Origin of the sequence: Rothia sp. HMSC071C12, from assembly GCF_001813895.1 — a bacterium.
Lineage (GTDB): Bacteria > Actinomycetota > Actinomycetes > Actinomycetales > Micrococcaceae > Rothia > Rothia mucilaginosa.
This window is the reverse complement of sequence record NZ_KV814378.1, coordinates 151,532-266,874: the sequence shown is the minus strand read 5'-3', so window position 1 is coordinate 266,874 and position 115,343 is coordinate 151,532. Positions and strand designations below refer to the sequence as shown.

At 59.7% G+C, this 115,343-nt stretch carries 85 protein-coding genes, 2 pseudogenes and 1 CRISPR repeat array (1 of these 88 cut by a window edge); of the genes and pseudogenes, 65 read left to right on the top strand and 22 right to left on the bottom strand.

Features of this window, described 5'->3' with window-relative positions; genetic code table 11:
* From lysA to HMPREF2942_RS08760, 8 genes are all read left to right on the top strand, one after another.
* On the top strand, positions 1–1,076 hold the 3' portion of the coding sequence (lysA, locus tag HMPREF2942_RS08795; protein WP_070688888.1) for a diaminopimelate decarboxylase. The gene continues 445 nt to the left of window position 1, outside the view; 1,076 of the gene's 1,521 nt are visible here — the last part of the coding sequence; its start codon lies beyond the left edge, outside the window; it ends in the stop codon at positions 1,074–1,076.
* A 316-nt stretch (positions 1,077–1,392) separates the two neighbouring features.
* Positions 1,393–2,682, top strand: a complete 1,290-nt coding sequence (locus tag HMPREF2942_RS08790) for a homoserine dehydrogenase (RefSeq protein ID WP_070688887.1) — start codon at positions 1,393–1,395, stop codon at positions 2,680–2,682.
* Between the two features lie 173 nt (positions 2,683–2,855).
* On the top strand, positions 2,856–3,956 hold the full coding sequence (thrC, locus tag HMPREF2942_RS08785; protein WP_049337338.1) for a threonine synthase: 1,101 nt from the start codon (positions 2,856–2,858) through the stop codon (positions 3,954–3,956).
* Positions 3,957–4,078: 122 nt separating this feature from the next.
* Positions 4,079–5,047 carry a homoserine kinase gene (gene thrB, locus HMPREF2942_RS08780; protein ID WP_049357697.1) on the top strand — a complete coding sequence of 323 codons (969 nt, stop codon included), beginning with the start codon at positions 4,079–4,081 and terminating at the stop codon, positions 5,045–5,047.
* Positions 5,048–5,557: 510 nt separating this feature from the next.
* Complete coding sequence (gene rho, locus HMPREF2942_RS08775) at positions 5,558–7,732, top strand: transcription termination factor Rho (protein WP_049357695.1); 2,175 nt, start codon at positions 5,558–5,560, stop codon at positions 7,730–7,732.
* A 143-nt stretch (positions 7,733–7,875) separates the two neighbouring features.
* Positions 7,876–8,958 carry a peptide chain release factor 1 gene (prfA, locus tag HMPREF2942_RS08770; RefSeq protein WP_005507792.1) on the top strand — a complete coding sequence of 361 codons (1,083 nt, stop codon included), beginning with the start codon at positions 7,876–7,878 and terminating at the stop codon, positions 8,956–8,958.
* Positions 8,959–9,110: 152 nt separating this feature from the next.
* Positions 9,111–10,019: a peptide chain release factor N(5)-glutamine methyltransferase gene (gene prmC, locus HMPREF2942_RS08765; protein ID WP_049340673.1), complete on the top strand. Its 909-nt coding sequence runs from the start codon at positions 9,111–9,113 to the stop codon at positions 10,017–10,019.
* A 181-nt stretch (positions 10,020–10,200) separates the two neighbouring features.
* Positions 10,201–11,418 (top strand): L-threonylcarbamoyladenylate synthase, encoded by a 1,218-nt coding sequence (locus HMPREF2942_RS08760; protein WP_049340671.1) that lies wholly within the window; start codon positions 10,201–10,203, stop codon positions 11,416–11,418.
* 175 nt (positions 11,419–11,593) lie between these two features.
* Here the strand turns inward: HMPREF2942_RS08760 and HMPREF2942_RS08755 are convergent, their stop codons facing one another.
* Entirely contained in the window at positions 11,594–12,595 is a 1,002-nt protein-coding gene (locus tag HMPREF2942_RS08755; RefSeq protein ID WP_049358652.1) for an NAD-dependent epimerase/dehydratase family protein, read from the bottom strand.
* A 429-nt stretch (positions 12,596–13,024) separates the two neighbouring features.
* Here HMPREF2942_RS08755 and HMPREF2942_RS08750 point away from each other — a divergent pair, with 429 nt between their 5' ends.
* The 13 genes from HMPREF2942_RS08750 to HMPREF2942_RS08690 all read left to right on the top strand — a co-directional run bounded on the left by HMPREF2942_RS08750 (position 13,025) and on the right by HMPREF2942_RS08690 (position 26,629).
* The gene (locus tag HMPREF2942_RS08750; RefSeq protein WP_070678130.1) at positions 13,025–14,992 is read left to right on the top strand and encodes a glycosyltransferase family 2 protein; all 1,968 of its coding nucleotides are present in this window, start codon (positions 13,025–13,027) and stop codon (positions 14,990–14,992) included.
* Positions 14,992–16,950 (top strand): polysaccharide biosynthesis protein, encoded by a 1,959-nt coding sequence (locus HMPREF2942_RS08745; RefSeq protein ID WP_070688886.1) that lies wholly within the window; start codon positions 14,992–14,994, stop codon positions 16,948–16,950. The genes HMPREF2942_RS08750 and HMPREF2942_RS08745 overlap by 1 nt, the downstream gene beginning before the upstream one ends.
* 252 nt (positions 16,951–17,202) lie before the next feature.
* Positions 17,203–18,492 carry an MraY family glycosyltransferase gene (locus tag HMPREF2942_RS08740; RefSeq protein ID WP_070688885.1) on the top strand — a complete coding sequence of 430 codons (1,290 nt, stop codon included), beginning with the start codon at positions 17,203–17,205 and terminating at the stop codon, positions 18,490–18,492.
* Positions 18,492–19,058: a hypothetical protein gene (locus tag HMPREF2942_RS08735; RefSeq protein WP_052265079.1), complete on the top strand. Its 567-nt coding sequence runs from the start codon at positions 18,492–18,494 to the stop codon at positions 19,056–19,058. Before HMPREF2942_RS08740 ends, HMPREF2942_RS08735 begins: the two co-directional genes overlap by 1 nt.
* 28 nt (positions 19,059–19,086) lie before the next feature.
* Positions 19,087–19,347: a hypothetical protein gene (locus HMPREF2942_RS08730; RefSeq protein ID WP_049347487.1), complete on the top strand. Its 261-nt coding sequence runs from the start codon at positions 19,087–19,089 to the stop codon at positions 19,345–19,347.
* A gap of 112 nt (positions 19,348–19,459) precedes the next feature.
* Complete coding sequence (gene atpB, locus HMPREF2942_RS08725) at positions 19,460–20,251, top strand: F0F1 ATP synthase subunit A (protein WP_049347485.1); 792 nt, start codon at positions 19,460–19,462, stop codon at positions 20,249–20,251.
* Between the two features lie 143 nt (positions 20,252–20,394).
* On the top strand, positions 20,395–20,598 hold the full coding sequence (gene atpE / locus HMPREF2942_RS08720; RefSeq protein ID WP_005506461.1) for an ATP synthase F0 subunit C: 204 nt from the start codon (positions 20,395–20,397) through the stop codon (positions 20,596–20,598).
* A 51-nt stretch (positions 20,599–20,649) separates the two neighbouring features.
* On the top strand, positions 20,650–21,207 hold the full coding sequence (locus HMPREF2942_RS08715; protein WP_049326923.1) for a F0F1 ATP synthase subunit B: 558 nt from the start codon (positions 20,650–20,652) through the stop codon (positions 21,205–21,207).
* Entirely contained in the window at positions 21,207–22,019 is an 813-nt protein-coding gene (locus HMPREF2942_RS08710; protein ID WP_049354850.1) for a F0F1 ATP synthase subunit delta, read from the top strand. Before HMPREF2942_RS08715 ends, HMPREF2942_RS08710 begins: the two co-directional genes overlap by 1 nt.
* A gap of 187 nt (positions 22,020–22,206) precedes the next feature.
* Positions 22,207–23,832, top strand: coding sequence for a F0F1 ATP synthase subunit alpha (gene atpA, locus HMPREF2942_RS08705; protein ID WP_049354849.1), 1,626 nt, complete (start codon positions 22,207–22,209; stop codon positions 23,830–23,832).
* Positions 23,833–23,907: 75 nt separating this feature from the next.
* Positions 23,908–24,849: a F0F1 ATP synthase subunit gamma gene (locus tag HMPREF2942_RS08700; RefSeq protein ID WP_049340654.1), complete on the top strand. Its 942-nt coding sequence runs from the start codon at positions 23,908–23,910 to the stop codon at positions 24,847–24,849.
* A gap of 56 nt (positions 24,850–24,905) precedes the next feature.
* Positions 24,906–26,369 (top strand): F0F1 ATP synthase subunit beta, encoded by a 1,464-nt coding sequence (gene atpD / locus HMPREF2942_RS08695; RefSeq protein WP_005507810.1) that lies wholly within the window; start codon positions 24,906–24,908, stop codon positions 26,367–26,369.
* Between the two features lie 2 nt (positions 26,370–26,371).
* Entirely contained in the window at positions 26,372–26,629 is a 258-nt protein-coding gene (locus HMPREF2942_RS08690; protein ID WP_049340652.1) for a F0F1 ATP synthase subunit delta/epsilon, read from the top strand.
* A gap of 261 nt (positions 26,630–26,890) precedes the next feature.
* Here HMPREF2942_RS08690 and nucS read toward each other — a convergent pair whose 3' ends face one another.
* The gene (gene nucS, locus HMPREF2942_RS08685; RefSeq protein WP_005506450.1) at positions 26,891–27,604 is read right to left on the bottom strand and encodes an endonuclease NucS; all 714 of its coding nucleotides are present in this window, start codon (positions 27,602–27,604) and stop codon (positions 26,891–26,893) included.
* 247 nt (positions 27,605–27,851) lie between these two features.
* On the opposite strand from nucS, the gene HMPREF2942_RS09295 reads away from it, so the two are divergent.
* Entirely contained in the window at positions 27,852–28,178 is a 327-nt protein-coding gene (locus HMPREF2942_RS09295; protein ID WP_080975040.1) for an ATP/GTP-binding protein, read from the top strand.
* A gap of 84 nt (positions 28,179–28,262) precedes the next feature.
* Entirely contained in the window at positions 28,263–29,081 is an 819-nt protein-coding gene (locus tag HMPREF2942_RS08680) for an alpha/beta hydrolase (protein ID WP_049357681.1), read from the top strand.
* 181 nt (positions 29,082–29,262) lie between these two features.
* Here HMPREF2942_RS08680 and HMPREF2942_RS08675 read toward each other — a convergent pair whose 3' ends face one another.
* Positions 29,263–30,549, bottom strand: a complete 1,287-nt coding sequence (locus HMPREF2942_RS08675; protein ID WP_012903752.1) for an AI-2E family transporter — start codon at positions 30,547–30,549, stop codon at positions 29,263–29,265.
* A gap of 294 nt (positions 30,550–30,843) precedes the next feature.
* Between HMPREF2942_RS08675 and HMPREF2942_RS08670 the strand changes: the two genes are divergently transcribed.
* The 7 genes from HMPREF2942_RS08670 (at position 30,844) to HMPREF2942_RS08640 (ending at position 41,541) form a co-directional block, all read left to right on the top strand.
* Positions 30,844–31,842: a co-chaperone YbbN gene (locus tag HMPREF2942_RS08670; RefSeq protein ID WP_070688884.1), complete on the top strand. Its 999-nt coding sequence runs from the start codon at positions 30,844–30,846 to the stop codon at positions 31,840–31,842.
* Between the two features lie 317 nt (positions 31,843–32,159).
* Complete coding sequence (locus HMPREF2942_RS08665) at positions 32,160–33,176, top strand: ABC transporter ATP-binding protein (RefSeq protein ID WP_070688883.1); 1,017 nt, start codon at positions 32,160–32,162, stop codon at positions 33,174–33,176.
* Entirely contained in the window at positions 33,152–34,828 is a 1,677-nt protein-coding gene (locus HMPREF2942_RS08660; RefSeq protein WP_070688882.1) for a transporter, read from the top strand. Before HMPREF2942_RS08665 ends, HMPREF2942_RS08660 begins: the two co-directional genes overlap by 25 nt.
* Before the next feature lie 295 nt (positions 34,829–35,123).
* Positions 35,124–35,423: a DUF3039 domain-containing protein gene (locus tag HMPREF2942_RS08655; RefSeq protein WP_005506434.1), complete on the top strand. Its 300-nt coding sequence runs from the start codon at positions 35,124–35,126 to the stop codon at positions 35,421–35,423.
* Between the two features lie 334 nt (positions 35,424–35,757).
* Complete coding sequence (locus HMPREF2942_RS08650) at positions 35,758–37,545, top strand: DEAD/DEAH box helicase (RefSeq protein WP_070688881.1); 1,788 nt, start codon at positions 35,758–35,760, stop codon at positions 37,543–37,545.
* 593 nt (positions 37,546–38,138) lie between these two features.
* On the top strand, positions 38,139–39,674 hold the full coding sequence (locus tag HMPREF2942_RS08645) for a transcriptional initiation protein Tat (RefSeq protein ID WP_070688880.1): 1,536 nt from the start codon (positions 38,139–38,141) through the stop codon (positions 39,672–39,674).
* Positions 39,675–40,170: 496 nt separating this feature from the next.
* Entirely contained in the window at positions 40,171–41,541 is a 1,371-nt protein-coding gene (locus tag HMPREF2942_RS08640; RefSeq protein ID WP_070688879.1) for a hypothetical protein, read from the top strand.
* Between the two features lie 202 nt (positions 41,542–41,743).
* Here HMPREF2942_RS08640 and HMPREF2942_RS08635 read toward each other — a convergent pair whose 3' ends face one another.
* Positions 41,744–42,370 carry an isochorismatase family protein gene (locus HMPREF2942_RS08635; protein WP_070688878.1) on the bottom strand — a complete coding sequence of 209 codons (627 nt, stop codon included), beginning with the start codon at positions 42,368–42,370 and terminating at the stop codon, positions 41,744–41,746.
* 74 nt (positions 42,371–42,444) lie between these two features.
* Positions 42,445–43,743, bottom strand: a complete 1,299-nt coding sequence (locus HMPREF2942_RS08630; protein ID WP_070688877.1) for a nicotinate phosphoribosyltransferase — start codon at positions 43,741–43,743, stop codon at positions 42,445–42,447.
* 239 nt (positions 43,744–43,982) lie between these two features.
* Here HMPREF2942_RS08630 and clpS point away from each other — a divergent pair, with 239 nt between their 5' ends.
* The 14 genes from clpS (at position 43,983) to HMPREF2942_RS08560 (ending at position 64,501) form a co-directional block, all read left to right on the top strand.
* Positions 43,983–44,303 (top strand): ATP-dependent Clp protease adapter ClpS, encoded by a 321-nt coding sequence (gene clpS, locus HMPREF2942_RS08625; protein ID WP_005507825.1) that lies wholly within the window; start codon positions 43,983–43,985, stop codon positions 44,301–44,303.
* Positions 44,303–44,935, top strand: coding sequence for a DUF2017 domain-containing protein (locus HMPREF2942_RS08620; protein WP_070688876.1), 633 nt, complete (start codon positions 44,303–44,305; stop codon positions 44,933–44,935). The genes clpS and HMPREF2942_RS08620 overlap by 1 nt, the downstream gene beginning before the upstream one ends.
* Positions 44,936–45,089: 154 nt before the next feature.
* Positions 45,090–46,142: a glutamate racemase gene (gene murI, locus HMPREF2942_RS08615; protein ID WP_070688875.1), complete on the top strand. Its 1,053-nt coding sequence runs from the start codon at positions 45,090–45,092 to the stop codon at positions 46,140–46,142.
* Positions 46,133–47,026 (top strand): MBL fold metallo-hydrolase, encoded by an 894-nt coding sequence (locus HMPREF2942_RS08610; RefSeq protein ID WP_005507828.1) that lies wholly within the window; start codon positions 46,133–46,135, stop codon positions 47,024–47,026. Before murI ends, HMPREF2942_RS08610 begins: the two co-directional genes overlap by 10 nt.
* 142 nt (positions 47,027–47,168) lie before the next feature.
* The gene (rph, locus tag HMPREF2942_RS08605) at positions 47,169–47,900 is read left to right on the top strand and encodes a ribonuclease PH (protein ID WP_070688874.1); all 732 of its coding nucleotides are present in this window, start codon (positions 47,169–47,171) and stop codon (positions 47,898–47,900) included.
* Positions 47,901–47,938: 38 nt separating this feature from the next.
* Complete coding sequence (locus tag HMPREF2942_RS08600) at positions 47,939–48,595, top strand: non-canonical purine NTP pyrophosphatase (RefSeq protein ID WP_070688873.1); 657 nt, start codon at positions 47,939–47,941, stop codon at positions 48,593–48,595.
* A gap of 362 nt (positions 48,596–48,957) precedes the next feature.
* Positions 48,958–50,187, top strand: coding sequence for an RDD family protein (locus HMPREF2942_RS08595; protein ID WP_070688872.1), 1,230 nt, complete (start codon positions 48,958–48,960; stop codon positions 50,185–50,187).
* 223 nt (positions 50,188–50,410) lie between these two features.
* The gene (locus HMPREF2942_RS08590; RefSeq protein WP_070688871.1) at positions 50,411–52,513 is read left to right on the top strand and encodes a DNA gyrase/topoisomerase IV subunit B; all 2,103 of its coding nucleotides are present in this window, start codon (positions 50,411–50,413) and stop codon (positions 52,511–52,513) included.
* 525 nt (positions 52,514–53,038) lie between these two features.
* Positions 53,039–54,610, top strand: coding sequence for a cytochrome ubiquinol oxidase subunit I (locus tag HMPREF2942_RS08585; protein ID WP_070678120.1), 1,572 nt, complete (start codon positions 53,039–53,041; stop codon positions 54,608–54,610).
* Between the two features lie 21 nt (positions 54,611–54,631).
* Positions 54,632–55,702 carry a cytochrome d ubiquinol oxidase subunit II gene (gene cydB, locus HMPREF2942_RS08580; RefSeq protein WP_070688870.1) on the top strand — a complete coding sequence of 357 codons (1,071 nt, stop codon included), beginning with the start codon at positions 54,632–54,634 and terminating at the stop codon, positions 55,700–55,702.
* Positions 55,703–55,951: 249 nt separating this feature from the next.
* The gene (locus HMPREF2942_RS08575; protein WP_083313479.1) at positions 55,952–56,905 is read left to right on the top strand and encodes a multidrug transporter; all 954 of its coding nucleotides are present in this window, start codon (positions 55,952–55,954) and stop codon (positions 56,903–56,905) included.
* A 63-nt stretch (positions 56,906–56,968) separates the two neighbouring features.
* On the top strand, positions 56,969–58,096 hold the full coding sequence (locus HMPREF2942_RS08570; protein ID WP_070688869.1) for an efflux RND transporter periplasmic adaptor subunit: 1,128 nt from the start codon (positions 56,969–56,971) through the stop codon (positions 58,094–58,096).
* On the top strand, positions 58,093–60,342 hold the full coding sequence (locus HMPREF2942_RS08565) for an ABC transporter ATP-binding protein/permease (protein ID WP_070688868.1): 2,250 nt from the start codon (positions 58,093–58,095) through the stop codon (positions 60,340–60,342). Before HMPREF2942_RS08570 ends, HMPREF2942_RS08565 begins: the two co-directional genes overlap by 4 nt.
* A 184-nt stretch (positions 60,343–60,526) precedes the next feature.
* Positions 60,527–64,501 (top strand): thiol reductant ABC exporter subunit CydD/CydC, encoded by a 3,975-nt coding sequence (locus tag HMPREF2942_RS08560; protein ID WP_246824414.1) that lies wholly within the window; start codon positions 60,527–60,529, stop codon positions 64,499–64,501.
* Positions 64,502–64,694: 193 nt separating this feature from the next.
* Here the strand turns inward: HMPREF2942_RS08560 and HMPREF2942_RS08555 are convergent, their stop codons facing one another.
* Positions 64,695–67,220 carry a DNA gyrase/topoisomerase IV subunit A gene (locus HMPREF2942_RS08555; protein WP_070688866.1) on the bottom strand — a complete coding sequence of 842 codons (2,526 nt, stop codon included), beginning with the start codon at positions 67,218–67,220 and terminating at the stop codon, positions 64,695–64,697.
* Positions 67,221–67,506: 286 nt separating this feature from the next.
* Between HMPREF2942_RS08555 and HMPREF2942_RS08550 the strand changes: the two genes are divergently transcribed.
* On the top strand, positions 67,507–68,100 hold the full coding sequence (locus HMPREF2942_RS08550; RefSeq protein ID WP_070688865.1) for a DUF5998 family protein: 594 nt from the start codon (positions 67,507–67,509) through the stop codon (positions 68,098–68,100).
* A gap of 141 nt (positions 68,101–68,241) precedes the next feature.
* Positions 68,242–69,507 carry an alkaline phosphatase family protein gene (locus HMPREF2942_RS08545; RefSeq protein ID WP_070688864.1) on the top strand — a complete coding sequence of 422 codons (1,266 nt, stop codon included), beginning with the start codon at positions 68,242–68,244 and terminating at the stop codon, positions 69,505–69,507.
* 119 nt (positions 69,508–69,626) lie between these two features.
* Here the strand turns inward: HMPREF2942_RS08545 and sepH are convergent, their stop codons facing one another.
* Positions 69,627–70,787, bottom strand: coding sequence for a septation protein SepH (gene sepH, locus HMPREF2942_RS08540; protein ID WP_210399427.1), 1,161 nt, complete (start codon positions 70,785–70,787; stop codon positions 69,627–69,629).
* A 326-nt stretch (positions 70,788–71,113) separates the two neighbouring features.
* Between sepH and HMPREF2942_RS08535 the strand changes: the two genes are divergently transcribed.
* From HMPREF2942_RS08535 to HMPREF2942_RS08515, 5 genes are all read left to right on the top strand, one after another.
* Entirely contained in the window at positions 71,114–71,413 is a 300-nt protein-coding gene (locus HMPREF2942_RS08535) for a DUF4193 domain-containing protein (RefSeq protein ID WP_005506382.1), read from the top strand.
* Positions 71,414–71,647: 234 nt separating this feature from the next.
* Positions 71,648–72,100, top strand: a complete 453-nt coding sequence (gene dut / locus HMPREF2942_RS08530; protein WP_070688862.1) for a dUTP diphosphatase — start codon at positions 71,648–71,650, stop codon at positions 72,098–72,100.
* Positions 72,101–72,177: 77 nt separating this feature from the next.
* Entirely contained in the window at positions 72,178–72,972 is a 795-nt protein-coding gene (locus HMPREF2942_RS08525) for a DUF3710 domain-containing protein (protein ID WP_060823608.1), read from the top strand.
* Positions 72,972–73,511 carry an asparaginase gene (locus tag HMPREF2942_RS08520; RefSeq protein ID WP_070688861.1) on the top strand — a complete coding sequence of 180 codons (540 nt, stop codon included), beginning with the start codon at positions 72,972–72,974 and terminating at the stop codon, positions 73,509–73,511. The genes HMPREF2942_RS08525 and HMPREF2942_RS08520 overlap by 1 nt, the downstream gene beginning before the upstream one ends.
* Positions 73,501–74,307, top strand: coding sequence for a DUF3159 domain-containing protein (locus tag HMPREF2942_RS08515; protein WP_070688860.1), 807 nt, complete (start codon positions 73,501–73,503; stop codon positions 74,305–74,307). Before HMPREF2942_RS08520 ends, HMPREF2942_RS08515 begins: the two co-directional genes overlap by 11 nt.
* A gap of 95 nt (positions 74,308–74,402) precedes the next feature.
* On the opposite strand, the gene HMPREF2942_RS08510 is transcribed toward HMPREF2942_RS08515, so the two are convergent.
* A complete protein-coding gene (locus HMPREF2942_RS08510) occupies positions 74,403–75,056 on the bottom strand; it encodes a potassium channel family protein (protein WP_070593496.1) in 654 nt (217 codons plus the stop codon).
* Positions 75,057–75,281: 225 nt separating this feature from the next.
* A pseudogene (locus tag HMPREF2942_RS08505) lies at positions 75,282–75,947 on the bottom strand (TrkA family potassium uptake protein); the annotation flags it as partial.
* 193 nt (positions 75,948–76,140) lie between these two features.
* Between HMPREF2942_RS08505 and HMPREF2942_RS08500 the strand changes: the two are divergent.
* The 3 genes from HMPREF2942_RS08500 to dxs all read left to right on the top strand — a co-directional run bounded on the left by HMPREF2942_RS08500 (position 76,141) and on the right by dxs (position 82,436).
* The gene (locus HMPREF2942_RS08500; RefSeq protein WP_070593498.1) at positions 76,141–78,276 is read left to right on the top strand and encodes an APC family permease; all 2,136 of its coding nucleotides are present in this window, start codon (positions 76,141–76,143) and stop codon (positions 78,274–78,276) included.
* A gap of 212 nt (positions 78,277–78,488) precedes the next feature.
* Positions 78,489–80,138, top strand: coding sequence for a class I SAM-dependent RNA methyltransferase (locus HMPREF2942_RS08495; RefSeq protein ID WP_070688859.1), 1,650 nt, complete (start codon positions 78,489–78,491; stop codon positions 80,136–80,138).
* Between the two features lie 225 nt (positions 80,139–80,363).
* Positions 80,364–82,436 (top strand): 1-deoxy-D-xylulose-5-phosphate synthase, encoded by a 2,073-nt coding sequence (gene dxs / locus HMPREF2942_RS08490; RefSeq protein ID WP_083301085.1) that lies wholly within the window; start codon positions 80,364–80,366, stop codon positions 82,434–82,436.
* 173 nt (positions 82,437–82,609) lie between these two features.
* On the opposite strand, the gene HMPREF2942_RS08485 is transcribed toward dxs, so the two are convergent.
* The 11 genes and pseudogenes from HMPREF2942_RS08485 to HMPREF2942_RS08440 all read right to left on the bottom strand — a co-directional run bounded on the left by HMPREF2942_RS08485 (position 82,610) and on the right by HMPREF2942_RS08440 (position 91,816).
* Entirely contained in the window at positions 82,610–83,137 is a 528-nt protein-coding gene (locus tag HMPREF2942_RS08485) for a Rieske (2Fe-2S) protein (RefSeq protein WP_049345140.1), read from the bottom strand.
* 224 nt (positions 83,138–83,361) lie between these two features.
* Entirely contained in the window at positions 83,362–84,627 is a 1,266-nt protein-coding gene (locus tag HMPREF2942_RS08480; protein ID WP_049345141.1) for an HRDC domain-containing protein, read from the bottom strand.
* Between the two features lie 217 nt (positions 84,628–84,844).
* Positions 84,845–85,321 carry a peptide-methionine (R)-S-oxide reductase MsrB gene (msrB, locus tag HMPREF2942_RS08475; RefSeq protein ID WP_070616480.1) on the bottom strand — a complete coding sequence of 159 codons (477 nt, stop codon included), beginning with the start codon at positions 85,319–85,321 and terminating at the stop codon, positions 84,845–84,847.
* An 87-nt stretch (positions 85,322–85,408) separates the two neighbouring features.
* The gene (ybaK, locus tag HMPREF2942_RS08470; protein ID WP_070616652.1) at positions 85,409–85,909 is read right to left on the bottom strand and encodes a Cys-tRNA(Pro) deacylase; all 501 of its coding nucleotides are present in this window, start codon (positions 85,907–85,909) and stop codon (positions 85,409–85,411) included.
* A gap of 251 nt (positions 85,910–86,160) precedes the next feature.
* Positions 86,161–87,171 (bottom strand): YeiH family protein, encoded by a 1,011-nt coding sequence (locus HMPREF2942_RS08465; protein ID WP_070688858.1) that lies wholly within the window; start codon positions 87,169–87,171, stop codon positions 86,161–86,163.
* A gap of 267 nt (positions 87,172–87,438) precedes the next feature.
* Positions 87,439–88,176, bottom strand: coding sequence for a DUF6318 family protein (locus HMPREF2942_RS08460; RefSeq protein WP_070688857.1), 738 nt, complete (start codon positions 88,174–88,176; stop codon positions 87,439–87,441).
* A gap of 48 nt (positions 88,177–88,224) precedes the next feature.
* Positions 88,225–88,626, bottom strand: a pseudogene (locus HMPREF2942_RS09565) (DUF6318 family protein); the annotation flags it as partial.
* A 21-nt stretch (positions 88,627–88,647) separates the two neighbouring features.
* The gene (locus HMPREF2942_RS09560; RefSeq protein ID WP_239662341.1) at positions 88,648–88,953 is read right to left on the bottom strand and encodes a hypothetical protein; all 306 of its coding nucleotides are present in this window, start codon (positions 88,951–88,953) and stop codon (positions 88,648–88,650) included.
* Between the two features lie 47 nt (positions 88,954–89,000).
* The gene (locus HMPREF2942_RS08450) at positions 89,001–89,717 is read right to left on the bottom strand and encodes a DUF6318 family protein (protein WP_070506560.1); all 717 of its coding nucleotides are present in this window, start codon (positions 89,715–89,717) and stop codon (positions 89,001–89,003) included.
* 183 nt (positions 89,718–89,900) lie between these two features.
* Complete coding sequence (locus HMPREF2942_RS09555; RefSeq protein WP_053088877.1) at positions 89,901–90,563, bottom strand: hypothetical protein; 663 nt, start codon at positions 90,561–90,563, stop codon at positions 89,901–89,903.
* A gap of 536 nt (positions 90,564–91,099) precedes the next feature.
* A complete protein-coding gene (locus HMPREF2942_RS08440) occupies positions 91,100–91,816 on the bottom strand; it encodes a DUF6318 family protein (protein WP_049352945.1) in 717 nt (238 codons plus the stop codon).
* Positions 91,817–92,540: 724 nt separating this feature from the next.
* On the opposite strand from HMPREF2942_RS08440, the gene zapE reads away from it, so the two are divergent.
* Positions 92,541–93,590 (top strand): cell division protein ZapE, encoded by a 1,050-nt coding sequence (gene zapE / locus HMPREF2942_RS08435; RefSeq protein ID WP_049327058.1) that lies wholly within the window; start codon positions 92,541–92,543, stop codon positions 93,588–93,590.
* A 116-nt stretch (positions 93,591–93,706) separates the two neighbouring features.
* Here the strand turns inward: zapE and HMPREF2942_RS08430 are convergent, their stop codons facing one another.
* Entirely contained in the window at positions 93,707–96,853 is a 3,147-nt protein-coding gene (locus HMPREF2942_RS08430; protein ID WP_070688856.1) for a CRISPR-associated helicase/endonuclease Cas3, read from the bottom strand.
* A gap of 374 nt (positions 96,854–97,227) precedes the next feature.
* On the opposite strand from HMPREF2942_RS08430, the gene casA reads away from it, so the two are divergent.
* The 8 genes from casA to HMPREF2942_RS08390 all read left to right on the top strand — a co-directional run bounded on the left by casA (position 97,228) and on the right by HMPREF2942_RS08390 (position 109,269).
* A complete protein-coding gene (gene casA / locus HMPREF2942_RS08425; protein WP_070688855.1) occupies positions 97,228–98,913 on the top strand; it encodes a type I-E CRISPR-associated protein Cse1/CasA in 1,686 nt (561 codons plus the stop codon).
* Positions 98,906–99,520, top strand: coding sequence for a type I-E CRISPR-associated protein Cse2/CasB (gene casB, locus HMPREF2942_RS08420; protein WP_049352942.1), 615 nt, complete (start codon positions 98,906–98,908; stop codon positions 99,518–99,520). The genes casA and casB overlap by 8 nt, the downstream gene beginning before the upstream one ends.
* A gap of 28 nt (positions 99,521–99,548) precedes the next feature.
* Entirely contained in the window at positions 99,549–100,670 is a 1,122-nt protein-coding gene (gene cas7e, locus HMPREF2942_RS08415; protein WP_070688854.1) for a type I-E CRISPR-associated protein Cas7/Cse4/CasC, read from the top strand.
* Complete coding sequence (gene cas5e / locus HMPREF2942_RS08410; RefSeq protein WP_070688853.1) at positions 100,670–101,419, top strand: type I-E CRISPR-associated protein Cas5/CasD; 750 nt, start codon at positions 100,670–100,672, stop codon at positions 101,417–101,419. The genes cas7e and cas5e overlap by 1 nt, the downstream gene beginning before the upstream one ends.
* The gene (cas6e, locus tag HMPREF2942_RS08405; RefSeq protein WP_070688852.1) at positions 101,416–102,096 is read left to right on the top strand and encodes a type I-E CRISPR-associated protein Cas6/Cse3/CasE; all 681 of its coding nucleotides are present in this window, start codon (positions 101,416–101,418) and stop codon (positions 102,094–102,096) included. Before cas5e ends, cas6e begins: the two co-directional genes overlap by 4 nt.
* Positions 102,097–102,208: 112 nt before the next feature.
* Positions 102,209–103,153, top strand: a complete 945-nt coding sequence (cas1e, locus tag HMPREF2942_RS08400; RefSeq protein WP_070688851.1) for a type I-E CRISPR-associated endonuclease Cas1e — start codon at positions 102,209–102,211, stop codon at positions 103,151–103,153.
* A complete protein-coding gene (cas2e, locus tag HMPREF2942_RS08395; protein WP_049352937.1) occupies positions 103,153–103,491 on the top strand; it encodes a type I-E CRISPR-associated endoribonuclease Cas2e in 339 nt (112 codons plus the stop codon). Before cas1e ends, cas2e begins: the two co-directional genes overlap by 1 nt.
* A gap of 94 nt (positions 103,492–103,585) precedes the next feature.
* Positions 103,586–108,679: direct repeats of the CRISPR family, unit length 24 nt; unit sequence TCCCCGCGCGAGCGGGGATGAGCC.
* A 308-nt stretch (positions 108,680–108,987) separates the two neighbouring features.
* Complete coding sequence (locus HMPREF2942_RS08390) at positions 108,988–109,269, top strand: helix-turn-helix domain-containing protein (protein ID WP_070688850.1); 282 nt, start codon at positions 108,988–108,990, stop codon at positions 109,267–109,269.
* Between the two features lie 698 nt (positions 109,270–109,967).
* Here HMPREF2942_RS08390 and HMPREF2942_RS08385 read toward each other — a convergent pair.
* Positions 109,968–110,720, bottom strand: coding sequence for a nicotinamide mononucleotide transporter (locus HMPREF2942_RS08385; RefSeq protein WP_070688849.1), 753 nt, complete (start codon positions 110,718–110,720; stop codon positions 109,968–109,970).
* 493 nt (positions 110,721–111,213) lie between these two features.
* Between HMPREF2942_RS08385 and HMPREF2942_RS08380 the strand changes: the two genes are divergently transcribed.
* Positions 111,214–112,290 carry an S-layer homology domain-containing protein gene (locus HMPREF2942_RS08380; protein ID WP_070688848.1) on the top strand — a complete coding sequence of 359 codons (1,077 nt, stop codon included), beginning with the start codon at positions 111,214–111,216 and terminating at the stop codon, positions 112,288–112,290.
* A gap of 366 nt (positions 112,291–112,656) precedes the next feature.
* Positions 112,657–115,343 (top strand): NHL repeat-containing protein (locus HMPREF2942_RS08375; RefSeq protein WP_070688847.1); only part of this gene is annotated, 2,687 nt, incomplete at its 3' end.

Genomic DNA, 115,343 nt, shown 5'->3' with positions numbered 1-115,343 from the left:
TCCGCAACGGCCTGGGTCGTGTGGTGGTTGACTCGGTGGACGAGCTCAAGCTCATTGAGCGCGTGTACGCCGAGCTTGCCGCCGAGCGTGTGGCAGAGGGCGAGGAGCCGTACGCCCCGGTTCCGGTGCTGATTCGCATCACCCCCGGTGTGCATGCCTCGACCCACGAGTCCATTGCGACCGCGCACGAGGACCAGAAGTTCGGCATGTCCCTGCAGCCCGGCACCGCCGCGCTCGCCGGTCTGGAAGAGGAGGAGCTGGAGCACTGGGGTGTTGAGTCTACCGATTCTTACGCGGCTCTGGCTGCCGCGATTCTGAATGCGACCGATTCCCTGGATTTCCGCGGTATTCACTGCCATATTGGTTCGCAGATTTTTGAGGCGGAAGGCTTCGAGCAGGCGGCTACTACCGCCCTGGAGTTCATGAACCGCCTCAACCGTGACCTGGGCGTGACCCTGCCGGAGCTGGATTTGGGTGGCGGCTACGGCATCGGCTACACCGAGGCGGATCACCCCCGCTCGATTACCGAGGTGACCGAGTCGATTGCCGCTTCCGTCGCGGCAACCTGCGAGCGCCTGGGCATGGCGATTCCGCACATGTCGTTCGAGCCGGGCCGTTCTATTTCTGGTCCTTCGGGTGCGACCCTGTACACGGTGGGCACCAATAAGAACGTGAGCATTGAGGATGAGAACGGCGAGATTCGCGTGCGCCGCTACGTTTCGGTGGACGGCGGTATGAGCGATAACGCCCGCCCGGTGCTGTACGAATCGGATTATTCGGTGACTCTGGCTAATCGTGCCCCGGTGGGGGAGCAGGTGCTCTCTCGCGTGGTGGGTAAGCACTGCGAGTCTGGCGATGTGGTGGTTCGTTACTGCTACCTGCCTGCTGACCTGCAGGCTGGAGATATTCTGGCGGTTCCGGCGACCGGCGCGTACTGCTATGTGCTGGGTTCGAACTATAACTTCTTGACTCGCCCGCCGGTGATTGCGACCGCGCAGGGTCAGCCTTCTCGTGTGATGATTCGCCGTCAGTGCGAGGAGGATATGCTGGCGCTGGATATGGGTTCGGATATCTAAGAACGGATATCTAAGAACCCATTCTGACATCATGAAAAACCGTGAAGTTCCCGTCTCTGCAATGGACGCCGTGAGGTGGCGGTCGCGGGCGGGGTCTTCACGATTTTGCGCGTTTACAACATGACAGAAGATAAGGTTCACCTCATAACTGTGAGGGATACCTCATCTCAGAGAGTAAAAGTCGCAGCTTGAGGCTGCTGAGCCGTCCCCGCCTCTTGATAAAGTGGTTGTTGAGTGCGTGCTCTGCGCCGCATCCACGCCGTAGCCCGAAGAGATACCGGGGCAAACCCGGAACAGACCGTAGAAAGAGACTATCGTGGCTGAAAAGATCAAAGTAGCACTGCTTGGTGCCGGTAATGTCGGTTCCCAGGCTGCTCGCATCCTGGTAGAGGATAACGCCGTCCTTGAAAAGCGCATTGGCGCGCCCGTGGAATTGATCGGTATTGCTGTGCGCGATACTAATGCATCCCGCCACTGGAATGCGGACCCCTCGCTGTACACCACCGATGCTGACGCTCTCATCGATGCAGCGGATGTGGTCATCGAGCTGACCGGCGGTATTGAGCCGGCTCGCACTCGCATTCTGCGTGCTCTGACGGCGGGTAAGTCCGTGGTCTCCGGCAACAAGGCGCTGCTGGCTAAGCACGGCGTGGAGCTACAGGCTGCCGCTGATGAGTCCGGTGCTCAGCTCTCCTACGAGGCTGCTGTTGCGGGTGCTATCCCGATTCTGCGCCCCTTGCGTGACTCCCTGGCTGGTGACCGTGTGACCCGCGTTCTGGGCATCATGAACGGCACCACCAACTACATTCTTGACCAGATGGACACCACCGGCGCATCCTTCTCGGACGCGCTGGCTGAGGCTCAGAAGCTCGGCTACGCGGAGGCTGACCCGACCGCTGACGTTGAGGGCCACGACGCCGCGTCGAAGGCTGCGATTGTTGCTTCTTTGGCGTTCCACTCGACGTTCACTATTGATGACGTGCACACCGAGGGCATTACTTCCATCACCGCTGATGATGTTGCTGCCGCGGATGCTGATGGTTACGTCATCAAGCTGCTGGCTATTTGTGAGCGTGAGGGTGAGAGCGGCGCGAACATTCGCGTGAACCCGACCCTGATTCCTCGTCAGCACCCGCTGGCGGGCGTGCACGGTGCGTTCAATGCTGTGTTCGTTGAGGCGGAGAACGCTGGCGAGCTGATGTTCTACGGTCCCGGTGCGGGTGGCGCACCGACTGCTTCGGCTGTTCTGGGTGACTTCGTGTCTCTGGCTCGTCGTCTGGTGCTGGGTGGTCCCGGTGTTCCGGAGACTTCTCACGCGCAGCTGCACGCAACCGGTCTGGATAACGTGGTGTCTCGCTACTCGGTGGGTGTTTTGGTGGAGGATCGCCTGGGCGTTCTGGCGAACATTACCCGCATCCTGACTGAGCACGGTATTTCTGTTGATTCTCTGCGCCAGTCCGCCCCGAAGGAGGGTGTGGCTCAGATTCGTATGGTCACCCACTCTGCGAAGGACGCTGATTTGCGCCGTGCGATTGCTGTGATTGACGCTCTGGACACTGTGCGTGAGGTGAACTCGGTCATCCGCGTGGAGTCCGAGAAGCACTAGGCACTGAGAAGCACTAGGCGCTTAGCGCTAACTGATGTGCGGCACGCGCCGCTCACTAAACGTGCGATGTTCGCTTGCGGGTGCATCGCTCACTAACTAACCCGCGTACCCGCTACCGCGCCGGACCTATGGGAGGTCCGGCGGGCGGGGCGCCAAGATTGAAGGAGAAGCCAATGGCACACGTGTGGCAGGGCGTTATCAATGAGTACCGTGACCGTCTGCCTTTCGCAGACGATGTGAAGGCTGTGACCCTGGGCGAGGGTGGTACCCCGCTGATTCACGCGCCGGCACTGTCTGCTGAGACCGGTAACACCGTTTACCTGAAGTTTGAGGGTATGAACCCGACCGGTTCGTTCAAGGACCGCGGTATGACCAGCGCGATGACCGCCGCTAAGCGTGACGGCGCGAAGGCTGTTGTGTGTGCTTCGACCGGTAACACTTCCGCGTCGGCTGCTGCGTACGCTCTGCAGGCTGGTATGCGCTGTGCGGTGCTGGTTCCGGACGGCAAGATTTCTATGGGTAAGCTGTCTCAGGCTATCGCTCACGGTGCTGACATCATTCAGATTGACGGCAACTTCGATAACTGCCTGGAGATTGCTCGCAAGCTCAGCGAGAACTACCCGGTGTTCCTGGTGAACTCGGTCAACCCCTACCGTATTGAGGGCCAGAAGACCGGTTCGTTTGAGGTTGTTGACACCCTGGGTGACGCTCCCGATTACCACCTGCTGCCGGTTGGCAACGCGGGTAACATTACCGCGTACTGGAAGGGCTACAAGGAGTACTCGGAGCCTTACACCAACCGTGACGGTGAGGTTCTGGAGCCGGTTGCGACCAAGCGCCCGATTATGTGGGGCTTCCAGGCTGCCGGTGCTGCACCGATCGTTGCTGGTCACCCGATTGAGGCTCCTGAGACCATTGCGACCGCGATCCGTATCGGTAACCCCGCGTCGTGGGAGAAGGCTGAAGCTGCTCGTGACGAGTCTGGCGGCGTGATTGAGGCTGTCACCGATGAGGAGATTCTGGAGGCGCACCGATGGTTGTCTGCCCGCGAGGGTGTCTTCGTGGAGCCGGCTTCAGCTGCTGGTGTTGCGGGTCTGCTGAAGAAGCACCGCGCCGGTGAAGCTCCCGAGGGTAAGACCATCGTGATTACTGTGACCGGTCACGGCCTGAAGGACCCGCAGTGGGCTCTTGAGGCTGTTAACGGTGTGAAGGTTGAGCCGACTAAGGCTCCCTTCGACGTGGTTGCTGTGGCAGATATTCTTGATTTGAACTAGTCTGTTCATACTACGATGTGCACTCCGTCCCGTGTTTGCGGGGCGGGGTGCACCTGCATGACAGCCCTTTTTGTATCTTTCACCTATTCACTCATTACGTCACCGATCGCGAGGTTCTTCTCATGTCTTCCCTGCATATTTCTGATATTCCGGTGGGCGCGTCCGTTAAGGTTCGTGTTCCCGCTACGAGCGCTAACCTGGGCCCCGGCTATGACAGCATGGGTTTGGGTCTTGGCTTCTATGATGAGCTGGTTGTTGAGCGTATTGAATCCGGTCTGGAGTTTGAGCTCAGCGGTGAGGGTAGCGCGGATGTTCCTCGCGATGAGAGCCACCTGGTTTTGCAGGCGATGAAGGCTGGTTTTGCGGCGGCTGGTTTGGATGAGCTGCCGCCGGTGAAGCTGATTGCCGATAATAAGATTCCGCATTCTCGCGGTATGGGTTCTTCGGCGTCGGCTATTGTGGCGGGTGTGGCTGCGGCGAGCGGTCTGCTGCCGGAAGAGCACCGTCTGAGCCGTGAGCAGATGCTGCAGGTCGCCTCCGATATGGAGGGCCACCCGGATAACGTGGCTCCGGCGATTTACGGCAACCTGTCGGTGTCTTGGGGTGAGATGGGTAACTGGAAGACCCTGATTATTCCGGTGCATCCTGAGGTTCACCCCGTGGTGGCTGTGCCCGATTATGAGGTGTCGACGAAGCTTGCTCGTTCGCTGATTCCTGCGCAGATGCCCCACGTTGAGGCGGTGGCGAACTCGGCTCGTGCGGCGCTGCTGGTGCGCACTCTCTCTGATGCTCCCGAGTACCTGATGGATGCGACCGTGGATTACCTGCATCAGGGGTACCGCGTGACCGCGATGGAGCCGTCGGCTGCGCTGGTTGCGTACCTGCGCAGTCAGGGTTTTGCGGCGGTGATTTCTGGTGCTGGCCCGACCGTTTTGACCTTTGCGCGCGGCGACGAGCAGGTGCGACAGGTTCAAGAGGCGATTGCCGAGTTTGAGGCGACTCACCCTGGTAGCGCTATTGCGGATCGCCGCTTGAACTGGCGGGTTCTTCCCCTTGAAATTGACACTGAAGGTGTTATAGTTACTCAGTAGGACGTTATTAGTTCGTCCTATGTTGAGGTTCGCCCGTCGTTCAATGTAGACCGTCGATACTATCCTTCGTAACGTACTTCCGTTTCCCTGATGCCTCAGATGCTTTTGTATCTGGGCGGGAGCCGGCAAGGTTCGGGGGAGTGCCTTTGGGATTCACGTCTTTCTTTATTTCTGACGCATAGGGGAAGACTTTTCTGAGGGTTCGGTTTCGCGGCGGGTGCCCTTTCAAAGTGACCAATCCGTCCTCTTCATCTCGTGCAGATGGTTCTATAGATGATGGTTTGGGCTTGCCCACATTTGTGATAGAGCGCCTTATCTTCCGTGTGTGCTCGCTGTGTCTGAATCAGCGGGTACGGTAAGAGACGCGAACCGCCTCCAGTGCGGTTCGAGGGAGTCGAAGGTGCAGACTGCTGTTTTCTTTCGGCAGTGTCTAAACCTTTGACCGCGCTATAGCGCCCGCCCGATCTTTATTCTGAAGATTTTCAGGGCTTATAACCAAAGGAATTGTAGTTGGCAAAGAATATTGTTGTCACCGATGAGTACGGTACGGCAGCTGCCGCACCGGAACTTGCGAACTTGAAGGTCGCGCAGCTGCGTGTCCTCGCCCAGCAGCTTGGTATCCGCGGCTATCTGAAGTTGAAGAAGGCCGAGCTGGTTCAGGCTCTTGAGGAGCATCAGCGTGGTGGCGCCGTAGCCGCTCCTGCTGCGCCCAAGTCTGAGGCTGCTGCTGAATCTGCTGATACCCCCGCTGCTGAGACGACTGAAGAGTCTAAGCCTCGCCGTACCCGCCGTACCCGCGCCCAGAAGGACGCCGAGGCGAAGGCTGAGAAGACTGCTGCGAAGGCTGAGAAGACCGAAAACGCTGAGGCTGCTGAAGCCCCCGCTGAGGGCGTTGAGAAGGCTGAAAAGGCTGAGAAGCGTACCCGCTCTTCTCGTTACGAGACTCCCGCTCAGAAGCGTGCGCGCGCTCGCCGTGCCGCTGAGGGTGAGGACGCATCGGCTGAGAAGTCCGAGAAGACTGAGAACAACGAGAAGCCGGAGAAGCGTACCCGCCGCACCCGCACCCGTAAGGACGAGAAGCCTGCTGAGCTTCCTCCGCTGGATGTGCGCGCTGAGCTGGCTGCTGAGCGTATCGGCGAGCGTGCGGAGCAGGTTGACCTGCCCGGTAACTCTGCTGAGCTGAAGGCTACTACCGCTGACGGCACCGCGAGCCTGGACAGCCTGAACGCTGCCCTGGACATGACTTTTGGCACCCCCGACGGTGAGAAGAGCTCGAAGCGTACCCGCACCCGTGAGCGTCGCCGCGACCAGGACGGTGAGCGTACCGAGCGTCGCACTAAGCGTGACCGTCAGGCTGAGCGTGCAGAGCGCAACACTGAGCGTAGTGAACGTGCCGAGCGTAAGGCTGCTGAGCGTGCAGAACGCGCAGAGCGTGCCGAGCGCACCGAGCGTACTGAGCGCCGTTCCAAGCGCGACCGTCAGGCTGAGCGTGCTGAGAAGCAGGCTCGCCGCCGCGAGGAGAATGAGCCTCGCCTGAGCGAAGACGATGTGCTGGCACCGATTTCGGGTGTTCTGGACATTCTCGACAACTACGCTTTCGTGCGTACCACCGGCTACCTGCCCGGCACCAACGACGTGTACGTCTCCCTGGCTCAGGTGAAGAAGTACAACCTGCGTAAGGGTGACCACGTGCTCGGCGCGATTCGCGTGCCGCGTGAGGGTGAGTCGAACAGCCGCCAGCGTTTCAACGCGCTGGTTCAGGTTGAGGCGATTAACGGTCAGAGCGTTGAGGAAGCAGCGAACCGCCGCGTCTTCTCGAAGCTGACTCCGCTGTATCCCAAGGAGCGTCTGCGCCTGGAGACCACCCCGAAGAAGCTGGGCACCCGCGTGGTGGACCTGGTGTCCCCGATCGGTAAGGGTCAGCGTGGTCTGATTGTGTCCCCGCCGAAGGCGGGTAAGACCCTCATGCTGCAGTCCATTGCGAACGCGATTACTGTGAACAACCCGGACGTGTACCTGATGATGGTCCTGGTGGATGAGCGTCCTGAAGAAGTGACCGATATGCAGCGCACCGTCAAGGGTGAGGTTATTGCCTCGACCTTCGACCGTCCCGCTGAGGATCACACCACTGTGGCTGAGTTGGCTATTGAGCGTGCGAAGCGTATGGTGGAGCTCGGCTACGATGTGGTCGTGCTGCTGGACTCCATGACCCGCCTGGGCCGCGCATACAACCTGGCGGCTCCCGCATCCGGTCGTATCCTGTCCGGTGGTGTGGATTCTGCTGCACTGTACCCGCCGAAGAAGTTCTTCGGTGCTGCCCGCAACATTGAAGAGGGCGGCTCGCTGACCATTCTGGCTACCGCGCTGGTTGAGACCGGTTCGAAGATGGATGAAGTGATCTTCGAAGAGTTCAAGGGCACCGGTAACATGGAGCTGCGCCTGTCCCGTCAGCTGGCGGATAAGCGTATCTTCCCGGCGGTTGATATTAATGCTTCTGGTACTCGCCGCGAGGAGAACCTGCTCTCCCCGGATGAGATCAAGATTATGTGGGGTCTGCGCCGTGCCCTGGCGGGTATGGAACCCGAGCAGGCTCTGGGTGTTCTGACCAACCAGCTGCGTAAGACTGAAAGCAACGTGGAGTTCCTTCTGACGGTTCAGAAGAACGGTCTGCGTCTGGTCGACTAAGGCTCGTATCTCACGCGCCCCACCTCCTCATTGTGGGTGGGGCGCGTGAGCCGTTCGTTTTGTGCATCCCCGTTGTGAGGGGTGTGAGATGTCTAGTGCCTGCCCGTGCGGCGTAAAGTGCGGGAGATGGAAGAGAGAACAGAATGTTTGAATCTATTCAGGTTCTGCTGGATGAGCACGCTGACCTGCAGAATCAGCTGGCTGACCCCGCCGTGCAGGCGAATCAGGGTAAGGCACGCCGTGTGGGCCGCCGCTACGCGGAGCTGACCGGTATTGTGACTGCATACAATAAGTACACTTCGCTGAAGGATGACCTTGAGGCTGCTCGCGAGATGGCTGATGAGGATCCGGATTTCGCGGCGGAGATTCCCGGTCTGGAGGAGGAGCTGGAGGTTGCTCAGGAGAAGCTGCGCCGCCTGCTGATTCCGCGTGACCCGGATGATGGCCGTAACGTCATTCTTGAGGTGAAGGCTGGTGCCGGTGGTGACGAGGCGGCTCTGTTTGCTGGTGACCTGCTGCGCATGTACATGCGTTACGCCGAGCACAAGGGCTGGAAGACTGAGATTATTTCTTCGACCAGCACTGACGTGGGCGGTTATAAGGATGCCCAGATTGCTATTAAGGGCTCCTCGAATGAGCCGGCTGAGGGCGTGTGGGCGCACCTGAAGTATGAGGGTGGTGTGCACCGTGTGCAGCGTGTTCCGGCGACTGAGTCTCAGGGCCGTATTCACACTTCCGCCGCCGGTGTGTTGGTGTTCCCCGAAGTGGATGAGCCCGAGGAAATCGAGATTAACCAGAACGACCTGAAGATTGACGTGTACCGTTCTTCGGGCCCCGGTGGCCAGTCTGTGAACACCACTGACTCGGCGGTGCGTATTACCCACCTGCCGACCGGTATTGTGGTGGCGATGCAGAATGAGAAGTCTCAGCTGCAGAACCGTGAAGCTGCGATGCGCGTTCTGCGTGCGCGACTGCTGGCTCACCAGCAGGAGCAGATTGACGCTGAGAACGCGGCGCACCGTGCTTCGCAGGTGCGTACCATGGACCGTTCGGAGCGTATCCGTACCTACAATTTCCCAGAGAACCGCATTGCGGATCACCGTACCGGCTACAAGGCGTACAACCTGGATGCTGTACTGAATGGTGACCTGGAGCCTGTGGTTCAGTCCGCTATTGAAATGGATGAGGCGCACCGCCTCGCTCAGGTGGGCCAGGAACAGAAGTAGTTCTGTGCAGACGTAGGTTCTGTATATAGACTCTTGTCGATTCACTGAATCGACGTGAGATGTTGGTGAGGGGCTCGCCGCTACGGCGGTGGAGCCCCTTAGCCATATGCTGTGACAGGTTTTGAGCTGTTGAGAGAGCGTAAGGAGAGCTCATGAAGGTGAATGTGCACGACCCGCGCGGGGAAGAACTCGCGCAGGTACTCACGCGCGCCACCGCGGCACTGGCGCAGGTGCCCAGCCCCCGCGTGGACGCCGAGCTCCTCGCCGCGCACCTGCTCTACGACGGTTCGCGCTCGCGCCTACAGCACGCCGCGCTCATGGGGGAGCGGCTCACCCCCGCACAGGTCGCAGAGTACGAGGCGCTGGTCGCCCGCCGCGCCTACCGCGAACCGCTGCAGCACATCACCGGCTCCGCTCCCTTCTACCGCCTAGAACTGGCAGTCGGACCGGGCGTGTTCGTACCCCGCCCCGAGACCGAGCTACTCGTCGAAGAAGCCCTCAAGGTGCTGACCGCACGCACCGATTCGACAACCGGTCAGCTGCGCATCGTCGACCTGTGCACCGGCTCCGGGGCTATCGCGGCGGCAATTAAGAGCGAACTGCCGAACGCCCAGGTGTTCGCGGTGGAACTCTCCGAAGACGCCATCCCCTACACCCGTAAGAACCTGGAGCCGCTCGGCGTACACCTGGTTCAGGGGGACGCCCTCACCGCCCTGCCCGAACTTTCCGGAACCTTCGACGCGGTGCTCTCGAACCCTCCGTACATTCCGCCGGCGAACGTACCCGCCGACCCGGAAGCCGCCCTGCACGACCCGGACATGGCTCTGTACGGCGGGGGAGAGGACGGCATGCAGATGCCCTCCGCGATTGCCGCCCGCGCCTTCGAACTTCTTACCCCCGGCGGTCTGTTCATCATGGAGCACGACGACACCCAGGAAGAAGCCGTCGCCGAGCTGTTGGCACGTGTCGGCTTCGAGGACTGCTACCCGGTGCGTGACCTGAATAATCGTCCGCGTCATAGCGTCGGTTATAAACCGCGCCCACTAGAGCCTTTAGACTAGTAAATGCACCACCTAGCCCGTGCCGGGCTGCATGAAGGCAACGCGTCCGCCCCAGTAGTCAGCTCAGTAGCCAGCTCAGAGCCGGCGAAATACGGTGAACCCCCGGAAGAGTGCTTCCACATGGCGCGTTGTGGGTGCCGGTGTCTCGCCGCATCCAGAAAAACATGAGAGAATAAGACCCGTGACTGCAAAGCTGTACCCCGTAACGACTGAAACTGAGACCCGCGAGGCCATTGAAGCTGCCCGCGAGGCGCTGAAGGCGCACGACACGATTGTGATGCCCACCGATACCGTCTACGGTATTGCCGCCGATGCTTTCTCGCATCAGGGCGTTGCCAAGCTGCTGGCAGATAAGGGCCGCGACCGCACCATGCCGCCGCCCGTGCTGATCTTTGATCTTGCTGCGCTCGCTGGCGTGGTCGACGACGTTCCGAACGATATTTACGATCTGGGTGGTCGCTTCTGGCCCGGCGCGCTGACTATGATTCTTCACGCGTACCCGTCACTGAGCTGGGATTTGGGTGAGACCCGCGGTACTGTTGCCGTGCGTGTTCCCGATGATGAGTTCGCCCTGAAGCTGCTGACTGAGCACGGTCCGCTGGCGGTTTCGAGCGCGAACAAGACCGGTCAGGAAGCCGCACTGGATGCGCAGACCGCCATGGATTCGCTGGGTGAGGATGTCGCCGTGGTGATTGATGGTGGCGCTCGTCCTAAGCCGCTTGAGTCTGAGCCGAATGAGGACGGCGTGGTTGTGGTGACTGAGCGTGACCCGGCACCGTCGACGATTCTGGATTGCACCTCCTTCCCCTACGTGGTGGTTCGTGAGGGCGCAATTTCAGTGGAGGAGCTGCGTGAGGTCGTTCCGACCATTCTGACTCGTGCGGAGGCTGACGAGCAGGCAGCTCGTAAGGTTGAGGAAGCTGAGACTGCTTCTTCTGCGCCGTCTGAGTCGACTCCTTCTGAGCGTGCTCTGGATGAGCAGGCTGACCTGGATGAGGCGTACGAGCAGTGGGACAGCACCCACACTGTGAGCGGTGAGCCTGCTCGTCGCGCTTCGGCACCGGTTGCCGGTTCTGTCGCTGCGTCTCTGCTGGGCGCTACTTCGGCTCTGTCTTCTGCTTTCAGCACTGGCGTGGATCAGGAGCGTTCGCGCGGCTACCGTGACAACACTCCGAAGCCGGTTCGTGCGGATGAGCCGCAGACCCACCCGGTTCCTGCTGATACTGCTCGCGCGCTGGTCTTTGGCGAGTCGAAGATTGAGACTGCCGCTCAGAGTGCACCCGCTCAGAGCGAGGCTAAGCCGGCAGAAGCTAAGGCTGAAGACGCTAAGACTGAGGCTACCAAGACTGAAGCTGAGGCAAAGACCGAGCAGAAGGATGCCCCGGAGGACCACCTCTAAACCTCTGCGGGTTATAGCGCTCGGGTATAAATCTCGGAGCATAAAAACGTATAGGGAACCCCCGATATATCGTTCAGATATATCGGGGGTTCCCTTTCGTTATGAGTCCTACAGGTTATGCGCTCCTGGGCTGCGTGCCTCAGGTTGTGCGCTGCTAGGGGCGCACGTACGCTACCTAGTTCTTGTCGAAGCGGCGGTCCTTCTTCTTACCCAGCGCGGTGTGGGCGTTGCGCAGTACTTCACGCACGCGAGGGGTGGGCAGAAGGTTGTTTTCGCGTGCCCAGGAGTCGTCGATGCCCTGGCCGAACCACATGACCTCGACCTTACGCACGGAGCCTGCGAACTTGTCATTCATCAGCTCGGAGACGGTGTAGCCCGCCTTGACGGCTGCGCGGCAGAGCCACTCGGGCAGGCGGCGCGGGTGGCGGCGACCAGCATCCACGGACGCGGAGGCAACGGTTGCGCCTTCCCAGGGCTGCAGCACGATGGTGGGTAGCTCGCCGGGGAAGGTGCCGAGCATGACCACGAATTCTGCGAGGGCGTGCACGCTGGAAACCGGGGACTTGCCGGTGCCAGCACCGGCAACGGAGGCAAAGGGGGAGGAGGCCATCTTGGCGAAGAGCTCGGTGGTGCGTCGGCCGCGGCCCTGCACGCTGGTTGCGCGCAGGATGCACAGTTCGGGTGCGCAGTCGGGGTGCCCTTCGAGGAAGTAGTCCTGCAGGTCGAGCAGCGCTTCTTCGCCGAGTGCCTTGGAGAAGGAGTAGGCGCTGAACGGGTTGGTCTCTTCGGAAGCATCTAGCACGAGGCGCGGGCCCTGCACAGCTGCGGAGGAGAGGTGGATGACGCGGCGCACGCCGGTGCGCTGCGCGGCGATGGCAATCACGGCGGGAAGCAGGGCGTTTGCGCCGACGAGCGGAGGTAGATCCTGCATATTGGGCGCTGCGAGGCCCGCAGCGTTGACGACGACCTGCGCGCCTGCGAAGGCTTCTGCGAGGGAGTCGATGATGCCTTCAAGCTGGTCTGCTTCGTCGATGATGCTGTCTACGTCGAGGGCTCGGGTTGCGAGTCGAGGTGCCTCAATGGGGTCGACGCTGATACCTTCTGCGTTTAGACGCGCGACGATGGAGGAACCAACGAAGCCGCTGGCGCCAATGACTTTCCACTTGGATTCGGACATCTCTTTTACCTCTCACGAGCCCGCGTACGTTGCGGGGAAAAATGGGGTCATTTCAACTTTCCCATATTTGAACAGTTTATGGGGAATTTGTGGGTTTTTATTCGGTCTCTGGTCGTTTTTTCGCACGGGGTGCACAGCGCAAACACAGGCTGTGAAGCTGGTAGCTTGATGGATACCCAAAACTGGGTGTGCGGGTGCGTCCGCTATGCGGATAAATCAACTGAATTCGGTTGTTTATTTGTCATAAAGTGCGTCTTTTGAGGTGATGGTTCACTCTCTAGTGGAGACCGCAGGTAGAATATTTTCTTTGAGTGATATATCCACACGGTTGAATACCGCGGGCGCGAGAAACACCATAAGCGCCCAGCTCGGTATGGGTATATCGCGTACCGGCTGATTCAGGCGCATCGCGCCACGGAGGGAGAACTTATGGCAGAAAAGTACAGCGACGTGACCGCTTTTGCCCAGCCTTCTTCCGATCAGTCTTCTTCTCACAATTCTTTGAATGAGTATCCCCGCACGGTTGCCGTGGTGGTGACTTATAACCGTGAGGACCTGCTGCCGAAGACCCTTGCTGGTATCGCTTCTGGTGAGCGTGTGCCTGCGGCGGTGGTGATTGTTGATAACGCCTCCACGGACGGTACTGCTGAGTATCTGCGTGCCCTGGACTACGAGCTACCGGTGGATTGCATCCGCCTGGAGAGCAATATGGGCGGTGCTGGCGGTTTCGCGGTGGGTATTGATCGCGCCCTGGAACGCCATAACCCGGATCTGGTGTGGGTTATGGATGATGACACCGAGCCGACCGAGAACACTCTGTCGGAGGCGGTTGCCGCCTGGCTGAACTATTCGCCGGTGCCTTCGCAGCGCCCCGCGGTGGTGGCGTCTCGTGTGGTGTGGACGAACGGCGAGGACCACCCGATGAACACTCCGCGCACGATGTTTGCGGCGGGTCAGCAGCGTTATGCTCGTGCGCAGGCGGTGAGTGCCCGTCCGATTCGTAGCGCCTCGTTCGTGTCGATTCTGATGGACGCGCAGGCTATTCGCCGTAATGGTGGTTTGCCGATTGCTGAGTTCTTCATTTGGAATGATGACTTCGAGTTTTCGACTCGTCTGATTCATCACCGTGACGGCATTGCGGTGCCTTCTTCTGTGGCTAAGCACCACACGAAGACTTTTGGTACGACGAACGCTGACCCGGGCCCGCGTTTCTATAACGATGTGCGCAATAAGCTGTGGGTCTTTACCCGTTCGCGTACCCTGAACCCGCTGGAGAAGCTGTTGTACGGTGGCTCGTCGGCGCGCCTGTGGATTTCTACTGTTCTGCGTACTGATGACCGCCGCACCTACCTGGGGTATTTCCTCAATGGTGTGCGTGATGGTTTGCGTGCGCCTCGCCCGAATGCTCAGGTGCTTGAGGGCATTTACCCGCTGACTTTCCCCGGCCGCTACGGCGTGCCGGCATCCGCTGAAAGCCCCGCTGATTCTGAGAAGGCGCGTGGTTGCGTGAGCTCTGTACCCGATTTCTCGGTGCTGATGAGCGTGTACGCGAAGGAGAACCCCGCCTATCTGGACCAGGCGTTGGAGTCAAATCTTCTGAACCAGACGGTGCGTCCTTCCGAGCTGGTTTTGGTGAAGGACGGTCCGCTGACCCCCGAGCTGGATGCCGTGGTGGACCGCTGGGTTCAGCGCGCCGAGAATCTGGATTGCCCGCCGATTCAGGTGGTGGAGCTGGCTCAGAATGTTGGTTTGGCGGAGGCGCTGAACGCCGGTCTGCAGGCGTGTTCGTATGAGCTGGTGGCTCGTGCTGATTCTGATGATCTGTCTGAGCCGACTCGTTTTGCGCGTCTGATTCCTGCCCTGGTGCAGGGCGGCTACACGGTGCTGGGCTCTGCCATGCTTGAGGTGAATGAGAGCAATACTGCGGTGGAGTCGACCCGCGAGGCGATTGTTGAGTCCGAGCGTCTGCTGCGCGCGATGGATTCGCGTAACCCGATTTATCACCCGTCGGTGGCGTTCGTGAAGAGTGCCGTGCAGCAGCTGGGCGGTTACGAGTTCGTGCCCGGCGCTGAGGATTGGTGGCTGTGGATGCGTCTGCGCGATGCCGGCTACCGTCTGGGCAATATCCCCGAGGCTCTGGTGCGTTACCGCGTGGGTGCGGGCGCGTACACGAAGCGTGGGGGAGTGGACGCCTGGTTGCAGGATGTGGCGATTCAGCGTCGACTGTACACCGGTCACGGTATTTCTAAGCTTCAGTGGGCTCAGAATATGGCGGTGCGTAGTGTGTACCGTTTTGTTCCTGAGCAGGCGCGCCGTTCGGCGTTTCGTGCGTTGTCGTCGTTGACGGCTCGTGCTTCTTCTCGTTCTTCTGGTACCGCATCTGAAGGAGGCATGTAGTGGCTCAGTTGAAACCTCACGCTCATGTGGTGATGCGGAAGGCGGCTCAGCGCGGCACGATGGTGACGGAGGGTGACTCTGGCACGATGCTGGTGAACCGCCTGTATGAGCGTAAGCCGTGGTGGCTGATTGCGCAGGCTCTGATCGATTCGAGCGCGTGGCTGCTGGCGGTTTTGTTCGCGTACATGCTCCGCTATAGTGTGCTGCTCAGTAACGGTTCGGTGTTCGATATTATTCACCCGGCGTCGTTGACGATGACCGCTACGTTGGCTGTGGTGTTGCACCTGGTCATTGGTCTGGCGGGTGTGAAGATTTATAACGGCGTGTATTCGTACGGTTCGTTTGACGAGTCCTGGCGTGCCGGCGCGGCTGCTTTGAGCGCGGGTGCGGCGTTGACTGCTTTCTCCTTTGTGGATGAGCTGTTGGGTCTGCCCCATATGCCGCATAGTGTGCCTGCGATTGCGGCGGCATTTAGCCTGATTATGATGGCGGGCGCCCGCATGGCGAAGCGCGTCTACACTGAGCGTGGTGCGGTGCGTGAGCTGACCGGTGAGCCGGTGATTGTGTACGGTGCCGGTTTTATTGGCGGCATGGTCATGGATTCGATGCTGCACGATGAGGATGCGAAGCTTCGCCCGGTTGCGGTCTTCGATGATGACCAGCTGAAGGCTGGTACGAAGTTCCACGGCATTTCGGTGATTACGACTTACCGCGAGCTGGAGCAGGTGATTCGTGAGTCGGGTACCCGTAAGATTCTGGTGACGATTTCGGATATGTCGGAGGATTACTTCGAGTCCTTCTGCAACCGCATGCGTAAGCTTAAGGTTGAGGTTCAGCGTATTAGTAGCGCGAATGCTCGACTGATGGGTGAGCGTCTGATTACCGCGAGCGATAACGACCTGATGCGCGTGATTCGTGGCGAGATTAACTACGATATTGACCGCGATATTCTGCGTTCGTACCTGCACGGTAAGCGCGTGCTGGTTACGGGCGCGGGCGGTTCGATTGGTTCGGAGCTGTGCCGTCAGATTAGCGAGTTTGGCCCTGAGACTCTCATGATGCTTGATCATGATGAGACTCTGCTGATGGAAACGAAGGTTTCGATTACTCACGAGTCGAGCCTGGACGATGACCGCATCATCCTGGCTGATATTCGTGAGGGTGATAACCTGCTGGAGATTTTCCGTGACCGTCGCCCCGAGGTAGTGTTCCACGCTGCAGCTTTGAAGCATGTGTCGGCGCTGGAGGCGTACCCGCAGGAGGCGTGGAAGACGAACTCTCTGGGTACTCTGAACGTGCTGCGTGCCGCGGAGGCGGTGGGCGTGAAGACCTTCGTGAACGTTTCGACCGATAAGGCTGCGGACCCGAAGACTGCGCTGGGTCAGTCCAAGCGCGTGGCGGAGCGTCTGACCGCGTACTTTGGCGAGAAGACCGGCAACACCTACGTGTCGGTTCGTTTCGGTAATGTGTTTGGTTCGCGCGGTTCGATTAAGCCGCTCTTTACGAAGCAGATTCTCTCGGGTGGTCCGATTACCCTGACCGATAAGCGCGCGACCCGTTACTTCATGCTGATTACCGATGCCTGCCTGCTGGTGATGCTTGCCGGTGCGATTGGTCGCCCGGGTGAGGTCATGGTGCTGGATATGGGTCAGCCGGTCAAGATCCTGGACGTTGCGAAGGCGATGCGCCAGGCGTATGAGCGGTATGACGTGGAGATCAAGGAGATTGGTCTTCGTAAGGGTGAGAAGCTGGATGAGACTCTCTTCGGCGGTACCGAGAAGCTGGTGCCGAGCGAGGAGAACCGGTATATTTCCCGGTCGAGTGCCCCGGCACTTGACCCTGATGAGCTCGATTATGAGCGGTGGATTCAGAACTATCGGGAGCACAGCGGCTATGAACGTCATGGCCTGGAGCGTGCCCCTGATCCGCGTACTCTGGCGGATGCGCAGACGTTCTAATCTTTACGGAAATGACACCGGATGCTGCACTTGCGTGGCAGGTGCGGTATCCGGTGTTTTCTCTTTCTCGGGTGTAGAACATATCAGGACGCAGAATATGCAGAGCGTATGGAGAGATTCTGTACCGTTTAGTCCCGGGCTACTGAAGAGTTCTATAGAATACGAAGTAAACACACACTACGCACACATCGTCCCTAGCCGTGATTCTGGAGCTTGCGTCCAGGGGAGCGGCGCCAATGCTTTGGAGCTGGTATGACCTCCTTTTCTGAGCTGTTGAGTATTTTTGCTCTTGCTTTTGTTTTGGGTGCCCTTTTGCCGTTTGCGGTGCGCCCGATTTTGCACCGCTACAACATGGTGGATGTTCCTAATGAGCGTTCTTCGCATACTGCTCCGACGTACCGCGGTATGGGTTTGGCGACTGCGGCTGCGACCTTTGTTGCGTTTGTGGTGGCTACCCTGTTCGGCTGGACGTACCGTTCTGCTGAGTCTTTGCAGCTGGCGGTGACGATTGCTGCGGCGATTCTGTGCGCTCTCGCCTTGGGGTGGCTGGAGGATATTCGCGGCGTGAGCATTGTGCGTCGTGCGGGCCTGCAGCTGGTCATTGGTCTTCTGGTAAGCGTGAGCTTCGCGACGGTACAGGGCACGAATATTCTGCTGCTGATCCTTGGCGCGATTTTTATTGCCGGCTACATTAACGTGGCGAATTTTATGGACGGCATTAACGGTATTTCTGGTGCTCACGGCCTGGTGGCTGGTTTGGCGTATGCGCTGACCGGTTGGATGGTGAACCTGCCGTGGCTGGCGTTGGCTGGTGTGGCGGTTGCCGGTGCTTTTGCGGCCTTCTTGCCGTGGAATGTGCGCCCGGGTAAGAACGTGTTTTTGGGCGATGCGGGTTCTTATGTTTTGGGCGCGGCGCTGGGCACGTTGGCTGTGGGCGCGTGGTTTGCGGATGTTCCGTTCCTGTTGGCTTTTGCCCCGCTGATGACGTACCTTGCGGACGCGGGTACGACTCTGTTCCGTCGTTTTATGGCGGGGGAGCAGTGGTACAAGCCGCACCGTACTCACACGTATCAGCGTCTGACGGATGTTGGTTTCAGCCACCTTGGTTCGACCGCCGTGGTGACCGGTACGACCATTCTGGTGTGGGTGCTGTTGGCGTTTGCGTCTGATTTGTATGCTGCGGGATCTGTGGTGGCGACCGTGGGCGTGGTTCTTGTGGCTCTTGCCGTGCTGGTGGTGTATCTGCGTATGCCGCAGCTCTTTGGTGGAGATGCTCCTACTTCTACGATTGATCTGTCGAAGCGTTTTGCAGCGGATTTGAAGGGTTCGGCGTCGAAGGCGAAGTCGGCAACTGCGGAGCCTGCTACCGGCTCTTTGACCTCGGCGACTGGCGTTCCGGCGACTCCTGAGAACGTAGAGCCGACCTCGCTGCATCCGGAGCCGATCATGCCGGATTCCGTGAAAGACCGTGCAGATAGCTCTTCTGCTGCTCGCTCCTCTGTTCAGCCTTCTTCTCATCGCAACCGTGGGGAGAAACACTAATGGCTTCTGAGCAGCCTAAATCTCAGGCTCCTGCAGAGCCTCTCTGGAGGCGCGTGGTGGACGTTCTGTGGTATCCGCCGGCGGAGCGCAAGAAGCAGCAGAAACACCGCCGAGAGCGTGCTCAAGCAGGTTTGAAGGCCTCTTCTTTCGAGAGTCAAGAGCTTTCCTGGAAATTTTTGTTCTACAGGGTATCGGCTTACTCTCTGCTGGCTTGGTTGGGCGGTATGATGAGTGCGTACCTGTTTGCGGGCCCCGTGGGCGCGCTAGGAATAACATTGGGCTTTCTGATAATCTATATATGCTTCACTCTGGGCGTATTGGTTATGTTGGTTGCTCCCATTTTCGACTGGGGTGTACCCAAATCGCTGGTGGTGAGCTACCTCGTGAAGATTGCTCTGCTCGGTCTGGTATTGATGTTTGTGCCGTTCCCCGAGAATCTGAGGCACGGTTGGACTCTCGCAGGCGCATGTACCGGCGTGATTCTGTGGATTGTTATTGAAACAGTTAGCATCGCACGACTGAGAATTTTGTACTTCGACACCGACTCGGAAGACCATGGTCGGTAACACGATCGGTGTTTGAAAGGAAAAACGTTTGGCCGAAGAGAAGAAGTGGTGGGACGGAGATAAAAAGCTCCGCACCACCGGAGAATTGGTATCTGACGGAGGTCTCTCCGGTGCAGTCATGTCGATTCTCTATCTGATCATCGGTGTAGCAGTGTGGGGAGGCATCGGTTACCTCGGTGACCTGGTCTTCTCCACCACCTGGCTGGTGTGGGTTGGCGTCTTGATTGGCGCTATTGGAGGTTTGACCCTCGTCTTTACCCACATGACCAGGCAGAATAAAGACCGTTAGGTCATTGAACGCGGACCGCCAGGTCACACATTCATCCATGTAGTTAGCATGTCAGTCGTTTATAGGCAGACATGGGCTCTTGATAGCCACTAGTAGCAAGAAAGGACTTGCTTTGATCGAGAACGGGTTGATCCTCGCGGAAGCCTATGTGCCGCCGACCCCCGAAGACATGCATCTGCCACCCTTCTTCACCATTGGTGATTTCGCTTTCGGTAAGCAGAACGTACTGATTCTGCTGTCCGTGGTGATTATCGCGGTCTTCTTCCTCACCGCAGCACGTAAGCGCGCCATGGTTCCCGGCAAGACTCAGTTCATCGCTGAGTCCGGCTACATGTTTGCTCGTAACTCCCTCGGTAAGGAAACCCTGGGCGTACAGCACTACAAGCCGTTCGTGCCGATTCTGTTCGCCTCCTTCTTCTTCGTTCTGGTGAACAACCTCTACGGTTCGATTCCGTTTGTTCAGTTGCCCACCTTCTCGCACCCCGGTAGCGCCTACGCGCTGGCTGGCGTAGCGTACCTGACCTGGGTTGGCGTTGGTATCAAGCGCAAGGGCCTGGGCGGCTTCTTCAAGGACATCACCATGCCCTCGGGTCTGCCGGTGTGGATTTACCCCATCCTGATCCCGATCGAGTTCTTCTCGAACCTGCTGATTCGTCCCGCAACTCACGCGCTACGTCTCTTCGCGACCATGTTCGGTGGTCACCTGGCGCTGATGGTTGCATCCAGCATGGTGACCTACATGGTTGAGACCCTGGGTGGTATCGGCTACCTGGCTGCTATTGCTCCCGGTGCTCTGGGCCTGTTCCTGTACTTCCTGGAATTCATGATTCAGTGCATCCAGGCTTATGTGTTCGCTCTGCTGCTGGCTGTGTACCTGCAGGGCTCGGTTTCCGAGGGACACTAAACTCTCTAGTTTTTTAGGTTTTCGCGTTCGTCATTGGGCGTGAATAAAGCAACCCACACGTTCACTGTGCGGGCTATTAACTCAAATCAAACTCTGTTCGGTCCGGGTATGTTCCCGGTCGAACACTGTTGAAAGGAAAAATAATGGTTGGTTCCATCACTGCGGTTGGCTACGGTCTGGCAGCTATTGGCGGCGGCATCGGCGTGGGTCTGATCTTCGCGGCATACATGACCAGCGTTGCTCGTCAGCCCGAGTCCCAGAAGACCCTGCAGCCCATGCTGTTCCTGGGCTTCGCACTGGTCGAGGCGCTGGCAATTCTGGGCCTGGTTCTCGTCTTCATCAAGTAACCGGCTCTGCCACATCCTAAACGACCCATCCCATAGAACAGGATTCCCTCCATGATTTATCTGGCAAGCGAAGGGGGAGCGGAGGCAACTTCGAACCCCCTGATTCCCGACGTCGGGGAAATTGTCATTACCCTCATCGGATTCCTGATCCTCTACTACATCGTTGCTAAGTACGTTGTCCCGGCGTTCGAGAAGATCTACCAGGACCGTAAGGAAGCAATCGAAGGTGGCCTTGCCAAGGCCGAGAAGGCACAGGCAGAGGCTGCAGCGGCTCGCGATGAGTACACCCAGCAGCTCGAAAGCGCTCGACTGGAGGCTCAGAAGATTCGTGAAGAGGCACGCGCAGAGGGCGAGGCAATCATTGCCGATGCTCGCGAGCGTGCAACCGCTGAGGCTCAGCGCATTAGCGATAATGCAGCAAAGGCTATCGAGGCAGAGCGTGCGGCAGCAGCAGTGTCCCTCCGTTCCGAGGTTGGCACTCTTGCTACGACCCTTGCCGGCAAGATTGTGGGCGAAGCCCTCAACGATGATGAGCGATCGGCCCGTGTGGTAGATCGTTTTCTTGCTGACCTTGAAACCGAGAAGCAGAACGCAGGTGCGGCTCGGTAATGGCAGGAGTATCTACTGAATCACTGAGCAAGGTGGAAGAGGTGCTGGAAGCTCACGCTTCCCTGCAGCCCCTGAACCTGGCGAGCGAGCTTTTCGCTGTGGTTGATGTTCTCGACCACAACGGCACCCTGCGCCGTGCTGTCACCGATTCTTCGCGTGATGCAGCAGCACGTCAGGGTATCGCTAACACCGTCTTCGGCGGCAAGATCTCTTCGCAGGCTATGGCTGTGCTCACCAATGCGGTGGCTCAGCGCTGGTCTGATGATGCTGATCTGGCGAACGCCCTGGAACGTGCAGCAGTGCTCGCCGTGACCGCATCGGCTCAGTCTCGCGGTGGCGTGGATGCCCTGGACGAGGTGCTCAACGAACTACTCACCTTTGTGCGTACCGTTGATTCCAACGCTCAGGCGCAGGAAGCGCTGTCCGACCATCAGGCAAGCAAAGAAGCAAAGAAGAAGCTCGCCGTGGCGCTCGGTGGCCCCGCCACCACCGCCGAAGGTGTGCTTCTGCTCGAACGAGTTGGCTCCAACCCCCGCGGCCGTCACGCTGCACGGGTAGCCGATGAGTTCGCAGAAATCATCGTCACGCGACAGAACCGTTACATTGCGCGAGTAACTAGCGCGATTGCGCTGTCGCAGGCACAGCTTGAACGTCTCGGTCGCGCGCTCAACGCCGTGTACGGCCGTGAGCTGAAGCTCGACGTTTCGGTGGACCCCGCCGTTCTTGGCGGTCTGCGTGTTCAGGTGGGCGACGAGGTGATCGACGGTACCGTCGAGACCCGCATGTCCGACCTGACTCGTTCCATCGGCTAGCGGCTCAAGCTAGCGACGCTGAACCGTTCGTCGCAACGGTGATTTAGAAGATACCTCGGGTAGCGGGTGCGTGGCTGATGCCTCCTTCGCAGAAGCGGCGGCATTGCCCGCCCGTTCAACCCGAATTGCAAGTTTCGGTTGGTTCCGTTGACGGAACGCAACCACAATGAGAGAGCAGGGACACAAGATGGCCGAACTGACCATCAATGCCGAAGATGTCCGTAATGCGCTGAACGAGTTTGCAGCGTCTTACGAACCCGGCAATGCAGAACGTGTTGAGGTGGGTCGAGTTGTATCGGCCTCCGACGGTATCGCTCGTGTCGAGGGCCTTCCCTCGGTTATGGCGAATGAGCTGCTTCGTTTCGAAGACGGCACCCTCGGCCTCGCACAGAACCTGGATACCCGCAATATTGGTGTGATTGTCCTGGGTGACTTCACCGGTATTGAAGAGGGCCAGGTCGTACACCGCACCGGTGAGGTCCTCTCGGTGCCCGTTGGCGACGCGTACCTCGGTCGCGTTGTTGACCCCCTCGGTAACCCGATCGATGACCTGGGCCCCATTGAGGCTGAAGGTCGCCGTGCACTGGAGCTGCAGGCTCCCGGCGTGACCCAGCGTAAGTCGGTTCACGAACCGCTGCAGACCGGTCTGAAGGCAATTGACTCGATGATTCCGATCGGTCGCGGTCAGCGTCAGCTGATCATTGGTGACCGCCAGACCGGTAAGACCGCTATCGCGATCGACACCATTCTGAACCAGAAGGACAACTGGGCTTCCGGTGACCCCGAGAAGCAGGTTCGATGCATCTACGTGGCTGTTGGCCAGAAGGCATCCACCATTGCAGCTGTCCGCCACACCCTTGAGACTCGCGGCGCGCTGGAGTACACCACCATCGTGGCATCTCCCGCATCCGACGCAGCAGGCTTCAAGTACCTGGCACCCTACACCGGTTCGGCTATCGGCCAGCACTGGATGTACGGTGGCAAGCACGTCCTCATTATCTTCGACGACCTGTCGAAGCAGGCAGAAGCATACCGCGCTGTGTCCCTGCTGCTGCGCCGCCCGCCGGGACGTGAAGCATACCCCGGTGACGTCTTCTACCTGCACTCCCGCCTGCTGGAGCGTTGCGCTAAGCTCTCCGACGACCTGGGCGCAGGTTCGATGACCGGCTTCCCGATCATTGAGACCAAGGCAAACGACGTTTCCGCCTTCATTCCGACCAACGTCATCTCCATTACTGACGGCCAGATCTTCCTGCAGTCCGACCTGTTCAACGCTAACCAGCGTCCGGCAGTCGACGTCGGTATCTCCGTCTCCCGTGTTGGTGGTGCCGCACAGACCAAGGCTATGAAGAAGGTCTCCGGTACCCTGAAGCTGGAGCTGGCACAGTACCGTGCAATGGAAGCGTTCGCAATGTTCGCATCCGACCTGGACGACGCTACCAAGGCACAGCTGACCCGCGGTTCTCGCCTGACCGAGCTGCTGCGTCAGCCGCAGTACACCCCGTACGCAGTTGAAGAGCAGGTTGTCTCCATTTGGGCTGGTACCTCCGGTCACCTCGACGACATCGAGATTTCCGACGTGCTGCGCTTCGAGGAAGGCTTCATCGAGTACCTGCGTCACAAGACCTCGGTACTGACCGATATCGCTTCCTCCGGCAAGCTTGAGGATGACACCGTTGCAGCTCTGAAGTCCGCAGTTGCTGACTTCAAGCAGGGTTTCAAGTCTGAGGGCAGCAGCCACCTCGTCGACGCAGGTCACGAGGAGCACAAGGCAGCTCGCGATAGCGACATCACTCAGGAAACCATCGGTTAGCGATTAGTCCTCGCCTTCTCCCCGCCTCAGCTATGAGGCTGGGGCGGGGCAGAAAGCAAGGAGAAAGGAAGCTCTATGGGAGCCCAGATTAGGGTTTACCGACAGAAGATTGCTTCGACGTCGTCTATGAAGAAGATCTTCAAGGCGATGGAGATGATCGCGACCTCCCGCATTAACAAGGCTCGTAACGCTGCTCAGGCAGCCGGCCCTTACGCGAACGCTCTGACCCGCGTGGTGACTGCGGTTGCGACTCAGCACGGTATTAAGCACCCGCTGATTCACAAGCCGCACGAGTTCGGAACCTACGAACACCGCCGCTCCGCAATCCTGGTTGTTACCAGCGACCGCGGTCTGGCAGGTTCGTACTCCTCCGCTATCCTGCGTCGTACCGAATCTCTGATTGAGAGGCTGCGCTCTAACGGCCAGGAGGTACAGCTGTACCTGGTTGGCCGTAAGGCAAAGGCTTACTTCGAGTTCCGTGAGCGCCCCTACGCCCGTGCGTGGGAGGGGCACACCGATGCACCTCGTGTTGAAACTGCCGTCGAAATTCGTGACGCGCTGCTCGAAGCCTACGACCTGCCCTTCGAAGAGGGCGGCGTGGACGAACTGCACATCGTATACACCGAGTTCAAGTCGATGGTTGTTCAGGAACCCAAGATCCTGCGCCTGCTGCCCATCCACGTGGGTGACGCAAAGGCTATGGGCGAGGAAATCGTTCCCGACCAGGAACTGACCAAGGCTGAGTACGAGCAGGCGGCATCCTTCGAGTTCGAGCCCTCCGCCGAGGAAGTGCTCAACGCGCTGTTGCCGCGCTACATTGCATCGCGTATCTTCTCCTGCCTCCTGCAGGCAGCAGCAAGTGAGCTGGCATCCCGCCAGCGCGCGATGAAGACCGCAGGTGACAACGCTGAGACGCTGATTACCAAGTACACCCGTTTGATGAACAACGCACGTCAGGCGGAAATTACTCAGGAGCTCTCCGAAATCGTGGGCGGCGCAGACGCCCTCGGCTCCTAGTACTTGTACGCCAACGAAGCCATCAACTGTCCAAACTTTCTAAGTAAGTGAGAAATATGACTGCCACCTACAACGAATCGGTCTCCGCACCGACTCAGGGCGCAACGGGTCGTATTGCCCGCGTCATCGGCCCCGTGGTCGACGTCGAGTTCCCCGCCGGTCAGGTCCCCGAGATTTACAACGCTCTGACCACCGAGCTGACCCTCGACGGTCGCACCCGCACCATCACCTTCGAGACCGCACAGCACCTGGGCGACTCGATCGTTCGCGCTATCTCCCTGCAGCAGACTGACGGCCTGGTCCGCGGTCAGGCTGTAGTCGACACCGGCGCACCGATCTCCGTCCCCGTTGGTGACGGCGTGAAGGGCCACATCTTCAACGTTCTCGGTGACGCACTCGACGTGCCGAACTCCGAGATCAAGGCTGACACCTACTGGCCGATCCACCGTGCCGCTCCCGGCTTCGCAGAGCTGGAAGGCTCCACCGAAATGCTGGAGACTGGTATTAAGTCCATCGACCTTCTGACCCCCTACATCAAGGGCGGTAAGATTGGTCTGTTCGGTGGTGCAGGCGTGGGTAAGACCGTGCTGATCCAGGAAATGATTACCCGTGTGGCTCGTAACTTCGGTGGTACCTCCGTGTTCACCGGTGTTGGCGAGCGTACCCGTGAGGGTAACGACCTGTGGGTCGAAATGGAAGAAGCAGGCGTTCTGAAGGACACCGCTCTTGTGTTCGGCCAGATGGATGAGCCCCCGGGAACCCGTCTGCGCGTGGCACTGACCGGTCTGACCATGGCGGAGTACTTCCGCGATGTTCAGAACCAGGACGTGCTGCTGTTCATCGACAACATCTTCCGTTTCACTCAGGCAGGTTCTGAGGTTTCCACCCTGCTGGGCCGCATGCCCTCCGCAGTGGGTTACCAGCCGAACCTGGCGGACGAAATGGGTCTGCTGCAGGAGCGTATTACCTCCACCCGCGGTCACTCCATCACCTCCATGCAGGCAATTTACGTGCCTGCGGATGACTACACCGACCCGGCGCCGGCAACCACCTTCGCGCACCTGGATGCGACCACCGAGCTCTCTCGTGAAATCGCATCGCGCGGTCTGTACCCGGCAATTGACCCGCTGTCCTCCACCTCCCGAATTCTGGACGCACAGTACATCGGTCAGGAGCACTACGACACCGCAATTCGTGTGAAGGCTATTCTGCAGGAAAACAAGGAACTGCAGGACATCATCGCGATTCTGGGTGTGGACGAGCTCTCCGAGGAGCAGAAGATCGTCGTGGCACGTGCACGTCGTATCGAGCAGTTCCTCTCCCAGAACACCTACACTGCAAAGCAGTTCACCGGTGTCGAGGGTTCGACCGTTCCGCTGAAGGACACCATCGAGTCCTTCCAGATGATCTGCAACGGCGATGTCGACCACATCCCCGAGCAGGCGTTCTACAACATTGGTGGTATGGACGACGTTATGCGCCGCTACGAGGAAATCAAGGCACAGACTGGAGCTAAGTAATCATGGCTCTGAAAGTTGAAGTTGTTTCCCGCGAACGCGTCGTGTGGACTGGCGAAGCGAAGTACGTTCGTGCACGCTCCGTCAGCGGTGACCTCGGCATCCTGCCGGGCATGATCCCCACCTGCACGCTGCTGGCACAGGACGGCGAGCTGCTCATTGAACCCGTTGATGGTGAGCCCATTAAGACCATCCTCAACGCAGGTTTCTTGACCGTCTCGAACGATCACGTGACCATCGTTGCAAAGCACGCACAGATCTAAAGCTGGTTCCCCTCAGCGGGAATTAGCCACTGTGTACACCTCGCCGGTGTTCCACCCTGAAAGGGGAGGGGCACCGGCGATTGGTGTATCCGGGGGTAGATTGTTTACGCAGAACGAGAGTGTGCACAGAAAGAACGCGTGCGCCGAAAGAGCGCGGGCAGAAAGATGATGGGCTGAAAAGGGGCGCCTCCCATGGTCGGGAGGCGCCCCTCAAGCTATGTGCAGCTGCTTAGCCTAGAGCCGTTTAGAACAGACGGTCAGCTAGAACAGACGGTCAGCGGAGTCGTCCACGCCGCGCATCGCATCGTAGTCCAGGCTCACGCAGCGGATACCGCGGTCCTCAGCCAGGGTACGTGCCTGCGGCTTAATCGTCTGTGCCGCAAATACGCCGCGCACCGGTGCCAGCAGCGGGTCACGGTTGAGCAACTCCAGGTAACGGGTCAGCTGCTCCACACCGTCAATATCGCCCACACGCTTGAGCTCAACCGCCACGGAGACGCCGTGCGCATCCTTCGCCATGATGTCTACCGGACCGATAGCGGTCGGGTACTCGCGGCGCACCAGCGAATAGCCCTCACCGAGAGTGTGGATCTGCTCTGCGAGCAGACGCTGCAGATCAGCCTCCACACCGTCCTTGATGAGGCCGGGATCAACACCCAGGTCGGTGGCGTGCTCGTGCTCAATCTTGTAGATGCGAATCATGAGGCGGTCATCGCTCTTAGCTGCCTGAACGGTCCACAGCTGCTGAACATCGGACTCTAGGTCCTCACGGATGCTCTGCGGAACGTCCTCACGCTCAGCTACCAGCAGGGAGCAGGGAGGGCTCATCCAGTTCAGGGGCTTGTAGGAACCGCCGTCGGAGTGAATGAGGACGGAGCCGTCATTCTTGACCATCAGCAGGCGGGTAGCGCGGGGCAGGTGGGCGCGGAGGCGGCCCTCATAATCTACGGAGCATTCAGCAATGACAATACGCATCCGTCCACTCTAGCAGGTACGAGTGTTTGGCTCTAGCAGGTGAGGGTATGAGCTAGGGAACCTGAGCTTGGTACAGGTCGCGGTACGGGGGCACAGTAGGGAAGTACGGCACAGTAGGGAGGTGCGGCACAGAGCGGGGGAGTACCGCCTCAGCATGAGTACCACGCCAGTATGAGGAAGAGCGCAGAGCGAACAGCGGCAGGGTAGGTAGATAGAGATAGCTGAGCAGCGCGGTAGAATAGGGCTCATGGCACGTAAGAATCATCCCGGCAGGCGAGTATCCGGCACCACCAGCGATAAGTGGCACCGTCAAGCACCCGCAGGGCGTGATATCAGCAGGATCCTCGACCCTGCACCTCGACTGGAACGTGACCGATACGGTGACTGGCTGGTGCAATACATTCCCGCCGTCAACGCCCAAAAAACCTACACCTGCCCCGAATGCTACCGCTCGATTCCGCCCAGAACAGCGCACCTGGTGGTGTGGCAGGAAAGCCACACGATGGGCCGTAGCCGCGCCATTGATGAGCGCAGGCACTGGCATCAGCATTGCTGGCGCACCCGCCGCAAATAGGCTGAACACTGCACTTAAGGTGCAGCCTAAGACTACATTCTTGACCAAAACCACATTCTCGAATCCATTTCTTGAAGGAACGCAATGAGCAACACCGCCGATATCACCCGCGCGCAGGAATTTGATCCCGCCCGCTACGTCTTCAGCACCGCCGCTGAGCCCACCCCCATTAAGGCACGTACTGTGCTTCCGGCACGCCGTGAGAACTTTACCGTCACCACTGCGGACGGCAAGCGCCTCGTCGGTGAACTCGCCCTGCCCGAAGGCGAAGTCAAGGCAACCCTGGTGACCTTCCACCCGCTACCCACCCACGGCGGCTACATGGACTCGCACGTGTACAAGAAGGCGTCCTTCCGCCTGCCGGCGCTGTCGAACATTGCGGTGCTGCGTTTCAACACTCGCGGCACCTCCTCGATTCGCGGCACCAGCGAAGGCGTCTTTGACGGCGGCTTTGCCGAGAAGAAGGACTTCGACGCAATCCTGAAGTTCGTACGCGAGCGCGCCCTGCCGAACCCCTGGCTGGTCGGCTGGTCCTTCGGCACCGAGCTGGTGCTCAAGTACGCGCCCGAATACGCGAACGAGTTCACCGGCGCTATTCTGCTCTCCCCGCCGCTGCACCGCGTGCACCCGGCTGAGCTGGACGAATGGAACAAGATCTCGAACCCGCTGTACGCGCTGGTGCCCGAGCACGACGACTACCTGCAGCCTCCGGCAGCGCGTGAGCGTTTTGCGGCTGTACCGCGTACTCGGGTGATTCCCTTTGAGGGGTGCAAGCACTTGTGGGTGGGCGAGAAGTCCGTGCAGCAGGTCCTCAACACCGTGGTCAGCATCGTGACCGGTGTACCCACTGAGCTGCCCACCGAATACAATGGCCCGGTGACAGAAGAAATCACTGAGCTCTAAAGGTTTGGCATAAAAACACAGCGTAAAAACACTGCATAAAAATATCAAGGCGGCGGCTTTGGATAGAACATCCAAAGCCGCCGCCTTATGTCTTAAACGCCTGCTCGGTGGAAGAGCCGTGAGCGCGTAGAGAACCTAGAGGGGACTCTACAGCTGGGAGGCGACTACAACTGGGCGGTGACTACAGTTGGTCCTGGCGAGGAATGAACACCTCACGCACCAGAATCAGCATGGAAGCCGCCACCGGAATAGCAATCAGCGCACCCAGCACGCCCCAGAGCGCGCCACCGGCAGCCACAGAAATAATCGCAACACCGGCAGGAACCGAAACAGCGCGAGCCATAATACGCGGAGAAATCAGGTACGCCTCCACCTGCAAGTACAGGAAGTACGCCACCGCAAACCACAGCGCCAGACTCCAACCCTGAGTCAGCAGAATCAGCGAGGTCAAAATCAGCGCAATCACGCCACCAACCAGCGGAATGAACGCCAGAATCATGACGACCAAAGCCATCAACTGCGGGAAGCTAAAGCCCAAAAAAGCCATAATCAAGAACGCCACAAACGCGTTCAGCACAGCAACCAGAGCCTGACCCATCACGTAGTTACCCACCGACTCGGTAATCTTGTCGGTAATGTACTTGACGCGCACACGCTTGGACGCCGGCGCCAGGCGCACACCCCACGCCTTGATAGTGTCCATCGAGGTGAGGAAGTACAGGGACAGGAACAGCACAATAATCACGCCGGTCACGCTCTGCGCCAGGGTAGAACCCGCAGAAACCAGGCTCGACATGAAGCTATTGACCTGTGAAGAGGAGAACGTTGACTCCAAGAACTTAGGGACGTTCTCATTCACCCAGGTGCTGATGTTAAAACGCTGATCAAGCTCGTGGTACCAATCAGAATCAATTGTGTTCTGATAGATACCCGGCGCGTACTGCACAAACTTAGATGCCTGCTCGCTAATAATTGGGCCAATGGTCATGACCAGACCGGTCACGGCGCCAGCAAAACCAGCAAGCACAGCAATCACGCCGATACCGCGCTTAATGCCCCAAGACTCCAGGCGGCGCACAATCGGGTCTAGACCCAGAGCAATGAAAATAGCACCGGTCACCCAACCCACCAGGGCACCCACATTGTTGAAAATGTAGTAGGCGAAGAGCGCCAGACCCACGCCCACGGTCATGAGGAAACCAAAAGCGACCGGGTTGTGCATCATGGATGCCTTGCCGTTGCCGACCACCTTCGGTGCGGGAGGCGCATCCTCAGAAGCGGCGGGAACCACCGGAATGGTATCCGTAGGAGGCATAGAAGCGCGGCGGCGGTTGGAACGCACCTGGCTAATGCTTTCGGTCAGCTCGCTGAAGGTCTCCGTTAGCTGATCGGTGAGGGATTCCTTCTTGCGCGTCTCGGGGGACGATGTCGTCTCTGCGGGAGCTTCTGAGGCTTTCTTCTCGCTCATGCTCTTCCTTTCCGAATCATTCCGGGTATTTTTTCTCTACTGTGCCATTCTACCGGCTGGTTTACTTTGTTACGGCGTCCACGGTGAATCCCAAGGACAGGGGAGTGCATGTGGGAGAGATATTTGCGGGACGGATCGGGCAATAGCCCAAACGCTATCCCCGGCATGAGCTCAGAGCGTAGGCGACAGAGAACGGGCGCTCGCAACGGTGCGTTGTGGGGATAATAGAGGAAGGAACGCGTGAAGGATTTAGCCCGCACGCAACAATAGGTACAGAACGTAAAGGAGCCCAGGATGAGCATTATTTTTGATCCGGCAGACCGCGGCGCATCCCAGAACGCGGCACAGGGTAACGTCGCGCAGGGTGGTGCAGCGCAGAACGGGGTAGCGCCGGAGATTCCCGCCTCCGTACGCAACGCCATGGAACTGAACCCCAACGCGGCACAGTCTGCTGGCGAACAGGGCGGCGAGCAGACCCCCTCCGCCCCCACCTGGCGTTACGAGGTCAACACCCCCGAAGAGTTCCAGAAGTTCGTGCAGCTCTCCAGCCAGGGTGCCGTGATTTTTGCGCTCTACGCGCCGCACTCGCCCTCCTCCCTGCAGATGCTCGAAGGCGTGCAGAAGCTCGTTGACTCCGCCGCAGGTAGCATGATTTGTGCCGCCGTGGACGTCACCAAGCTCCCCGAAGCTGCCCAGGCATTCGGCGTGAGCGGCGTGCCCGCGGGTGTTGCTGTTCTGGCGGGCCGCCCGGCACCGATTTACACCGGACCGGTCAGCGCAGAAGACCTCGGCGATGTGCTCTCCCAGGTTCTGCAACTCGCGGCACAGTACCAGCTACCCGGTGGCTTCGACCCGGTCGTTCCCGAAGACGAAAAGCCCCTGCCGCCCCTGCACGCAGAAGCCGTCGCCGCCCTAGACCGCGGCGACCTGGAGGGTGCCCGCGCCGCATACTGCAAGGCAATCGCCGAGAACCCCGGCGATAAGGAAGCGAAGCTCGGCCTGGAACAGGTTGAACTGCTCTCGCGCGTGAAGGACCTGGACATGGCAACCGAGCGTGTGGCGGCCGCGGCAGACCCCATGAACATTGACGCCGCGTTCAACGTAGCCGACCTGGACCTGGTCGGTGGTCACGTGGAGGACGCATACAACCGTCTGCTGCGCCTGTTCAGCGCGGTAGGTCCCGACGATAAGGCGCGTGTGCGCGAGCGCCTCGTGCAGCTCTTCGACGTGGTGGGTGCATCTGACCCGCGCACCGTCAAGGCGCGTGCGGCGCTGACCATGGCGCTGTTCTAAAAATAGCTGTCACCCGGGAAACGTCATGAGCCGGTCTAGCTAGCTCTGGCTAATCTAGGCGGCTGAAACGTTGAATACGGACGGGCTATCGTCTACCCCTGCACTCGGGCTGCGGGGTAGGCGGTAGCCCGTTCTGTTTTTGCAGTTTTTGGCGGTTTTGAGGGTGGGGAGAACGGCCAGCCCAATCTGACAGATAGCGCGCTAGGACGCTATATGTAGAGCCCCGGAATGTCCATATACTGCATGACGGATGCGTAATATGCGGGTTTTATAGCCAAAGCCTGTAGACCTTTCTACAAGGGTGATAGGGTGAAAATATGAACACTAGTCACTTTCCCCAGGACCCGAACCCGCAAGAACCAGGTTCACCGCAGAACCCGGTACAAGAGACCAGCCCGGTACAAGAGACCGCAGTAGAGGCAACCCCCGCCGCGGCAGTACCTCAAGCTATAGTCCCCGAATTTGCAGCGCCGGAAGCTACAAACCTCGAGCCTGTAGCGCCGGAAGCTGTAGTTCCCGCATCGGTAGCACCGCAGCTACCCGTCACCCCGCAGGCCGCACCGACTGCTGGCGCCCGCCCCGCTATCGAAATCCGCGGCCTCACCAAGGCATTCGGTCAGAAGGTCGCCGTCGACCGCATTAACCTGGATATCCCCTCCGGATCCTTCTACGGACTGGTCGGCCGCAACGGCGCCGGTAAAACCACCACCATCTCCATGGTCACCGGCATGCTCATGCCCAGCGAAGGCACCGCATACGTGCGAGGCATCGACATGTGGGCCGACCCGCTCAAGGCCAAAGCACACCTGGGTGTGCTACCCGACGGCGTGCACCTCTTCGACAAGCTCACCGGCGAGCAGCTCATCACCTACTCCGGCTACCTGCACGGAATCGATAAGGAAACTGTCGCATCCCGCGTCAAGGACCTGCTCGCGGCCATGGACCTGACCGACGCTGCGGGTCGTGCCGTTGCCGACTACTCCGCCGGTATGACCAAGAAGATTGCGCTCGCCGCCGCGCTCGTCCACGCACCCTCCGTGCTGATTCTTGATGAGCCCTTTGAAGCGGTCGACCCGGTTTCTGCCGCTAATATTCAGGACATTCTGCGCGGCTTCGTTGCTTCCGGCGGAACTGTCATCATCTCCTCGCACGTGATGGACCTTGTCCAGCGCCTGTGCGACCACGTAGCTGTCATGGACTCCGGACGTATTCTCGCCGCCGGAACCGTCGATGAAGTACGCGCCGGCATGAGCCTTGAAGAACGATTCGTGCAGCTGGTCGGTGGCCGCACCTCCTCGGAAGGATTGTCATGGTTGGGCACCTCGTCTCACTAAAGTGGCAGTATGTGCTCGCCTCCTTCCGCCGCAGCATCTGGGCGCTCATCGGCCTGATTTTTGCGGCGCTCTACGCGGGCGGTATGCTCTTCGGCCTCGGCTCCACATACGTGATTGCTAATTCGAAGGTCCCCGAATACGGTCAGCTCGGAACCCTCCTTGTGGGCACCGTTGTGGCGCTCGCCTGGGCAGTCGTCCCTATCTTCTTTAGCGGACTGGACGGCACCCTGGACGAGAGCCGATTCGTGCTCTTCCCCATCAAGCCCTCCACCCTGCAGAAGGGTCAGTTCCTCGGCGGGTTCGTGGGTATCCCCGGCATCGCCAGCATCATTGCCGTGCTGCTGGGCGCTATCACGTTTATATCGCAACCGTTCGCGCTCATCGTGTACCTCATCTGCTGTGTGCTCGGTCTTGCGAACCTCATGGTGTGGGCACGTCTCGCAAACCGTCTGGGCATGGTTCTGAACGATAACCCGCGCATCGCCAACACCCTGATGATTGTTGCCGCGCTCCTGATGATGAGTGCCGGCTTTATCTTCGGCGGCACAATGATTTACCTGACCGAGCATTGGGATGAGGTGCTGCCCTACCTGCCGTGGCTGGGCGTGACGCCCTTCGGTTCCGCGTTTGCGGTGCCCTACTTTATGGCGACCGGCAATATGGGCGCCGCCCTTGGCTGCCTGGTTCTGACCCTTGTTTACCTGGCTGGCGGTTGGTGGCTGTGGGGTAAGAACCTTGCACGCTCCATGGCGAATGTGGGCGGTAGCGCCCACCACGCGAGCGCTGCCGAAGTCGCCGCAGGTGATTTGGGTCTGTTCGCTCGCTTCCCCGCAACCCCGCGAGGCGCCGTAGCGGCACGAACCCTGCACTCATTCCTGAAAGACAACCGCCTGCAGATGCTGACCGTCAGCACCGCCATGCTTTACCTGATACTGACGGTGGGTATGCCGCTGTTCATGAGCTCGGTAGGCTCCTTCGAAAGCCGGGTCAATTTCAACGGCGTTAACGCGGCTGAAGCCAACCAGATTATCAATAGCGGCGTCATGCAGCTCTTCGGATTCTGGATGTACTTCTGCACCATCTTCACCGGCTACTACATGTGCTACCTCGTCTCATACGACAACACTGCATTCAGCCTGCACGTACTCTCTCCGCTGCGCGGTATTGATGACCGCATCGGCCGTCTCTGGGGATACAGCATCCTGACGGTTCCGGTCGTGGTGGTGATGGTGTTCGTCGCCTGCGTAGCAAACGGACACCTGGAGCTCTTCCCCATTGTGCTGATGCACCAGCTGGGCGTGTTCGCCGCGGCTGCAGGTATTGGATGCGTACTGGATACCTTCATTAGTCCGCCCGTGGCACCTCCCGGGGCTAACCCGTTCAAGAACCCGAAGAACACTGACGGCTTCGCTAAGCAGCTGCTGCTGATGCTCTCTATAGTTTTGGTGATGCTCAGCGCGCTGCCTGGCGGTATCTCTGTTGTCGTGTACATTTTCCGCACGCAGGATGTGCTGACCCTCGTCTACGGTGGCTTGATTCAGCTGCTGATTGGTGCTGCACTGCTCGTGGGCGGCGTGGCCTGGGGCGGCCACCGCTATGACAAGGTCAGCTCCAAGATGCTGGAGCGTGTGGCACGCTTCCAAGCGAACTAACAAGAGTCGAAGCTCCAGCACATCAGGAATAAAAGAGAAGGGTTCCGTGTTAGGTACTAAGCCTGGAACGGAACCCCTTTTCTGTGCCGCCCGAACTTCTAGCCCCGAACTTCTAGCGGAAAGAAGCTCACCGCAATACCTAAGAGTCTATGGTTGAGCTGTGGTCTGCCTCCATATTGACCGCCCGGGGGCTCAGCACCTCCCAACTGCTACTAAAATAGAGAAGGCGCCAATCACCCAACCGTGCAGCGGCACCCCTCACCCTATGTATCCCACCTCATCATCAAGGAGAAACATGAGCTCGATCGAAGGCATCGAAGACCCCTTTGGCCCAGGAACCGCAGGCGGCACCGCACTGCTCGAACGCGAAGAAACCCAGCTTTCTGAGCCCGGCGACCACGAGCGCTTCTCCCACTACGTACGCAAGGAAAAGATCCTCGAATCGGCGCTGACCGGTGAACCCGTGCGCGCCCTCTGCGGCAAAATGTGGGTACCCGGCCGCGACCCGCAGAAGTTCCCCGTCTGCCCCCAGTGCAAGGAAATCTACGAAGGCCTCGCACCCGGCAACGACGGCGACAACGGCTCCGGCGAATAATACGCGCCAGGCGACACGCCTGAGACAAATACGCCTGAATAAATACGAATAAATAACACGCCGCAGCAGCAAGACTCAACGGCCCAACACCGCTCATGAGACTTTGCTGACGAGCACCAAATTCTTGCACCACAGCCCGGCAACAACCTGCGGATGTGGTGCTAGAATTTAACCTCGCTGTGCCCGGACCGCCAGAGCACCAGAAACACCAGAGCGCTAAGAACACCAGAGCACTAGGAACACCAGAGTGCCCACCACCTCCACACGGGGGAGGAACGCCCTGCGCTGAGTCGGCGGGAGGAATCAGTAGAGGTAGACGAGGAAGAAGGAGAGAATGAGCGCACCCGCAGAGGAACCCACACTATTCGACAGTATGGTGAAGCCGAAGCTCTCCCCGGCATACCCCGACCGCGCCCCCTGGGGTACTTCCGTCAGCCTGCGCGCCTGGCAGGCAGAAGCCATGCAGAAGTACTTCGAAACCAACCCCCGCGACTTCATGGCTGTCGCAACCCCCGGCGCGGGTAAAACCACGTTTGCGCTGACCCTCGCCAAGGAACTGTTCAACCGCGGCACGGTCCGCCAGCTCATCGTTGTGGCGCCGACCGACCACCTGAAGAAGCAGTGGGCTGACGCCGCCGCAAAGGTCGGCATTCCTATTGACCCGAACTTCAAGAACGCGGATGTGACCATCAGCCGCCACTACAAGGGTGTGGCGCTGACCTACGCGCAGGTGGCGAATAAGCCGCAGCTGCACGCCCGCAACACCGAGGCGACGAAGACCCTCGTGATTTTTGACGAGATTCACCACGCCGGCGACTCCCTCTCCTGGGGTGACGGCCTGCGCGAGGCATTCGACGATGCGACCCGCCGCGTGGCGCTGACCGGTACCCCGTTCCGTTCGGACACCTCCCCGATTCCGTTCGTCACCTACGAGGTCGACAATGACGGTATCCGCCGCTCCAAAGCGGACTACTCCTACGGTTACGGCCCCGCACTGAAGGACCACGTGGTGCGCCCGGTCATCTTCATGGCGTACTCGGGCCAGATGCGTTGGCGTACCTCCGCCGGTGAGGAAATGGCGGCAAACCTCGGTGAGGGTTTCACTAAGGACATTACCTCCCAGGCGTGGCGTACTGCACTGGACCCCAACGGCGAATGGATCCCGACCGTGCTCGCGGCGGCCGATAAGCGCCTGACCGAGGTGCGCCGCACCGTGCCCGACGCCGGTGCGCTCGTCATCGCCACCGACCACGCGGACGCCAAAGCCTACGCCGAACAGATTCAGAAAATCACCGGCGAATACCCCGCCGTGATCCTCTCTGACGATCGTGAAGCCTCCGCGAAAATCGACGAATTCCGTGAAGGCATGCAGCGCTGGATGGTCGCCGTGCGCATGGTGTCCGAAGGCGTGGACGTGCCCCGCCTCGCCGTGGGCGTGTACGCCACCAGCACCAGCACCCCGCTGTTCTTCGCCCAGGCTATCGGCCGTTTCGTGCGTGCCCGCAAGCGCGGCGAAACCGCCTCCGTGTTCCTGCCGTCGGTGCCGCAGCTGATGATGCTCGCCAACGACATGGAAGTAGAACGCGACCATGCCCTCGACCGCGGCGCACCCCAGGAAATCGACCCCATGGTTGAAGGCCTGGACGACCACCTGCTCGAAGAAGCAAACCGCGAGGAACGCGCCTCCGAGCAGCTGGCACGCGGCAAGTTCGAGGCGCTCGGCTCCGAGGCGTCCTTCCACGGTGTGCTGTTCGACGGCGCCGAGTTCGCCTCCGGCAACCTTGCCGTGGGTAGTGAGGAGGAGCAGGACTTCCTGGGTATTCCGGGCCTGCTGGATGCCGAACAGGTCGGTACGCTGTTGCGAGCGCATCAGCGTGAGCATGCGGCGCGTCGTCCGGCGACTGCGGCACCTTCGGTGGTGGATCACCGCCAGTTGAAGGAGCTACGCAATAAGTTGGCGAAGAATGTGGCGGCGTGGTCGATTCGTTCGGGTCAGCCGCACGGCGTGATTCACAATGAGCTGCGTAAGATTTGTGGCGGCCCGGCGGTCGCGCAGGCTTCTGCGGAGCAGATTCAGGCGCGTATCGATAAGCTGTCGGACTGGTTCGTTGGCCGACGATAGAACGTGGATAGAACGTAGAGAAAAGCCCCGCGGGTGTGCGCTCGCGGGGCTTTTGTGTGTGGAGGAAAGCTGTACCTCTTTGAGTGATTTTTACCTGAAGGTTTTCTCAGGTGCTTAAAAGCACATACGCGGAGAAATAAGTCGGTTAGATAGTGGGAATAGGTGGTTCTTAAAAAACTTAATGTTGGTTTTTGCCCCTTAATTTGAGAAAAACATCGTCTGAAGGTTGTTTATGGAAGATGTATTAGAGGGATTTAGGGGAGAAATGTGTGCGAATAAAAGTTCAAGTACTGGTTGAACACTGCATGTCAAAGTGGGTTTATGGAAGATTGTGTGCGTTTTTCGCTTGAAATTTTAATACGGGGGGGGGTATGCTTTCTCCAAGTGTTGGGTTTCCCTGTGCTTTTGAAGCTGACCTTTGTGTTTTTGATCTTCTGGGCGTGCAGGGGCTGACGCTTGTATAGAAACATCATGCATTCACTCTCTTCTGCACGCTATCTTCACTTTTGTGTGTGCGTTCTGCCCTGCGTGGATTTATCGGCCGCGTTCTTGGTGGGAGTGAATGCCCAAGATATCACTCTCGAAGGACATACATGTCTACTAACATTTCTCGCCGCAAGGTTGTTGCTGGCGCAGCATGGGCTGCTCCGGTTGTTGCAGCATCTGCTGCGGTTCCCGCTTTCGCATCTTCTACTGAGTGCGCGTACGCATCTGCTCCCAAGTTCAATATCTCTGGCCAGCCTTCCGGTGCTAAGAACACCCAGAAGTTCACTGTTCCCGCTAAGGTTGACAAGATTCGCTTCGAGGTTGCCGGTGGTGCAGGTGGCGGTTCCTCGTCTATTGCTGGTGGTTCCGGCGCTCTCGTTGTGGGTGAAATCCCCGTCAAGGAAGGCCAGGTTATCGAGCTGGTTGCAGCTGCCGGTGGTGTAGCTTACCTGGAGCGCGTGGATGGTGCGGAGAACGCTCCTGATACTCCGGAAGAGAAGCGTTACAAGATTTGGGGCACCCGTCCGGCAACCGGCGGCCAGGGCTATGGTAATGGTGGTGACGTGAATGTTTACACCGTCCCCTCGGATGCACAGTCTCGCGTCGATGCTAAGTGGCCTGGTGGCTCCGACATGAAGCGTTACATTCACGGCGGTTCCGGTGGTGGCTCCTCCGCTCTGGTGATTGACGGTACCGTTGTGGCTCTTGCAGGTGGCGGTGGCGGTGCGGGTATCCGTACCCAGCCGGCTACTAACAATGTTCTGAATGAAACCCGTGAGAAGAAGGATTCTACGGGTAAGGTTATTGGTACTGAGCCCAACCCCTACTTCAACTCTAAGGCGAAGGACACCAGCACCACCGCTCTGAGCGACACCTCGAACACCACTGTTCTGCCTGTAGGTGCAAGCGCATCCGCAGCAACCGGTGACGATGCAGAGACCTCTGTCTCCTGGTATACCCACCTGAAGGATGCATCCGGTAAGCGTACCCCCACCTCCGCAATGGAAGTTGCTGGCGGTAAGGGTGGTGGCAACGGCACCGGTGGTACCGGTGGTGAGAAGCCTCGCCTCTACGCACTGGCTAACGTTTTCGGTGTGATGGGCTTCGTGTCCACCAACAACCAGGAAATCTTCAGCTCCTCTACCGCAGGTGATACCGGTGGTAACGGCTTCGACGGTAAGGGTGCAGACGGTGTCTCCGCATACTCCTACCAGCTGGATAACCACCCCGATCTGCCGAAGGAGTCTATCCCCGTTACTAACCAGAAGGCTATCGATGCAGGCGTGGTTAAGGGCGATGAGAAGGGCGGCCTTGAGGTTGATTCTGCAAAGAAGAGCTTCAATGGCTACCAGGGCGTTGTCTCCGCAGGTGGTGGCGCTGGCTACGGTGGCGGTGGCTCCGGTGCTGTTCGTGCACTCTCTTCGATTCTGACCGGCGAGAAGTGGAATGGTAACACCGCTGCTAAGGGTGGTGTCCGCCAGAATGTTGGTGCACTGCTCCAGGCTGGTGCAGGTGGCGCAGGTGGCTCCTACGTTGCTCCCTCTGTTGCTGGAGGCTCTATCTCCTCCGCTAACAACGCTGCGAAGGAATCCGGCGTTCGTAACCCCGGTTACGTGAAGGTCACCCTCTGCGAGCGCTCCTAATAGCGTGCTTATCCGAGTCTCCCTCTTGGGTTGCTCGGTGGGTTAGATACTAACCCTTCCGGTTCTCCCGCTCCTGAAAACTCATTAGGAGTGGGAGAATCGGCCCCTAAGTTTTAGTCCCTCCAGGGGTGCATCCGCGCGTATCTGGCATGAGGACTGTGTGCTTCTCTGGCGAGTGGTCTCTTGGTGTATTTTGGCCACTCACGGAGAACGCCATTGAGTGATGTCTCGTTGAGTCTCAACGACGAAACCAATGGCTTTTGAGGAAAAGGCTGGTAGTAATGCGCCAGCCTGAAGGCCCGCAGACACTTCGGTGTCTGCGGGCCTTCGCTATATCCGAGAAAGGGTGGGTTGAGCGAGGTCATGGCGTGGTGAGTTGAGAATGTTTTTCGGTGTCTATACTCTAGAAAATGAATATTGCACCCAGTGCACAAAGGTGTAAATTATTCACCCCACTCAACCTGCATCCTCTCAACCCCTCATGAAAGAAAACCTCATGCCACACAACGCACACCCCCCCCGCCGCACCATCCTCACTGGCGCAGCATGGGCACTGCCCATCATCGCAGCCTCCGCCGCCGTACCCGCATACGCCGCCAACGGTGCACAAACCGGTACCTCCCACACCATCAAGGGACAAGCAAACGGCCGCAAGACCGTCAAAACCTTCACCGTCCCGGCGGGCGTACGCGAACTCAGCTTCACCCTCACCGGCGGCGCGGGCGGCACCGTCATGGCACGCAGCCAGGGCGGATGCGGTGCCAAGGTCACCGGCACCGTCAGCGTCACCCCGGGTGCAACCGTAGAAATCGTCGCGGCAGCCGGCGGCATCGGCGTGCTTGAGCGCGTCACCCGCAACGGCGCAAGCTGGAACGAATCCAAGCCCGCCACCGGCGGCGAAGGCTACGGCAAGGGTGGCTCCTCCGCCGCGCAGGTCACCGTTCCCGCAGGTCCGAAGGCTATTATCGACGCGGCAAACCCCCGCACCTACGGCAACCCCACCGCTGGCGACGGCGCACCTCACACCCACTTCAAGCGCAGCATTTACGCCGCATCCGGTGGCGGCTCCTCCGCACTGCTGGTCAACGGCACCGTGGTTGCTATCGCAGCAGGTGGTGGCGGTGGACACGTGCGTAACTCCAGCTCCACCGCACCGCTGCCCGGCTCCAGCTACGCCATTAGTCCGGTCTGTGGCCTGGAATGGGTGCGCGGCGGCTCCGGCGGTAATGCAGAAGCCGCCATGGGCTATGAAGGTGCCGCCGCAAGCGACGCCTACAGCGTCGAGGCGAACCTGAAGATCATCGCAACCCCTGGTACGGGTGGCTCCGGCGGTCGAGGCGGCATGGGCGCTATTCCCAATAGCCTGCCCACTGGCGACCACGGTCTGGTCGGCTTCGGCTCCCAGAACAAGCAGGTCATCCACAGCACCAGCACCGCGGGCGCAACCGGCGGTAGCGGCTTCAACGCGAACGGTGCGGACGGCGTGGGTGCGTACGCCTACCAGTACGACAAGAACGACCCGAAGAACCTGACCGGTACCGCAACCGCACGAACCACCAGCATCACCATCAGCAAGAACTTCTTCGGCTACCAGACCGTGGTGTCTGCTGGCGGCGGTGCGGGCTACGGTGGTGGCGGCTCCGGCGTGGCGAACGCGGTTTCGGCAATCATCATCTCGCAGCAGTGGTGCAACAACCCGAAGAACCCGCGCCGCGCGGTCGGCTACGTTCAGCAGGGCGGCGCCGGTGGTGCTGGCGGATCCTACCTGGCGCCGAGCGTGCGTAACGGCGCAATCGTTGGCACTAAGGAGGCGCCGGCTGGCCCGAACGTGCGCGTGAATGGCATGGCGGAGGTTCGCTTCAAGTAAGCGGCTCAATCGGCTACATGACCGCCGGGGTTCTTTGCCCGGCGGGTGCTGAGAATGCTAAGTTGCGGGCACGCTAGGTCGTGGACACACTAAGAGGCGGGGAGCCCGGGATAGTACATCCCAGGCTCCCCGCCTCTGTATATTCAGCGCCCGGTATTCAGTGCCCGCCTAGATAGCGAGTCACCGGCAGAGCTGGTGGAGGTTAGAGAACCTCAACCACCTCAACGCCCTCATCTTCAAGCTCGGCAACCACGTCGTCTAACTTGTCCTCGTGCACGGGCGCGGTCAGATCAATCAGTACGCGAGTCTCGTAGCCTGCATCGACCGCATCGCGAGCGGTTGCCGACACGCAATAATCGGTGGCGATACCGACAACATCGACGAACTCGATGCCGCGCTCATCCAGCCACTCCGACAGGGGAGTCTGCGGGCCGTCCTCGGACGCATCTACACCGGGCTCGTGCTCGCCGGTTGCGACCTCATCCTCGGGGGCGAGAAGACCCTCAAAACCCGAGTATGCTGCCTCGAAGCGGCCCTTACGGAAGTACGCCTCAATGTAGTCGGTGTCCAGGTTCTCGTGAATCTGCGCACCCTTGCTCTTAGCCACGCAATGCACCGGCCAGGAGTCAACGTAGTCGGGGGTGTCAGAGAAGTGCGAGCCCGGATCGATATGCCAGTCCTGGGTGGCGACAATCGCGTCGTAGCGGTGGTGGTTGTTCTCCACGTATTCGCTAATCAGCGCGGCAACCTCCGCACCGCGCTCGGTGGCGAGGGCGCCGCCGGCGCAGAAATCGTTCTGCACGTCAACAATAATCAGTGCCTTAGACATGTCTGTCCTTTACAAGTAGGAATGAGTTTTCACTCTGATTCGCCAGGTGAAAAACAGTATCTCAGAAGGGTGGTTTAGATGAATTCGGTCGGAATGATCGGCTCACCCTCCGAGAGGCGGTGGGCAGCTTCGGGAAGCTCAGCCAGGGATGCTGCGTGGCGGGCGGTTGCGCGGCGCACGCCTTCCTCACCGGTGAAGCCGGGGAGCAGCTCGCCGTTGCGGACGAAGTCCACCATGAGCGGGCGGGTGTCCTCGAGCAGGCTCGGGTCCTCGTGGGTGCCCAGAACCTCGGCGGTCGCAATGCCCATGCCATTGAGGCGGCGGGCCGCACGCTTGGCGCCACCGATGGACGCCTTGCCAGCTGACGCCTTAGCGACCGGCTGCATTTCACCGGCGGAGTTCTCACGCTCAACAACCTTGTACACCATGGAGGAGGTCGGCGCGCCGGAACCGGTGACCAGCTTGGTACCCACACCGTAGGAGTCCACGGGTGCTGCCGCCAGGGATGCGATGGCGTACTCGTCCAGGTCGCTGGTGACGGTGATCTTGGTGTGGGTGTTGCCGAGCGAGTCGAGCAGTTCACGCACGCGAGCCGCGGTGGCGACCAGGTCGCCGGAGTCCAGGCGCACGCCGCCGAGCTCTTCGCCGGCGAGTTCCACGCCGAGGCGGACTGCATCGTCCACGTTGTAGGTGTCGACGAGCAGGGTGGTGCGGGCGCCAAGGGAACGCAGCTGCGCCTCGAATGCTTCACGTTCGCTGTCGTGCAGCAGGGTGAACGCGTGGGCGCTGGTGCCGATGGTGTGCAGGCCGTAGCGCAGGCCAGCCTCCAGGTTGGAGGTGCCCGCGAAGCCGGCGATAACGGCGGCGCGTGCGGCGGAGACGGCGGCGCGTTCGTGGGCGCGGCGCGAACCCATTTCGAGGCAGGGGCGGTTGCCTGCGGCTGCGCTCATGCGGGAGGCGGCGCTCGCCACGGCGGAGTCAAAGTTCAGGATGGACAGCAGGTAGGTTTCGAGGACGCACGCTTCGGCGAAGGTGCCTTCGACCTGCAGGACGGGGGAGTGGGGGAAGAATGCTTCGCCTTCTGCGTAGCCGCGGATGTTGCCGCTGAAGGTGAAGGATTCGAGGTAGGAGAGGGTTTCTTTGTTGACGATGTTGCGGGAGGAGAGGAAAGAGAGTTCTTCGTCGTTGAAGCGGAAGTTAGCGAGGCCTTCTAGGAATCGGCCGGTGCCTGCGAGGACGCCGTAGCGGCGGCCCGCGGGCAGGCGGCGGGTGAAGACTTCGAAGGTGCACTTACGGTTGGCTGCGCCGGAGGCGAGTGCCGCCTGGAGCATGGTCAGTTCGTAGTGGTCGGTGAGAAGAGAGGTAGTAGCCATGTGTTTATTGTAGTGGGGTATTAGGGTATTTTTCTTCTTAAACCGGCGTGTCAATCACTACATAAAGTATTCTTGACTCTAAGTGCTGTAGTATGACAAATTACCAGCACTCTGCGCGGGAGCAAACTAGGATAAACACCGCAGCAGCGCAGGACGAACACCGGAGCTACACAGTGGCAACATAGGGGCAACACATACCCGCCCGTATAATCAAAGGGAACCGGCCGCAAAGGAAACCAATGAACACTACCGCCGTGACCCTCTCCACCGGAACCCTCGAGGACACCGACCTCGACACCGCCCTGGAGAACATCCTCGCCACAGACACCCCCTGGAAAGTCATCGTCTGGAACGACCCCGTCAACCTCATGACCTACGTGTCCTACGTCTTCCGCAGTCACTTCGGCTACTCCCGTGCCCGCGCAGAAGAGCTCATGCTGCAGGTGCACAACAACGGTAAGGCAATCGTCTTCACCGGCTCACGCGAAGACGCCGAAAAACACACCCAGGCAATGCACGCTTGGGGTCTGCTGGCAACCTTCGAGAAAGTAGAAAACTAATGGCGCGACCCTTCCGCCGCACCCCCGGAGGCTACACCGCCTCCTTCGAACCCGCCGAACGCGACCTGATCCGCGAACTCGCCGAAGACGTGCGCGCACTACTGCGCCCGGCAGATACCACCGCCGACGGCGGCACCGTCGACCCGCTGGAGGCGCTGGTCGGCATCACCGAAAACCCCACCATTCCCGCCGACAGCGCCGTAGCACGCCTGCTCCCCGCCGCAAGCAGCGACGACGAGGCCGCCACCGAATACCGCCGCTATACCGAACGCGACCTGCGCGAAACTAAACGCGCGAACCTCGCCATGCTCGCCTTCGACATTGAGTCCAGCGACCTGCGCCTGAACGAAGAACACGCCCGCGCTTGGGCTGCTGCGCTCGGCGATATCCGCTTGGTGCTCGCCGACCGCCTCTACATTGTGGACGAAGACACCGCAGAAGATATTGCGGCGTTCACCGACCCTTCCGAGATCGAGACCCAGGAAGAGTACATGGCTGTGGTGTACAACTTCGTCTCCTGGGTTCAGGACTCGCTCATGCTCGCCATGCTCGACGGGCTGGACAACGAAGAAGAGGATGTGACCGGCGGAGCATTTGACGGGGCAAATGGCGGGGAAAAAGAGCAAGAATAGAACGAATTTTTCAAATTCCCCTTCAAACTATCGTCATATACAGCCACATAATGGTGGTTCTCGACTCATCTAACCGCCGAACGGACTAAAAGGGTAACCTTAGCGAGTTAGCATAGAACGTGGTACCCGACCGATAACGAAGTGTAGGTGACACATGAGTGACAGCATCGACGCAACAAATCCCTACCGTGCCCGCACCCCCTGGGGAAGCCCCGCGCCCGTAGGCCCTACCGCCGCGGCACCCATCGGCGTCTTCGACTCCGGTGTGGGTGGACTCACCGTGGCACGCGCCATCATGGACCAGCTGCCTCACGAACGCATCATCTACGTCGGCGACACCGCCCACGGCCCCTACGGCCCCCTCAAAATCGCAGAAGTACGCGCCAACGCGCTACGCATCATGGACGAACTCGTCGACTCCGGCGTGAAAATGCTCGTCATCGCCTGCAACACCGCCTCCGCAGCGGTGCTCCGCGACGCCCGCGAACGCTACACCCGCCAGTACGGCATCCCCGTCATCGAGGTGATCCAGCCCGCCGCCCGCCGTGCGCTCGCCGCAACCCGCAACCGCAAGATCGGCGTGATCGCGACGGAGGCGACCGTCACCTCTCGCGCCTACGAGGACACTTTCGCGATTACCCCGAACCTTGAGGTGCAATCGGTGGCGTGCCCGCGCTTCGTGGAGTTCGTGGAGAAGGGCATTACCTCCGGCCCCGAGCTGCTGGAGACCGCCCGCGAGTACCTGCAGCCGCTCAAGGACGCCGGCGTGGACACCCTCGTGCTCGGCTGTACCCACTACCCGCTGCTGGCCGGCGTGATTTCCTACATTATGGGTGAGGACGTCACCCTGGTTTCCTCCGCGGATGAGACCGCGAAGGATGTGTACCGCGAACTGCTCAACCACGCCATTGAAAGCCCGGTCCCCGAGGAAAACCCGCACCACGAATTCCTCGCCACCGGCGAATCTGAGACGTTCTCGCAGCTGGCGCGCCGCTTCCTCGGCCCCGAGGTCACCAACGTTCGCCACACCAGCTCCGTGGCGGAACGCTACCCGACCGGCTCGCTGGCGGCACTCACCCCCGAAATGCTCGCGGCACACCGCAGCATCACCCTCGACGAATCGGCAGATCCTGCAGAGGCAGCACACACTGTCGCGGGCACCGAATTTTCCGGCACCACCCCTAAGGACGACACCTCATGCGTCTAACCGTTATCGGTTGCACGGGCTCCTTCCCCGGCCCCGTCTCACCGGCTAGTTGCTACATGCTCACCGCCACTGACTTCGCGGGTCGAACCTGGCGCATCATCATGGACATGGGCAACGGCTCCCTCGGCATGCTCCAGCGCCATATCGACCTGAGCGATATCGACGCGATTCTGATTTCGCACCTGCACCCGGACCACTGCATCGACCTGTCCGGTCTGCACGTGGCGGTCAAGTGGGATCCGCGCGGCTGGCCCAAGGGCCGCATTCCGCTGTACGGTCCCGCCGCGATTAACGAGTACCTTTCGGCGACTCACGGCCTGGACCCGGATCCGGGCATGAGCACCGAGTTTGAGTACCACACCTGGACTGAGGGTGAGCCCGTGCAGATTGGTCCCTTCCGCGTGGAGCCGTTCCGCGTGGTTCACCCCTCGAAGGACCCGTACGCCCTGCGCATCACCTGCAACGACCGCGAGGGCCACACCGTGTTCTCGTACTCGGGCGATACCGACCTGTGCGAGGGCCTGGTCAAGGCTGCGCGCGGTGCTGACCTGTTCCTCTGCGAGGCAGCATACCAGGAGGGCCGCGACGACGCTCTGCGCGGTATTCACCTGACCGGCAAGCGCGCCGGCGAAGCCGCCACAGAGGCGGGCGTGCGTAACCTGCTGCTAACCCACTTGCCCGTGTGGAACGACCCGGACATCGCCCGCGCGGAGGCGCGCAGTGCTTTCTCCGGCCCGGTCGGCATTGCCGAAATGGCGGCAAGCTACCGCATCTACCCGCGCCCGACGGAGGCTCACCCGGTCACGTCCACCCTGAACGTGGTGGAGGTGCTCGATCCGCCGCTGAACACCGCGATTGCGCTCCCTAAGCCCGAACTAGATTAGGTGAAGCCCGAGCTGGACTAGGCCAAACCCGAGCTGGGCTAAAACAAGCTGGGCTAGTACAAACTGCGCTCAGCCCCGCCCACTTTTCGACATAGAATCAACAGACAGACACAGATCCCGCAGACAGATTCAAGGAGAACCCATGACTGCAACCCGCGACGACGGCCGCGCCCTCAACGAACTGCGCCCCATCACCATTACCCGCGGCTGGTCCCGCAACGCCGAGGGTTCCGCCCTCATCGAGTTCGGAAACACTCGCGTGCTGTGCACCGCATCCTTCACCGAGGGCGTGCCGCGCTGGCTCAAGGGCGAGGGCAAGGGCTGGGTGACCGCCGAGTACGCCATGCTGCCGCGCGCCACCAACACCCGTTCTTCGCGCGAGTCGCTGAAGGGCCGCGTGGGCGGCCGCACCCACGAGATTTCCCGTCTGATTGGCCGCTCCCTGCGCGCGGTCATCAACATGGAGGAGCTGGGCGAGAACACCATCGTGCTCGACTGTGACGTGCTGCAGGCTGACGGCGGTACCCGCACCGCCTCGATTACCGGCGCGTACGTGGCGCTGGCTGATGCTATTTCTTGGGCGAAGGAGCAGAAGATTCTGCCCGCTAAGGCGAACCCGCTGATCGATTCGGTGTCCGCAATTTCGGTGGGCATTATTGACGGCACCCCCATGCTGGACCTGCCCTACACCGAGGACGTGCGCGCCGAGACCGACATGAACGTGGTCGTCACCGGTAGCGGCAAGTTCGTTGAGGTTCAGGGCACCGCCGAGGGCGCGCCTTTCGACCGCGACGAGCTCAACAGCCTGCTCGACCTGGCGCTGGAAGGCACCGCTGAGCTGGCTCAGATTCAGCGTGAAGCACTGGCACACTAACCCGTCCCAGTAACTAGTTCCATCGACAAGGAGAAACTATGGCACACGCAAAGATTGTTCTGGCAAGCCACAATAAGGGCAAGCTCAAGGAACTGCGCGAAATTCTGCGCGGACGCATTGACGGCCTGGACGTTGACACCCAGGTGGTTGACGCCTCCAGCGTGAACGCCCCCGACGTTCCCGAGACCGGCGTGACCTTCGCTGAGAACTCCCTGCTGAAGGCGCGCGCTGTTGCCGAGGCAACCGGGCTGATCGCTATTGCTGACGATTCCGGCCTGTCGGTGGATGTGCTCAACGGCGCTCCCGGCATTTTCTCGGCGCGCTGGGCGGGTAGCCACGGCGATGACACCGCGAACCTGAACCTGCTGCTGGCTCAGCTGAGCGATATTTCTGCCGAGCACCGCGGCGCGAAGTTCTGCTGCGCGGCCTCGGTTGCCGCCCCGAGCGGTTTTGAGGCGGTCGAGTACGGCGAGCTGCCCGGTGAGCTGCTGACCGCACCGGCGGGGGAGGGCGGCTTCGGTTACGACCCGATTCTGCGCCCCATGGAGTTGAACGGTGAGAACGCCCTGTACGAGGGTCAGTACGCTGGCAAGTCTTGCGCTGAGATTCCCGCCGATATTAAGAACTCGATTAGCCACCGTGCGCGTGCTTTTGAAGCGCTGATTCCTCAGATTGCTGCTGCGCTGACCTCCTAAAACCGCTGTCTAAAACCTCTGTCTAAAACCGTCGCTGAGGCGCCAGAGCATACTCGCTGTGCCGGTCTCGTTGCGCCTGTCTCGCAGCGCTGGTCTCACGGTGCCGGTCTGATGGGTAAAAACGCGGGGGTTGGGTACGATTTTTTCGTGCATCCCCCTAAAATCCCCCACAGGGATACCAATTAAAGGCACAATAGTGTGAGAAGCTTTACCTCAAGGTTAGTGACACCAAAGAAACTCGTCTGCTGAAGGTACCTTCGGCAGGCGAGTTTTGCTATTGAAGAGCCTTTCAGCGGGGCATCTGCCCGACGCTTGCTGTCACCGACCACGGTAGAAAAACCTGCAGCGAAAGAGACACACCGATGCTCATCCTTCTTCTGCTGATGGCACTCGCCCTTGCCGCCGGATGCTGGGCGTACTCCTACGTGTGGCGCGGCCTGAACCGCCGCGTCATTGCCGCCGTGAAGGTGGTCGATCCGATGATTACGCTCGGCCCGTACGTCATGGCGGCGTGGGTGGCGTTCATGGCTCTGATCGCCACGAATATCTGGGCGACCGGAACCCTGCACACTGTGCTGACGATTATTTTCTGCGTGGTTGCCGCAGGGTGCCTCGGCTGGGCTGGATTCTGGCTGCTCATGCACTGCCTGGGCGGGCAGACTCCGGGCAAACGCCCGATGTGGTGGCGTGAGGCGGTTGCCGCGAAGTTCGCCTGGCGTAACCTCTCGCGCATGCCCGCCTACCTGGGTGCTCGCACCAGCATCCTGCCGGTGGAGAACCCGCACCTGACCAAGCCGTATTCGGGATCGTGGACTCGCCCGCTCGGTGCGACCATGCCCGGGTACAGCTCCAACGGCGAGTTTATTGAGGGCTTTGACGAGTTCGGCCGCAAGATGCCGCGCCTCTACCCGGTGGGCCCCGAACCGACCATTTTTGAGATGGCGCGCTGGGGTAAATCGGTCAGCTCCGATCAGCTGCTGACGACCTTCCTACCGACTGCGCCGTTTGAGCGTCTGCGCCTGCCCGGCACCATGACGGGCCCCTTTACCTTTGCGGGGGAGGTGCCGCACGGTGCGGTGACGAAGTGGCCTCGCCGCAGCGGCGCCAACCGCGCCTTCGGCTCCTACGCTCGTCTGGGCGAAATCACCGAACGCAAGGTGGAGCTGCTGATCGACCACCGCATCATTGCGGCGCTGCAGACCACCCGCGAAAGCTACGAACGCCGACACAGCTGGATGCTCGCCTTCACCGATATCGCAGACGGCGACTTCACGATGGACGCCGACGAGAACGGCAACCTGCGCATCACCTTCGGCATGATCACCGAGGGTTACGAGACTCCGTGGGTCTTCACCAGCACCCTAAAAGACAGCCCGCGCCTGCGCCGCAAGGTACGCCACGCCATGAGGGAACGCCGCGTCCTCAAACAGAGCAGCGGCGAGCTGATGGACTGGTACTTCGTGCCGAAGCTCAGCGAATTCCCTCACGGCCCGGTTACGAATGAGCTTCCCGAAGAGTTCTACTTCAAGTCCAATATCATGGTCACGAACCGTCACGAGAGCTCCTCGCGTGCCTCGGGTGAGGCGCACTAGGGGAAGGAACGTGGGAGCAGAGCAGCGCATTAGCGGTGACTGTCATAATCACTCTTTTCCCCAAGCCACGCTAGAATAGAGTTCCGAACGTTGAACGCTCTGCGGGGCACGACACGCGTCGTGCCCCGCTGTCGTTCTGCCCCCGTAGCACTTGAGCCGGACTCGCACTCCGCCCGGTGGCACGCGTTCACCACCGCAGACATATTCACCCGAAAGGAATCCCGTGGCGTCTTCGAACTACACCGCCCGTCACCTCTCCGTGCTGGAAGGTCTGGAAGCTGTACGCAAACGCCCGGGCATGTACATTGGCTCCACGGACTCTCGCGGCCTGATGCACTGCCTCTGGGAGATTATCGACAACTCGGTGGATGAGGCGCTCGCCGGTTTCGGTCAGTCCATTCAGGTGATTCTGTACCGTGACGGTTCGGTTGAGGTGCGCGATGATGGCCGCGGTATCCCGACCGATATTGAGCCGCGCACCGGTCTGTCCGGTGTGGAGGTTGTGTTCACCAAGCTGCACGCCGGCGGTAAGTTCGGCGGCGGCTCCTATAACGCCTCCGGTGGTCTGCACGGTGTGGGTGCTTCCGTGGTGAACGCTCTGTCCTCCCGCCTAGATGTGCAGGTGGATCGCGGTTCTAAGACCTACCAGATGTCTTTCCGCCACGGCATCCCCGGCCACTTTGAGTCCGGCCGCGCCCCCAAGCCCGATGATCCGTTCACTCCCGCAACCGAGGGCACTGACGCCCTGCAGATTGTGGGCAAGGCGAAGCGTGGCGTGACCGGCACCCGTGTGCGCTACTGGGCTGACCCGCAGATTTTCACCCCCGACGCCAAGTTCAGCTACGAGGACTTGGCTGCTCGCGCGCGCCAGACCGCGTTCCTTATTCCGGGTCTGCGTATTTGCATCCGCGATGAGCGCCGCCTGCCCGGCACCCCCGGTGAGCTGGAGCCCCACGAGGAAGTTTTCCAGTACGACGGCGGCATCAGCGAGTTCGTCGATTTCCTGGCGCACGATGAGCGCATTACTGACACCTGGCGTTTTAGCGGTAGCGGCTCTTTCACCGAGACCGTGCCCGTGCTCGGTGAGGACGGCCGCTCGCAGCTGACCGATGTGGAACGCGATTGCGAAGTGGACGTGGCGCTGCGCTGGGGCATTGGCTACGAGACGACGGTCCGCAGCTTCGTAAATATTATTGCCACCCCCAAGGGCGGTACTCACACGACCGGTTTTGAGCAGGGCCTGCTGCGCGTGATGCGCAAGCACCTTGCCGATAATGCCCGCAAGTACAAGGTGGGTAACGACAAGATTGAGAAGGACGACGTGCTCGCCGGCTTGACCGCCGTGCTGACCGTGCGTCTTGCCGAGCCGCAGTTTGAGGGTCAGACCAAGGAGATTCTGGGTACCCCGGCGGTTCGCCAGATCGTGTCGAAGGTCGTGGGCGATGCGCTGAAGGCTCGCCTGGAGTCGACCGCCCGTGCGGAGAAGGCTCAGGCGACCGCTCTGTGTGAGAAGGTCGTCTCTGAGATGAAGACCCGCGTCTCGGCGCGCATCCATAAGGAAACTCAGCGCCGTAAGACCGCGCTGGAGTCTTCGTCCATGCCCACCAAGCTGGTGGATTGCCGTTCGACCAATGTTGAGCATTCTGAGCTGTTCATTGTGGAGGGTGACTCGGCGCTGGGCACGGCGCGTCTGGCGCGTTCTTCCTCGTATCAGGCTCTGCTGCCGATTCGCGGTAAGATCCTGAACACTCAGCGTGCTTCGGTGACTGATGTGCTCGCGAATGCTGAGTGCGCGGCGCTGATTCAGGTGATCGGTGCGGGTTCGGGTCGTACCTTTGACCTGGACTCTGCTCGCTACGGCAAGGTCATTATGATGACCGATGCGGACGTGGACGGCGCCCACATCCGTACCCTGCTGCTGACCCTGTTCTACCGTTACATGCGTCCGCTGATTGAGGCGGGTCGCGTGTACGCTGCGGTTCCGCCTCTGCATCGTGTGGAGGTGGTGCGCCGCGGCAAGCCGAACGAGATGGTGTACACCTACTCGGAGAAGCAGCTGCACGAGCTTCTGGATTCTCTGCGGGAGCAGGGGGTGTCCTATAAGGAACCCATTCAGCGTTATAAGGGTCTGGGTGAGATGGACGCTGACCAGCTGGCTGAGACGACGATGGATCCGCGTCATCGCATGTTGCGCCGTATTCGCATTGAGGATGCGGAGGCTGCCGAGCGTGCGTTCTCCTTGTTGATGGGTTCTGAGGTGGCTCCGCGTAAGGAATTCATTATTGCGGGTGCTCATCAGCTGGATGCCGAGAGCATTGATATGTAGAGCATCGATATGTAGCGTGCGGTACCTTGCGGGGCATTGCGGTGCCTTGCGGGGCAGTGGTGGCTGGCGTGTCACAATCCATGAATTTTGTGTGAGAATAGTCACGCAATTCTCGGAGATTCCGCGTAAATTCCGCATGAAACAGGCAAATTTAAGCTTTGAGCACTACTTGAGCCACCTGTCATATTCCGGGAATCTGTCACCAAAATTTTGCAGAAATAGTATAAAAATGCAAAGTTTCACCGTGGTTCCGAAACTACCCTGCAACCCCGCAATGCACCACAGTGTTTCGCCCCTCAATCCACCCGCACACCGGGGGATAACGTTCAACGTACCTTTAGCGAAACGTCAAACAATAAACGTCCATACTATGCACAGCCTACTCACAGCTTCTTAGGAAAACCCTGTACCTTAGAAGCATGAGAGACACTGTGTCAGTAACTCTCGTATGCCCTCCATCGATGGTGGACTACCCGAAATCTGGCACAAACGCACATTAAGTACACACATAGTAAGGACCTATCAATGGATCCCCTTGATTTTGGTAGGTGGCAGTTCGGTATTACCACCGTCTACCACTTCTTCATGGTTCCGCTGACTCTGGGTCTGGGCCTTGTGGTGACCTACCTGTACATTTGCTACGTTCGTACCAAGAAGGACGAATACAAGCGCATGACGAAGTTCTGGGGCAAGCTGTACCTCATTAACTTCGCTATGGGTGTGGCCACCGGTCTGGTTCAGGAATTCCAGTTCGGCATGGCGTGGAGTGAATACTCCCGCTTCGTCGGCGACGTCTTCGGCGCTCCGCTGGCAATGGAAGGCCTCTTCGCCTTCTTCGTTGAGTCGACCTTCCTTGGTCTGTGGATCTTCGGTTGGGACCGCCTCAAGCCCGCAGTCCACGCCTTCTGTCTGTTCATGGCAGTTCTCGGCTCCTGGATTTCTGCATTCTTCATTCTGGTTGCAAACTCCTGGATGCAGCACCCCGTCGGTGCAGAAATGATTGACGGTCGTCCCCGCATGACCGACATTGGCGCAGTGCTGATGAACCCCCTCGCATGGGTGACCTTCTCTCACGTCATCACCGCATCCATCCAGGTTGCCGGTGGCTTCCTGGTCGGTATTGCCTGGTACAAGCTGTGGCGTCGCCGCAAGGACGGCATCGACAAGGTCGTTGACGGCAAGGTCGTCGTTGGTGAGTCCGACAAGGGCGCACGAGACAAGAAGGACTTCCAGGTTTGGATCAAGTCCCTGCGCCTGGGCGCAGTCGTTGGTCTCCTCGCGTTCGCAGGTGTTGGTGCATCCGGCCACCTGCAGGCACAGATGATGATCCACGAGCAGCCCATGAAGATGGCTGCCGCAGAAGCTGCGTGCCACGACGGTACCGCCTTCTCTGTTCTGACCATCGGCGAGCTCGGCGCTCAGAGCTGCGACAAGATCACCCCCATCATCGAGGTCCCCGGCGTGCTGTCCTTCCTGGCACACGACAACTTCGATACCCCGGTGAAGGGTATTCAGACCCTGCTGCCCGAGTACGAAGCTAAGTTCGGCACCAACCTGCCCAACAACCCGCTCTACGGCGAGCGTGCAGGTCAGAAGATTGACTACCTGCCCTCCCTCGAGGTCTCCTACTGGGGCTTCCGCGGCATGATTGGTCTGGGTGCAGTCGTACTGCCCCTCTACCTCTACGCACTGTGGGTAACCCGTAAGAAGGGCGTTGGCACCGTTCCCGAGTCCAAGCTGCTCAAGAACGTTGCTGTCTGGTCCATCATGGCTCCCTTCTTCGCAATCGCACTGGGCTGGATCTTCACCGAAATGGGCCGCCAGCCCTTCGTTGTGGCTCCGAACCTTCAGGGTGATCCCTCGATCCACCTGTTCACCGCAGCAGCTATCTCCCCGGGTGTTTCCGGTGAAGAAATCCTCTTCTCCCTGCTCACCCTGGGCCTGCTCTACGGCGTGCTGATGGTGGTTGAGGTTTACCTGCTCATCAAGTACGTCAAGGCCGGTGTTGTGGCAGCAATGCCCGAGCTGGTTCAGTCGCCCCACGAGGACGAGTCCAACGACAAGTCCAAGCGCGATGTGCTGGAGTTCGCCTACTAGGCGGGTAAGGATTGATTCACCATGAACTTTGATTTCAATATCTTTGCCGGTCAGCCTGGCCTGCCCACCCTCTGGTTTGTCGCCATTGGCGTCTTCCTCATCATGTACATGATTCTCGACGGTTTCGATCTGGGTGTCGGTATGCTGATGGGTTCCAAGTTCAGCAAGAACGAGAAGGAACGTCGTCTGCTGCTGAACATCATCGGCCCCGTCTGGGACGGTAACGAGGTGTGGCTTGTGTCCGGCGGTGCTGCTATCTTCGCAGCATTCCCCATCTGGTACGCAGCCCTCTTCTCGGCTCTGTACATTCCTCTGACCCTCGCGCTGGTCTTCCTGATTCTGCGCGTGGTCGCCATTGAATACCGCGGTAAGAAGAATGACGAGAAGTGGATCCGTAACTGGAACATCGCTCTGTCTGTTTCTTCCTTCTTCATCGCACTGCTCGTCGGTGCTCTGCTGGGTCTGACCTCCATGGGCCTGCCCATCAACGACAATGGTGACCGCGTCGGCGGCGCCTTCGCTTGGGTCTCCCTGCCGGTTCTGCTCGGCGGTCTGGGCTTCGTTGGCTTCTCCCTGGTTCAGGGTCTTGCCTTCATCGCTCTGAAGACCGACGGTGACATCCGCGACCGTGCCCGCAACACCTTGGTACGCTGGGCTCCCGTCCTGCTGCTGCCGATCGTTGCATGGGTTCTGGCACTGGACTTCACCACCGGTAACGGCGTCTCCTGGCTGTGCACCATCCTGGCTGTGGTTGCTGTTCTGTTTGCTTGGATCTCCGCAAAGGGTGGCCGTGAGGGTCGCGCTTTCGCTGGCCTGTCCGTGTTCCTCGCATTAGGCGCGCTGGCAATCTTCACCGCAATGTACCCGAACGTTCTGCCCTCCACTCTGGACCCGGCATACTCGCTCACCATTGCGAACGCATCCAGCTCCGAGTACACCCTGGGCGTTATGACCTTCGTGACCTGCCTTGGTCTGCCGGTCGTCTTCGTCTACCAGGCTTGGACCTACTGGGTCTTCCGTAAGCGTCTGCACGTGGATCACATCCCCGAGGCTCACGACGCTACCGAACTGGCTGAACTGCCGACCAAGTAGCATGTAGCTGATTGAAGGATCCCCCGAATTTCTCTTCTGAGAAGTTCGGGGGATTTTTCTATGCCCCCAGAGGAGTATGCACACAGAGGACTATTCCTGCAGGGGACTATTCCCGCAGAGGATGCAGCTCGCGGCAGGCGAGTGGGCGCGCAAAAATTTTTGCTGCACACCCCCCCCGAAATTCGGGCGCGACAGGGAGTAAAAGGTGTAATGTGGTGTACAACTCACTCTTATGAAAGGTGTTCAACGATGAAGTCCCTCAACCGTAGCTCCACCGCATCCGCCCCTCGCACCGGAACTAGCCCTCGTACCGGCACGCGCCGCCGCCTGCTCACCACGGGCGCCCTGCTCTGCATCGGCGTGCTCCCGCTGAGCGCATGCTCGCTCTTCGACCCGCCGCTGGAACGTGACGAAAGCGTCCACGCCGTCTTCGACGCGGAGCAGGACATTGTGAAGATGCCCCTGGACGATTACCTCTACTACGAGCGCACCAACTACGAGTACATGGCATTGCAGATTGCCATGAAGCAGTGCTTCGCCGAACACGGGCAGAACTACACCATCCAGGCTCCCTATTCTGAAAGCGCACCCCGCGGTGATTTGGGACGAAAGTACGGTCCCTGGAACGTCGAGTACGCCCAGAAGTACGGTTTTCAGAAGCGAGACCCCAACAACGCAGCCGCCCCCATCTCCTATAACTCGGGGGAGAGCATGAGCCCCGAGGACAAGCTTCGCACCGAATGCTACCCCAAGGCCCGCGAGACCCTGGAGGCCGCGGTGCCCGAAGGCAAGAGGCCCGAGAATGAAGGGCAGTCCACATCCAGTCGTATCTCTACTGAGGCGGGTAACGCCGTTTACGGTAGCAAACTGCACCGCGAGCTCGAAGAGAAGTGGAAGCAGTGCGTCTCAGACCGCGGCCTCACCCCTCGCTCGGCAGGCTCCGTCGCCGAGGAAACCCCGCTGGCTGAGCAGCTGAGCAAGAACAACGGATTCAACGAGCCCGCCTCCGAAGAAGAGATTCGCATCGCCACCATCCAGGCCGAATGTAACCAGCAGGTCGGCATGAGCAAGCAGCTCTACGACCTGGAAGCTCAGTACCAGATGCCGCTCATCCGCAAGTACCAGTCACAGCTTGAGCAGGACCGCAAGGCAGAACGTGAGCGTGACGAGAAGTTCAAGCAGTACGTTATGGAGCACCAGTAAACCGGGACGCTGAAAGACAGCACCACAAAAGACAGCGCAAAAACAGCTCAGAAAGACACCGCCATGACCACTCACTCACAGAACCAAAACAGCGGTCACCGCTTTAGCGAGCGCATCGCCCGACCCCGCGTGCTCCTGCTGCTGGCAATCCTCGCCATCGGCTCGCTCATGCTGTCCTTCTACCTTGGCACCCGCTACGCCGCAACAGGCCCCGACCCGGCCGTGCAGGCGAAAACCGTGATTCCGGTCTGGGCGAAGGTTGAAGAACGAACCGTCAGCGAGGGCCTCGCCATTGCCGGAACCACCAAGGCTGGGGAGACCGCCCCGATTAGCGCGCGCACCAACGGTGAGCCGGTGCTCGTCTACCAGAACCAGAAGCCCGGTAACGTGCTCAAAGCCGGTGACTTCATCGGCATTATTGGCGCCGACCCCGTCTTCGTGCTGGAAGGGCCGCTGCCGCTGTACCGCGACCTCAACCTAGGCGATAACGGCGACGACGTGCTCGCCTTCCAGAAGGCACTGAACTCCGCCGGGTATGCCACCGCTCAAAGCGGCACCGTCACCGAAGACACCCTCGACGCCGTCACGCGCCTGCACCGCGCGCACCTGACCGGCGTGCCCAGCGAGGGGGTCACCAGCATTGCCCGCAGCAACTACGCGATTCTGCCCGGCGGCAGCCACACCGTCACCGCCGTTGCCGCGGTCGGTCAGCTCATCAGCGACGGCAACCCCATCGCGAGTGTAGAAACTAGCGAACCCTACGTGGAATCCAGCGTTGAGCTCTCCGTTGCCAATAAGCTCAAGGCCGGCGACCGCGTTAGCCTGCGCACTTCCACCGGCAGTGTGGAGGGCACCATCACCAGCATTGGTGAGCTGCAGAACGACCCCTCCAAGGGTGCGGCGAAGAGCGTGCGATTCAGCGCCGACGACCCGAGCAAGCTCACTCCGGGGCAGAGCGCCTCCATCACCAGCAAGGGCAACACCTCAACCACCCTCGCCGTGCCGACTACCGCGGTACGCCAGGACTCCCAGGGCACCTACGTGCTCGTTGAAAAGGGCGGAAGCTCCACCTCGACCAGCAAGGATGCGCCCGCCACCGAACGAGTTAACGTTGAGGTTCTGCGCACCGCCGGCGGATACGCCGCAATCAACGCAAACCTCAGCACGGGACAGAAGGTGCTTGTCTCATGAGCCGCCGTAAGATAACCCCAGACACAAGCCCAGGACGTGCGCCTACAATTGCGCCCAACGTAGCGTCCGCCGCTACACCTGCTGCCGGGCTCGGTACCGCGCCCGCTATCGAAATGCACGGCATTACCCGTGTTTTCGAGGGGAGCGAACGAGCAGTCCTCGACCACCTCGACCTGGTGGTCGAACGCGGCGAATTCCTCGCCATTATTGGTCCGTCGGGCTCCGGTAAATCCACCCTGCTCAACGCCATTGGTCTGCTCGACACTCCCACCAGCGGAACCTACAGCCTCTTCGGCAAAAACACGGAAGGACTCAGCGACAGAGAACGCGACGAAATGCGCCGAGATCACCTCGGCTTCATCTTCCAATCCTCAAACATGCTGCTGGACGAAACCAGCACGACCAACGCCTCCATGGGTCTGCGCGTGCAGGGCGTACCCTACAGCGAGCGCCTGCAACGCACCGAAGAAACCCTAGAATTTCTGGGGTTGAGCGACCGCGCCAGCATCCGCACCCGCTACCTCTCCGGCGGCGAGAAGCAGCGCTGCGCCATTGCTCGTGCCCTCGCCACGCGCCCGCCGCTGATTCTTGCCGACGAGCCCACCGGCAACCTGGACAGCCACAATAGCGCCAAGGTCATTGAGATTTTGCAGCGCATTAACGCGACCGGCTGTACCGTGCTGGTTATTACCCACGACCCGGAGGTTGCCGCCGCCGCCCGCCGTGTGATTCGCATTGAGGATGGGCAGTTGCACGAGCAGAGCCGCGCCGACTTGGCTACGGTGCCGGTCGCTGAGGTGCCGGTTGCCGAGGCTGTGCCGGTTGCAACGGACACCCCGGCAGAAGCCACGGTTGGTGCCCCGGTAGATGCTACCACCAGCCTCGCACCGGGGGAGAAGCCCGCTACGCATCGCCGCGGAAGCTTCCTCACCGACGACAGCATAGAGGCAATCTCCGCGCTCACCTCACGACCGCTACGCACCCTGCTACTGGGTCTGTCCTTCGCACTGGGCGTGGGCGGACTCATCAGCGCCTCCGGCATGAGCGAATCCGCCAGCTACCAGGTGAACCAGCGCCTGCTCGGATCCGAACAATCCACGCTCTACATCAGCGACAGGGATAATGATGAGAACGTGCTCGGAACCTACCGGCAGGGCGAATCCGCGCAGAATGTTGCCGACCGCATTAGCGCGCTGGACTACGTGAAGAACACCGGATTCGTCAGCAGCGTGGCGCCCGCCGACGTGCGAATCACCCGATTCAGCCCCTATGAGGACGAACCCAAAACGGCGATTGGCCTCAGCTCCACCTCGAAGACCCGGCTCGAGCAAATCGGTGCCCGCATGAACCCCGAAACCCTGCGTGCGCTCGAACAGATGAACTCGACCCTCACCCAGCAGAATGTTGCCGACCGTGAACGCGCCGAGCAGCTCTCCGGCGCTATCGTCTCGGTCTCCGCTGCCCGCGCCCTCGGCATTCTCCCCGAAGATAAGGCGGCAGATAATGCCACAACCGAGCCCCGCCCCGGCGAGCTACCCGCCGTCGACTACGGCATTAAGCTCGGCGGGCTGCCGCAGGTGGCACCCGGTGTGAGCATCTGGGTGGAAGGTCAGCTGATGCCGGTCATCGGCCTCTTCGACCCCGGCAACAGCGGCTACGAATTCAGGAACACGGTCATTGTCTCGCCGGGCACCCTTCAGCGCACCGGACGCGGCCAGGTGACCTACATTGCCGAAACCGAACGAGGCTACGGCAAGGCGGTCGCCAAGGCAATTCCGCTGACGCTCAAGCCCGCTGAACCCAGCCAGATTAACGTGGAAACCCCCTCCGACCTGCAGAGCCTGCGCGCGTCTATCGCCTCGGATCTGGGTCTGTACGTGGGTGTGCTCTCCGGTATTCTGCTGGTGCTTGCCTCCCTCTCGGCGGCAACCGCAATGTACCTGTCCGTGCAATCGCGCACCGCAGAGATTGCGTTGCGCCGCGCCATCGGATCGAGTAAATGGCTGATTGCCCGCATCTTCCTCATGGAGGGCGTCATGCTTGGTGTGCTCGGCGGCTCCATCGGCGCCTGCTCCGGCATGATTGCGACGATTATTCTTTCGCTCGTGCAAGGCTGGCAGGCGGTTCTCTCACCCGGATTCGTGGTGCTCGGCGTGGGCGTTGGCGCCCTTACCGGTCTGGTGTCTTCGGCGTACCCGGCGTGGGTGGCGTCCCGCAAGAGCCCCGCCGACGCGATGCGCGGCTAAAGATAGCGCTGGGTGGGGGGCAACCAAATATCTGAAACCTAACTGGTCAAATAGGTATTAGATAGCCCAGCCCTTAAACTGATAGAAGGTAAAAACAGCAGAAGACTAGGTCAAAGGACAACACGTGAGTCGAACGCACACACCGCGTCATGCTGACAAACATCAGAACACTGAGGTACCAGAGGTGACCGCGGGAAAGCGCAACGACCGCGCTGACCGTCGCCCGCCTCTGGGCCCTGACGCCCGTAAAACCCTCAGCACCTTCGGTGTTATCACCGCTGTGCACACCCTCGCGACGGTACTTTTCAGTGCCGCCTTGGCTGTGATTATTGCCCGTGCGGCACACGCCGGTTTCGCCGCTGTCGCCGCCGAACACGCGCGCCTCAAAGAGACCAGCGCGCCGGATGTGTACCGCGCCTACGTCGAATTCGCTGGCTCCGCGCAGGCACAGCTGGAGGCGCACGGCGGCTGGCTGCTCGGCCTCGGTGGTATCTTCGGTGACGCAGACACCATTACCCCCGGCCTGATTGCGGTCGCCGTGGCTGCCCTGCTCGTCCGCTCGGGTACCGACTACCTGCTGGCTGTGAGCGCGCAGCGTGCCGCCTCCGGAGCGAAGTCTCAGATTCGTTCCGCCCTGCTCAAGCGCGTGCTCGCCACCGGTGGCGCAGACACCCCCGAAGGTACCGGCGCGACCGCTGTGTTGCTGTCCCGCGGCCTGAACGCCCTGGATGACTACTACACGAAGACCCTGACCGCGTTCGTGTCCACCGCGATTGTGCCGTTCATCCTCTGGGTTGTTGTGGCGGCCCTAGACTGGATGAGCGCCATGGTGCTGGCATGCACCTTGCCGCTTATTCCGGTGTTCATGATTCTGATTGGTAAGAACACCCGCGACGAAACCGCAGAAGCTCAGGCTGAACTGCACCGCCTCTCCGACCATATTCTGGAGCTGGTGCGCGGCCTGCCCGTCATTATCGGTCTAGGCCGTGAACGTGCACAGACCCGCTCCATGAACGCCCTCGGTCAGCGTTACCGTGAACGTACCATGCAGACTTTGCGTAGCGCTTTCATGTCTTCGCTTGCGTTGGAGCTCATCACCACCATTTCGGTTGCGCTGATTGCTGTGCTGATTGGTGTGCGCCTGGTCAACGGCACCCTGGGCCTGGACACCGCAATTCTCGTGCTGCTGCTGGCTCCCGAATGCTACCAGCCGCTGCGTGATGTGGGTGCCGCCTACCACCAGTCGGAGGACGGCGTTGCCGCCCTGCGTAGCGCCCAGAAGATTATTGATGCGCCCCTGCCCGCCGCCGCTGCGGACTCGTCTGCACAGGACTCGGCAGCTCAGAAGGCCCAGCCTTCCACCATCGCTGTTGAGGACCTGTCGGTGAGCTACCCGGCGCGTCCTGCCGTGCTGACTAACCTGTCGTTGAACCTGGACCGTCGCGTTGCTACCGCTCAGGGTGTAACTGCCCAGGATGCACGCGGTGCGGTTATCGGCGTGATGGGTGAATCCGGCTGCGGTAAGTCCACCCTGCTGAACGTGTTCTCCGGTGCCGTGCGTGAAGGTCTGGTGCCCACCGGCTCGGAGGAGCCCGTGCACCTGACCGGTAGCGTGACCGGTCTGGGAACCACCCTGGTTATTCCGCAGTCGCCGGTCTTCACCGCGCCGACCGTGCAGACCGAAATGGCGCTCTACGCACTCAGCGCCACCGAGGCGGAGCGTGAGCGTGCAGCCGCTCTGCTCGGCGAAGCGATGGACTCCAAGAAGCTGTCCGTCACCGATGCCGAGTCCGCGCTGCTGGTTGGCCCGCTGGCTCAGCTGGGCATGCAGAAGCTGACCGCCCTTGAACCCGGTGCCCTCAGCGCAGGTCAGGCGCGCCGCCTCGCCGTGGCACGTACCCTGGCTCGTGCCGAGGCTATCTACCGTGCCGGCGGTGAGCAGACCGTGCTGACCGTCCTCGTGGATGAGCCGACCGCGCACCTGGACGCCTACTCGGCATACCTGGTGACCCGCGCCCTGCACCGCCTGGCGGAACTGGGCGCAACCGTGCTGATTGTGACCCACGAGCAGGAGCTCGCCGCCGGATGCGACACCCTCGTTCGTGCCGTGCAGACCGCCCAGGGCTACACCTGGACCGCCGAGGCGAACACCGCCCGCGTTGCGGTTCCCGCGCAAGCCCCCGCGCACCTGCTTAAGGACAAGGAAGAGTACGAGGCTGAAAGCACCGCCCCGGCGGGCGCCTCCGCAGCTGCCGAGGTCAAGGAAGCCGAGCCTGCCGGCCTGTTCGCAAGCCTGCGCACCCTGAAGGAACTGACCGGTATCGGTGTTCGCGCCGCAACCGGCCCGGTCATCATGGCTGCGATTACTTCCCTGATGGCTGCGGCACTGACCGCGCTGTCCGGCTGGCTGATTGTTCGCGCCGCTGAGGGCCCGGCAATGATGTACCTGATGGTCGCCATTGTGGGCGTGCGTTTCTTCGGCCTGGGTCGTGCCTGCGCCCGCTACGCTGAGCGTCTGATGACCCACTCGAAGGTTCTTGCCGCCGCGAATATTCTGCGTCTGCGCGCCTGGGTTGGTGCATGGCAGAGCGTGAGCAGCGTGCGTGCTCTGCTGCGTGGTGACGCGCTGCTCGAACGCCTCGTGGGCGGTATTGATGAGCTGCGCGACGGCGTGCCACGCGTTATTATTCCGCCGGCTGCGCACCTGCTGGTCATGACCGCGGCGCTGATTACGACCGCGTGCATTCTGCCGCAGGCTCTGATTCCGGTCCTGCTTGCCGTGCTGGTCAGTACTTTTGTGGCTCCGTGGATTGTGCTCCGCGCCGATGCCCGTGCGGAGGCGTTGGCTCGCCGCTCCACCGCGCAGATGCTGCGTCTGGGTACCGGCATGCTCTCGGCGGCTGAGGACCTGCGCGCTAACGGCGTGGCAACCACCGCTGAGAAGGCTAACGGCGCTCTGGACGCCGAGAACCTGTCTGCCCTGCAGAAGGGCTCAACCGCTCAGGGTGTGGGCCGTACCCTCGTGACCCTGAGCTGGTTCGGCGCGGCTCTGGCGAGCGCAGTCATTGCGTACCCGCTGGCTGTTGACGGCACCGTGCGTGCCCCCGAAGCGGCGATTGTGGTGCTGCTGTGCACCGGCATGCTGGAAAGCTCCCTGGGCCATGTTGAGGCGGTCCGCTCCTGGCCCGCGTTCAGCCGCCTGCTCGCGACGATTGCCCCGAGCGTGCGTGACGTATCCCTGGAGGGTATTGTCGCCACCTCGACCCTGAAGCGTTCCGTGCCGACCGAGGCTGAGGTGGACACCCACGTTCTGCCGCGTCGTGTTGAGCGTCTGCGTGCCCGCGCGGAGGCCGAGATGGAGGAGCTGCTGGAGGCTGACCGTCAGCGTGCTCACCGCTTTGACCGCCCCGAATCTGCGGCTGGTTCTAAGAGCGATACCCCGCGCCCGCCGAAGCCCGGCGAGCCCACCCTGGTCAGCTGCGGTACCCCGCAGGAGCTTGGCGTGAAGGTCACCGACCCCGCCCTGAGCCTGCAGGACGCTGCCGCCCGCTGGCCCGGCATGGATCACCCGGTCTTCACCGACCTGAACATGAACGCCCGCGCGGGCTCCTGGACTGCGGTGACCGGCCCCTCCGGTTCCGGTAAGTCTACGGTGCTTGCAACCGTTCTGGGCTTCTTGCCGCTGGAGTCCGGCCGTGTGCTGGCTTCCGGTGAGGTCCTGGAGGGTGAGCAACTGCGCGGCTACGCGGCGTGGTGCCCGCAGGCGGCTCACATTTTTGAGTCGACCCTTGAGGGTAACTTGATGCTGGCTCGTGACCGTTCGGATCGCCCGAGCGAGGAAGAGCTGATTGAGGTTCTGCGCCGTGTGGGTCTGGGCGAGTGGTTTGACGCTCTGCCTCAGGGCCTGCGCACCCCGGTGGGTGCTGGCGGTTCCTTCCTGTCGGGTGGTCAGCGTCAGCGTCTGGCGGTGGCTCGTGCCCTGCTGGTGAATTCGCCGGTGCTGCTGCTGGATGAGCCGACCGCGCACCTGGACGCTGAGTCTGCCCGCGCGCTGATGGCTGACTTGGATGCGGCGACCCGCTCTAGCTCTGTGGCTACGGTTCTGGTGTCGCACCGTCCCGAGGATATTGCCCGCTGTGACGAGGTGGTTCGCCTCTAAACGCAGCTGAGCGTAGCCATCGCGGGCGAGATTGAACGCAAGAAACTGCGAGGAATGCCCCGGTACTTCGTGAAAGTACCGGGGCATTTCTTTGTGCAAAATTTTCTGGGCATATTGCTCTGCGCGTTATATCTGCGCGGGTTCCCCCAGTCTTTGTAAACAACCTGAGGTCGAAAGGCCGTGAACCGCGCGCCTAGAAGAGCTTTTCACCCTCCGGGCTAACCGCCATCGCAGCAGAAACAGCCGCATAGTTCGGTCCCACAATGCTGATGCTCTGAGTGAGCATCACACCGGAACCGTCACGGGCACCGTGCTCGGTCGGCAGGGAACGAGCCACACCGCCGGAGGACGCCGCCTTCGCCGGGCCCACGCCCACCCACGCCAGAGCCAGCTGGCTCTCACCGGTGAGGAAACGGTGCGCACGCACACCGCCGGTTGCGCGGCCCTTCTGCGGGTACTCGCTCAGGGCGGTGACCTTGGCGCTCGCCAGGCCATCCTTGCCATTGGTGACGGTCACGACCTCCGCCGCGTCGCCGGGCGCGGTCACGCCCAGGGTGATGAGGCGGTCGCCATCGGCAAGCTTGATGCCTGCGATACCGCCGCCGGTGCGTCCCTGCGGGCGGACCTTCGCCGCGTCGAAGGTCAGCAGCTTCGCGTCGCGAGTGACGAATGTGAGTACCGCATCGTCGGTGGGGCAGGGGGCGGCGGCTACGATTTCGTCGCCGTCCTTGAGCTTCATGATGTCCCACTCGGTCTGGTTCAGCGGGTAATCCGGGTTGAGGCGCTTGATCACGCCGCCCGCGGTTGCCAGCGCCAGCACCGTGTTCAGCGGTACGAGGGCGACCAGCTTCTCACCCTTGGCGAGCTGCACCAGCTCGGCTGCCTTCACCGCCGACGCCATGGAGGGGGTACCGCCGTTCTCGTCCAGCACCGCAATGTCCATGACGGACAGGCGCACCATGCGTCCTGCGGAGGTCACGGCACCGATTTCGCCGCGCGCGGTGGTCGGCACAATCGAGGTGAACACGTCGTGCTTGAAACGCTTGCCGGGATCCACGAGTGCCTCGCGGATGGGCTTGCCGGGGGTGCGTCCCATCATGCCGGAGGCCGAAAGCAGCACCCAGCAGGGATCGTCCGCGATTTCGAGGGCGAGGCCCAGGCTCTTCTTCGCCTTGGACTGCGCGGTGACTGCCTCAATGGCGACCTGCATCTCGTCCTTGGTTTTGAGCTGGGTGCGGCGGTCGGTGCCGTAACGTTCGGCGACCTCTGCGAGCTCTTCGGAGACCAGTTCGCGCAGCGCCGCATCGGAGCCGAGGATACGCTGCAGCTCCGCGATTTCCTGCTGCAAGGTGTCGCGTTCTGCTTCGAGTTCCAGGCGGGAGTACTTGGTGAGCTGGCGCAGGCGCAGTTCCAGAATGTGGTTCGCCTGGGTGTCGGTCAGGTCGAAGACGACCTTCAGCTTTTCACGTGCCTGAGCGGTCTCGTCAGACTCACGGATAATCTGGATGACCTCGTCAATGTCGAGGATTGCCACGAGCAGACCCTCCACCAGGTGCAGGCGGTCGGTGCGCTTGCCCAGACGGAATTCGGTGCGGCGGCGGACTACGTTCAGGCGGTGGTCAATGTACACGCGCATCAGGTCGAGCAGGCCGAGGGTCTGCGGCTGACCGTCCACGAGCGCCACGTTGTTAATGCCGAAGGAATCCTCAAGCGGAGTGTGCTTGTAGAGGGCGGCGAGCACCGCCTCCGGGTTGAAGCCGTTCTTGATTTCGATGACGAGGCGCAGACCGTTGGTGCGGTCGGTCAGGTCGACCACGTCGGAGATGCCGGTGAGTTTCTTGGAGTTGACGCCGTCCTTGATCTTTTCGATGACCTTTTCGGGGCCGACCATGTACGGCAGTTCGGTGACGACAATGCCCTGCTTGCGGGGGCTGACCTGCTCGATGGAGACCTTCGCGCGGGTCTTGAAAGTGCCGCGGCCGGTTTCGTAGGCGTCACGGATGCCTCCCAGACCCACGATGGTGCCGCCGGTGGGCAGGTCGGGGCCGGGGATGAATTTCATGATGTCTTTGAGGGTCGCCTCGGGGTGGGCGATGAGGTGGCGGGTACCGGCGATGACCTCGCGCAGGTTGTGCGGCGCCATGTTGGTTGCCATGCCGACCGCGATGCCGGTGGTGCCGTTGACGAGCAGGTTCGGGAACGCTGCGGGCAGCACGGAGGGCTGCATGAACTGGTTGTCGTAGTTCGGCACAAAGTCAACCACGTCTTCTTCGAGGTCCGCGGTGAGTGCCTGCGCGGCGGGCGCCATGCGTGCTTCGGTGTATCGGGCGGCTGCCGGGCCGTCGTCGAGGGAGCCGAAGTTACCGTGACCGTCAACGAGGGGTAGGCGCAGCGCGAAGGGCTGGGCGAGGCGCACCATCGCGTCGTAGATGGCGGCGTCGCCGTGCGGGTGGAGCTTACCCATGACCTCGCCGGTCACGCGGGCGCTCTTGACGTGGCCCTTGTCGGGGCGCAGACCCATCTGCTGCATCATATAGAGGATGCGGCGCTGCACGGGCTTGAGGCCGTCGCGGGCGTCGGGGAGGGCGCGCGAATAAATCACCGAGTAGGAGTATTCCAGGAAGCTGGTTTCCATCTCAGCGGATACGTCGATGTCGACGATATTCTCTACCACATCCACCGGGTAGTCGCTGACGGTGGATTTGGATCGGCGAGCCATATATCTCCTCGTGTCGGTGTGTTTTCGCTCCTCCTATTTTAGCGGGTGGTAGCGGATGAGACGGGCTGGTTGGTCGGCGTCATCTGTGGGGTGCGCCAAGGCGGTTGCGGGGCAGTAACCGAAGTGTACCGGGGGATTGCAAGCAGTCATATGAGCCTGTATTAGCGTGGTCAAGTAGCACAGCCCGGCTGGAACCCTCTAAGGTAGAGGGGAGTAATACCTAACCGCCTTCATCGTGTGCGCCGATCGACGTCGCCTCATGAGGGCACCGCACGAAAGAGGTACGATGTACGCCCCCACCCCCGAACGCGAGCAACTGGTCGCAGACATTAAGCATGCCGGTTTCTACCCCGACCTCGTGCTGGAAGTGGTGGATGACGCTCTGGCGGGCATGAACCCGGATGCCCACTTTGTACAGCATGAAACCCACTTCTCGCGCGATGATTTTCACCGCCACATTACCGTGATGGTGCTGTGCGGTGAGCACGTCATCTTTGCGCACCTAGACGACCAGCACCTTGAGGGCGACGCGCAGGGTACCGTGGCGCATGTGAGCGTGGAGGCGGTGCACCTGAGCGCCCTGAACGCGGTCACCATCAGCTACGGTTTCAGCCAGCCGCAGGCGTACAACGCCGGTAGCACCGCCCCGACTGAGATTTCTTTCCAGATTGCGTGGACCGGTTCGCTGCACATGGAATTGGCTCCTGCCGGTTGCCAGGACCCGCAGTGCAACGCCGACCACGGCTTCACCGGCGATGCACGCCGCGAGGACATTGCGGTGCGTGTTTCTGCGACTGCTGACGGCCCGGAGTCGGTTCAGCGTGCCCAGGATTTTGCACGTGCTCTGCATCGTGCGCGTCTGTACGTAACGCGCCGATAAACGCTCGCCCTGTGCGTTTGCCCTGTGCGCTCGCTGCGCCACTGGCGCAGCCCGCGCAGTATGAGCCCGCGCAGTATGAGCCCGAGCAGTATGAGCCCGCGCGGCACTAATATTTCCATAACCTGTACTTGAGAGGAACCTATGACGGCACAGACCATCCTGCACGATGTTTTGGGTGCGCCCCTGCCCGCGGCACCCGCCTACGGCAGCAATAGCATCGCCGATGTGCTGGAGTCCGCCTCCTCTCTGGTGGCGCAGCGAAGCCTGGCGCGCCCCGCGCACGCCCTGGATTCTGACCCGGCGTTCAACTCTGTTGCCGACCCGCTGAACCTTGCCGGTCGCCTCGCGGAGCAGGATGTTGATCCGGTGTCTTTCCGTCACGCCTGCGTGGTCATGGTGGACGGCCTGGGTGAGCAGCTGCTCAATAGCTACAGCGGCTACGCGCCCGCCCTGCGTAAGACCCTGAACCTGGGCCCGCTGGACGCCGCGTTCCCCACCACGACCGCCGCCTCCCTGACCTCGTTGGGCACCGGCACGGCACCCGGCGCGCACGGCATTGCCGGCTACGAGGTGCGCAACCCGGCAGGTAATGGGGGAGCGGGCTCGGTCATGAACCACCTGTCCGGCTGGGATCAGACGGTGGACCCGCACGCCTGGCAGCCGCTGCCGACCGTGCTGGAACGCCACCATACGAACCGCCGCGTGCTCACCATTTCGCTGGGTAAGTACCGCGGTACCGGCCTGACGGAGGCGGCGCTGCGTGGCGGCGACTTCGTGGATGCTGTCGGCTATAACGCCCGCGTCACCTACGCCCTGGAGGCGCTCTCCAGCCGCACCCCCACCACCGTGTACCTGTACTGGGGCGAGATTGACGCGGCGGGCCACCGCTACGGCGTGGGTAGCGACGAATGGCTACAGCAGCTGGAGGAACTGAACTCGGCGCTGAAGCGTCTGGCGGAGCGCGCCCCGGCGTGGGCGGCACTCTTCGTGACCGCCGATCACGGCATGGTGAACGTGCCCGAGCACCAGCGCATCGACTACTCGGGCGTGGAGGAGCTGACCCGCAATATCGCCATGACCGCCGGTGAACCGCGCGCCGTGCACCTGTACCTGGAAGACACCTCGGAGGCGGCACGTACCGCCACCGCTCAGCGTTGGGCGCAGTACTGGGGCGAGCGCGCCTGGGTGATTGACTCTCGTGAGCTGATGCGTGCCGGCTACTTTGGTCCGGTCATCACGGATGCGGCGCGCGGCCGCATTGGCGACCTGATGGTGTGCGCTCGCGACGATTGGGCGCTGTACGATATGCGCCACTACCAGGAGCGTGCCCTGCACATGGTTGGTCAGCACGGTTCGCTCACGGACGCTGAGCGTCTGGTGCCGTTGCGTATGCTCAAGACTTTCTAAAGTACTAGTCTTCTAAAACGCTGGAGGATAAACGAAAGCCGCTGGTTATTCGGGTGAATAACCAGCGGTTTTTTGTCTAGAAGCTTTTGTCTAGGTGCCCTTGCGCGGGCGGGCGGTCGCTACTTGCGGCTACCGAAGATGATGTCATCCCATGCCGGAACGCTCACGCGCTGCTTCTTCGAGGAGGAAGGCTTGGGCTTCTCTTCGGAGGCGGGCTCAGTCTGTGCTTCAGTAGCGGGTGCCTCAGTAGCCGGCGCCTCAGCAGCCTCAGCGGCGGGTGCGTCCTCGATGGGTGCCGGCAGGGTGAAGGACTCGACCGGAACGGAGTCAACGGGTGCTTCCGAATCCACAGCCAGCGGGTCGGTGGTTTCGAGGGTGGTTTCTGCGGTGGGCTCGGGTGCAGCCGGGGCAGCAGGAGCTACCGGGGCAGCGGGCGCAGCCGGTGCTACAGGCTCAGCGGGCTGAGCGGGCTCGCGGTGTACGAACACCTCGGGCTCCTCAACCTGTGCCGGGCGCACCGAGCGGGCACGCTCCAGAAGCTCCTTGAGCTTACGCTCGTCAGCGCTCTCAGAGGAAGTAAGGGGTGCCGGTGCAGGCTCGGGTGCCTTCGGCAGGCGGGCGGGAGGAACCTCCACGGGAGCCTTCTTCGCGGCGGCGGCAACAGCGTCCTCACTATTGCCCATCAGGAAGTACGCCGCCTCATTCGACGCGTACAGGCCCTGGTTCGCTGGGTTGTACACCCAACGTGCGGGGAAGACGACTTGCGCGGGCAGGTTCTGACGCACCGAATCCTTCAGTGCAATATCAACCTCAACGCGCCACTGGCCGTTCTCCTGTTGGCGGGTGGTCCAGTCCTGGGTTGCGTCCTCAAAACCGTAACGCTCGGAGACTTCCTCAATGCGGGCGCTCAGAGTCACGGGAATCTGTGCGGTACCCGAAGCGGAGCTACGGCGACCAATCTTCACGCTCTGAGCGGCACGAATAATGTGGGCACGCTCAGCAACGATTGGCCACTCGTAGCGGCGCACGCGCTCCGGCTCCCAACCGGACTCTTCAGCGATTTCCTCAACGGAGGCACCCTGACGGAAACGGGTCTGAATATCGCGCGGACCGTAGGTGCCCTTAGCACCCAGACCGCGGGCGGGCTGAATACGGCGAGCCTTGGTGATGCTCGTGCGCAGGTTCGCGTCAATCGGCAGCAAGAAGCGGGTGCCGTCAGCAGACTCAAGCACCAGATTTTCGCCGTCATCGTGAACGCCAATCAGACGCAGTTCAAGCATGAGAACCTCCATAGGTGAACCGGACGCGTTCGTGAATGTGTTGCACGGAACGCAAACTACCTACCAGGGTACCGTGAAAGCGCGGTAAATCAGTAGCGGAGGCGGGATTTTCACCAAAAAAAGATGTACTTTTCGCACCGAAAAAGCTAGAATGTGACGCCTAAACAGTCCAAAGCCTACCCAGGATTAGACAAATAGGGTGCCAATGGTGAACAATACCTGGCATGCCGTCGGGGTTAATTACACACCAGCGGCACCTAGAGCACTCATTAAACCAGCGTGGCCTAGTCCAACACACAGCCACAGAACCAACGGAGCGTGAAAGTTTGGCAACTGATTACGATGCACCTCGCAAGCAGGACGAAGAGCAGAACGAAGAGTCCTACGAGGAGCTGAACGCCCGCCGTTCCGAGATGCAGTCCGGTGCGGTGGACGAAGACGAAAACAGCGCAGCAGAAAGCTTCGAGCTGCCCGGTGCTGACCTCTCCAACGAGGAGCTGAACGTTGTTGTTCTGCCCGCTCAGGACGACGAATTCACCTGCGCATCCTGCTTCCTGGTGCGCCACCGCTCGCAGATTGCACGCGAAGAGGGCGGCCTGTCCTACTGCATCGAGTGCGAGGGCTAAAACTTTAGGGAAGGGCTAACACCCACCCGACATACACCTCATGACGGGGCGAGTGCCGAGTGCACCCGCCCCGTTGAGTATGTGAAAGCCTCGCACGCAAGAACAGCGCCGCGTCGCACCCAACACGGCACACCGCCGCACGCGCTGAACGCGAACGTGCAACGAAAACACCCCGCAGTAGAGTCTCAACACAGCGCGAGGTGATGGCACAGACCCCCGCGAAAGGTTAGAGTAATGACCATGATGAACCCCGTAAACGTCCACATTAAGCTGCTCGACCCCGAGCTGCCCGCACCCGCCTACGCAAAGCCCGGCGACGCCGGCGCTGACCTGCGCTCCCGCATCGACTTCGAATTGGAGCCGGGCGAACGCGCCCTCGTCCCCACCGGCGTGGCAATCGCCCTGCCCGAAGGTTACGTTGGTCTGGTGCACCCGCGCTCCGGCCTGGCAACCAAGAACGGTATCACCATTGTTAACGCACCCGGCACCGTTGATTCCGGCTACCGCGGCGAGCTGATGGTCACCCTGCTCAACACTGACAAGACCAAGTCCTTCCACGTGCAGCGCGGCGACCGCATTGCCCAGCTGATCATTCAGAAGTACGAGCACGCAACCTTTACCGTGGTGGACGAACTGGATCAGACCGAACGCGGCTCCAGCGGCTTCGGCTCCAGCGGAATCCACTAGTCTGCTCTCACCGCGAAAACTGCACGAGAGAAGAGAAGAAACCCCCGCACCCCGCGTGCGGTGAAAGTAGGAATACCATGTTCGGATTTGGTAAGAAGAAGCGCGCCGAGGAGGCTGAAAAGGCCGCCATCGACAAGGCTGTCGCCGAAGAGATTGAGGAGACCAACGTCGAGGTTGAGGAGCTGAAGGAAGAGGAGAACTCTCCCGAGGTCATCAAGTACGACCGCGTCAACGGCCCGCACGACATTGAAGAAGTCACCGCCGAAGACCTCGAAGACTACGTCGACCTGGGTGCACTGCGTATCAAGCTGCTCGACGGCATGAACCTGCGCCTCGAAACTGACGACGCAACCGGCGCGGTTATCGCCGCAACCATCACCCGCGACGGCGCGACCCTGCAGGTGCAGGCATTCGCCGCACCGCGCACCACCGGCATCTGGGACGACATCCGTCACGATCTGACCGAGTCCGTCGCATCCCAGGGCGGCATCGTCGAAATCTACGCCGGCGTATTCGGTGCCGAGATGCTGACCCGCCTGCCCGCCGTCACCCCGGACGGTCAGCCCGGCGAGCGCATCGCCCGCTTCGTGGGTGTGGACGGCCCCCGCTGGTTCCTGCGCGGCGTCATCTCTGGCGCGGCTGTGCTCGGTGACGATAAGGCTGCCGCCTCCGTGGAGGAAGTCTTCCGCACCGTCGTGGTGGACCGTGGCGACGACCCGCGCCCGCCGCGCGAGCTGCTGCCCATGACTCTGCCCGCCGACCTGGTCGTTGCGGCTGAGGAAGAGCCCGCCGTTGAGGAAGAAACCGAGAACGAGCACAGCAAGCTGCGCCCGATGCCTCGCCGCGGCCCTGAGATTACCGAGATTGGCTAATGCCTGAGTTTTCGAACTACCCGAGTGCGCTCGCGGTTCCAGAGGAGCAGATTCTTGCTCCCGGGTACCCCGAGCGCTTTCGCGTACGCCTTGCCGGACGCGTGGAGCAGGTATGGCTGCCTGCGCTGCAGGATAAGCCGATGTACCGTGCCGAGCTGGTGGTGGCTAAGTCGAAGCCCCTGCAGTGGTCGAGCCCGCTGGCGCTGATTGGTATGCCGATTGTGGAGCCGCCCGGTGAGGATTTCGAGGAGGAGTCCGAGGACCTCGAGAAGCAGCACCATTTGAACACGGCATCTTTGGCGACTGTGGCGGTGCAGGAGCCTCACGAGGTGTCTTTCCCACCGTATGCGCCGTTCAACCCGGGCGATAGGGTGCTGCTGAAGTGGCAGGGGCAGCGGATGGTGCCCGGCGTGCTTGCCGGTGCCTTGCTGCGCTGTTCCGGTGTGGTGTCGGTGAGGGCTCATCAGCCGGTGATTTATAACCCGCGCTATGAGATCGTGCCGCAATTCTTTGCTGAGAAGGGAAAACATGAGCGCTGAGCAGTCTTCGACCCAGCCCGATCCGAACGCTAACCCCGCAACTAGCCCGGCTGCTGACCCGGCGCGGGAGGAGAATCAGCTGGCGCAGAGCCTGAGCGCCTCCATGGGTGCGAATATGCGCCGCACCGCCAACGGTGATGTGGATATTCTGCACGCTATCGGCGGCTGGCGCGGCCTGGTGGAATCCTCCCTGCCCGCTGTGGCGTTCCTGGTGTTGTTCACCGTGACGAAGGAACTGAACCTGTCCCTGATTGCGGCGCTGGCTGCGGCGGGCGTGTTCACGCTGATTCGTCTGGTGCAGGGCTCTAAGCTGGTGAGTGCGCTGACCGGTCTGGTGGGCGTGGCGATTTGTGCGTTTGCCGCGTACCGTACCGGTAATGCGAGCGACTACTTTGTGGTGGGCTTCTGGACGAACGGCGTGTACATCCTGGCGTATCTGCTGTCGATGCTGGTGCGTTGGCCGCTGATGGGTCTGATTTTCGCGGTCATTCGCGGTGAGGCGCTGAGCTGGCGCCAGAACCCGGTACGCCTGCGCCAGTACATGCTGGCCACCTGGATTATTACCGTGCTGATGCTGCTGCGCCTTGCCGTGCAGGTGCCCCTGTATTTTGCGGATAATGTGGAAGCGCTGGGCGCTACCCGTTTGGTGATGGGTCTGCCGCTGTACGCTTTGGGCGTGTGGCTGGCGTGGCGTGTGTCGGCACCGGAGGAGGCGCTGGTGAGCGAGGAATCTGAAGATGCTGAAGAATCTGACGTATCTGTCGCTACCGAAGCTGACGGTTCAGAAAGCCGCTAACCCCACAACTTCATAGAGGCCTTCTAGAAGGTAGACGAAAGCCCCGGTACCCGTAACCGGGGCTTTCGCCTACCCAAAAACTTACGTATAAACGCTTACGCGAACAGCGCGCGAATCTGATCCTCACCGGCAATGGTCGTGATGAAGAACAGCTCGTCGCCGCCCTCAATCGCCACGTCGGCGCTGGGCGGAATCGGGGCGCCATCACGCAGGATAGCGGTGAGCACCGTATCGACGGGCCACTGCACGTGGTCCACACGGTAACCGATGACGGGGTGGTCGTCGGGCACGGTGTACTCGGCGAGGGTCGCACCGCCTGCCTGCAGGGTCAGCAGGCGCACCACGTCGCCGACTTCCACAGCTTCCTCAACGAGGGCGGTCATTAGGCGCGGGGTGGACACGGCAACGTCCACGCCCCAGGAGTCGTCGAAGAGCCATTCGTTACGCGGGTTGTTCACGCGCGCCACGGTGCGCGGCACGCCAAACTCACTACGCACCAGTAGGGACACCATCAGGTTTGCCTTGTCGTCACCAGTTGCGGCAACGACCACGTCCGCCTTGTTCGGGTGCACCTGACGCAGTACGGACAGCTCGCAGGCGTCACCGATATGCCAGCGCACGCCGGGCAGGTCGGCGCGCTTTTTGGCTTCGGGTTTGGAGTCGATGATGGTCACGTCGTGGCCGTTCATCATGAGTTCTTTAGCGATGGAGGCACCCACGGAACCGGCACCAACAATGAGGACCTTCACTTACTTCTCACCTTTCGAGGAGTCACGATGGCGGCCGATGAGTTCGAGAGGATCAGGCAGATCCGGGGGAGTGTCACCGAGATGGAATTCGTGCTCGACAACGGGGGTTTCGTTGTGCTCCTGCTTGGGGGTGATCGTCACGCCGGATTCGGCGGGCTTCTTCGGAGCGTGGGGATGCTTGCGGTGGCCGGATGCGGGAGCGTAGTCCGCTTCCATTTCTTCGTCTTCGACGCGCGGCGGGCGGGAGAGAATACGGGTTACGTCCGCAACGTCGTCGGTGCGCATCATCACGTGCACGCTATCGCCCTGCTGGTAGGCGGAATCGGGGCGGGGGAGCATGCCCTCACCAAAGCGGGTGATGTAGGCGATGCGCACCCCGGCGGCACGTTCGATGCTGGTCAACGCGTGGCCAGCCCAGCCGTCGTCGAGCGGAATTTCGGTGAGCATGAGGCGGCCCGAGGGTTCACGGAAGTCGCCCTTGAGCGCCTGCTCGGGCAGCAGACGGCGCAGCACCTGGTCGGTGGACCAACGCACCGACGCCACCGTAGGAATACCCATGCGCTGGAAGAACTCGGCGCGGTTCGGGTCGTACACACGCGCCACAACGTTCTTCACCTTGAACATTTCACGCGCCACACGGGCGGCAATAATATTCGAGTTATCGCCCGAAGAGACCGCGGCAAAAGCGTACGCCTCGGTAATACCGGCACGCTTGAGGGTGTCCTCATCAAAACCAACACCGGTAACCAGGCGGCCCTCAAAGCCCTTACGCAGCGGCTGGAAAGCACGTTCGTCCTGGTCAATGACGGCGACCGTATGCCCCGAAGCTTCCAGAGTGCGCGCCAACATGACGCCCACGCGTCCGGCACCCATAATGACGAAGTGAGGCATACATCCCTCCGAGTGTTGATGTTTTACGGTGATAAGGCGTTACCGCCTACCTCTACCAGTGTAATGGGCGGGTGAGCCTCCACGCCGATGCCCCGTGATATTCCGCTCGCAATGCCCACTATTCGGCTGAATAAAATTGAGCTTTGAAGCCGCGACCGATAGCCTTAACAGCGTGAGGAATCGTTGGGATAGGATGCGCATCGCCCTGACCGGTCAGCCGGTCAGCACGCGAAATCTTTCGGCAGTCGCGCTGCCGAAGCGCTACGCCCTGCCTCTTTTCGGTGCCGACGGCATCTCTTCGGTCGCCTACGCAGCCGACCAGATGATCCTGACCCTTGCCGCTGCGGGTGCATCTGCGCTCGCTTTTTCACCCTGGATTGGTTTGGGTGTGGCGATGGTGGGTCTGCTGGTGATTGGCACGTACCGCTACAACATCAACCAGATTGCTTCTGAAGGCGATATTCAGCTGGTGCACCGCAAACTGGGTGCGCTGCCGTCGATTGTGATGGGTGCATCCTCGCTGATGGACTATATGCTCACGGTGGCGGTGTCTATGTCTTCGGCGTCCTCGTTTTTGGTGGCGTTGTATCCGCAGATTCAGGATTGGCGCACGCACATTGCGGTGCTACTCATTGTTGCGCTGACGTTGTTTGCGCTACGTGGCGTGCAGTTGCTGGGCAAGATTGCGTACTGGCCGCTGTATGTTTTCTTGGCACTGTTGGGAGCGACCCTCATTGTGGGTTGGATTCGTGCCGCCACGGGTACTCTGCCACTGGCTGAGTCTGCGACCTACGTGATTGCCCCCGAGCTCGAGACCCATTCGCTGGAGGGTCTGGCGCTGATGCTGCTTCTGGCGCGTTCTTTCTCTGCCGGCTTGGTGGCGTTCTCGGGTGTTTCTACGATTTCTAATTCGGTGAAGTATTTCCGCCGCCCGAAGAAATATAACGCGGCGGTCACCATGATGCTGATGGGCCTGATCACCTCGGTCCTGCTGGTGAGCCTGCTCGGTTTTGCGGCGGCAACCCGCGTGCACATGGTGCACGATACGACCCGTTTCTTGTTCATTGACGGGCACACGCCGGGGGAGTACTTCCACCAGAAACCTGCGCTGTACCAGGTGGCGTTGGCAATTTATCAGGGCGTGCCGTTCTTCGCGCAGCTGCTGGTATTCGCCACGGTGGGCGTGCTGATTATTGCCTCGCTGACGGCGTTTACGGGCTTCCCGGTGATTGCTTCGTCGCTGGCCGACTACCAGTACCTGCCGGTGTTCTTCCGCAGCGTGGATTCGCGCGGCCTGTACGCGAACGGTGTGCTGGCGCTGTCGGCATTCTCAATTTTCCTCACCACCGTTTTCAACTCGGACGTGTACTCACTGATTCAGCTGTACATCGTGGGCATGTGCCTGTCGATGGTGCTGGTTCAGCTGGCGGTGGTGCGCTACCGCATGCGTCTGCTGCGCATTACCCTGGCGCAGATGCCGCGCCGCGCCCTGCTGCGCGATATTGCGGTCTCTGCGGTGGGCGTGATGGTGACCGCCGCGGTGCTGGTCATCGTCGTGGTGACGAAGTTCGCCGCCGGTGCGTGGCTCTCCCTTGGAATGATTGCCCTGATGGTTGGAGGTATGGTTGTGACTCGCCGCCACTACGATGCTGTGGATGCCGCCCTGGACATCCCCCTGAACGCTGAATCCGTTGCGGATGTGGCGGCCCTGCCTTCGCGTGTGCACGCCATCGTGTACGTGGAGCGTGTGCGCCGCCCGGCGGTTCGTGCCCTCTCGTATGCGCGTGCCGGCCGCCCCTCCACGATTGAGGCGCTAACGGTCAACAATGACCGCGCCGCTCTGGAAGTCGTGAAGAAGCGCTGGTATGCCCTGGGCATTCCGGTGCCGCTGTCGGTGATTGATTCGCCGTACCGTGACACGGTGGAGGCTGTCGTTTCGTATGTTCGCCGCCGCCGCAAGAAGTCACCGCGCGATATTTTGGTGGTGTACCTCCCGGAGTTTGTGGTGAAGCACTGGTGGCAGCGTATTCTGCACCGCCGCACGGTGCGCCGCCTCAAGCAGGCGCTTTTGCACGAGCCTGGCGTCATGACGGCGACCGTGCCCTGGGCGATGCACGAGGATGAGGTGTATGATGAGATTTTTGATCAGCGTTTACAAAGCGAAGAATCAACGGTAGAAGCAGAAGGCCCAACGGAAGCTGTCGCCCCGAAGATTACTCGTTCAGCCGGTGGTGGCCGCGAGCTGATTCAGAGCAACCGCCACGCGGTGTACCGCGGTCGCCTGCACGAGGCGGACGCTGTGGCGCGCGAGAAGAAACGCCAGCCGTAACGTTTGCCCGGCGCTCAGCATAATTGCCCTGCGCCCACATTAATTGCCCAGCCCGGTCATTGGCCTGTGATGTGCTTGAGCACCCCCACATAGCGCCTGGACTTTGCCCTTTACGTCCTATTCGGCACCCCTTGCGGGGCGTCGGAATCGGAGTAAAGGTACAAACCGGTGTAAAATAATTCACATTAAGTGATTCTTTAGGAGACAATGCTGTGACTCACCCTGCTACCACGCCTGCCGCCTCCAACAACGTAGACGGATACAGCGTCGGGCAGACCCTCACCGTCACCTGTGAGGCTCCCGCGCACGGCGGCGCCTTCGTAGCGCGCACCGAACAGGGCGTCATCTTTGTGCGTCACGGCATCGTCGGCGAACAGGCTGAAGTGCGCATCACCGCGATTGGCCCCAAGCGCCGCTTCTACTTCGCGGACGTTATCTCCGTACCCGTACCCTCCCTGGCACGCCGCCCCCACCCCTGGATCCAGGCGGATGCGCTCGCCACCGAAGAGGAACGCGCCGCCGCCACCGGCGTACCCGAACTGCTCGGCGGCATGGAGTACGGCCACATCAACCTGGATGAGCAGCGACGCTACAAGACTGATATCGTCCGCACCCAAATCAACCGACTGAGCGGTCTGCCCCTCGAATCGCCCCTGCTGACCAACCTCATGGTTGAAGAGCTGCCCCTGCGCGATAACAACGAGGGCCTGTCCTGGCGTACCCGCGTGCGCTACACCGTGACCAAGGTCCGCGCGCACGATAGCGAAGAGAAGAACGGCGAGCAGAACAGCGGCAAGAAGAACCCCGCCGTCACCTGGCGCGTCGGCATGCACCCGTACCGCGCCTCCCAACCCGTACCTGTCATCGACTTTCCCCTCGCTGCCCCCGAACTGCGCAACCTGCAGCTTGAACAGCTGAACCTGCGCGGCGTGCGCGAAGTCGAGGCGACCGTCTCCTCCCGCGGCAGGGTCCTGCTGCAGTTCATCGTCGACCCCCGCTTCTCCATCGAAGAGGTCGCCAAAGACATCGAACAGCAGGCATCCGACGCCTGGGGACTGCTCGCCAAGCGCAAGATTTCACTGTTCTTCACCCCGCAGTCCACCTCCAACGGCAAGCCCAAGCGCCGCCGCCCCGGCTCCTCCCACAGCCCCTACCGCCGCGTACCCGAAGGCGACCAGCTGCTCGGCGCGGGCCTGCGTTCCGTCACCGAAGAAGTCACCTTCGGCTCCCGCCGCTTCAGCTACCAGGTGTCCGCCGGCGGCTTCTGGCAGATTCACCGCGCCGCCCCCTCCACCATGGTCGGTACCATGCTCACCATGCTCCGCCCGCAGGAAGGCGAATGCGCCCTCGACCTGTACGCTGGCGCGGGCCTATTCACCGCCGCGCTCGCGGATGCAGTGGGTGCTACGGGTACCGTGGTCAGCATTGAGGGTTCCCCGGTGACCCATAAGGATGCCCGTTCGAACTTCGCGCCGGATGGTTGCTCCCGCACCGAGAACTCGGCGGACACCCGTATTGAGGTGATTCGCGGTGACGTGGCGCGCCACCTGGTGGATCTGAAGACCGCCCTTGAGTTTGGTGAAATCCCCGCTATTGATGCGGTGGTCCTTGACCCGTCCCGTGAGGGCGCGAACCGAACCACCCTGGAACGCCTGGATGCGCTGGACCCCAAGCGTATTCTGTATGTGGCGTGCGACCCGGCATCCCTGGGCCGTGACACCGGTATTTTGCGTGAGCTGGGTTGGGACATGGTGCAGCTTCGGGCGTTCGATATGTACCCGAATACGCATCACGTGGAGTCTGTGGCGCTGTTTGAGCGTGCCCCGGCGAAGCCTCGTCCGCGCCGCCGCCGCACCAAGTAGCGCGCAGCTAGTAGCTGTAACAAAGAAGCAAATAATCGCAGTGTTGGGCGGGTTGGGCTGTTCACCAGCCTGCCCACTAGGGGTTATTTCAGGCCGTTTTCGCTCAACCCGGTGCGTCTTGCTCTGCGGGCGCATAAATCTGCTTTTTGGCACCTTAAACGGTAGAATCATTGAAGAACCAATGCACGGAATGAGCCGTGCCCCGACCTTGAGGAGTGTGGGTGTATGTCCGCTGAAAACGCATTGCCGCAGGAGGAGACCCCGAATAGCGCCGCCGGTGGCGCACCCACCGCCGACTACAGCATTGGTAATGGTGCCACTGCCAAGTTGCTCCCGGGTATTCAGTCCCCGGCGGACCTGCAGAACCTCAGCTACGAGCAGCTGGAGGAGCTCTCTAAGGAAATTCGCCAGTTCATCGTGACGAATGTGTCGGCGACCGGCGGTCACCTGGGTCCGAACCTGGGCGTTGTGGAGCTGACCCTCGGCATTCACCGTGTCTTCGAATCTCCCAAGGACAACATTCTTTTCGACACCGGCCACCAGTCCTATGTGCATAAGCTGGTGACTGGTCGTCACGCGTTTAAGACTCTGCGTCAGAAGGGTGGCCTGTCGGGTTACCCGGATCGTGGCGAGTCTGAGCACGACATTATTGCGTCTTCGCACGCCTCCAGCTCAATTTCGTGGGCTGACGGTATTTCTCGCGCGCACAAGCTCAACGGTGAAGATGACCGCTACACCGTGGTCCTCATTGGTGACGGCGCGCTGACCGGCGGCATGGCGTGGGAGGCTGTGAACAATATTGCTGCCGACCGCACCCGCAAGGTCGTGATTGTGGTCAACGATAACGGCCGCTCCTACGCGCCGACCATTGGCGGTTTCGCGAACCAGCTTTCTGAGCTGAAGCACGGTGTGCAGCAGCAGGTGGATCGCGTGCGCCTCGATCACCGCTACGACAGCGCTCTGGATGCAGTGCGCATCGGTCTGCAGCGTGGCGGCCCCGTCGGTCAGATGGTGTACCGCGGCCTGCACGGCATGAAGGCGGGCATTAAGGACGTCGTCGTACCCAAGGGCATTTTTGAAGACCTGGGTATGAAATACGTGGGCCCCATTGACGGCCACGACCAGCAGGCTGTGGAGAACGCACTGACCGCGGCAAAGAACTACGCCGGCCCGGTGATTGTGCACGCCATTACCGAGAAGGGCCACGGCTACGCACCCGCCCGCGCTAATGAGGACGACCAGTTCCACGCGGTGGGCCAGATTGACCCGCTGACCGGTGAGGATGTTTCGACCAGCACCTCTGAGTCGTGGACCGGCGTCTTTGGCCGCGAAATTGCAGATATTGCGGATGAGCAGGAGAACGTCGTCGGTATTACCGGCGCGATGCTCATTCCCGTGGGTCTGCGCGAATTCCAGAAGCGCCACCCCGAGCGCGTTATTGACGTAGGTATCGCTGAGCAGCACGCCGTGGCGATGAGCGCCGGCCTGGCGTACGGCGGCATGCACCCGGTGGTTGCCCTCTACGCAACCTTCCTGAACCGCGGCTTTGACCAGCTGCTCATGGACGTTGCCCTGCACAAGGCGGGCGTGACCGTGGTGCTGGACCGCTCCGGCATTACCGGCCCGGACGGTGCAAGCCACCACGGCATGTGGGATTTGGCGATGCTGCAGTTCATTCCGGGCCTGCACCTGGCGGCTCCGCGTGATGGCGCGACCCTGCGCGAAGAGCTGCGTGAGGCTGTAGCTATTAACGACGCACCGACCGTGATTCGCTACCCGAAGGGCTCCGTGGGCGAGGACATTCCCGCCCTGGAGCGCCGCAGCGACGGCGTGGACGTGCTGGCACGCACCGGTGAACCCCACCCGGAAACCGGTCAGCGTGACGTACTGTTCGTTGCCGTGGGCGCTATGGCTCGCGTGGCTCTGGAAGCGTCCAAGGTGCTTGCCGCCGAGGGTATTCAGTCCACCGTGGTTGACCCGCGCTGGGTGATGCCGGTGCCGTCTTCGGTCGTTGAGCTGGCTCGTGACCACCGCATTGTGGTGACCATTGAGGACGGCGTGCGTTCCGGCGGCGTGGGTTCGCGCATCCGCCAGGAAATGCGTGCGGCTGGCGTGGATACCGCGCTGAGCGAGCTGGGTCTTCCGGCGGAGTTCATTCCGCATGCTTCTCGCGAGCAGATTCTGGAGGAGGTTGGCCTGACCGCCGAAACCATTATCGCGGATTTGCGTGCGCAGCTGGCTGGCGATAAGGTTCCGTTCGCTCGTGAAGAGGGCCAGAAGCCGCGCCACACCCGCTAAGCGGTCGTACCTGAGATGTGCCGCCTGAGCGCGCCTTAGTAACGGGCATCAGTAGCAGCGGGCACCATAAGACAGCACAAAGCCCCGCCCATCGTTTGTGATGGGCGGGACTTTGCTGTGCGCAGGTCTTGCTGTGTAGAGGTTTTGCTGTACGTAGGTTCTGAGCCGCCGGTTTAGGAATCGTTGGAGGTGTGGGTGACGAAAATCTTGCCGCCCTTCACCTGCACCGGGTAGCTGGTCAGCGCCTCCTCTGCAGGGCCGTGCACGACCGAGCCGTCAGCTACGGCGTACTCGGAGCCGTGGCAGGGGCACACGATACGGTTGGAATCCTGCACCTGCACCTGGCAGCCCTGGTGGGTGCACACGGTGCTGAACGCCTTGTACTCACCCGCGGACGGCTGGGACACGATAACGGTCGTGGAACCGTGAGTCAGCTTAGCTGCCTTGCCCACGCCCACTGCGGAGGCGGAACCTACCTCAACGGTGCCTTCGGGGGCGGTGACGTTGGAGTCACCTTCAGCGCAGGAGGCGAGCAACGCACCGGATGCGACGGCACCGGTGATGAGGGTTGCGCGGCGGGAGAAGACGCGCGCAGAAGAATCAGTTTCTGTGGTATCGACTGCGGTGTCGACGGTTGCAGATTCAGTAGCAGGGGAGGCGCATGCCTTCTGAGAGCGGCAGCATCCGTTGGGTGCGGGCATGGTGGTTCCTTTCGTGTACTCTCTCCACCCTATGCCGGTTTGGGACAAAAATCGAATGAGAGCAGGCTAAGCTTGGTTCACGTTTGCACCGGAGACAAACTGCTGAGGCAAAATACCGGGACAAACTACCGTGTCAAACTCCCGAGGCACACAAAATGCCGGTCGGGCGGTCGCATCAGCAACACACCCAACCGGCACGCACATCTATTCAACGTTAGAGAAATCTACCCCAGGTGGCGGGCAAAAATCGGCGCAATCACGGGGGCAACCAGACCCGTCTGCCACGAACGCGCACCGTACTCGGCGAGCGCATCCCGCAAGGTCTGCTCGTCAAAACGAGCCGGCGGCTCCCAGCAGAGGCGGCGAACATAATCGGTCGTGATCAGGTTCTGCGCCGGAATGGTCAGCTTCTCCGACAGCTCATCAATCGCCTGACGAACCTCGGTGAACAGCGCCAAGTTCTCGGGGCGCTTAGACTCCCACGCCTTCAACGGCGGCGGGGCAGTCGACGGCAAAGTGAACGGTACAGCGTTCTCACCGCGTGCCGCCGCAGCAATAGCACGCACCCAACGCGGTCCCTCACGACGCAAACCACGCGTCTGAAAACCAGGGATCGCCATAATAGCGGGCACGTTACGCGGCATGGTGCGTGCCGCCTCCACAATCGCAGAATCGGGCAGCAGGCGCTTCGCGTCTACGTCCTTCTTACGCGCCAGCGAGTCACGCTCAAGCCACAGGTTACGCAGCGCCGTCAGCTGCTTGACCGAACGCAACATCGTGCGGCCCTTCGTCTTACGCCAACGCTCCGGCTGATCCGTCGGATCTTTCACCGGGGTCTTGCACAGGTACTCGAACTCCTCCAGGGCGTACTGCAGCTTACCCTGCTGGCGGAGCAAATCCTCCAACGCGTCACGCAAATCAATGAGCACGTCAACGTCCAGCAGCGCATAGTTCAGCCACGACTCCGGCAGGGGACGGCGCGACCAGTCTTCCTTCGAGTGCTTCTTCGCCAGCTTATAGCCGAGCAGCTCCTCAACGGTCGCACCCAGGTTCACGCGCTCCAGACCGGCAAGACGCGCACCAAGCTCCGTATCAAACAGACGGTTCGGGCGCATACCGAGCATGTCCAGGCTCGGGAAGTCCTGAATTGCGGCGTGAATAACCCACTCAGCATCCGCCAGAGCATCGTTAATAATGCGCAGATCCTTAAACGCCTCAGGGTCAATCAGGTACAGCTGATCTTCACGCTTAAGCTGCACCAAAAAAGCACGCGAACCGTAGCGGATGCCCTGGGCACGCTCAGTATCAACAGCCACCGGGCCGGACGCCGCCGCCAACTGCTCAGCGGCACGACGCAGACCGCTCTCAGTGGTGATGAGAGTCGGAATCGGTGCGGAAGGGGTCTCCAGAGGAACAACGTCCGGAACTTCGATACCGTTAAGGGTCAGCTGAGGGGTGCCTGCGGCATTCTGTTCAGCTGCGGTACTCATGCACTCAATCCTTTTCCTCTGCCTGGTTCGACGCGCCCATACGATGGGCCAAATGCCCGGGTAGGCGTACGCCCGAGCAAACATGAGCCCGGGCGGGGTGACGTGCCCGCGAAGGCACTACGCCATTCTACCCGCCCGAGCTTAAAGCCTCGAATTTAGAGAGACTCACAATAAGGGGTTCACCTGCGTGCCTGCTGGGGGGGGGTATCGCCGGGGTTTATTCGGCGGATTCCGCCTCGTCAACCGGAGTATCACCAGGCTGTGCTTTATCAGGCGCGGCTTCACCAGCCGGGGCCAGCGTCAGACACACCGAATTAATGCAATACCGCAAATCCGTGGGAGTCGGGTAGCCCTCACCCTCAAACACGTGACCCAGGTGCGAATCGCAGGCGGCGCAACGCACCTCCACACGGCGCATACCGAACGTCGTGTCCTCCAGGTAACGCACACGGTCCTCAGCCAGCGGCGCGAAAAACGACGGCCAACCACAATGCGAATCGAACTTCTGATTGGAACGGAACAGCTCCGTACCGCAGGCACGGCAAGAATACACACCCTCCGTGTGGGTGTTCCAGTACTCGCCCGTGAACGCGCGCTCGGTGCCGCCCTCACGCAGAACAGCGTACTCTTCAGGCTTGAGCACTTCACGCCAGTTCTTGGCGATAGCACCCACGCCGGGTAGCGAATTGCCCATCATGACTCCTTCAGTTTGCTCTCATGCCCAGGCTCCTACGGCATATGTAACGCCGCGGCCGGGCGGATTATTCCCGCTGAGCGCGGACTAAGCGCGGATGTCAGCGTACTTTCCGTTGGTGAGCTTCAGCAGGTCGTCGGGGGCGAGCTCGACGTCCAGTCCACGCTTGCCTCCGGACACCATGATGGTATCGAAGAGCTGGGCGCTTTCGTCCAGGAGGGTGGGGGAGGGGGTCTTCTGACCCAGCGGAGAAATACCGCCCACCACGTAGCCGGTGCGGCGTTCGGCGACCTTCGGGTCGCACATGGAGGCGTTCTTCCAGCCGAGGGCAGCGGCGGCAGCCTTAATGTTCAGCTTGCCAGAGACCGGCACGATTGCGACGGCGAAATCCTTCTCGTGCACAATCAGCAGGGTCTTGAACACCTGCTCCTCGGAAGCACCGAGGTTCTTCGCGGCTTCTTCCCCGAAGGAGGTGACGCCCTCAACGTGCTCGTATTCGCGCATCTGGAAGGGGGTGTTCGTCTCGGTCAGCAGTGCTACGGCGGCGGTTGCTGCGCCGCTCTTCTTACCTTTAGTTTTCTTAGCCATAGACACCATTTTACGGAAGTCACCATGCGCGGATACCTATGCGCTGATACCCATGCGCCGAGAAGCCACATGTGTTTCGAAAAGCCACAATAATGGTGGCTTCTCGAAACACATGTGGCTTCTCAATGGTTATGGGGTTATTTCAGTAACCCTTTTTCCTTCAGCTGCTCTTGAGAAAGCGAGCCAACGACAGTCCAAAATCCATCTGATTTGTCTACGTTCTGAGGTAGCCTTTAGGCTCCCTTTTTTTCTTAGTAAATACCGATGAGTAATTGCACGCCAAGACTAGTCAGGATGATAGCAATCCAGCAAAGGGCTCCAAGAAGAATGGATTTTCCACTGGATTTGATCATAGCAATGAGGTTGGTTTTGAGACCAATAGCACTCATAGCCATGATGATGAGGAATATGGAGAGTTGTTTGAGAGGTGAAAAGAAGCTAGTGCTGACACCGAAAGATGTGAGAAGAGTAGTTAGCAGAGAAGCTAGGATAAAGTAGAGAATGAAAACGGGGAAGATTTTTTTAAGCTTCACTCCTTGGTTGTCGCCTTGTTGACGGCTTTGCCAATAGGAGAGGAAGAGAACGATAGGGATAATAGCTAGAGTACGTGTCAGCTTGACAATAGTTGCAGGCTCAAGAGTGTTTGCATTGTAAAGACTATCCCAGGCACTAGCAGTAGCTGTCACAGAGGAAGTATCGTTGACCGCAGTACCCGCAAAGAGAGCAAAACCTTCGTTGGAAAGATGGAGCCAAGAACCTAGAGTTGGAAAGATAAGAGCTGCCAAGACATTGAAGAAAAAGATAACAGAAATGGCTTGGGCTACTTCTTTTTCCTTGGCGTGAATAACAGGAGCAGTCGCTGCAATGGCAGAACCGCCACAGATAGAAGATCCAACTCCAATCAAGGTAGCTAGCTTTGTATCAAGGTTAAAAAAGCGTTGGAAAAAGAAAGCTATAATCAATGCAATTGAAATAGTTGAAAGGATAACAGGAAGGGAAGATTTTCCAACTGCGAAAACTTGTGAGATACTGAGTCCAAACCCAAGCAAAATAACAGCATACTGAAGCAGTTTTTTGGAGCTATAAGTCAAACCGGCATCCAGTTGTGTATAGGAAGTGAGAAAGGGATGGAGAATCATTCCGATAAAAATGGCGAAAACAGGTGCTCCCACAACAGGCAGAAATCCTCCTAAAACCCAAGAGATGATAGAAATGGTCAGACAGACTGACAGTCCTGCCCAATTTTTTGATAGAAATGACATAAAAACCTCCGAAAATAGATACTCCTTATTATAGTCTTATTTGGTAAACTAGAAAGTAGGAATACAGACCCGGCCCGGGGAGCGCACCACCTCAGCCTCCGCGCTGATAAAGGCCTTCGATATCCTTGAGGAACTTAATATCCTTCTCGTAGGTATCCAGCATAGAGGGCCATACATACTGCATGTAATTGCGCGGCGTGTAAGAAAAACGGAAGTCATGGAAATACATTCCTCGTATCGGTGTGGTGCGTGAGTTGCAAAGGGCTACTAGATAATTCCCTGCTCACGTAGCTCCTTATTCGAGCGATGCTCCGAGAGTCGCCAGTAGCCATTCTGATACTTATAGCGGAACATAAATATTTCATTTTCGTTGCTGGTATTAGTACGCTCATACACCTTGCCATTGGGGTTTACGTACATGCCATAAGTCCACAAGCGTCGCGTGAGAGTCCAATATTCTTTGGCTTCTTCGTCATACATCAGATCGCTTTCGGCCTGGTATTCTGAGGTGCCTTCGATAACCCAGCCACCGCTTTTGTAAAGATCCTCGATGTAGTGCAGGAATTTAATGTCCTCATCAAAAGTGTCCAGCATGTAGGGCCATACATACTGCATATCACCGGTCTGGATACCGTAGTTGCGTGCCTTAATCCAGTCACGCATCATCTCACGGAGTCCAGCGAAGGTTTCGGGGTACTGCTGCGGCTCGGCTTTCGGCAGAGGAACATTCTGCGCAGGGCCGTAACCATCAGCTTTGCGGTATTCGCCGTCGGGTGCCTTCGAGCCTCCAGAGTAGCCGCGGGTAATGACTGGGCTCGGAGTAGCCGATGCAGAAGCGGCATCGGAAACCGCCGCAGACGCCGAAGCCGATTCGCTTGGTGCGGTGGAGGCGGTGGCTGCCGCCTCGTTGGTGGCTTGCTGGCCGCAGGCCGCAAGCAGAGCGCCAAGGCCCAGCATCACGCCGCTGCTCAACATTGCGCGGCGGGTAAGAAAAACAGAATTCATGGAAGTAGATTCCTTATATCGGTGTGGTATGTGAATCAAAAGAAAAGGCTACTTCTCGTTTTGCAATTCCTCTTCCGTTTTACTGCCAGCAATTTTCCAATAGCCGTCAGAGTAGGTGAAAAGGAAGTAGAAAGTATCGTCGCTGGTGTCAGTATTAGCCTGCATATCAAGGTGACCATTAGACTCCACGTACATAACAGTGGTCCAGAACCGGCGATGCAGCATTCGGTACTTTTTCTTCGCCTCATCGTAGATGAGCGGGCCTTGGGGTTGGTAGCTATCCAGCCCGTCAACAGTCCACCCGCCGTTCTGGTAAAGGTCCTCAATGAACAGGTAAAATCCGTATTCTTCAGATTCGTCCGTAACGTATTTGAAAGCGTAGGAGCAGTCACCGGTCTGAATCGCGTAGTTATGGGAGACAAGCCAATCCTTCATCATACGGTAGAGGCCTTGTTCAGACTCGGGGTACTGCTACGGCTCTGCTTTCGGAAGAGGAACATTCTGTGCAGGACCATATCCGTCTGCCTTGCGATACTCGCCGTCAGGTGCCTTGGAACCGCCGGAGTAGCCGCGGGTAACGACCGGCTTCAGGGTTGCGCTTGCCGAAGGCGACTCAGATGCTGCCGCAACCGCCGAAGCGGTTTCGCTCGGTGCTGCGGAGGCGGCGGCTACCGCCTCATTAGCCGCCTGCTGGCCGCAGGCTGCGAACAGGGTACCAATGCTCAACATTGCGCTGCCGCTCAACATTGCGCGGCGAGTAAGAAAAACGGAAGTCATGGAAATAAATTCCTCGTATCGGGGTGGTGGTGAGTTAAAGGAAAAGGCTATTTCTCGTTTTGCAATTCTTCGTCTGATTTACTTCCAGCAATCTTCCAATAGCCATCAGAGTAGGTGAAAAGGAAATAGAAAGTATCGTCACTAGTCTCAGTGTTAGCCTTCATTGTGAGGTGGCCATTAGATTCCACGTACATAACAGTGCTCCAGAACCGGCGATGTAGCATACGGTACTTTTTCTTCGCCTCATCGTAGATGAGCGGGCCCTCTGGCTGGTAGCTATCCAGACCATCAACAGTCCAACCACCGCGCTGATAAAGACCCTGAATATACAGGTAGAACTCATATTCTTCTGCATCTTCCGTGATGTACTTGAACGCGTAGGAGCAGTCACCGGTCTGGATAGCGTAGTTGTGCGCAACAACCCAGTCCTTCATCATGCGGTAGAGGCCTTGTTCAGTCTCAGGGTACTGTGCGGGTTCCTTGCGGGGTTCCTGGACGTTCTGCGCAGGACCGTACTCATCGGCTTTACGGTACTCTCCGTCAGGAGCTTTAGAATTACCTGAATACCCGCGAGTTACTCTTGAGGTAGCGCTTGCCGAAGGCGACTCAGAAGCCGACGCCGACTCGCTCGGTGTAGCGGTTGAGGACGCCGAAGCACCCGCTTCGTTAGCGGCCTGCTGACCGCAGGCTGCGAGCAGGGCCCCCAGGCCCACAAGTGCGCCGCCGCTCAACATCGCGCGGCGGGTAAGAAAAACGGAAGTCATGGAAATACATTCCTCGTATCGGTGTGAAGTGTGAATAGGGGGGGCTGGTTAGAAACCGGAAGACTAACCAACCACAGAGAAGAATCCAATAGCTGAGAAGCCACATGTGTTTCGAAAAGCCACCATTATCGTGGCTTCTCGGCGAACATGTGGCTTCTCAACGTAAGACCCACGGGGGGGGCTTTACATGTCGGGCCAGTCGCGGTGCAACGAATACTCCGTGTCCCCGTCACCGCTATCGTTCAGGTGCCAACGCTGACCGGTACGGATATCGGCCTTGCGCAGGCGTGGGTTCGGGTTATCCTTCTTACCCATCGTGGGATCGTTCTTGCAACCCCAACGAGTGTCGTCTTCATCGCAGGTGCCGCCGACACGACCCACATCAACCCACCACACACGAATCAGCAGCGGATCGACAGTTTCCTTCGTCAAAACGACATCCAGAGCCTGCCAATCGCCACCGTCAACACGGAAACGGCCAGAATAAGAAACGGTCGCGTACGCATGGAAATTACCTGAACGTTTGTAGGTATAACTGGTCGCGGTCTTGCGTGACTCTTCACCACGTGCCCTGCTAACCGGCTTGCCCATGGTGTAGAAGCTGCCCTCGTCACCGTTGCCGTACTGGATGGTCATCTGGGTGGGGTAGGACTCCATCTCAACGTGGCCAATCATCAGGTCGCCTTCCCAACGTGCGGTGGGTGCATCGACGTAGAAGTTGACGGCCTGGTTCTTGTAGACGTTGGGGTTATCTTCACCCAGGCCGGTGCCAAGGTTGTAGGACTGCTTCAGTACGGGGGCCTGGATGTTGGTGTTAGCGAATTGGTCCTCAACTTCTTGGAGCATTTCCTCAGGAGAAGGGCCCTTGGGCTGTTCAGGATTGTTGGAGGTGAGGGTTTTAGTGTCATTGGGTACGCAGTAGCGCCCGCCGACCTGGTTGGGTATTCTGTTAGCGTTATCTCCCAGGGGTAGTGATCCTATGACGTAGTGGCCAGGACGATGGTCTGGTTCTGTATGACATTCTGCATCTCCGGCTTGTCGGGCTTTGACGCTACTTGCGCGATATGTTTGATTTGCTCCATCGAGTTGTATTGGATGTTCTTCATTCCATTTTTGGACTGCCTCTTCTGGAGAAATTGCTGATCCTGATGGAGTTGAATTAGCTTTTACTAAGTCTTGCGTATTATTCTCGGATTTGTTTCCTTTGCGATTTGAGCTCGGAACTTGCTTATCTTTGGAGACTTTAACACAATGTCCATTTGAATCTCCCGTGGTGCACTCACTGCTTAATGCTGGGGGGATATTTAAGGTAGATACAATTAATGTTGAAAGTATAAAAAGCGTAGATATTTTGCTAATGTTCTTCATATTTCAATTAGCCTCTAAAGTTCGTTCTCGTACTTGCTGTCGATTATTTTCCAATAACCATTAGAATAGGTATAAAGGAAGTAGAAAGTATCGTCACTTGTATCAGTGTTTGCCTTTCTCGTTATATCTCCATTTGATTCAATGTATATTTCAGTTGACCAAATTCTGCGGACTTTCATGCGATAGATTTTCTTAGATTCATCATAAAATAGGGCGCTTTCACTCTGGTACGAATCTAGGGAATCTACAGCCCATCCGCCATTTTTGTAAAGTATTTCAATATATTTGTAGAACCCATATTCTTCAGTATCTTCTGTTACATACTTGAAGGCATAGGAGCAGTCACCAGTCTGAATTGCGTAGTTATGGGCATTGACCCAATCCTCCATCATACGATTGAGGCCTTCTTCGGTCTCAGGATACTGAGCGGGCTCATTACGAGGCTTGGGGACATTCTGCGCGGGTCCGTAGCCGTCTGCCTTACGGTACTCACCATCGGGTGCCTTGGACTGTCCTGAGTATCCGCGAGTAACCTTCGGTTTAGGGGTAGTACTCGCTGAAGGTGACTCAGTAGCTGCCGCAGACGCCGAAGCGGTCTCGCTCGGCGCAGCAGATGCAGTCGCTGCCGCCTCATTATTTGCCTGCTGGTCACACGCCGCAAGCAAGGCGCCAAGGCCTACAAGTGCGCCGCTACCCAGCAGGGCGCGGCGGTTGAAAATGGTCGAATCCATAGAGAATACGCTCCTATCGTCGGTGATGGTGTGTCATTTAGTTACTAGTCGGGCCGCTTTTTTGCAGGTCAAACTGACTGCCGGAAGAAAACAGCTCCATAGCGCGCCCATCAAGCGCATCGGTGCGCTATTGAGTACTACAATTACCACCCTACCGCATGTTTGCCGTCGTTTGCATTCTTTTGGGTGCTACAGTGGCGAAACATCACCATACGAACACCTCAATGCTTTATATATCAAATAAGTACCTGCACGCAAAGAATTTACACATAGTGGCGAGTGCTCCCCGGCAAAAGAATTCCCGCCGCAGACCAGGGGAGAGGGCCGCGGACCAAAAGAGTGAACAGCAAGCTAGGGGAGTAGATAGCGGGGCAGAGTAATAGCCGATAGGTTAAGGGAATATTCGATAGGCTATTGCCTCCTCCGCGGGTTTAAAACCCACGGCGAAGACACTAACCTATCGAACGCTGCGCCCACCCAAGAGCACCCGCCCAAGACAGACCCTGCCCAAAACACACACCACCTCAGCCTCCGCACCCGAACGCCCAGGCCTTCGCAATCCCGCCCTCCGCGTTCCAGCTCAGAAGCCCCTCCCGCATATCCCACCCCACTCCCTCCCCATGCCCGCAATGTGGCGGGCAACTCATGCGGCTCACGCGGGGTGTTAGACAGTACTACACTTAAAGCGGAAGTCACATCGCCGTCACTGAAGAAAAGAGTTTTTGTGCCCACCACGACCGTACATTTGACCGACCGCATCCCTCGCGTTTCTGCTGATGAGTTGCTGGCGGGTTTCCGCCCCTCTGAGCGTTTTGGTGAAGTGTCTTTTGATAGCTACATTCCTGATCCGAATCAGCCGTCGCAGGCTGAGGCTGTGCAGAAGCTGAAGGATTTTGGCGACAAGATTAATGGTGGCGGTGCTGGTGCCGGTTTCTTTGGTCGCCTGTTTGGTGGCAAGAAGAAGGATTCGACGAAGGCTGGCCTGTACCTTGACGGCGGTTTTGGTGTGGGTAAGACTCACCTGTTGGCGTCGCTGTGGCATTATGTGGACGGCCCGAAGGCGTTCGGTACTTTTGTGGAGTACACGAACCTGGTGGGTGCGTTGACGTTCCGTAAGACGGTTGAGGCGTTGAGCAGCTACAAGCTGGTGTGTATTGACGAGTTTGAGCTGGATGATCCGGGTGATACTGTGCTCATGTCTCGTCTGATGCGTGAGCTGGCGGATGCTGGCGTGAAGCTTGTGGCGACCTCGAACACGCTGCCTGGTGCGCTGGGTGAGGGCCGTTTCGCGGCTGAGGATTTTAAGCGTGAGATTCAGGTGCTTGCTTCGCAGTTTGAGGTGCACCGTGTGGATGGTGAGGATTTCCGTCACCGTGGCTTGCCTGCTGCGCCGGAGCCTGTTGCTGATGATGCGTTTGATGCGAAGGTTGAGGAAGTGTTCGGCGGCCAGACTGTTGGTGTTGATAACTTCGCTGACTTGGTGGAGCATCTGGCGAAGGTGCACCCGTCGCGTTACCGTCAGCTGATTGATGGCCTGGATGGTATTGCGTGGCGTGATGTTCACCCGATTACTGAGCAGTCGGTGGCGTTGCGTTTTGTGGTGTTGGCTGACCGCCTGTATGACAAGGACTTGCCGATTGTTTCTTCGGGTGTGCCGTTTGACAAGGTGTTTACTGAGGAGATGCTGGCTGGTGGTTATCAGAAGAAGTATTTCCGTGCGGTGTCTCGTTTGACTGCGTTGGCTCGTGAGGGCATGCTCGGCGAATCTGAGTAGCCGCCGCCTGGTGCTACGAGATCCTGCAGCGTGAACCGCGCCGAAAAGTTTATAAAGTGAAGACCCCCGCCGGATGCTCCACGAGAGGATCCGGAGGGGGTCTTTGTTTGCCTTGGCTAGTCTTCGTTATCAAGCTTAAAGCTTTGCAAGCCTAGCTGGGTGGTGTACACCAGCTCGTAATCGCAGAGTTCGTACGAGTACACGCCTGCTTCGACCTCTTCGAAGGGCAGGATGAGCTGCCCTTCCAGCATGAATGATTTCTGCCAGTTCTCGATGCGTTCCTTTTCCAGCTGGTCGAGCGCGGCGTCGAATCGGAGTTTCCCGCCCTTGATGCGGTGGTTGGGTGCATCTGAGTATTGGTAGGGGAGACGAATCGATGAAGCCGCAAGTTGCATGCTCTGCCAGTAAGTCGGCGGGTCATCGGCTGAAGCCTCAAAGCGGAGAGAATCAGCCTCGTCTGTGCCGTTGATGGATGGCAAGAGTCGGTAGCTTTTAATCGCGCTCTTGGGATTGCCCGGTTGGTTCCGTTCCACAATGATTGCGATAACTTCCAGGGATGCGTCGGTGTCGCGAACCTTTGCCTCGCCGATTTGTTCGTCAGAGAATCGCTGGTCGTTGGATTGGAGAAGACTCTTCATGCAGTCCGCCATGGTGTACTCACCCTGAGGTGCGCGGAGTAGATAGCCTTTAGCTCGGGCCTTGGCTTGTTCCTTACCTTTCTCGTATTCCTGCTTGGCGTTCTCGTAGACTTCTGACCAGGCTTCAGGAATCTCAGCAGATGCATTTTCCTGATAGGTCTTCTGCACCAGCGGACTGATGTCCGCAGGGATTCGAATCGGTTCACTGTCGAAGTGGGGGAGTAGCTGTGCGTAGCTGCTGAGCAGGATCATCGGCTCATAGACTGCCTTGGATCCACGCGGGAAGTCGGGTGCCCCAACGTGTGAGCCGAACGTTTCAACTCCTCGTACGTAGCACACCGGCATACGGTATGCGGGGGTGCGTTCTGAGCTGCTGCGGCTATCGTGACGGTGCAGACGTCCCATACGCTGAAGCACCAGGTCAACCGGCGCGAAGTCGGTAATCATTACGTCAAAGTCCAGGTCAAGCGACTGTTCGATGACCTGCGTACCCACCACAATGAGGCGGTGCGGGCGCGAAGAATCCTCCCCGTCAGCTTTGCTGTAGTGCGCCTTCTTGCCGAGCTTTGAGACAAGGAGTTCCTCTTGCTCGGCGCGGTGCGTGGCGGTAAAGCGAGAGTGCGTGAGGATTACGTGCTCTTCACCGAACCGTTCACCCAGGAATGCGTGCATTTCCTGGGCTCGTCCAACGGTGTTGCAGATGACTGCGGCGCATCCGTGGTCGTTGGCGAGCGGTTCGAGTACGTTCAGGACGCTTTCGGGACTGTCGTCAATGAGCTTCAATTCGATTTCGGTTTGGTCTACGGGCTGTTCAACCTTCCATTTCTTAGGGCTCCCGTTGTCTTCGGTGGTGAGCGTGTGAATGACGGGGTAATCCAAATCAAGAGAAGAATTTTCAGTCACGGCAGGTGCTGAAGGCGCTTGGCCCTTTGCAAGATTCGCCATCATTCGAGCCAGAATGTCATTATTCTGCGGTGCAGAAACAGAATCAGTTACCTTGTTCGGTTCTGTTCCAACCTTTAGACCCTTGGCATAGCTCTCCATAAGATCATCACGAGTAGCTGACGGCAGGGTTGCCGACATGAGAATGACGGGCGCATTCATCTGACCCAGCCAGTAGAGCGCAGCAGAAAGATACCGGCTCATATACGCATCGTAGGCGTGAACCTCATCAATGATGATGACCTTAGATGCAAGCCCTAGGTATCGGAGCATCACATGCCGTGCTTGCAGAGCGGTCATGAGAACCTGGTCGATGGTGCACACAACGAAGCTGGAGAGAAGCCCCTTCTTCGTACCGCTGAGCCAGCTGTGCCGAGCGAGAGACGTTCCAGGACGCAGCGTTTTTCGATTGTTTTCTTGTTTAGAGGCAGAAGACTCATCGAAAATATCTGCTTTAGAGAGCGCCTCATAGGACTTGTTGAAACGGTTCTTGGAGTGGCCCAGAAACATGGAGTGCGGCTCAAGAGGCCCGCCGTGTTCTTGCGCCACGTTATTTGTTTGGTATTCCACCCATTCGATAACACGGTCAAAGAGGGCATTAGAAGTCGCCTGGGTCGGTGCCGCGAAGGCTACGCCGGTGCGACCGGTTGCCTGTGCGAGGAACTCGGCAGCGATGAGACCGGCTTCGGTCTTACCCTGACCCATGGGTGCTTCGATGCACATCATGCCACCGTTTTGCATGGAGCGTGCCGCTTCGACTACGACTTCCTGCATGGGGCGTAGGGTCGGGTTGCTCCACCCAAAACGGGATGCATAGAGGTCAGCTGCAGGGGTGCCGGGGTCAGTATCCAGTGCTGCGATCCAGCGCTGTTCGAGCCCGAGCGCCTGCCAGCCGATGCGCGCTCGCTGTTCCTGTTCGGCTGAGCCGAAGGTGCCCATGGGGAAGAAATCAGGGTTTGAGGCAATCCAGTCTGACATGATGACGAAACCGGTAATGCAGAACTGCACGGAGACGGGGATAGTCTGTCCGTGCTGTGCTAACTGATGCAATGCCGAGGATGCGCCAAAGCGTTCCAGGGTGATGGTGTAGAGTTCCTGCCAGGCGGCATGCCATTTGGGGGAGAGACGCTCCAAAATGACGTTGCTTAGGTCTGCTGAATTGGCGAGGTATTCTGCGGGTGTGCCGTGGTGCGCGCCGGAGATACTCGCGAGAGTTTCAGCAACTTCACTCGGCATGCCCTCAATGTTGCTGGTGAGCAGGTGAATGAGGATGCTCTGGCTGTACTTGCTGTGGGGGCATCGCAAGCCGCTAGTAGGCGTGACAAGGTCTTCGGGGAACTCAAAGTCCTGCTGCTCGATACGCTGACGGTACACGGCGAGGTTTTCGTCGCGTCGTGCATCGAGCTGTCCTGAGAATTCGGGGGTTGCCTTACCCATGTCGTGGGTGGCGGCGAGCCAGCATACGAGCGCGCGCGTATCTTCCATGGAAAGATGGAGATGCTCACTGAATCGTTTCTGTAGACCGGGCGCGAGCCATGTGTCCCAGAGTCGGGCGGCAACAGAACCGGCATCGAGCATATGCTGAACGAGGGGGAGACCGCGGGTGGGGGAGTCCTTGTCTCCTGTTTTTGCCCAGAATGATGCCGTTTCAGGTGTTGAAAGATACTCAGGGGCGGGTGCCATGATTCTCCTTAGACGGTAGACTAGTGGGTACCTCGCTGTGGTGCGAGGCGTATGTTCCCCGAAGCAGACGGGGATGAGCCAGTACAGTTTTTGATAGTTGGTTTGAGGTGTTCCCTGCGAGAGCGGGGATTCTGCTTCTTTTGTATTGGTCGTATTAAAAATATATCAAACGTACACTTTTTATAGTTGTTTTTCTTGACTTAACCTTCTTGATGGTCCTATGATGAACTCAACAAGCCAATGAAGGCTCTTCAGAGAACCTCCTGACAAGGCTTAATTACCTGGTCTACTCTCATTGTGGACCAGAGTCCGATATTCTGCTCGCTTGTTCGTCATTTGACAGGGAGCTGATTTCAAAGAAGAAAGGAGTGGGAATGGTTGTCATGGGAGAACCTAGGTTCAATCTTGTAGATGAAGCATGGATTCTTGCCCGGCTCAAGTCGGGCGAAGTGGTCGAGCTGTCTCTGCGCGATTATTTCAAACAGGTGTATGAGATTGACCGAATTCAATCGGATAACCCGCTGACGGATACTGCAATTTTTGGTGTCGTGCTCGTGATTTTTGCTCGTGCATCCTTCCTTGCAGACAGTATCGATACCTCTAATGGTCCGGCCCAATGGATTCGCCAGATGCGTGAGCCTGACGCTAATAACCTGGCTGCTGTTCTGGGATACCTTGAAATTTTCAAGGATCGTTTCTGGTTGGTAGGCGGCGAGCGCCCCTTTATGCAGGTGCATGATTTGCATACGGCAAAGGGGGACACGAAGCCTGTTAGTCGCTTGGTTTTGGATTCTGAAAGCGAGTACTTCTCGCAGCGGGCTGAGGTGGCATTGAAGTCTCTGAGCTTTGCTGAAGCAGCTCGGTATCTCGTAACGCTTCATGCCTACGACTACTCAGGTATTAAATCTGGTGCTGTAGGTGACCCCCGTGTTAAGGGTGGCAAGGGCTATCCTCTGGGCGTTGGCTGGTACGGCGCCACTGGTAAGGTGATTGTTCACGGCGCCAACATGATGGAAACCTTGCTGTACAGCCTGGACTACGAGCAGTTGACCGATAAAGAGTCATTCGAACAAGACGTTCCAGTTTGGGAACGTGCTGAACCTGATACCGCAGCACCGCGTGCATACACTGGTGGTCCTGCGGCTCAGTACAAGGACCAGCCGGTGCCCGCGAGCGGTATGTGCGAGATTTTGACCTGGCAGTCACGTCGCATCCGTCTGCATCATGACGGCAATCGTGTGACTTCGGTACTTATCTCCAACGGTGATAAGTGGCTTGATCGCAATACCTATACTGACCCTCTGACGGGGTATCGGTACAGCAAGAATCAGTCGTCAAAGACCGAACAGGTATGGATGCCGCAGACTCACGCGGCTGAACGTACCCTGTGGCGTGGTGCTGATGCTCTGCTGACTCGTCTTACCCCGGAATCTGAGAAGCAGAATAAGCCTGCTCCCGTGATTCGTCAGCTGGGTTCGGGAAGGTACTTCCCGACCGATGCGGAGGTACAGGTTCAGCTGGTGGGTGTCGAATACGGTACCCAGAGCTCCATCATCGAGAACATTATTTCTGACTCTATGACTCTTGAGCTTTCTCTGCTGACTGATGAAGGCGTGAGTGCGTCCCAGATGGTTCGCGAGAACATCCAAACCACCATGGACGCGGCAATCGCTCTTGGGCAGTTTGCTGGACAGCTTCTACAAGCGGCAGGTCGGGAATATGAGTTCCGTGCGGATGCTACTGAAGCTCTCCTGAACCGTATGGAAGATGCTTTCCGCCTCTGGCTTGCAGATCAGCGAGCATCGGAAGATATCGCTGAGAAAAAGAAGGAGTGGCAAAGCCGTGTACGTGCCGTAATCACGCAAGAATCAGACCTTCTTAAATACAACGCTGGCCCCAAAGCCATGCTGGGTACCTTCGGTAAGGACCCTGCTGGTAATGAAGTTCTCTACAATGTTGCGCGTGCGGAGCGCCTGCTACATGCTCGCCTGCGTAAGATTATTCCCCTGGCTTACCAGGACTCTACATCTCACTCTGACAAGGAGGAAACCAATGAGTGATTACACCGCGCAGGATGAGCTACAACGTTTCGTCGTGGCAAAAGTGATGCGCCTGTACCACCAGAAAAGTAACGGTGTCTCAGCAGCCACGGCTCAGCTTGCTCAGCTTCGCCGAGGTGTGGGTGCATCGCCCTTTCAGTACCCGGAACTCTTAGGAATCATCCTGGAAAAGGAAGATGGCACTGAAGGTATTCCTGAACAGTACCGAGGGAGGGGAGACCAGCCGAGTAATGCGGAGAGCGCTGCGTACACTGCTTTGACTCTTTTTGCTCTGCATCAGCAGTCGCAGAACCAGCCCATGCACGATGCAGAGGTTTCTTTTGGCAACGCGGTAGGCAAGCTGGTTGGCGACACCACAACGTCAATGAAGAAGCGTTTTGATTCTCTGCTGACCGCTCAGACGGAGAATGCTCGCCAGCATTACCTGCGTAGCCTGATTACTCTGCTTCGTTCCGAAGGTATTGCCTTCGATTACGGTCGATTTGCGGTGGATTACATGCGTCTTCTGAATCCTGCGACGCGTCAAAAGGTTATGTACCGCTGGAACCGCGACTTCTCCTACGGGCTCATCCCTGTTCGCGCTGCTGCGAGCAAAACCACTAAGTAACTATTACTCCTGAAAGAAGGAAAACATCATGACTACTTTCGTCGACATCCACGCCCTGCAGACCCTGCCCCCGTCGAATATTAACCGTGACGATACCGGCAGCCCCAAGTCCGCTTTCTTTGGCGGCGTTCAGCGTCAGCGTGTTTCCAGCCAGGCTTGGAAGTCCGTCATTCGCCGCGATTTTGAATCGCATCTTGACCGCTCGCAGCTGGGCGTACGTACCCGCCTGGTTGCTGACAAGGTAGTGGCGCGTATCTTGGAGCTTGCGCCCGAGTTCGATGCTGAGAAGGCTGAAACGGCTGTTGTTGCAGCTTTCAAGGCTGCAGGTATTACGCTCAAGGAACCTAAGGCGAAGGAAGGCGAAGAAGCAGGACGTCCTGTTTCTGGCTACCTGCTCTTGCTGAGCAACCAGCAGATTGACAAGTTGGTGCAGGCAATCATCGAAGCTAACGGCGAGAAGCTTCCCGCGAAGCAGGTTAAGGAAATCCTTGATACCAACCACAGCGTTGATATTGCTCTCTTCGGTCGCATGCTGGCGGATGCTCCCGATTTCAACGTTGATGCGGCTTGCCAGGTAGCACACGCTTTGAGCGTCCACGGTTCCGAACCCGATTTTGACTACTACACTGCAGTGGATGACGTCGTTCGTTCTTCCGATGACTCTACCGGTGCGGGCATGATCGGCACCATTGAGATGGCGGCAAGCACCTTCTACCGCTACGCCAACATCAACCTGGATGCACTGAACGCTAACCTGGGCGATGTTTCTGCAAGTGTTGAGGCAACTCTGGCGTTTGTCCGTTCCTTCATTAACTCCATGCCTACCGGTAAGCAGAATTCTTTCGCTGCACGCACCCTGCCTGACGCGGTTATCGTGACCGTTCGTAACGACCGCCCCATCTCCTACGTGAACGCCTTTGAGAAGGCTATCACCGAGGTTGAGGGCCGCCGCGTAGTCGCAGCTCGTGCGCTCGCATCTGAAGCTAAGAACATTGAAGAAGCATACGGTTACGAGCCGGTCGCTTCGTATGTTCTGGCTTTGGGCGACCTCAAGGAAGAACTGGCTGGTCTGGGCGAGTCTGTCACTCTGAAGGGTCTGCTGGAGTCCCTGGAAGCTCAGCTGACTGCTCTCACCTCTCAGGAGTCCTAATGCCTACCCTGCTCTTGAAGATGAGCGGGCCGTTGCAGTCATGGGGTACTCAGAGCCGTTTCCGTCGCCGTGATGCTGGACATGAGCCGAGCAAATCTGGCGTGATTGGAATGGTTGCTGCAGCCTTGGGGCGCTCGCGTAACGAGCCGGTTGATGACTTGGTTTCGTTGAAGTTCGCGGTGCGTACGGATGCCTCTGGTACCCTGATTCGTGACTATCAGACCGCTAAGAACTGGGCTAAGAGCCCGAAGGGCGCGGTTTCTCTTTCGACCCGCATGTACCTTTCTGACGCTGTTTTTGTGGTGGCTCTCGATGGGGAACGCGAACAGTTGGAGACTATCGAGTCTGCGCTGAAGAAGCCTGTATATCCTCTGTATCTTGGGCGGCGCGCGTGCCCGGCTGGTTACGACCTTGTCCTGGGTATCCTTGAGGAGTCCGCTGAGGAGGCTCTGCGTTCGTTGGAGTGGCAGGTGCCTGAGTATCGTCGTAAGGATTTTTCAAGCCCGGTAGCGTTGCGCATCCTGCGTGATGCGTTGCCTGGAGAGCATGGCGACTTGGTGCGGGATATTCCGGTGAGTTTCAGCCCGGAGTACCGTCAGTACGCTGCCCGTGAGGTGGTCACTGTGGAGCCTCTGGTATTGGAGAACCCTCATGGGCGGAAGCTTCACGCTACGGCCTCCTTGATTGAGGAAGAATCTTCCGAGAGTCCTGCCGAACCTGATTTTTTGAATGTGGTGGTGGAAGCATGACGTATTTTTCTCGTTTCATGATTAATCCGCAGCGTCGTGGCGCGTGGAAGTTGTTGCGTAGCCCGCAGGCTATGCACGCAGCCGTGATGGCGACTTTGCCGCCGGATACGGACTATTCCGAGGACCGTATCCTATGGCGTTTGGATGAGTATAAGCATGCGCCGGTTCTGTACATGTTGAGCCCTGAGAAGCCTGATTTTTCGGCTCTCGTGGAGCAGGCTGGTTGGCAGAATCGCCCTGGTGAGAGCGCTCATTATGGTCGTTTGCTGGCGAAGCTGGAGAACGGTCAGGAGTGGGCTTTCCGCCTTGCCGCGAACCCGGTGAAGCGTCACACGAATAAGCAAACGGGTAAGCGTGAGGTGTTCCCGCACGTTACTATTGCGCAGCAGCAGGCATGGATTCGCGAGCGTGCTCCGCAGTGGGGATTTGAGGTAATTCCCGCGGTTGAGGGTCAGGATGTTGAGGAGTGCCCGATGGTTTCTTCTCGTCAGGACCTTGCGTTTGCCCGCCGTAATGCTGAGGGTAAGGTCGGTAAGGTGACTCACCGTAAGGCTCAGTTTGATGGCGTTCTTCGCATCACTGATGTTGAGCTGTTCCGTCAGTCTCTGCTCTCCGGTATGGGCAGGGGTAAGGCGTACGGCATGGGTCTTCTGACGTTGGCGCCTCTGTCCCGCTAGGTAATGCGGGTGAAGGGCGGGGGACTGTTCTATACGATGGTGCCCCGCCCTTTCTTTATTCACTCATACTTTTGTGCCGATGCTGGCACGCTGATGTTCATAGGAGAAGATCATGCAGGGGGCTATTCCTCCGAGCTCGTCTGAGCTGTTTCGTAGTTCTGACCGTTTGAGTTTTGTGTATGTGGAGCATGCGACGATTTCCCGTGCGGATAGTGCGGTGACGTTTGTGAAGGAAGAGGGTGTGGTTCATTGCCCTGCTGCAAGTTTGAGCGCTTTGCTGTTGGGGCCGGGTACTCGTATTACTCATCAGGCGATGGCTTTGTTGGGGGAGTGCGGTACTACGGTGGTGTGGGTTGGCGAGCAGGGTGTTCGTTATTATGCGAGCGGTAAGTCTGTGGCGCGTTCTTCGCGTCTGTTGATTGTTCAGGCGAAGCTGGTGTCGAATACGCGGAGCCGTTTGGCTGTTGCGCGCATGATGTATCAGTGGCGTTTTCCTGGTGAGGATACGAGCGAGCTGACGATGCAGCAGCTGCGTGGTAGGGAGGGCGCTAGGGTGCGTTCTGTGTATAGGCAGTGGTCTGAGCGGACTGGTGTTCCGTGGGAGCGCCGTGAGTATAATCCGAATAATTTTGGTGATGGGTCACCGATTAATCAGGCGTTGTCGGCTGCTCATGCTGCGTTGTATGGGATTGTTCATGCGGCGATTGTGTCTTTGGGGTGTGCACCTGGGCTGGGTTTTGTGCATACCGGTAATTCTTGGTCTTTTGTCTATGACGTTGCTGATTTGTATAAGGCTGAGATTACGATTCCTGCTGCATTTGAGGTGGTTGCTGGCTATACGGAGGGGATGGATATTGGGTCTGTGACGCGCAGGGCGGTGCGTGACCGTATTCGCTCTGAGAAGGTGATGGAGCGAGTTGTGCGGGATATTCAGCGTCTGTTAGTGCCGGAAGAGCTTCCTGAGGAGATGCTTGAGTTGGATGTTGTGGGTTTGTGGAATGAGCAGGGTGAGGCTCAGCGCGGTGGCATGAATTATAGCGATGGAGAGGTGGACTGATGATTGTTATTGTTTTGTCTGCTTGTCCGGTGAGTCTTCGCGGTGATTTGACGAAGTGGCTTTTGGAGATTAATCCTGGGGTGTTTGTTGGGCGTGTGAGCGCTAGGATTCGTGAGAAGTTGTGGGCGCGTGTGTTGGAGTCGGGTGGTACTGGTAGAGCGACGATGGTGTTTCCGGCGGATAATGAGCAGCGGCTTGAGTTTCGGGTGAATAATGCGGATTGGGAGCCTGTCGATTTTGAGGGGGTGAAGCTGATTTATCGTCCGGTTGTTCGTAAAACGGTGCCGAAATCTGGGTGGAGTAAGGCGAGTAGATATCGTCGTGCTCGCCGGGGTTAGTAGTGGCTGCTTATCGTGTATTCTGGAGTCAGGCTCTGGCTCCAAAGTGATTCTATTTTGCTGATGTAGGGGGTAAAGTCCCATGTCAGCAAGTGTGTTCCCCGCGCGAGCGGGGATGAGCCCGGCAGTTTACTAACGTTACGAATGTTGAAGAGGTGTTCCCCGCGCGAGCGGGGATGAGCCCACCCCCCATGAAAGGATATGGTCATGTCGATCGTGTTCCCCGCGCGAGCGGGGATGAGCCCCGAACCGAAGAAGATTAGCCCGTGGACGCACCGTGTTCCCCGCGCGAGCGGGGATGAGCCCCGCCGCCGCCGCCTGCTGCGCTCGCCACCTTCGTGTTCCCCGCGCGAGCGGGGATGAGCCCGGAACCATGCAGGCGCGAAAGATGGTGTTCACGTGTTCCCCGCGCGAGCGGGGATGAGCCCGAGACTATCACCATTGATACTACGGTCTTCGAGTGTTCCCCGCGCGAGCGGGGATGAGCCCCGGGCGCGTTCTCGACCTATGAGGTGCTCCGCGTGTTCCCCGCGCGAGCGGGGATGAGCCCGAGGCCGTCGAGTTCTGCCGCGAAATCTGGAAGTGTTCCCCGCGCGAGCGGGGATGAGCCCCGAACGGTCATTCTAAAGTTCTTGGAGCGGTGGTGTTCCCCGCGCGAGCGGGGATGAGCCCGAATAACCGTTCACCTGCACGCCGTCCACAAAGTGTTCCCCGCGCGAGCGGGGATGAGCCCGCCAGGGGCAGGGTGCCCACCAGGATGAGTGCGTGTTCCCCGCGCGAGCGGGGATGAGCCCTTAGGGGGAATATCCGCTAGAAGCATTTCCCAGTGTTCCCCGCGCGAGCGGGGATGAGCCCGATGTGCTGCGCGCTAGCGACCGTGAGCTAGGGTGTTCCCCGCGCGAGCGGGGATGAGCCCTTCGGGCATTGAAGACAACACTGTTTCCAAGCGTGTTCCCCGCGCGAGCGGGGATGAGCCCGTTGCCTACGGTAAGGGCCGGTCAGAGCGTCGGTGTTCCCCGCGCGAGCGGGGATGAGCCCGGTTGCACGCCCTGGACAATGCGCGATACAATGTGTTCCCCGCGCGAGCGGGGATGAGCCCGGGTAGCTTCTCGGCGGCTGACCCCGGCCCGAGTGTTCCCCGCGCGAGCGGGGATGAGCCCGCCAGAATCGACAGCAGAACCAGCGCGCACGAGTGTTCCCCGCGCGAGCGGGGATGAGCCCTGTCAGAGCAGTTCTACAACTACTTGGTCAAGGTGTTCCCCGCGCGAGCGGGGATGAGCCCATTCCGGCCATAAAAAGACATACTGGTTCATCGTGTTCCCCGCGCGAGCGGGGATGAGCCCAGCATCATTCACATTGTCCCTTCGGATAAGGAGTGTTCCCCGCGCGAGCGGGGATGAGCCCCGGGGTGAACAGAGGTGCGTCGTCCTCGGTTTGTGTTCCCCGCGCGAGCGGGGATGAGCCCGTGCGGGAGTCGAGGTGACGCTGATGCCATGCGTGTTCCCCGCGCGAGCGGGGATGAGCCCAGCGATAGCAGCCATCATATCCTCAACCCACAGTGTTCCCCGCGCGAGCGGGGATGAGCCCCCGGGTGTGGGTTGGGGCCCTCATCATGTGCTGTGTTCCCCGCGCGAGCGGGGATGAGCCCGCGGCGTCTCCACACTAGGCCCTAAGCGTAGCGTGTTCCCCGCGCGAGCGGGGATGAGCCCGTGCAGTGGATGCCTGGCATTGTGGAGGCTCAGTGTTCCCCGCGCGAGCGGGGATGAGCCCGAGCTTCTTTCACAGGCGACTGTGAAGATGAAGTGTTCCCCGCGCGAGCGGGGATGAGCCCGCTGCTGGGTAAAAAAGGCCATGCCCCGGCAAGTGTTCCCCGCGCGAGCGGGGATGAGCCCCGGACTTCTCGGTTACCTGAGAATCACCGAAAGTGTTCCCCGCGCGAGCGGGGATGAGCCCCGGAAAAACTTCACCTAGCATCATGGCAAAAAGTGTTCCCCGCGCGAGCGGGGATGAGCCCGGTTTTCACGGCGGGCACAAGCGTATTATTAAGTGTTCCCCGCGCGAGCGGGGATGAGCCCGACGCGCTTTCCGTAAGTGCGTTTAGAGCCTTGTGTTCCCCGCGCGAGCGGGGATGAGCCCGTTTAGATTCGTCGCGATCTTATCCCGATAAGGTGTTCCCCGCGCGAGCGGGGATGAGCCCAAACCAGCGATACCAGCAATAAGGTTCTTCGCGTGTTCCCCGCGCGAGCGGGGATGAGCCCAGCGAGTCCGCTGTTACGTTCACCCACTGGCAGTGTTCCCCGCGCGAGCGGGGATGAGCCCTTTTCGCCGGTGCCCGGGTGGTTTGCCAGGTAGTGTTCCCCGCGCGAGCGGGGATGAGCCCACGCAAAGCTCAAAGAGCGCCTAACCGCCGCGGTGTTCCCCGCGCGAGCGGGGATGAGCCCTGTAGCATGTCCCAGAAACTAGCCGCGATAGGGTGTTCCCCGCGCGAGCGGGGATGAGCCCGACCCGATCCACCCCGCACACTACGGGAAAATGTGTTCCCCGCGCGAGCGGGGATGAGCCCGGCAAAACGTAGACCATGTCTCGATTGAGTGGGTGTTCCCCGCGCGAGCGGGGATGAGCCCATTGTCGGACGCTCTGATCTGGATACCGTGATGTGTTCCCCGCGCGAGCGGGGATGAGCCTACAAAACCAAATACCCCAAAAACGACATCTGGGTGTTCCCCGCGCGAGCGGGGATGAGCCCAAGAGAACGAGGCCCATAATCCCGATAAGGCCGTGTTCCCCGCGCGAGCGGGGATGAGCCCTGGTTTCTCGGTCGGTGGGCACAATGTGGACAGTGTTCCCCGCGCGAGCGGGGATGAGCCCGCGGCCATGATTACGCCAAAACTGGACACGGTAGTGTTCCCCGCGCGAGCGGGGATGAGCCCGTCGCGCCGATGACCTGAACTAGACCCATTGCGTGTTCCCCGCGCGAGCGGGGATGAGCCCTGGCTAATCATTTCTGCGATGTAGTACGCGCCGTGTTCCCCGCGCGAGCGGGGATGAGCCCTGTGAATCGAGAGCTGCGCAATGTTGGAGGCGGTGTTCCCCGCGCGAGCGGGGATGAGCCCCGGAAACGGTCAATGAGCAGACCCCCGCGCCGGTGTTCCCCGCGCGAGCGGGGATGAGCCCTTCATCATGGCAAATCAGTTTTACAAAACAGAGTGTTCCCCGCGCGAGCGGGGATGAGCCCTCCTACCTATCGAACCACCCGGGCACCGGCGAGTGTGTTCCCCGCGCGAGCGGGGATGAGCCCCACCGTTTGATACGGTAAATGCATATTGAACAGTGTTCCCCGCGCGAGCGGGGATGAGCCCTTCACCGTCCTGTTCAACGGCATCAATGTAAAGTGTTCCCCGCGCGAGCGGGGATGAGCCCCAAATCCGCTGGAAGATGCGGGCAAGGCTGCGGTGTTCCCCGCGCGAGCGGGGATGAGCCCAATGGTGACACTATGGTGGCAGCAGGCGTCTCGTGTTCCCCGCGCGAGCGGGGATGAGCCCGGCACCTGGCCCGCGCTCGCAGACGCATACGCGTGTTCCCCGCGCGAGCGGGGATGAGCCCCCACCGCCCTCTCATGCGGTTACCTTATCGGTGTGTTCCCCGCGCGAGCGGGGATGAGCCCGCCATCGAAGTGCTGAGCGCGTATGACCACAGGTGTTCCCCGCGCGAGCGGGGATGAGCCCTACCCTCGCAGCAGCAGCATCAGCCACCAGAGGTGTTCCCCGCGCGAGCGGGGATGAGCCCTGCCAGGCAGGCGCTTCAGAGGTTCACCCCTGGTGTTCCCCGCGCGAGCGGGGATGAGCCCGAACAGGCGCTCCACGCGCTCTACTTTCCAGGGTGTTCCCCGCGCGAGCGGGGATGAGCCCATCGACAGTCATCTTTTTCATGGTGTTATTCCGTGTTCCCCGCGCGAGCGGGGATGAGCCCCACCCCTGAAGTCGCAGCAGACCAGCACGTCCGTGTTCCCCGCGCGAGCGGGGATGAGCCCTTGTCCACGACAAACTCGAAGAAGCCAAAAAAGTGTTCCCCGCGCGAGCGGGGATGAGCCCACCACGAACCAAGCTGAAGGCAGCCAACAAGCGTGTTCCCCGCGCGAGCGGGGATGAGCCCGGGTGAATCTCAGTTCGCCCGTCTTCACCCGGGTGTTCCCCGCGCGAGCGGGGATGAGCCCGTCGAGACCGTCCACCATGAAGAGATTTTCGAGTGTTCCCCGCGCGAGCGGGGATGAGCCCAGGGAGTCTTCTGCAACGTTGACCCATTGGCAGTGTTCCCCGCGCGAGCGGGGATGAGCCCGGCTACGCGCCACCCGCCCCACCAAAGGCAAAGTGTTCCCCGCGCGAGCGGGGATGAGCCCGTGGCAAGGACACCCTTACCCGGCGCAGTAATGTGTTCCCCGCGCGAGCGGGGATGAGCCCGCCTAGAGCCTTAGCGACTGTCTCAGTGGTGAGTGTTCCCCGCGCGAGCGGGGATGAGCCCCCGGCGCAGGTCTGCCCGAACACAAGTTCAGGGTGTTCCCCGCGCGAGCGGGGATGAGCCCGCGCCTTAGATTCAGGCAACCAAGCCCAGACGGTGTTCCCCGCGCGAGCGGGGATGAGCCCTACCGGATGAACGTGACCGACTCACTGACCGAGTGTTCCCCGCGCGAGCGGGGATGAGCCCCGATAGCACCATGCTATGACTGCATAATGCTAGTGTTCCCCGCGCGAGCGGGGATGAGCCCTACTGCGCCAACTCGCGGTTCATGGCCGCTAGGTGTTCCCCGCGCGAGCGGGGATGAGCCCGCCGACAAGCCCGACTTGGACAGCACGAGCGAGTGGTCCCCGCGCGAGCGGGGATGAGCCCTACGAGGCGGAACCTGCGAAGGCAAGCTGAGTGTGGTCCCCGCGCGAGCGGGGACGAGCCCTGGAATCGCCCGCCTACAAGCACCACATTTCTGTGGTCCCCGCGCGAGCGGGGATGAGCCCCGCGGGCGTTGTACCAGACGCCGTTCGGGAGCGTGGTCCCCGCGCGAGCGGGGATGAGCCTAATGCGCGCCTGGCCGCCGAGGGTGCCCCGGTGTGTTCCCCGCGCGAGCGGGGATGAGCCCTGCTGCAGGTCATTCTGCATGGTGCGGTCACTGTGTTCCCCTCGGGCGAGGGGATGAGCTTCGGCGTTGCCGTTCTCTTTTCGCTGGTCTTGGATGGGTTTGCCCTCTGAGCCTGCAGGGCATCTAGAAATGGCGATGAAAGCCGAATACATGTAGTAGGTCTTGGCGTCTGGTCGTTTGGGCTGGCAGGCATTATAGTCGTGACTAATACTGTCCAGATGGTTGGCTACTTATTGACTGCAAGAATATAAAAACCCCGGTGCCACCGCCCAAAAACAGGCGTGGGAAAAGGCACCGGGGACCCCCACCAAACGAGGGGGACAGAAGGGCGTGAAAATCATTAACACGCAGAAGAAAGGATAACAGCAATGGCAAAGAAAGAGGAACACACAGAGTTCACCGTGTATCTGTCCTCTAAAGAGGTTGCGGCAATGGCTGGAGTGGAGGTTAAGACCGTGAATAATGCCCGTCAGAAGGGCGACCTGCACCCCGCCTCACGGACTGGCAGCACCTGGGGTTATTTTGAATCCGAGGTGCGCCGCTGGATGGATTGGCGCGAGAAGAACCCGCCGAAATCCCGAGTATGGGGCTGGAATAACAGCGGCACCCCGCGTCCGCACGGTGTTGAGGTCAAAGGAAAAGAAGGATAAATGATCGGGCTTTTCTTGTATTCCCCGCGTGAGCGGGGATGAGCCCGGCGGCTGGGTTGTTGCTGTGAACGCGGCGAAGTGTTCCCCACGCGAGCGGGGATGAGCCCAGTGGTCGAGTGTCACTACGGCTTTTGGCAACGTGTTCCCCACGCGAGCGGGGATGAGCCCGTGAAGCTCATCAACGGCAACCACGAGTCACAGTGTTCCCCGCGCGAGCGGGGATGAGTCTAGAGAAAAACATAAAAGTGGGGCGGCAATCAGGTGCTCCCCGCACGGGCGGGGATGAGCCCACGACGCCCGCATCCGCGAGCTCAACGCCGACGTGCTCCCCGCGCGAGCGGGGATGAGCCCGAGCAGAAGCAGGGCGCATATGGCGTGACCTTGTGTTCCCCGCGCGAGCGGGGATGAGCCCGACTGGGAGCAGGACGTGGGGTGGGCTTCTAAGTGTTCCCTGCGTGAGCGGGGATGAGCCTACGCTGAGTGGTGTGCAACAGCTGACGGTTCAGTGTTCCCTGCGTGAGCGGGGATGAGCCCTATATCAAGGGCAATATTGAAAGGCTCTCAACGTATTCCCCGCACTCGCGGGGCACAGGTAAAGCCCCTCGGCCCGCAGTAGTAAGCTACAGGTCGAGGGGCCTCCTCATGCATTAGCGTTAGCTGGTAGAAAGGTCAGCGCCCGAAAACCCGGGAACCGCCCCCTACGCCACCGCCACGGTACCCTTGGCTGCGGTGCCGCTTCGGGTCCACAGCAGGAGCGCTGCCACGCTGTTGATGATGTAGAAGATGTACTTGCCGACGTTCGCGAAGTTGCCCTGGGTCAGCGCCTTGATGCACTGCACGGTGTTGTACAGGAACCAGAATTGCCACTGCATCGTGAACTTGAGCGCGTTCAGAATGTTTGCTGACAGGGAGAGACCGAACACTACGGTCGTGATCCAGAACAGGAACGAGGTCTTGCCGTCGTAACCGACATAGTTCGCAATCAGGGAGAACGCGAACGAACCGGCCACAATGCCGCTAATAATCAGCTGCCCCTTCGTGCCGGTCGGCGGTTCCATCGCCTTGCCGCGTTCGGAGTTCTGCCACCTACGAATCGCGAAGGTGTACACGATAAAGGTCACCGGGTAGGTGATGATTGCTGCCTTATTGCCCAGGATGTAGTCAATCGCGCCAGACAGCGCCGTGTTAATAATGCCGAGCACGTTGCCGATGTTTGAGAGGCGGCCGGTCAGGCGGGTAGACATCATTGAAATACCCACGTTAATCACGGAAATCACGCCGAGGGGAATGAAGTTCGTGATCGGGCCCCAGTCGACGTATTTGGCGAGGCTGGTGCCCAGGTATCCTGAGGCGATTGCGATGGTGATAACCAGTGCTACGCCGAAAAGGTCGGCGTACTTAGACTTGGCGAAAAAGAGGAGAGCCTTCTCAGAGAATTCCTTGGCCTCCATGGGTAACTCCTTTGTTGAGAATATAGAAACAGTGATAGGGTACCAATAACTATAACTCTTTGAAAAGGGTTTGAAACGGCGTGTCACACATAAAACCTCAGAAGCCCACATATTCCACATCCCGGAACACCTCGGTGTAGAGCGCCTCAAAGCTGCCCCACCAATACCCCCATACCAACTTCCGGCAAACCTTGCCAGATAACGCCCCTACCTCGCTGAACACCGAAAATGGGCGTAAAATCACCGCCGTTTCATCTTCGCTTTAACAGAAACCTTAAGGTACGCTAGATGACTGGGTCAGGGAACTCGTGCCGGTCTCACTCACCGCGCATCCGCCCGACAGACACCCGCACCCCGCACGCTGCGTCTCACTCACGCACGCCAGAGGGGGAGGGAACCCAACGTATCGGCCTCACTCACCGTTTACGCCGCTGTCCGCGCGTCCTGCCACCCGTAACTCACTCAACTCAAACAAGAACTGAATAGGACAATCATGCCCTTGATTAACCATCGACTCTCACGACGATTCTTCGTAAAGGGTGCTTCCGCCGCCGCTGCAGGCGCACTGACCCTGCAGGCACAGGCCGCTCAGGCAGATGAAGCACCCACCAACATTGCCCCGGCAACCGAGGAAACTAAAGGCCCGCGCCTCGTCATTCAGCGTGCCACCATCACCGAAACCGGTATGACCGTCAACTACACTGCACACGGTCTGCGCGAATTCCTCACCGAAGGCACCACTCTGACCGTACGCCACGGCTACGTTCGTAACGACTCTTTCGAAACTCTGCGCTCCTGGCCGCTCACCCCCGAATTTGACGGTGATGCTGACAGCTTCAGCGGTAGCGACCAGTTCCCCATCGAGCTGATGCAGGGTGAGGGTGTCGAGCACGCCCTGCAGCTGGATATTTGCTCCGACCCGTGGGGTCAGGAGATTGCCCACCAGATTGCTGCGCGCATCCCCGTGGCTGAGACTAAGATCCTGAGGACCTCTTTCGAGGATGTTCCGGGTAGCCACCCGTTCGCTGAGGATATCCGCATGGCGAACCAGAAGAAGTGGCTGATGCCGAACCCGCAGTCTGGGGCGTTTGAGCCGGACCGCCCCGTGACCCGTGAGGAGCTTATTGCTCTGCTGAACCACGCTGCTGGTCACGCTGGCGTGAGCGAAAACTCTGAGGTTGCCCCCTTCGCGGATGCAGCAGGTCGCCCGACCGCGAATGCGCTGCACTGGGCTCGTGACCGCAAGATCACCGAGCCGCTCACTGGCGGCGACAAGATTGACCCGACCGCACCGGTTTCTCACGAGGAGCTGGCGGCTGTGCTGTTCCAGTACAACGCGGAGGTTCAGCTGACTGAAATGAACGAGGCTGCTGGTTCTCGTTTCCGCGACGTGCTCGGTGCCGGTACTCTGCACCGTTACGTTGCGTGGGCTGGCGCGAACGATATCGTGCTGGATTCTTCGGGTGTGTTCAACCCGACCGCGCCGACTACTCGCGCGGAGCTGGCTCGTTTCATTCGCCGCTACAAGCTGCAGAACCTGCTGTTCACTGACTTCTCGTATGTCTCCTAATTTTTAGTCACCCCGGCACCGTGTGTTGGGGTGTGTGGAACCCCCGTCTTCTGGTTTTTGCTGGAGGCGGGGGTTTTGTTATGCCCCGTATTGCCGCACCTCGGGGAGTTTTAGTGACAGGCTGTGCCTGGCATATGAAATTTTGCGTTATATATGCCTAAAATCTTGCAAAATCCTGTGCGCTAAGTAAGTATTACCTAGAAGGTAAGTTAAAGGTTGCCTTACTTAATACTGTGTGAAGACTAGTTTCCTTCCTCGTGGGCCCATGAAACCCACACCAAAGAGCAGGAAAAACGCGGCGCCTCACCACCCATCGGTGGGGGAGAGACGCACCTTCACACACCACCCACGAAAAAGGACATACATATGAACCTCGCTTCAAGCAAGGCATTCAAGGGCCTCGCCGTTGGATCGCTGGCACTGGCAATTTCCGGCGTTGCCACCATCCCCGCATCGTTCGCGGCAGACTCCACCCCGGCGGCAAGCCAGAGCACTGACGCTCGCACCATCACCGACAAGGCGATGGCAAAGATCACCCAGGGCCTGCCCGGTCAGTTCCAGGTCGCATACTCCAAGAAGACCAACAAGATTTGGGTTGCGGGCACCGCTGACCGCGACAAGCACGTTTCTACTATCGCTCGTATTGACGCGAACTCCCTGAAGATTGAGGCAGTCGCCGAGCTGCCCATCGTCAAGAACGACAAGGGCTACCAGTACGACGCAGCTTACGGCATCACCGTTGACGATGTAGACGGCACCGTCTGGGTTACCAACACCACCGACAACTCCGTGTCCGTGTACGATCAGGCAACGATGCAGCAGGTCTGGACCACCGCGGGTATCGCAGAGACCGACCCGAACTGGATTGAGCACCCCCGCTCCGTTCTGGTTGACCACGAGTCCGGCAAGGCGTTCGTGACCGGCCGCTTCTTCGTATCCGCTATCGACCTGAAGACCAAGCAGGTTGAGAAGATCCAGCTCGAAGGCGCACCCGACGGCGGCACCCGCTACATCAGCATGAACATCCTGGTTGATGGCGGTAAGCTGTACGTTCCCGAGCGTACCGGCGGCAAGATTTTCGTCATCGACACCAAGACCTTCAAGGTAGAGAGCAGCTTCGACACCAAGGGCAACGCTGAGGGTGAGGTTCGCCCCTCCGACATCGCGATTGACCACTCCCAGAACGAAATCTACGTCTCCTCCCAGGGTGTGAAGGGCGCGAACTCCGGCGTGTCCATCTACGATGCGACCACCCACGAGTTCAAGAAGTTCATCCCGGTCGGCACCCAGGCACTCGCCCTGGACAATGACGAGGCGAATGACCTGGTGTACGTCTCTGACTTCGGCACCGGCAAGGTCGGCGTGATTGACGGCGGCGCGGCGGACAAGCTGATTGCCGAGGTCGCCATGAACGGCGGCAAGGCAAACGACCTGGTTGTGCTGCCCAACGGTTCCGTGGTCGCTGTGGACAAGCAGGCTGGCGCAACCGCAACCGTGCCCTACGTCCTCGACGGTACCACCGGTACCGTCAGTACCTCCAGCCAGGTCACCAGCAAGCCTTCTAAGGACAAGCAGGGCAACGAGGTTCCCGCCAAGACCTCCGAGATTCAGGCGAACTCCATCCTGAAGTTCAAGGTCACCGCAACCGCGGGCGACAACTCCGAGGTCAAGCAGGTCACCCCCGAAACCCGCGAGTTCCAGGGCTACCCGGCAACCGCCACCAAGACCACCAAGGCAACCGACACCACCACCCCCTCCACCGAGGCACACCGCACCGTGGACGCAAACGGTAGCGTTGCGAACATCATTCAGGGTCTGCCCGGCCAGTTCCAGGTTGGCTACTCCAAGAAGAACCACAAGCTGTTCGTGCCCACCGTGGGTGCACGCGGCGGCCTCGCTTCCTCCCTGGCACGCGTGGATGCAGACACCCTGCAGACCGAGGCTTTCGCCGAGCTGCCCGTGAAGAAGAACGACAAGGGCCAGTATGGTTACACCTCCGCGTACGGCGTGACCGTTGATGACGTGGACGGCACCGTCTGGGTTACCAACACCACCGACAACTCCGTGGCAGTGTACGACCAGCAGACTCTCAAGCTCATCTGGAGCAACGAGGGCGTGAAGAAGGACGACCCGAACTGGATTGAGCACCCCCGCTCCGTTTTGGTTGACCACGAGTCCGGTAAGGCGTTCGTGACCGGCCGTTACTTTGTCTCTGCTATTGACCTGAAGACTAAGCAGGTTGAGAAGATTCAGCTTGAGGGCGCACCCGACGGTGGCACCCGCTACATCAGCATGAACCTGTTCCTCGATGGCGGCAAGCTGTACGTGCCCGAGCGCACCGGCGGCAAGCTCTTCGTCGTGGACACCAAGACCTTCAAGGTTGAGAAGACCATCCAGACTCAGGGTGAGGATTCCACCGTTGAGGTTCGCCCCTCTGACGTTGCTGTGGATCACTCGCTGAATGAGATTTACGTATCTTCCCAGGGTGTGAAGGGCGTCAACTCCGGTATCTCCGTGTACGACCTGACCACCGGCGAGTTCAAGAAGTTCGTCAAGTTCGGCACCCAGGCACTCGCCCTGGAGCACGATGAGGACCGCGACCTGGTGTACGTAACCGACTTCGGCACCGGCAAGGTGGCTGTCTTCGACGGCCGCGCTGACGAGGTCATCGGCGAGGTCGAGATGAACGGCGCAGCCGCGAACGACGTGACCCTGCTCAAGGACGGCTCCGTACTGGTCCTCGACAAGAAGGACCGCGACGAGAAGGTGACCCTGCCCTACGTGCTCAACGGCACCACCGGCGAGATTACCACCGCCAGCGAGTACACCACCCTGCCCGGCAAGGACCGCCAGGGTAACGACGTTCCCGCATCGGTTCAGCAGCTGAAGGCTAACTCCATTCTGAAGTTCAAGGTTGGCGTGAAGGACACCGACGCGAGCGCAGCTCCGGTGGGTATCACCCCGACTTCGCTGGACTTTGCGGGTTACCCGACGGTGACCGGTGTGAAGGCTGAGGAGTCGAAGCCTGCTGACCCGAAGCCTGCTGACCCGAA

What these genes read in the sequence shown, in the direction of transcription:
- thrC (WP_049337338.1), top strand. Translation starts at nt 2,856, where the DNA reads ATGGCACACGTGTGGCAGGGCGTTATCAATGAGTACCGTGACCGTCTG.
- thrB (WP_049357697.1), top strand. Translation starts at nt 4,079, where the DNA reads ATGTCTTCCCTGCATATTTCTGATATTCCGGTGGGCGCGTCCGTTAAG.
- prfA (WP_005507792.1), top strand. Translation starts at nt 7,876, where the DNA reads ATGTTTGAATCTATTCAGGTTCTGCTGGATGAGCACGCTGACCTGCAG.
- prmC (WP_049340673.1), top strand. Translation starts at nt 9,111, where the DNA reads ATGAAGGTGAATGTGCACGACCCGCGCGGGGAAGAACTCGCGCAGGTA.
- HMPREF2942_RS08755 (WP_049358652.1), bottom strand. Translation starts at nt 12,595, where the DNA reads ATGTCCGAATCCAAGTGGAAAGTCATTGGCGCCAGCGGCTTCGTTGGT.
- HMPREF2942_RS08750 (WP_070678130.1), top strand. Translation starts at nt 13,025, where the DNA reads ATGGCAGAAAAGTACAGCGACGTGACCGCTTTTGCCCAGCCTTCTTCC.
- HMPREF2942_RS08740 (WP_070688885.1), top strand. Translation starts at nt 17,203, where the DNA reads ATGACCTCCTTTTCTGAGCTGTTGAGTATTTTTGCTCTTGCTTTTGTT.
- HMPREF2942_RS08735 (WP_052265079.1), top strand. Translation starts at nt 18,492, where the DNA reads ATGGCTTCTGAGCAGCCTAAATCTCAGGCTCCTGCAGAGCCTCTCTGG.
- atpE (WP_005506461.1), top strand. Translation starts at nt 20,395, where the DNA reads ATGGTTGGTTCCATCACTGCGGTTGGCTACGGTCTGGCAGCTATTGGC.
- HMPREF2942_RS08715 (WP_049326923.1), top strand. Translation starts at nt 20,650, where the DNA reads ATGATTTATCTGGCAAGCGAAGGGGGAGCGGAGGCAACTTCGAACCCC.
- HMPREF2942_RS08710 (WP_049354850.1), top strand. Translation starts at nt 21,207, where the DNA reads ATGGCAGGAGTATCTACTGAATCACTGAGCAAGGTGGAAGAGGTGCTG.
- atpA (WP_049354849.1), top strand. Translation starts at nt 22,207, where the DNA reads ATGGCCGAACTGACCATCAATGCCGAAGATGTCCGTAATGCGCTGAAC.
- HMPREF2942_RS08700 (WP_049340654.1), top strand. Translation starts at nt 23,908, where the DNA reads ATGGGAGCCCAGATTAGGGTTTACCGACAGAAGATTGCTTCGACGTCG.
- atpD (WP_005507810.1), top strand. Translation starts at nt 24,906, where the DNA reads ATGACTGCCACCTACAACGAATCGGTCTCCGCACCGACTCAGGGCGCA.
- HMPREF2942_RS08690 (WP_049340652.1), top strand. Translation starts at nt 26,372, where the DNA reads ATGGCTCTGAAAGTTGAAGTTGTTTCCCGCGAACGCGTCGTGTGGACT.
- nucS (WP_005506450.1), bottom strand. Translation starts at nt 27,604, where the DNA reads ATGCGTATTGTCATTGCTGAATGCTCCGTAGATTATGAGGGCCGCCTC.
- HMPREF2942_RS09295 (WP_080975040.1), top strand. Translation starts at nt 27,852, where the DNA reads ATGGCACGTAAGAATCATCCCGGCAGGCGAGTATCCGGCACCACCAGC.
- HMPREF2942_RS08680 (WP_049357681.1), top strand. Translation starts at nt 28,263, where the DNA reads ATGAGCAACACCGCCGATATCACCCGCGCGCAGGAATTTGATCCCGCC.
- HMPREF2942_RS08675 (WP_012903752.1), bottom strand. Translation starts at nt 30,549, where the DNA reads ATGAGCGAGAAGAAAGCCTCAGAAGCTCCCGCAGAGACGACATCGTCC.
- HMPREF2942_RS08670 (WP_070688884.1), top strand. Translation starts at nt 30,844, where the DNA reads ATGAGCATTATTTTTGATCCGGCAGACCGCGGCGCATCCCAGAACGCG.
- HMPREF2942_RS08665 (WP_070688883.1), top strand. Translation starts at nt 32,160, where the DNA reads ATGAACACTAGTCACTTTCCCCAGGACCCGAACCCGCAAGAACCAGGT.
- HMPREF2942_RS08660 (WP_070688882.1), top strand. Translation starts at nt 33,152, where the DNA reads ATGGTTGGGCACCTCGTCTCACTAAAGTGGCAGTATGTGCTCGCCTCC.
- HMPREF2942_RS08655 (WP_005506434.1), top strand. Translation starts at nt 35,124, where the DNA reads ATGAGCTCGATCGAAGGCATCGAAGACCCCTTTGGCCCAGGAACCGCA.
- HMPREF2942_RS08650 (WP_070688881.1), top strand. Translation starts at nt 35,758, where the DNA reads ATGAGCGCACCCGCAGAGGAACCCACACTATTCGACAGTATGGTGAAG.
- HMPREF2942_RS08645 (WP_070688880.1), top strand. Translation starts at nt 38,139, where the DNA reads ATGTCTACTAACATTTCTCGCCGCAAGGTTGTTGCTGGCGCAGCATGG.
- HMPREF2942_RS08640 (WP_070688879.1), top strand. Translation starts at nt 40,171, where the DNA reads ATGCCACACAACGCACACCCCCCCCGCCGCACCATCCTCACTGGCGCA.
- HMPREF2942_RS08635 (WP_070688878.1), bottom strand. Translation starts at nt 42,370, where the DNA reads ATGTCTAAGGCACTGATTATTGTTGACGTGCAGAACGATTTCTGCGCC.
- HMPREF2942_RS08630 (WP_070688877.1), bottom strand. Translation starts at nt 43,743, where the DNA reads ATGGCTACTACCTCTCTTCTCACCGACCACTACGAACTGACCATGCTC.
- clpS (WP_005507825.1), top strand. Translation starts at nt 43,983, where the DNA reads ATGAACACTACCGCCGTGACCCTCTCCACCGGAACCCTCGAGGACACC.
- HMPREF2942_RS08620 (WP_070688876.1), top strand. Translation starts at nt 44,303, where the DNA reads ATGGCGCGACCCTTCCGCCGCACCCCCGGAGGCTACACCGCCTCCTTC.
- murI (WP_070688875.1), top strand. Translation starts at nt 45,090, where the DNA reads ATGAGTGACAGCATCGACGCAACAAATCCCTACCGTGCCCGCACCCCC.
- HMPREF2942_RS08610 (WP_005507828.1), top strand. Translation starts at nt 46,133, where the DNA reads ATGCGTCTAACCGTTATCGGTTGCACGGGCTCCTTCCCCGGCCCCGTC.
- rph (WP_070688874.1), top strand. Translation starts at nt 47,169, where the DNA reads ATGACTGCAACCCGCGACGACGGCCGCGCCCTCAACGAACTGCGCCCC.
- HMPREF2942_RS08600 (WP_070688873.1), top strand. Translation starts at nt 47,939, where the DNA reads ATGGCACACGCAAAGATTGTTCTGGCAAGCCACAATAAGGGCAAGCTC.
- HMPREF2942_RS08595 (WP_070688872.1), top strand. Translation starts at nt 48,958, where the DNA reads ATGCTCATCCTTCTTCTGCTGATGGCACTCGCCCTTGCCGCCGGATGC.
- HMPREF2942_RS08585 (WP_070678120.1), top strand. Translation starts at nt 53,039, where the DNA reads ATGGATCCCCTTGATTTTGGTAGGTGGCAGTTCGGTATTACCACCGTC.
- cydB (WP_070688870.1), top strand. Translation starts at nt 54,632, where the DNA reads ATGAACTTTGATTTCAATATCTTTGCCGGTCAGCCTGGCCTGCCCACC.
- HMPREF2942_RS08575 (WP_083313479.1), top strand. Translation starts at nt 55,952, where the DNA reads ATGAAGTCCCTCAACCGTAGCTCCACCGCATCCGCCCCTCGCACCGGA.
- HMPREF2942_RS08570 (WP_070688869.1), top strand. Translation starts at nt 56,969, where the DNA reads ATGACCACTCACTCACAGAACCAAAACAGCGGTCACCGCTTTAGCGAG.
- HMPREF2942_RS08565 (WP_070688868.1), top strand. Translation starts at nt 58,093, where the DNA reads ATGAGCCGCCGTAAGATAACCCCAGACACAAGCCCAGGACGTGCGCCT.
- HMPREF2942_RS08555 (WP_070688866.1), bottom strand. Translation starts at nt 67,220, where the DNA reads ATGGCTCGCCGATCCAAATCCACCGTCAGCGACTACCCGGTGGATGTG.
- HMPREF2942_RS08550 (WP_070688865.1), top strand. Translation starts at nt 67,507, where the DNA reads ATGTACGCCCCCACCCCCGAACGCGAGCAACTGGTCGCAGACATTAAG.
- HMPREF2942_RS08545 (WP_070688864.1), top strand. Translation starts at nt 68,242, where the DNA reads ATGACGGCACAGACCATCCTGCACGATGTTTTGGGTGCGCCCCTGCCC.
- sepH (WP_210399427.1), bottom strand. Translation starts at nt 70,787, where the DNA reads ATGCTTGAACTGCGTCTGATTGGCGTTCACGATGACGGCGAAAATCTG.
- dut (WP_070688862.1), top strand. Translation starts at nt 71,648, where the DNA reads ATGACCATGATGAACCCCGTAAACGTCCACATTAAGCTGCTCGACCCC.
- HMPREF2942_RS08525 (WP_060823608.1), top strand. Translation starts at nt 72,178, where the DNA reads ATGTTCGGATTTGGTAAGAAGAAGCGCGCCGAGGAGGCTGAAAAGGCC.
- HMPREF2942_RS08520 (WP_070688861.1), top strand. Translation starts at nt 72,972, where the DNA reads ATGCCTGAGTTTTCGAACTACCCGAGTGCGCTCGCGGTTCCAGAGGAG.
- HMPREF2942_RS08515 (WP_070688860.1), top strand. Translation starts at nt 73,501, where the DNA reads ATGAGCGCTGAGCAGTCTTCGACCCAGCCCGATCCGAACGCTAACCCC.
- HMPREF2942_RS08500 (WP_070593498.1), top strand. Translation starts at nt 76,141, where the DNA reads ATGCGCATCGCCCTGACCGGTCAGCCGGTCAGCACGCGAAATCTTTCG.
- dxs (WP_083301085.1), top strand. Translation starts at nt 80,364, where the DNA reads ATGTCCGCTGAAAACGCATTGCCGCAGGAGGAGACCCCGAATAGCGCC.
- HMPREF2942_RS08485 (WP_049345140.1), bottom strand. Translation starts at nt 83,137, where the DNA reads ATGCCCGCACCCAACGGATGCTGCCGCTCTCAGAAGGCATGCGCCTCC.
- HMPREF2942_RS08480 (WP_049345141.1), bottom strand. Translation starts at nt 84,627, where the DNA reads ATGAGTACCGCAGCTGAACAGAATGCCGCAGGCACCCCTCAGCTGACC.
- msrB (WP_070616480.1), bottom strand. Translation starts at nt 85,321, where the DNA reads ATGGGCAATTCGCTACCCGGCGTGGGTGCTATCGCCAAGAACTGGCGT.
- ybaK (WP_070616652.1), bottom strand. Translation starts at nt 85,909, where the DNA reads ATGGCTAAGAAAACTAAAGGTAAGAAGAGCGGCGCAGCAACCGCCGCC.
- HMPREF2942_RS08465 (WP_070688858.1), bottom strand. Translation starts at nt 87,171, where the DNA reads ATGTCATTTCTATCAAAAAATTGGGCAGGACTGTCAGTCTGTCTGACC.
- HMPREF2942_RS08460 (WP_070688857.1), bottom strand. Translation starts at nt 88,176, where the DNA reads ATGAATTCTGTTTTTCTTACCCGCCGCGCAATGTTGAGCAGCGGCGTG.
- HMPREF2942_RS09560 (WP_239662341.1), bottom strand. Translation starts at nt 88,953, where the DNA reads ATGACTTCCGTTTTTCTTACTCGCCGCGCAATGTTGAGCGGCAGCGCA.
- HMPREF2942_RS08450 (WP_070506560.1), bottom strand. Translation starts at nt 89,717, where the DNA reads ATGACTTCCGTTTTTCTTACCCGCCGCGCGATGTTGAGCGGCGGCGCA.
- HMPREF2942_RS09555 (WP_053088877.1), bottom strand. Translation starts at nt 90,563, where the DNA reads ATGCTCCAAGAAGTTGAGGACCAATTCGCTAACACCAACATCCAGGCC.
- HMPREF2942_RS08440 (WP_049352945.1), bottom strand. Translation starts at nt 91,816, where the DNA reads ATGGATTCGACCATTTTCAACCGCCGCGCCCTGCTGGGTAGCGGCGCA.
- HMPREF2942_RS08430 (WP_070688856.1), bottom strand. Translation starts at nt 96,853, where the DNA reads ATGGCACCCGCCCCTGAGTATCTTTCAACACCTGAAACGGCATCATTC.
- casA (WP_070688855.1), top strand. Translation starts at nt 97,228, where the DNA reads ATGGTTGTCATGGGAGAACCTAGGTTCAATCTTGTAGATGAAGCATGG.
- casB (WP_049352942.1), top strand. Translation starts at nt 98,906, where the DNA reads ATGAGTGATTACACCGCGCAGGATGAGCTACAACGTTTCGTCGTGGCA.
- cas7e (WP_070688854.1), top strand. Translation starts at nt 99,549, where the DNA reads ATGACTACTTTCGTCGACATCCACGCCCTGCAGACCCTGCCCCCGTCG.
- cas5e (WP_070688853.1), top strand. Translation starts at nt 100,670, where the DNA reads ATGCCTACCCTGCTCTTGAAGATGAGCGGGCCGTTGCAGTCATGGGGT.
- cas6e (WP_070688852.1), top strand. Translation starts at nt 101,416, where the DNA reads ATGACGTATTTTTCTCGTTTCATGATTAATCCGCAGCGTCGTGGCGCG.
- cas1e (WP_070688851.1), top strand. Translation starts at nt 102,209, where the DNA reads ATGCAGGGGGCTATTCCTCCGAGCTCGTCTGAGCTGTTTCGTAGTTCT.
- cas2e (WP_049352937.1), top strand. Translation starts at nt 103,153, where the DNA reads ATGATTGTTATTGTTTTGTCTGCTTGTCCGGTGAGTCTTCGCGGTGAT.
- HMPREF2942_RS08390 (WP_070688850.1), top strand. Translation starts at nt 108,988, where the DNA reads ATGGCAAAGAAAGAGGAACACACAGAGTTCACCGTGTATCTGTCCTCT.
- HMPREF2942_RS08385 (WP_070688849.1), bottom strand. Translation starts at nt 110,720, where the DNA reads ATGGAGGCCAAGGAATTCTCTGAGAAGGCTCTCCTCTTTTTCGCCAAG.
- HMPREF2942_RS08380 (WP_070688848.1), top strand. Translation starts at nt 111,214, where the DNA reads ATGCCCTTGATTAACCATCGACTCTCACGACGATTCTTCGTAAAGGGT.